Annotated in this window: 79 protein-coding genes, 1 tRNA gene and 1 riboswitch; of the genes, 43 read left to right on the top strand and 37 right to left on the bottom strand. The window is 69.7% G+C overall.

From position 1 onward, the window contains the following. Nucleotides 1–66: 66 nt before the first annotated feature. From ACFWI4_RS22875 to ACFWI4_RS22860, 4 genes are read right to left on the bottom strand one after another with little or no spacing between them, the layout of a single operon-like run. Nucleotides 67–786: an ABC transporter permease gene (locus ACFWI4_RS22875; RefSeq protein WP_385397654.1), complete on the bottom strand. Its 720-nt coding sequence runs from the start codon at nt 784–786 to the stop codon at nt 67–69. Between the two features lie 10 nt (nt 787–796). Further along, a complete protein-coding gene (locus ACFWI4_RS22870; protein WP_387199120.1) occupies nt 797–1,708 on the bottom strand; it encodes an ABC transporter ATP-binding protein in 912 nt (303 codons plus the stop codon). After that, nucleotides 1,705–2,610, bottom strand: coding sequence for an ABC transporter permease (locus tag ACFWI4_RS22865; RefSeq protein ID WP_385397650.1), 906 nt, complete (start codon nt 2,608–2,610; stop codon nt 1,705–1,707). Before ACFWI4_RS22865 ends, ACFWI4_RS22870 begins: the two co-directional genes overlap by 4 nt. After that, nucleotides 2,600–3,562 (bottom strand): ABC transporter ATP-binding protein, encoded by a 963-nt coding sequence (locus ACFWI4_RS22860; RefSeq protein ID WP_385397687.1) that lies wholly within the window; start codon nt 3,560–3,562, stop codon nt 2,600–2,602. The genes ACFWI4_RS22865 and ACFWI4_RS22860 overlap by 11 nt, the downstream gene beginning before the upstream one ends. Before the next feature lie 294 nt (nt 3,563–3,856). Between ACFWI4_RS22860 and ACFWI4_RS22855 the strand changes: the two genes are divergently transcribed. The 5 genes from ACFWI4_RS22855 to ACFWI4_RS22835 all read left to right on the top strand — a co-directional run bounded on the left by ACFWI4_RS22855 (nt 3,857) and on the right by ACFWI4_RS22835 (nt 9,375). After that, nucleotides 3,857–5,626: an SDR family oxidoreductase gene (locus ACFWI4_RS22855; protein WP_387199115.1), complete on the top strand. Its 1,770-nt coding sequence runs from the start codon at nt 3,857–3,859 to the stop codon at nt 5,624–5,626. A gap of 7 nt (nt 5,627–5,633) precedes the next feature. Then, the gene (locus ACFWI4_RS22850; RefSeq protein ID WP_387199111.1) at nt 5,634–6,578 is read left to right on the top strand and encodes a MerR family transcriptional regulator; all 945 of its coding nucleotides are present in this window, start codon (nt 5,634–5,636) and stop codon (nt 6,576–6,578) included. Between the two features lie 176 nt (nt 6,579–6,754). After that, entirely contained in the window at nt 6,755–7,303 is a 549-nt protein-coding gene (locus ACFWI4_RS22845; RefSeq protein ID WP_387199108.1) for an RNA 2'-phosphotransferase, read from the top strand. Nucleotides 7,304–7,488: 185 nt separating this feature from the next. Then, nucleotides 7,489–8,391, top strand: a complete 903-nt coding sequence (locus ACFWI4_RS22840; protein WP_385397642.1) for an LLM class flavin-dependent oxidoreductase — start codon at nt 7,489–7,491, stop codon at nt 8,389–8,391. Nucleotides 8,392–8,487: 96 nt separating this feature from the next. Continuing rightward, nucleotides 8,488–9,375 carry a Cof-type HAD-IIB family hydrolase gene (locus ACFWI4_RS22835; RefSeq protein WP_387199128.1) on the top strand — a complete coding sequence of 296 codons (888 nt, stop codon included), beginning with the start codon at nt 8,488–8,490 and terminating at the stop codon, nt 9,373–9,375. A gap of 150 nt (nt 9,376–9,525) precedes the next feature. On the opposite strand, the gene ACFWI4_RS22830 is transcribed toward ACFWI4_RS22835, so the two are convergent. The 6 genes from ACFWI4_RS22830 to hisC all read right to left on the bottom strand — a co-directional run bounded on the left by ACFWI4_RS22830 (nt 9,526) and on the right by hisC (nt 20,174). After that, nucleotides 9,526–10,575 (bottom strand): peptidoglycan DD-metalloendopeptidase family protein, encoded by a 1,050-nt coding sequence (locus tag ACFWI4_RS22830; protein WP_387199105.1) that lies wholly within the window; start codon nt 10,573–10,575, stop codon nt 9,526–9,528. A gap of 111 nt (nt 10,576–10,686) precedes the next feature. After that, nucleotides 10,687–12,435, bottom strand: coding sequence for a GAF domain-containing protein (locus ACFWI4_RS22825; RefSeq protein WP_387199102.1), 1,749 nt, complete (start codon nt 12,433–12,435; stop codon nt 10,687–10,689). Nucleotides 12,436–12,594: 159 nt separating this feature from the next. Next, nucleotides 12,595–16,128, bottom strand: a complete 3,534-nt coding sequence (cydD, locus tag ACFWI4_RS22820; protein WP_387199099.1) for a thiol reductant ABC exporter subunit CydD — start codon at nt 16,126–16,128, stop codon at nt 12,595–12,597. A gap of 60 nt (nt 16,129–16,188) precedes the next feature. Continuing rightward, a complete protein-coding gene (cydB, locus tag ACFWI4_RS22815) occupies nt 16,189–17,196 on the bottom strand; it encodes a cytochrome d ubiquinol oxidase subunit II (RefSeq protein WP_385397634.1) in 1,008 nt (335 codons plus the stop codon). Between the two features lie 20 nt (nt 17,197–17,216). After that, on the bottom strand, nt 17,217–18,716 hold the full coding sequence (locus ACFWI4_RS22810) for a cytochrome ubiquinol oxidase subunit I (RefSeq protein WP_385397632.1): 1,500 nt from the start codon (nt 18,714–18,716) through the stop codon (nt 17,217–17,219). A 378-nt stretch (nt 18,717–19,094) separates the two neighbouring features. Next, nucleotides 19,095–20,174: a histidinol-phosphate transaminase gene (gene hisC / locus ACFWI4_RS22805; protein ID WP_385397630.1), complete on the bottom strand. Its 1,080-nt coding sequence runs from the start codon at nt 20,172–20,174 to the stop codon at nt 19,095–19,097. A gap of 389 nt (nt 20,175–20,563) precedes the next feature. On the opposite strand from hisC, the gene ACFWI4_RS22800 reads away from it, so the two are divergent. The 3 genes from ACFWI4_RS22800 (at nt 20,564) to ACFWI4_RS22790 (ending at nt 24,065) form a co-directional block, all read left to right on the top strand. After that, nucleotides 20,564–21,676: a LacI family DNA-binding transcriptional regulator gene (locus ACFWI4_RS22800; RefSeq protein ID WP_385397628.1), complete on the top strand. Its 1,113-nt coding sequence runs from the start codon at nt 20,564–20,566 to the stop codon at nt 21,674–21,676. A gap of 187 nt (nt 21,677–21,863) precedes the next feature. Beyond that, nucleotides 21,864–23,021, top strand: a complete 1,158-nt coding sequence (locus tag ACFWI4_RS22795; protein ID WP_387199125.1) for a metallophosphoesterase — start codon at nt 21,864–21,866, stop codon at nt 23,019–23,021. Between the two features lie 180 nt (nt 23,022–23,201). Continuing rightward, on the top strand, nt 23,202–24,065 hold the full coding sequence (locus ACFWI4_RS22790) for a hypothetical protein (RefSeq protein ID WP_387199094.1): 864 nt from the start codon (nt 23,202–23,204) through the stop codon (nt 24,063–24,065). An 82-nt stretch (nt 24,066–24,147) separates the two neighbouring features. Here ACFWI4_RS22790 and ACFWI4_RS22785 read toward each other — a convergent pair whose 3' ends face one another. Both ACFWI4_RS22785 and ACFWI4_RS22780 read right to left on the bottom strand, forming a co-directional pair. Beyond that, on the bottom strand, nt 24,148–25,596 hold the full coding sequence (locus ACFWI4_RS22785) for a VWA domain-containing protein (RefSeq protein WP_387199091.1): 1,449 nt from the start codon (nt 25,594–25,596) through the stop codon (nt 24,148–24,150). Then, the gene (locus ACFWI4_RS22780; protein ID WP_387199088.1) at nt 25,593–26,537 is read right to left on the bottom strand and encodes a LysR family transcriptional regulator; all 945 of its coding nucleotides are present in this window, start codon (nt 26,535–26,537) and stop codon (nt 25,593–25,595) included. The genes ACFWI4_RS22785 and ACFWI4_RS22780 overlap by 4 nt, the downstream gene beginning before the upstream one ends. A gap of 188 nt (nt 26,538–26,725) precedes the next feature. Between ACFWI4_RS22780 and ACFWI4_RS22775 the strand changes: the two genes are divergently transcribed. Continuing rightward, the gene (locus tag ACFWI4_RS22775; protein ID WP_385397620.1) at nt 26,726–27,121 is read left to right on the top strand and encodes a VOC family protein; all 396 of its coding nucleotides are present in this window, start codon (nt 26,726–26,728) and stop codon (nt 27,119–27,121) included. 97 nt (nt 27,122–27,218) lie between these two features. On the opposite strand, the gene thiC is transcribed toward ACFWI4_RS22775, so the two are convergent. Next, nucleotides 27,219–29,039, bottom strand: a complete 1,821-nt coding sequence (gene thiC, locus ACFWI4_RS22770) for a phosphomethylpyrimidine synthase ThiC (RefSeq protein ID WP_387199085.1) — start codon at nt 29,037–29,039, stop codon at nt 27,219–27,221. Further along, a riboswitch (TPP riboswitch) is annotated at nt 29,032–29,188 on the bottom strand. It overlaps the preceding gene by 8 nt. Nucleotides 29,189–29,259: 71 nt before the next feature. On the opposite strand from thiC, the gene ACFWI4_RS22765 reads away from it, so the two are divergent. Further along, complete coding sequence (locus tag ACFWI4_RS22765; protein WP_387199082.1) at nt 29,260–30,801, top strand: YibE/F family protein; 1,542 nt, start codon at nt 29,260–29,262, stop codon at nt 30,799–30,801. Nucleotides 30,802–30,883: 82 nt separating this feature from the next. Here the strand turns inward: ACFWI4_RS22765 and ACFWI4_RS22760 are convergent, their stop codons facing one another. The 4 genes from ACFWI4_RS22760 to ACFWI4_RS22745 all read right to left on the bottom strand — a co-directional run bounded on the left by ACFWI4_RS22760 (nt 30,884) and on the right by ACFWI4_RS22745 (nt 33,409). Further along, nucleotides 30,884–31,321 (bottom strand): SsgA family sporulation/cell division regulator, encoded by a 438-nt coding sequence (locus ACFWI4_RS22760; protein WP_385397614.1) that lies wholly within the window; start codon nt 31,319–31,321, stop codon nt 30,884–30,886. Between the two features lie 101 nt (nt 31,322–31,422). Beyond that, nucleotides 31,423–32,199: an IclR family transcriptional regulator gene (locus tag ACFWI4_RS22755; RefSeq protein WP_387199079.1), complete on the bottom strand. Its 777-nt coding sequence runs from the start codon at nt 32,197–32,199 to the stop codon at nt 31,423–31,425. A gap of 514 nt (nt 32,200–32,713) precedes the next feature. Beyond that, nucleotides 32,714–32,926, bottom strand: a complete 213-nt coding sequence (locus ACFWI4_RS22750) for a DUF5326 family protein (RefSeq protein ID WP_151471011.1) — start codon at nt 32,924–32,926, stop codon at nt 32,714–32,716. A 165-nt stretch (nt 32,927–33,091) separates the two neighbouring features. Continuing rightward, complete coding sequence (locus tag ACFWI4_RS22745; RefSeq protein ID WP_385397612.1) at nt 33,092–33,409, bottom strand: cupin domain-containing protein; 318 nt, start codon at nt 33,407–33,409, stop codon at nt 33,092–33,094. 81 nt (nt 33,410–33,490) lie between these two features. Between ACFWI4_RS22745 and ACFWI4_RS22740 the strand changes: the two genes are divergently transcribed. The 6 genes from ACFWI4_RS22740 to ACFWI4_RS22715 all read left to right on the top strand — a co-directional run bounded on the left by ACFWI4_RS22740 (nt 33,491) and on the right by ACFWI4_RS22715 (nt 38,360). Continuing rightward, nucleotides 33,491–33,868: a phage holin family protein gene (locus tag ACFWI4_RS22740; protein ID WP_385397610.1), complete on the top strand. Its 378-nt coding sequence runs from the start codon at nt 33,491–33,493 to the stop codon at nt 33,866–33,868. 18 nt (nt 33,869–33,886) lie between these two features. Then, nucleotides 33,887–34,378 carry a low molecular weight protein-tyrosine-phosphatase gene (locus ACFWI4_RS22735; protein WP_385397608.1) on the top strand — a complete coding sequence of 164 codons (492 nt, stop codon included), beginning with the start codon at nt 33,887–33,889 and terminating at the stop codon, nt 34,376–34,378. Continuing rightward, a complete protein-coding gene (locus tag ACFWI4_RS22730; RefSeq protein WP_387199075.1) occupies nt 34,375–35,574 on the top strand; it encodes a cystathionine gamma-lyase in 1,200 nt (399 codons plus the stop codon). Before ACFWI4_RS22735 ends, ACFWI4_RS22730 begins: the two co-directional genes overlap by 4 nt. Nucleotides 35,575–35,787: 213 nt before the next feature. Continuing rightward, entirely contained in the window at nt 35,788–36,693 is a 906-nt protein-coding gene (locus ACFWI4_RS22725) for a LysR family transcriptional regulator (protein ID WP_387199073.1), read from the top strand. Between the two features lie 102 nt (nt 36,694–36,795). After that, the gene (locus tag ACFWI4_RS22720) at nt 36,796–37,278 is read left to right on the top strand and encodes an NUDIX domain-containing protein (protein WP_385397602.1); all 483 of its coding nucleotides are present in this window, start codon (nt 36,796–36,798) and stop codon (nt 37,276–37,278) included. 215 nt (nt 37,279–37,493) lie between these two features. Further along, complete coding sequence (locus ACFWI4_RS22715) at nt 37,494–38,360, top strand: GNAT family N-acetyltransferase (RefSeq protein WP_387199070.1); 867 nt, start codon at nt 37,494–37,496, stop codon at nt 38,358–38,360. Between the two features lie 54 nt (nt 38,361–38,414). On the opposite strand, the gene ACFWI4_RS22710 is transcribed toward ACFWI4_RS22715, so the two are convergent. Together ACFWI4_RS22710 and ACFWI4_RS22705 are read right to left on the bottom strand one after the other, a co-directional pair. Continuing rightward, nucleotides 38,415–38,837 (bottom strand): heme-binding protein, encoded by a 423-nt coding sequence (locus ACFWI4_RS22710; protein WP_387199067.1) that lies wholly within the window; start codon nt 38,835–38,837, stop codon nt 38,415–38,417. A gap of 146 nt (nt 38,838–38,983) precedes the next feature. Then, a complete protein-coding gene (locus tag ACFWI4_RS22705; RefSeq protein WP_387199064.1) occupies nt 38,984–40,192 on the bottom strand; it encodes an MFS transporter in 1,209 nt (402 codons plus the stop codon). A 139-nt stretch (nt 40,193–40,331) separates the two neighbouring features. On the opposite strand from ACFWI4_RS22705, the gene ACFWI4_RS22700 reads away from it, so the two are divergent. Together ACFWI4_RS22700 and ACFWI4_RS22695 are read left to right on the top strand one after the other, a co-directional pair. Beyond that, entirely contained in the window at nt 40,332–40,820 is a 489-nt protein-coding gene (locus ACFWI4_RS22700; protein ID WP_387199061.1) for a MarR family winged helix-turn-helix transcriptional regulator, read from the top strand. Between the two features lie 9 nt (nt 40,821–40,829). Then, the gene (locus ACFWI4_RS22695) at nt 40,830–41,282 is read left to right on the top strand and encodes a GNAT family N-acetyltransferase (RefSeq protein ID WP_387199058.1); all 453 of its coding nucleotides are present in this window, start codon (nt 40,830–40,832) and stop codon (nt 41,280–41,282) included. Nucleotides 41,283–41,383: 101 nt separating this feature from the next. Here ACFWI4_RS22695 and ACFWI4_RS22690 read toward each other — a convergent pair whose 3' ends face one another. Both ACFWI4_RS22690 and dnaB read right to left on the bottom strand, forming a co-directional pair. Further along, a complete protein-coding gene (locus ACFWI4_RS22690) occupies nt 41,384–42,769 on the bottom strand; it encodes a serine hydrolase domain-containing protein (RefSeq protein ID WP_387199055.1) in 1,386 nt (461 codons plus the stop codon). 72 nt (nt 42,770–42,841) lie between these two features. Further along, nucleotides 42,842–44,311, bottom strand: coding sequence for a replicative DNA helicase (dnaB, locus tag ACFWI4_RS22685; RefSeq protein WP_385397588.1), 1,470 nt, complete (start codon nt 44,309–44,311; stop codon nt 42,842–42,844). Nucleotides 44,312–44,770: 459 nt separating this feature from the next. Between dnaB and ACFWI4_RS22680 the strand changes: the two genes are divergently transcribed. Then, nucleotides 44,771–46,108 (top strand): MATE family efflux transporter, encoded by a 1,338-nt coding sequence (locus ACFWI4_RS22680; RefSeq protein ID WP_387199052.1) that lies wholly within the window; start codon nt 44,771–44,773, stop codon nt 46,106–46,108. A 233-nt stretch (nt 46,109–46,341) separates the two neighbouring features. Here ACFWI4_RS22680 and rplI read toward each other — a convergent pair whose 3' ends face one another. From rplI to rpsF, 4 genes are all read right to left on the bottom strand, one after another. Further along, complete coding sequence (gene rplI, locus ACFWI4_RS22675; RefSeq protein WP_151471023.1) at nt 46,342–46,788, bottom strand: 50S ribosomal protein L9; 447 nt, start codon at nt 46,786–46,788, stop codon at nt 46,342–46,344. 18 nt (nt 46,789–46,806) lie between these two features. Next, nucleotides 46,807–47,043 carry a 30S ribosomal protein S18 gene (rpsR, locus tag ACFWI4_RS22670; RefSeq protein WP_003949403.1) on the bottom strand — a complete coding sequence of 79 codons (237 nt, stop codon included), beginning with the start codon at nt 47,041–47,043 and terminating at the stop codon, nt 46,807–46,809. A gap of 57 nt (nt 47,044–47,100) precedes the next feature. Then, nucleotides 47,101–47,691 carry a single-stranded DNA-binding protein gene (locus tag ACFWI4_RS22665; protein WP_387199048.1) on the bottom strand — a complete coding sequence of 197 codons (591 nt, stop codon included), beginning with the start codon at nt 47,689–47,691 and terminating at the stop codon, nt 47,101–47,103. Between the two features lie 74 nt (nt 47,692–47,765). Further along, nucleotides 47,766–48,056 carry a 30S ribosomal protein S6 gene (gene rpsF, locus ACFWI4_RS22660; protein WP_037615007.1) on the bottom strand — a complete coding sequence of 97 codons (291 nt, stop codon included), beginning with the start codon at nt 48,054–48,056 and terminating at the stop codon, nt 47,766–47,768. 287 nt (nt 48,057–48,343) lie between these two features. Here rpsF and ACFWI4_RS22655 point away from each other — a divergent pair, with 287 nt between their 5' ends. The 3 genes from ACFWI4_RS22655 (at nt 48,344) to ACFWI4_RS22645 (ending at nt 51,130) form a co-directional block, all read left to right on the top strand. Then, nucleotides 48,344–48,655, top strand: coding sequence for a hypothetical protein (locus ACFWI4_RS22655; RefSeq protein ID WP_037615005.1), 312 nt, complete (start codon nt 48,344–48,346; stop codon nt 48,653–48,655). A 163-nt stretch (nt 48,656–48,818) separates the two neighbouring features. Further along, nucleotides 48,819–49,940 carry a lipid II:glycine glycyltransferase FemX gene (locus ACFWI4_RS22650; protein WP_385397580.1) on the top strand — a complete coding sequence of 374 codons (1,122 nt, stop codon included), beginning with the start codon at nt 48,819–48,821 and terminating at the stop codon, nt 49,938–49,940. A gap of 158 nt (nt 49,941–50,098) precedes the next feature. Then, complete coding sequence (locus tag ACFWI4_RS22645) at nt 50,099–51,130, top strand: alanine racemase (RefSeq protein WP_385397578.1); 1,032 nt, start codon at nt 50,099–50,101, stop codon at nt 51,128–51,130. A gap of 110 nt (nt 51,131–51,240) precedes the next feature. Here ACFWI4_RS22645 and ACFWI4_RS22640 read toward each other — a convergent pair whose 3' ends face one another. Both ACFWI4_RS22640 and ACFWI4_RS22635 read right to left on the bottom strand, forming a co-directional pair. After that, nucleotides 51,241–52,746, bottom strand: a complete 1,506-nt coding sequence (locus ACFWI4_RS22640; protein WP_387199044.1) for a glycosyltransferase family 87 protein — start codon at nt 52,744–52,746, stop codon at nt 51,241–51,243. Nucleotides 52,747–52,854: 108 nt separating this feature from the next. Beyond that, nucleotides 52,855–55,608, bottom strand: a complete 2,754-nt coding sequence (locus tag ACFWI4_RS22635; protein ID WP_387199041.1) for a transglycosylase domain-containing protein — start codon at nt 55,606–55,608, stop codon at nt 52,855–52,857. Nucleotides 55,609–55,983: 375 nt separating this feature from the next. On the opposite strand from ACFWI4_RS22635, the gene ACFWI4_RS22630 reads away from it, so the two are divergent. From ACFWI4_RS22630 to ACFWI4_RS22610, 5 genes are all read left to right on the top strand, one after another. Continuing rightward, entirely contained in the window at nt 55,984–56,667 is a 684-nt protein-coding gene (locus ACFWI4_RS22630) for a PadR family transcriptional regulator (protein WP_387199038.1), read from the top strand. Between the two features lie 43 nt (nt 56,668–56,710). Then, nucleotides 56,711–57,793, top strand: a complete 1,083-nt coding sequence (locus ACFWI4_RS22625) for an inositol-3-phosphate synthase (RefSeq protein ID WP_382783265.1) — start codon at nt 56,711–56,713, stop codon at nt 57,791–57,793. 80 nt (nt 57,794–57,873) lie between these two features. Beyond that, nucleotides 57,874–59,136: an MFS transporter gene (locus ACFWI4_RS22620; RefSeq protein WP_387199035.1), complete on the top strand. Its 1,263-nt coding sequence runs from the start codon at nt 57,874–57,876 to the stop codon at nt 59,134–59,136. Nucleotides 59,137–59,250: 114 nt separating this feature from the next. Next, nucleotides 59,251–59,757 carry a hypothetical protein gene (locus ACFWI4_RS22615; RefSeq protein WP_387199033.1) on the top strand — a complete coding sequence of 169 codons (507 nt, stop codon included), beginning with the start codon at nt 59,251–59,253 and terminating at the stop codon, nt 59,755–59,757. Between the two features lie 151 nt (nt 59,758–59,908). Then, entirely contained in the window at nt 59,909–60,763 is an 855-nt protein-coding gene (locus ACFWI4_RS22610; protein ID WP_387199031.1) for a hypothetical protein, read from the top strand. A gap of 90 nt (nt 60,764–60,853) precedes the next feature. On the opposite strand, the gene ACFWI4_RS22605 is transcribed toward ACFWI4_RS22610, so the two are convergent. Next, nucleotides 60,854–62,320 (bottom strand): CCA tRNA nucleotidyltransferase, encoded by a 1,467-nt coding sequence (locus ACFWI4_RS22605; protein WP_387199028.1) that lies wholly within the window; start codon nt 62,318–62,320, stop codon nt 60,854–60,856. A 221-nt stretch (nt 62,321–62,541) separates the two neighbouring features. On the opposite strand from ACFWI4_RS22605, the gene ACFWI4_RS22600 reads away from it, so the two are divergent. The 7 genes from ACFWI4_RS22600 (at nt 62,542) to trxA (ending at nt 72,339) form a co-directional block, all read left to right on the top strand. Continuing rightward, on the top strand, nt 62,542–64,962 hold the full coding sequence (locus ACFWI4_RS22600; RefSeq protein WP_387199025.1) for a DUF6049 family protein: 2,421 nt from the start codon (nt 62,542–62,544) through the stop codon (nt 64,960–64,962). A 46-nt stretch (nt 64,963–65,008) separates the two neighbouring features. After that, on the top strand, nt 65,009–67,252 hold the full coding sequence (murJ, locus tag ACFWI4_RS22595) for a murein biosynthesis integral membrane protein MurJ (protein WP_387199022.1): 2,244 nt from the start codon (nt 65,009–65,011) through the stop codon (nt 67,250–67,252). Nucleotides 67,253–67,370: 118 nt separating this feature from the next. Then, entirely contained in the window at nt 67,371–69,089 is a 1,719-nt protein-coding gene (locus ACFWI4_RS22590) for a protein kinase family protein (protein WP_387199019.1), read from the top strand. 27 nt (nt 69,090–69,116) lie between these two features. Further along, nucleotides 69,117–69,848: an RNA polymerase sigma factor SigM gene (gene sigM / locus ACFWI4_RS22585; protein ID WP_387199016.1), complete on the top strand. Its 732-nt coding sequence runs from the start codon at nt 69,117–69,119 to the stop codon at nt 69,846–69,848. Next, on the top strand, nt 69,845–70,753 hold the full coding sequence (locus tag ACFWI4_RS22580; protein WP_387199013.1) for a hypothetical protein: 909 nt from the start codon (nt 69,845–69,847) through the stop codon (nt 70,751–70,753). Before sigM ends, ACFWI4_RS22580 begins: the two co-directional genes overlap by 4 nt. A 249-nt stretch (nt 70,754–71,002) precedes the next feature. Further along, nucleotides 71,003–71,962, top strand: a complete 960-nt coding sequence (trxB, locus tag ACFWI4_RS22575; protein ID WP_339130444.1) for a thioredoxin-disulfide reductase — start codon at nt 71,003–71,005, stop codon at nt 71,960–71,962. 44 nt (nt 71,963–72,006) lie between these two features. Beyond that, nucleotides 72,007–72,339, top strand: coding sequence for a thioredoxin (gene trxA, locus ACFWI4_RS22570; protein ID WP_387199009.1), 333 nt, complete (start codon nt 72,007–72,009; stop codon nt 72,337–72,339). Between the two features lie 86 nt (nt 72,340–72,425). On the opposite strand, the gene ACFWI4_RS22565 is transcribed toward trxA, so the two are convergent. From ACFWI4_RS22565 to rpmH, 9 genes are all read right to left on the bottom strand, one after another. Then, on the bottom strand, nt 72,426–73,043 hold the full coding sequence (locus ACFWI4_RS22565) for a GNAT family N-acetyltransferase (protein WP_387199006.1): 618 nt from the start codon (nt 73,041–73,043) through the stop codon (nt 72,426–72,428). A 326-nt stretch (nt 73,044–73,369) separates the two neighbouring features. After that, nucleotides 73,370–74,464 carry a ParB/RepB/Spo0J family partition protein gene (locus ACFWI4_RS22560; protein WP_387199003.1) on the bottom strand — a complete coding sequence of 365 codons (1,095 nt, stop codon included), beginning with the start codon at nt 74,462–74,464 and terminating at the stop codon, nt 73,370–73,372. After that, a complete protein-coding gene (locus ACFWI4_RS22555) occupies nt 74,461–75,534 on the bottom strand; it encodes a ParA family protein (protein ID WP_385397678.1) in 1,074 nt (357 codons plus the stop codon). The genes ACFWI4_RS22560 and ACFWI4_RS22555 overlap by 4 nt, the downstream gene beginning before the upstream one ends. A gap of 364 nt (nt 75,535–75,898) precedes the next feature. Continuing rightward, nucleotides 75,899–76,615, bottom strand: a complete 717-nt coding sequence (rsmG, locus tag ACFWI4_RS22550; RefSeq protein WP_387199000.1) for a 16S rRNA (guanine(527)-N(7))-methyltransferase RsmG — start codon at nt 76,613–76,615, stop codon at nt 75,899–75,901. A gap of 118 nt (nt 76,616–76,733) precedes the next feature. Continuing rightward, entirely contained in the window at nt 76,734–77,243 is a 510-nt protein-coding gene (locus ACFWI4_RS22545) for a R3H domain-containing nucleic acid-binding protein (protein ID WP_266760610.1), read from the bottom strand. 15 nt (nt 77,244–77,258) lie between these two features. Continuing rightward, nucleotides 77,259–78,557: a membrane protein insertase YidC gene (yidC, locus tag ACFWI4_RS22540; protein WP_387198996.1), complete on the bottom strand. Its 1,299-nt coding sequence runs from the start codon at nt 78,555–78,557 to the stop codon at nt 77,259–77,261. 3 nt (nt 78,558–78,560) lie between these two features. Next, nucleotides 78,561–78,914 (bottom strand): membrane protein insertion efficiency factor YidD, encoded by a 354-nt coding sequence (gene yidD / locus ACFWI4_RS22535; protein ID WP_339130450.1) that lies wholly within the window; start codon nt 78,912–78,914, stop codon nt 78,561–78,563. Next, on the bottom strand, nt 78,911–79,282 hold the full coding sequence (rnpA, locus tag ACFWI4_RS22530) for a ribonuclease P protein component (RefSeq protein WP_385397540.1): 372 nt from the start codon (nt 79,280–79,282) through the stop codon (nt 78,911–78,913). The genes yidD and rnpA overlap by 4 nt, the downstream gene beginning before the upstream one ends. Before the next feature lie 21 nt (nt 79,283–79,303). Next, nucleotides 79,304–79,441: a 50S ribosomal protein L34 gene (rpmH, locus tag ACFWI4_RS22525; RefSeq protein ID WP_006381191.1), complete on the bottom strand. Its 138-nt coding sequence runs from the start codon at nt 79,439–79,441 to the stop codon at nt 79,304–79,306. 398 nt (nt 79,442–79,839) lie between these two features. Here rpmH and dnaA point away from each other — a divergent pair, with 398 nt between their 5' ends. From dnaA to ACFWI4_RS22480, 9 genes are all read left to right on the top strand, one after another. Continuing rightward, nucleotides 79,840–81,846 (top strand): chromosomal replication initiator protein DnaA, encoded by a 2,007-nt coding sequence (gene dnaA / locus ACFWI4_RS22520; protein WP_387198992.1) that lies wholly within the window; start codon nt 79,840–79,842, stop codon nt 81,844–81,846. Nucleotides 81,847–82,899: 1,053 nt separating this feature from the next. Next, entirely contained in the window at nt 82,900–84,030 is a 1,131-nt protein-coding gene (gene dnaN / locus ACFWI4_RS22515; protein ID WP_326786746.1) for a DNA polymerase III subunit beta, read from the top strand. A gap of 189 nt (nt 84,031–84,219) precedes the next feature. Next, a complete protein-coding gene (gene gnd / locus ACFWI4_RS22510; RefSeq protein ID WP_385397535.1) occupies nt 84,220–85,095 on the top strand; it encodes a phosphogluconate dehydrogenase (NAD(+)-dependent, decarboxylating) in 876 nt (291 codons plus the stop codon). Nucleotides 85,096–85,236: 141 nt separating this feature from the next. Beyond that, entirely contained in the window at nt 85,237–86,361 is a 1,125-nt protein-coding gene (recF, locus tag ACFWI4_RS22505; protein ID WP_387198989.1) for a DNA replication/repair protein RecF, read from the top strand. Then, nucleotides 86,358–86,924: a DUF721 domain-containing protein gene (locus tag ACFWI4_RS22500; protein ID WP_387198986.1), complete on the top strand. Its 567-nt coding sequence runs from the start codon at nt 86,358–86,360 to the stop codon at nt 86,922–86,924. Before recF ends, ACFWI4_RS22500 begins: the two co-directional genes overlap by 4 nt. A gap of 1,032 nt (nt 86,925–87,956) precedes the next feature. After that, on the top strand, nt 87,957–90,020 hold the full coding sequence (gene gyrB / locus ACFWI4_RS22495; protein ID WP_339130456.1) for a DNA topoisomerase (ATP-hydrolyzing) subunit B: 2,064 nt from the start codon (nt 87,957–87,959) through the stop codon (nt 90,018–90,020). A 42-nt stretch (nt 90,021–90,062) separates the two neighbouring features. Further along, nucleotides 90,063–92,654: a DNA gyrase subunit A gene (gene gyrA, locus ACFWI4_RS22490; RefSeq protein ID WP_385397528.1), complete on the top strand. Its 2,592-nt coding sequence runs from the start codon at nt 90,063–90,065 to the stop codon at nt 92,652–92,654. An 18-nt stretch (nt 92,655–92,672) separates the two neighbouring features. Further along, nucleotides 92,673–93,377 carry a DUF3566 domain-containing protein gene (locus ACFWI4_RS22485; RefSeq protein WP_387198981.1) on the top strand — a complete coding sequence of 235 codons (705 nt, stop codon included), beginning with the start codon at nt 92,673–92,675 and terminating at the stop codon, nt 93,375–93,377. A 101-nt stretch (nt 93,378–93,478) separates the two neighbouring features. Then, nucleotides 93,479–93,555, top strand: a tRNA-Ile gene (locus ACFWI4_RS22480). Nucleotides 93,556–93,718 lie beyond the last annotated feature (163 nt).

Below are 93,718 nucleotides of genomic sequence, written 5' to 3'. Positions count from 1 at the left end.
GTCAATAAAAATGGGGGCCCCCCGCGCGCGGGCCGCCCACCAGACGGCACGCGCGCGGGGGGCCGCTCACTCCTCGCCGGCCAGCGTCAGCGACCGCAGCCGCTGCCCCGCGTACCAGGTGGCGAGGACGGTGACCACGACCAGCAGGACCGTCGCGGTCGGCAGGCTCACGTCCGAGGTGACGAGGTCGCCGCCGGTCACCTTGTGGGCCACGGCGAGCGCCCACTGCTGGACGCTGAGCGTGCGCGCGCCGGACACCAGGGACCCGAACAGGGCCTCCCAGACGAGCGCGTAGACGAGCCCGAACACCACGGCGTGCCGGGTCACGGTCCCGAGGAGAAGGAACATCGCGGCGTACGCGATCGAGGCGACCAGCGCGGCCACGGTGTAGGCGACGGCGATCTGCTGGCCGTTGCCGTTGAGGATCATGCCGGCGATGAAGGTCGGCACGGCCGAGAAGGCCATGGTGACGGCGATCGCGACGATCAGCTTGGTGAAGATGATCGTCGGCCGCTTCAGGGGCTTGGCCAGCAGGTACACCACCGAGCCGTCGTCGATCTCGGGCCCGATCGCGCCCGTGCCGGCGATGACGCCGATGATCGGCACCATGGTGGCGAGCGCGAACCCGCCGAGCAGGTCGGAGGCCACCTGGTCGTCGGCTCCGGAGAAGCTCCGCACGGCCAGGGAGATCACGATGAGCAGGACGGGCAGGACGCCGAGGATGAGGGCCCGGCGGCGGCCGAGCAGGCCCCGGTAGGTGAGCCGGGCGACTGTGGGGTCGTACATCTTGGGCCTCCTACGCCGCGACGAGATACGAGAAGACGGATTCGAGCGACTCGTCGGACGGCGACACCGTCAGCAGCCGGATGCCGTGGTCGCGCGCGACCTTCGGCAGCAGGGCGGTGAACCGCCCGAAGTCGACGGCCTGGATGCGCAGCGCGCCCTCCGCGAGGTCGACCTCGATGCCGGAGGTCGACGGGTCGGCGATGAGCGCGGCGGCCAGCGCCCGGTCGTCGCTGGAGCGGACCAGATAGCGGTGCGGGCGGTCGGTCATCAGCCGGCGGATGCGCCGGAAGTCGCCGCTCGCCGCGTGCCGTCCGGCCACGATCACCTCGATGTGGGCGGCGAGCTGCTCCACCTCTTCGAGGATGTGGGACGAGAAGAGCACGGTGCGGCCCTCTTCGCCCATGCGGCGCAGCAGGTCCATGAGCTGCATGCGCTGGCGCGGGTCCATGCCGTTGAACGGCTCGTCGAGCAGCAGCAGCGACGGGTCGTGGACCAGCGCGGACGCCATCTTCACGCGCTGGCGCATGCCCTTGGAGTACGTGGAGATCTTGCGGTCCTGGGCGTACGCCATCTCGACGGTGGCCAGGGCGCGGTCGGCGGCCTTGGCGCCGAGGCCGTGCAGTTCGGCGTTGGCGAGGACGAATTCGCGTCCGGTGAGGAAGTCGTACATCGCCTCGCGCTCGGGGACGATGCCGATGTGGCGGTAGATGTCCTCATTGCGCCAGGTCGGCTTGCCGTCGAGGGTGACGGTGCCGGTGGAGGGGGCGAGGAAGCCGCCCATCATGTTGATGAGGGTGGACTTCCCGGCGCCGTTCGGGCCGAGGAGTCCGGTGACTCCGGGACCGATCGTCATCGTGATGTCGTTGACCGCCACCACGTTGCCGAACCAGCGTGAGACGTGGTCGATGGTGAGCGTGGTCACAGCCCGGCCTTTCGGTAGCGGCGCATCAGGAGGCCGTAGCAGCCCGCGATGAGACCCAGGACGACGACCAGGTAGACGACGCCCTGCGCGGACGAGGGGCCCACCTGGCCGGGGAAGGCGGAGGAGGCGCCCAGGAAGGCCGTCTGGACTCCGTCGATGAGGGTGATCGGCGAGAAGAGGCCGAGCCAGGGGACGGCTCCGCTGCTGGACCGCTCGAACGCGATGGCCTGGACGGTGGAGACCGCTCCGTAGGAGATGGTCAGGGCGGCGATGACGGCCGCGATGCCGAAGCCGCGCCGCGGGGTGATCGCCGAGATGACCAGGGCGATGCCGGCGAAGAGGAGCGACAGCAGTGCCACCGAGGCCAGTCCCTGTCCGAATCCCTTGGACTGGTCCGCGAAGTCGAGCTTGGCCAGCAGCGCGCCCACGTAGAGGACGATCAGCGGGGCGGCCGTGAGGATGAACAGCGCCGAGGCCAGGGCCGCGTACTTGGCGCGCACGTAGTCGGCCGTCTCGATGGGGCGCGAGAAGTACAGCGGGATCGTCTTGAAGCGCAGGTCCCGGGAGACGGCCTGGGGCCCCTGGGAGGCGACGTACAGGCCGATGACGGCCTGCATGATCACCGCGTAGCGCGTGTAGTCGACGGGCAGGTCCTTCGCCTTCGTGGCGACCGCGACGGCCACCATGATCAGCGCGGGGACGCACATCACCACGAAGAGCAGCATCGGCAGGACCTTGGACTTGACCGAGCGGCCCAGTCCGTAGGCGCCGCGCAGGGACTGCGAGTAGAGGGAGCGGCGTGCGTAGGCACGGCCGAGGCGCGGGCCGTCGTAGTTGCGGTAGCCGATGTTGTGGATACGGGTCTGCTCGCCCTGCTGGGCGAGGGGGTGCTCAACTGCCATGGCCGACCGCCTCCTTCCGCTGCTCGTCGCTCTCGGTGAAGACCTCGGCGATGTGGTGTCTGCGCTGTTCCATCCGGACCAGCCCGAGGCCGAGGTCGGCGACCACGTCGCGGACGAGGTCGTAGGTGTCCTCGCTCTCGGCGGTGAGCAGCAGGATGTGTCCGGCGCCCGGCAGTCCGCCGCCCTCGTGGGTCTCGATCCCGCGCGCGTGGAGCGCCTCGCGCACCGCGCCCGTGCCGTCGGGGTGTTCGTCGCTGTCGGTGACCTCGACGGCGAGGGTGGTGGTGGTCTTGGTGAAGTCCGTGGTGGAGCTGGAGCGCAGCAGCTTGCCGCCGTCGACGACCACGACGTGGTCGCAGGTGCGCTCCAGTTCGCCCAGGAGGTGGGAGGTGACCAGGACCGAGATGCCGAAGTCCGTGTGGATGCGCCGGATCAGTCCGAGCATGTCGTCGCGGCCGACCGGGTCGAGGCCGTTGGTCGGTTCGTCCAGGAAGACCAGCTGGGGGTCGTGGACGAGGGCCTGCGCGAGTTTGACGCGCTGCTTCATGCCGGTCGAGTAGCCGCCGATGGGGCGGTAGCGCTCCTCGTAGAGACCGACGTGGCGCAGGGTGTCCGCGGTGCGTTCGCGGGCCGCGGCCGGCGGCAGGCCGGACATCCGCGCCATGTGGACGACGAACTCGGTGGCCGAGACGTCGGGCGGCAGGCAGTCGTGCTCGGGCATGTACCCGACCCGCTCGCGGATGGCGGCGCCCTCGGTGGCGACGTCGAGGCCGAGCACGTGCGCGCGGCCCTCGGTGGCGGGGGACAGACCCAGCAGGATCTTGATCAGTGTGGACTTGCCGGCTCCATTGGCTCCGACGAGTCCGGTCACACCGGGCCCGACGTCCACGGAGAGCCGGTCAAGCGCGGTCACCCGGGGGTACCGCTTGCTCAGGCTTTCGGTCGCGATCACAGTCACGGTTCGACGGTAGTGGCGCACACCACAGGGGTCGTCAGACCACGGAGGTGGATCCGCGTCAGCCTCCAGGCGTACGGGCCCGTAGGGGTCACCCTCAGGTACGGGATCCGGGAGCCGTGATCCGGACTCCTTGCAGGGACCCCGGCGCCCGGTCGTCCGCGGTCGCCCGGTTGTCCACAGGCGTTCGCAGGCCTATTGACGCAGCCTCTAACAACTGTCACATTCGCCAGTGTCACGTTACGGGCACGTACCGCGACGGTGGGGACAAGTGGGGCGGGCGGAGGACTGATGAGTCTCGTGGGAGCGCGTGAACGCCGGGTCCGGACGGGCGGGATCGAGCTGTGCGTCGCCGAACTGGGCGACGCGGGGCGGCCGACCGTGGTGCTCGTGCACGGTTATCCGGACTCCAAGGAAGTGTGGTCCGAGGTCGCGGCGCGGCTCGCCGGCCGCTTCCACGTCGTGCTGTACGACGTGCGCGGGCACGGCGGGTCGACGGCGCCGCGGCCGCTGCGCGGCGGGTTCACGCTGGAGAAGCTGACCGACGACTTCCTCGCGGTGATCGACGCGGTCAGCCCCGGTAAGCCCGTGCACCTCGTGGGCCACGACTGGGGTTCGGTGCAGTCGTGGGAGTTCGTCACGGTCGCCCGCACCGAGGGCCGGATCGCGTCCTTCACCTCGATGTCGGGGCCCTCCCTGGACCACTTCGGCCACTGGATCAAGCGGCGGACGCGCCGGCCCACCCCGCGCAGGATCGGCCAGCTCCTCGGCCAGGGGGCCAAGTCCTGGTACGTGTACCTGCTGCACACACCGGTGCTGCCCGAGCTGGCCTGGCGCGGGCCCCTCGGCAAACGCTGGCCGGGGATCCTCCAGCGGCTGGAGAAGGTGCCCGCGGGCGACTATCCGACCGCGTCGCTGCCGTCCGACGCGGCGCACGGGGCGTGGCTCTACCGCGACAACGTACGGTCCCGGCTCGGCCACCCCCGCGAGGACGCCCACGCCCACGCGCCCGTGCAGCTCATCACGCCCCTCGGCGACGCGTTCCTCTCCGAGCGGCTCTACGACGAGCTGGAGAGGTGGGCCCCCGGCTCCGTGCGCCGCACCCTCCCGGCCAAGCACTGGATCCCGCGGACCCGTCCCGATCAACTGGCTTCCTGGATAGCGGAGTTCGTGACGGCCAACGAGGGCGGCGGGGACGGTGCGCCCGCGCCCTCGCCGGTCGCCTCCGGGAAGTACGCGGACCGGTTCGCCGGGCAGCTCGTGCTCGTCACCGGCGCCGGCAGCGGCATCGGCCGGGCCACCGCCCTCGCGTTCGCCGCGGCCGGAGCGCGGGTGGTGGCCGTCGACCGGGACGCCGGGGCCGCGGCCCGCACGGCGGAACAGTGCCTGCCGACCGGCTCGCCTGCGGCCTGGGCCGAGACGGCCGACGTCGGCGACGAGCAGGCCATGGAGAAGCTCGCCGCCAGGGTCGCCGCCGAGTACGGCGTGGTGGACGTCCTGGTGAACAACGCCGGGATCGGCCTCTCCGGCTCCTTCCTGGACACCACGTCCGACGACTGGAGGAAGGTCCTCGACGTCAATCTGTGGGGAGTGATCCACGGCTGCCGGCTCTTCGGGAAGCAGATGGCCGAGCGCGGGCAGGGCGGCCACATCGTCAACATCGCCTCTGCGGCGGCGTATCAGCCCTCGAAGGCGCTCCCCGCGTACAGCACCTCCAAGGCGGCCGTGCTGATGCTGAGCGAGTGTCTGCGCGCGGAACTGGCGGGCCGTGACATCGGCGTCTCGGCGATCTGCCCCGGCTTCGTCAACACGAACATCACCTCGACCGCGCGTTTCACCGGGGTCGACGCGGCCGAGGAGAAACGGCGCCAGAAGAGGTCGGCGCGGCTCTACGGACTGCGCAACTACCCGCCGGAGAAGGTCGCGGACGCGATCCTGCGCGCGGTCGTCCGTGACGAGGCGGTGGTCCCGGTCACCCCGGAGGCGCGCGGCGCCCGCCTCCTGCAACGGTTCGCGCCCGGGGCGCTGCGCGCGATCGCCCGCGTGGAGCCACGGCTGTGAGGTTGCGATGAGCGACGAGGCGGGCGGGGCCGCGTACCGCATCGAGGACCTGGCGCACCGCAGCGGCGCCACGGTCCGGACGATCCGCGCCTATCAGGACCGCGGGCTGCTGCCCCGACCCGAGCGGCGCGGGCGCGCCAACGTGTACGCAGACGCCCATCTGGCACGGCTGCGGCAGATCGCCGGCCTCCTGGACCGCGGGTACACGCTGGCCTCGATCAAGGAGCTGCTGGAGGCCTGGGACGCGGGCCGGGGGCTCGGCGGGATACTCGGCCTGGTCGCGGAGGTCGACGGGCCGTGGACCGACGAGCGGGCCGACCGGATCTCCCGGCGGGAGCTGGTGGAGCGGTTCGGCGGCCGCCCCGACGACGCGGCGGTCGCGGAGGCCGTGGAACTCGGCGTGCTGGAGCCCGTCCCCGGGGAGGAGGACGTCTTCCTCGTCCCGAGCCCCCAAGAGCTGTCCGTGGCGGTCGAGTTGTACAACGCGGGCGTCTCCCTGTCCGCGATCGCCCTCCATCTGCGGGAGTTGAGGGGTCAGGTCGAGCACATAGCCTCCCGTTTCCTGGAGTTCACCACGGAGCACGTCTTCGCCCGCTATCTGGGCGAGCATCCGCCGAGCGACGCGGAAACGGCCGAGGCGGCCTCGCTCGTACGCCGGCTGCGGCCGCTCGCCCAGCAGGCGGTGGACGCCGAACTGGCGCGCGCAATGCGGCACTTCGCCAACCGTCACTTGAGCCGTCAGCTCGCGGCGGGCCCGGTCCCGATGGAGCCGGAAAACGCCCGTCCGGTGCAGCTGCCCGCCGGGACGATACGGGCCGTGGAGCGCATGGTTGGGGCACGGCACGCGGCGGAGTTCGTCACGGCGGCCACCGAACGGGAGCTGCACGCACGCACGTTGGACCACTTGACTGTAAACGGACCTCTCCGCACAGGTGTTGACGAAACACCCTGAATAGCAAGCGCGTTGTCCACAGATTCGTCAATTCACCTGTGGATAACACCACTTGGTTGTGGATCAAACCTCCAACCCAAAATCACATGCGTGATCCGTCTCTCTCCAGGCACCCTGAGAGGATGAAGAAGCATGAGCAAGCGGATGATCGGACCGAAAGACGGACCGATGAACCGATGGACGACAAACGCACCGTGAAGGTGTCGAAGTACCTCTCGAAGCATCTGCGGCACCAGCCCGAGCGGATCGGACTCACCCTCGGCGAGGGCGGCTGGGTCGAGATCGGCACGCTGATCTCCGCGGCCGCCGCGCACGGCTTCCGGATCACGCGCGAAGAGCTCGATCATGTGGTGGCCACCAACGACAAGCAGCGCTTCGCCGTCGAGGGGACGAGGATCCGGGCCAGCCAGGGCCACTCCGTCGAGGTCGACCTCGGACTGCCCCCGGCGACCCCGCCCGCGTACCTCTACCACGGGACCGTGGCCCGCAGCCTCGACCTGATCCGTGCCGAGGGCCTGCGGCCCATGAACCGGCACGACGTGCACCTCTCCACGGACCGTGAGACGGCCACCCGCGTCGGCGCCCGCCGCGGCCGCCCGGTCGTCCTCGGCGTGGACGCCGCCGCCATGCACCGCGACGGCCATGTCTTCCGGGTCAGCGCCAACGGAGTCTGGCTGACGCAGACCGTGCCCACGCGCTACCTGCGGTTTCCGGGCCCGCACTGACCGAGCCCGCCCCACCCGCGCCGAACGGGGACACCGGACCGCGCCCTTCGGGACACCGGGCCGGCGCTGATCCGGGGAACTGGGCCCGCACTGATCCGGGTCACCGGTCACGTGCACGTGTCCCCGCGGCCCCCGTGTGCCCGGTCCTGAGGCGTTCGCCGGCCGGATCCGTCTACGCTCGACGCATGAGTCTGCGTCTGAGCACCGTGATCCTGCCGTACGTCCGCTGGAACGAGGGCGGGCGTTCCGCATGGCAGCGCGCGGAGCAGCTCGGCTTCCACACCGCCTTCACCTACGACCACCTCTCCTGGCGGACCTTCCGCGACGGCCCGTGGTTCGGGGCCGTGCCGACCCTGACCGCGGCGGCCGCCGTCACCGACCGGCTGCGTCTCGGCACGCTCGTGACCTCGCCGAACTTCCGGCACCCGGTGACCCTCGCCAAGGATCTGATCTCCCTCGACGACATCTCTGACGGCCGGATCACCCTGGGCATCGGCGCCGGCGGCACCGGTTTCGACGCCACCGCGCTCGGCCAGGACCCGTGGACCCCGCGCGAGCGCGCCGACCGCTTCGGCGAGTTCGTCCCGCTGCTCGACCGGCTCCTCACCGAGGACTCCGTCTCCTACGGCGGCAACTTCTACTCGGCCCACGAGGCACGCAACATCCCCGGCTGCGTCCAGCGCCCCCGGCTGCCGTTCGCCGTGGCCGCCACGGGCCCGCGCGGGCTGAGGCTCGCCGCCCGCCACGGGCAGGCCTGGGTGACGACCGGTGACCCGAAGCTGTTCGAGACGGGCACCCCGGAGCAGTCGGTTCAGGCCATTCGCGGACAGGTCTCCAGGCTCGCCGACGCCTGCGCCGAGATCGGCCGGGACGTGGCGGAGCTCGACAAGATCCTGCTCACCGGCTTCACCCCGGACCGCGGCCACCCGCTGGAGTCCCTCGACGCGTTCGTCGACTTCGCCGGCCGGCACGCCGAACTGGGCTTCACCGACATCGTGATCCACTGGCCGATCCCCGACTCGGAGTTCGCCGCCGACCCGAAGGTCTTCGAGCGGATCGCCATGGAAGCGGTGGCCCAGCTGGGCTGAACCGTGCCCCGGGGGATCCGGCGGGACGGGACGGCACGGGCGGGACGAGGCGGTTACCACTCAAGTGTGCGCACCGCCGCACGGCCGTGCGCATATATGCGGGAGAATGAGCCCGTGACCTCAGCGACTCGCCGGCCCGAGACTCCGGCCTCCACCGTCCCGCCCCGGCTGATCGCCACGGACCTCGACGGCACCTTGTTGCGCGACGACAAATCGGTGTCCGACCGCACGATCGCCGCCCTCGCCGCCGCCGAACAGGCCGGCATCGAGGTCTTCTTCGTCACCGGCCGCCCGGCCCGCTGGATGGACGTCGTCAGCGACCACGTCCACGGGCACGGCCTGGCCATCTGCGGCAACGGCGCCGCCGTGGTCGACCTGCACGGCGGCCCCGGTGCCCACCGCTTCGTCAAGATCCGGGAGCTGACCCCCGGCACCGCCCTGGACGTCATCCGGATCCTGCGCTCCGCCGCGCCGGGCACGGTGTGCGCCGTCGAGCGGACGTTCGGCCTCCATCTCGAACCGGGGTACCCGCTCATGCACATGGAGCCCCCGGAGATCGTCCTGCCCGCCGAGAAGCTCCTCGCCGAGGACGCCCTGGACGCCGACCAGCCCGTCCTGAAGGTCCTCGCGTTCCACCCGGACATGGACCCCGACGAGTTCCTCGCCGTCGCCCGCCCGGCCATCGGCGACCGGGCCAACGTGACCCGGTCGAGCCCCAGCGCCCTGCTGGAGATCAGCGGCCCCGGCATCTCCAAGGCCAGCACGCTCGCGCTGTGCTGTGCCGAGCGCGGTATCGCTCCCGAGGAGGTCGTCGCCTTCGGGGACATGCCGAACGACGTCGAGATGCTCACCTGGGCCGGCCGCTCGTACGCGATGGGCAACGCCCACCCGGACGTGATCGCCGCCGCCTCCGGGCGCACGGTCGCGAACAACGAGGACGGGGTGGCGGTGGTGATCGAGCGGATCCTGGCGGACCGCTCGTAGCACCGCGGACCCTGGCGGACCCTCGTAGCACCGCGGACCCCGGCGGACCGCCGGCGACACCGCGGACCCTTGCGGACCGCCGGCGACACCCGCGGGACCAGGGCCACGGGCCCTCCGGCGACTCCCTCCGGAGGGCCTCGCGCCGCGGCGCTAGACGACGACCCCGTGCTCCGCCAGCCACGGCACCGGGTCGATCGCCGATCCCATCTCCGGCGTCACCCGCACCTCGAAGTGCAGATGCGGGCCGGTGGAGTTGCCGCTCGTGCCCGACTGCCCGATCCACTCCCCGGTCGAGACCCGCCGGCCCTGGTCGACGGCGACGGCCGCGAGATGCGCGTACTGCGTGTAGTAGCCGCCGGGGTGCTCGATCACGACCTCGATCCCGAAGGCCCCGCCGCAGGACACCTTCACCACCCGGCCCGCCCCGACCGCACGGACCGGCGTGCCGATGGGCACCGCGAAGTCCTGCCCGGTGTGCCGGTGCGCCCAGTGCTCGCCCCCGCTGCCGAAGCCCGCGGACAGTTCGTACGTCTCCACCGGGGCGACCCACGCGCTGGTGAACGCCGTCTGCGGCTGGTCCAGACGCACCGCCCCCCGGCAGGAGCCGGCCGCGACGGAGGCGTCCGCCCGGCTCTGCAGCGCCGAGCGCGCCTCGTCGAGCCTGGCCTCGATGGTCCGCTTGATCGCGGCGAGATCCTCGGTCCGCCTCTCCAGCGCCTGCCACGCGGACCGGGCCTTCGCCTCGTCCACGGCGAGCCGGCCCTCGGCACGCCTGCTTCTCGCGACGGCACCGGCGACGGCCAGATCGGCCCGCCGCACCGCCTGCTGACCGCGCATCAGACCGTCGGGGTCCTTCGCGAACAGGATCTGCGCCGTGTACGGCAGCCCGCCGCCCTGCCGGTACTGGGCGCGCACGATCCGCCCCAGGTCCTCGTGCAGGACGGAGATCTCCTGCCGCTCCTGCACGAGCCGGCCCTCGGCCCGCTCCGCCCGGCCGCGCTGCGCCTCGGCGTCCTGCCGTCCCGCCTCGTACTGTCCCGTCGCCACGGAGGCGTCCTCGTACAGCTTCGCCACCTGGGCGCTGATGTCGAGGTCCGCGCCGTCGCCGTCCCCGTCGGCCGCCGCCGGCCGGGCCGCGAGGACGACGAGCACGGACAGCAGGGCGGGAACGAGGAGGGGATGGCGGCGAGATGAGCGCATGTCAGCGATCGTGGCCCGTGCGCCCGGACCCGGCCCGTTCAAGGGGTGCACCCGGGGGACAGGACGTCACGAATGGCCCAGCACGCGAACGGATGGTCCGCGCAAGGGGGTTCAGCGCGGCACCTGCCACACCACCGTCGTGCCGCCGCCGTCGGGGCCGATCCCCGGGCCGTACCAACTCGCGCCGCCCAGCGACTCGGCACGGCGGCTCAGGTTCCTCAGGCCGCTGCGCCGGCCGCCTTCGGGGATGCCCACACCGTCGTCCGCGACGGCGAGGCGCACGCCCGGCCGCCCGTCCGGCAGCGGGAAGCCGGCGTCCACGGAGACCTCGATCCGGGAGGCCCCCGCGTGCCGGAAGGCGTTGGAGAGGGCTTCGCGCAGCGCGGCGATGAGGTTCTTGGCGGTGAGTTCGCCGACCGCCGTGTCGACGGGACCGGCGAAGTGGTGCCCGGGGTGGAACCCGAGGGGCACGGCGGCCATGTTGATCTCGCGCAGGACGCGGGTGCTCAGCCCGGACGGCGACTCGGCGGGACCCTGCCGGAGCGCGAAGATCGCGGTGCGGATCTCCTGGATGGTGACGTCGAGTTCGTCGACGGCCTTGCCGACCCCCCGCGCCACCTCGGGCACGGTCGACCGGCGCTGCGCGCTCTCCAGCATCATCCCGGTGGCGAACAGCCGCTGGATGACGAGGTCGTGCAGGTCACGGGCGATCCGGTCGCGGTCCTCGTAGACTGCGAGCCGTTCCCGGTCGCGTTGGGTCTCGGCCATCATCAGCGCCAGGGCCGCCTGCGAGGCGAACTGCGCCGCGACGGTCCGCTCGGTCCCGGTGAACTGGCGCCCGTCGCGCGAGCGCGGGGTGAGCAGCGCGCCGAGCACCCGGCCGTCGCTCTCCAGGGGGAGCATCATGACGGGCCCGTAGGCGTGGGTGAGATCGGTGCGCATCCGCGGGTCGGCGGACGCGTCCGCCACGAACACCGGCCGTCCGTCGCGGAGTTCGGCGACCAGTTCGCTCTCCGGCGGGACGATCACACCGAGCAGCTCCGACGGGTGCTCCGAGGCCACCGCGACGACCTCCAGGCCGCCCTCGTCGGTGGCCAGCAGCACCAGCCCGGCCGCGGCGCCGGAGAGCCGGCGGGCCTGTTCCGCGACGGCTTGCAACACCTCCTCGGCGTCGCCGCCCGCCAGCAGCGCGGTGGTGACGGCCACCGAGCCGTCGATCCAGCGCTCACGCTGCTTCGCCGCCTCGTACAGCCGGGTGTGGCCGATGGAGATGCCGGCCTCCGTGGCGAGCACCCGGAGCATGTCGAGGTCGTCGTCGTCGAAGGGGCCGCCGCCTCGCTTCTCCGTGAGGTAGAGGTTCCCGAAGATCTCCCCCTGCACCCGGATCGGCACCCCGAGGAAGCTGCGCATCGGCGGATGGCCGGCCGGGACCCCGCAGGAGCGCGGATCCTCGGTCAGGTCGGCCAGGCGCACCGGATCGGGTTCGCGGATGAGCGCGCCCAGCAGCCCCTTGCGGCCGTCGGGCCGCCGCCCGATCCGGCGGGCGGTCTCCTCGTCGACGCCGTACTGGACGAACTCCGCGAGGCCCTCCCCGCTCTCGTCCACGACGCCGATGGCCGCGTAGCGGGCCTGGGTGAGTCCGGCCGCGGTCTCGCAGATCCGGTCCAGCTTGGAGCGCAGCTCCAGCCCCGATCCGACCGACCGCACGGCCTCCAGCAGCCGCGGGATCCGTGCGGCGGACGCGCCGGACGGCCCGGCGGGGGTGCGGTCCGCCCGCGCCGTCGTGCCGGGGTCGTCGCCGCCGTGGTCGTCGCCGGGATCGTCGCCCCCGGGGTCGGGGGAGCCCCTCGCCGCTGCCATGCGTCGAGCCTAATAAGTCCCTTTTACAGGGGAAAGTCGGGCCGTGGGTCGGAGTGGGGTCAGCGGCCGTACGGTGCCGAGCCCGGGGACCGCCGCGCGCGGCCCCCGCGCCCCACACCTCGGAGCACCTCGGAGCACCTCAGGACGCCTCGGCGTGCCTCAGGAGGCCACCGCCCGCACCAGCAGGTCCGCCGCGGTCTCCCGTTCCGCCATCTCCCGCAGGGGCCCCTCGACCGCCGACAGCTCCGCGAACGTCCCGCGCTGGACCACGCGTCCGTGCGCCAGCACGATCACCTCGTCCACCGCGTCGAGCCCGGCCAGCCGGTGGGTGATCAGCAGGGTCGTACGGCCCTCCGTCGCGGCCAGCAGATCCGCCGTGAGCGCGTCGGCCGTCGGCAGGTCGAGATGCTCCGCCGGTTCGTCGAGCACGAGCACGGGGAACCCGGCGAGCAGCGCGCGGGCCAGTGCGAGCCGCTGGCGCTGGCCGCCGGACAGCCGTGCCCCGTGTTCTCCGATCAGGGTGTCGAGTCCGTCGGGCAGCCCGTCCACCCAGTCGAGGAGGCGGGCCCGCCTCAGCGCGTCGCGCAGCGCGGCCTCGGTGGCGTCCTTGCGGGCGAGCAGCAGGTTCTCGCGCACGCTGCTGTCGAAGAGGTGCGCGTCCTGGGCGCAGAGCCCGACCATCCGGCGTACGGCGTCCCCTTCCAGCCCGGACGCGTCCGTCCCGCCCAGGGTGTACGTCCCCGCCCGCGGGTCGAGGAACCGCAGCAGCACCTGTGCGAGGGTCGTCTTGCCTGCTCCGGACATGCCGACCACGGCGATCCTGCGGCCCTCTTCGAGGGTGAGGTCGAGTCCGGCCAGCGCGTCCCGGTCCGCTCCGGCGTGCCGGGCCCGGAGTCCGGACACCCGGAGCGGGAACGGCGAAGCGGGCGCCGGGAGCGGCCTCTCCGGCTCGCGTACGGGATCGGGGGCGTCCAGTACCTCGTACACACGCTCGGCGCTCTTGCGCACCCGCTGCCGGTACTGGACGGCGAGCGGCAGGCCCATGACGGCCTCGAACGCGGCGAGCGGGGTGAGGACGAGGACGGCCATGAGGACGCCGTGCAGCCTCCCCGCGGCGACCGCCTGGGCGCCGACGACGGCCGTGGCCGCGACGGTGAGTCCGCAGACGAGGGCCGTGAGTCCGTCGCCGAGGGCGGTCGCGGTGGCTGCCCGGGACGCGATGCCCGTGAGGACGCCGTCGGCCTGCCGCGCCTTCGCGGTACGGGCGGGCAGCGCGCCCGCGACAGTCAGTTCGGCGGTCCCGGTGAGCAGGTCGGCCACCTGGGTCGCCAACTCGCCGCGCGCGGGAGCCAGCCTTCGCTCGGCCCGCCGCGCCACGGCGCCGGTCACCAGGGGGACTCCGGCACCGGCCGCCAGCAGCCCGGCGGCGAGGACGGCCCCGGCCTCGGGCAGGAGCCAGGCGGTGAACCCGACGGAGGCGGCGGAGACCAGGGCCGCGGCTCCGGCCGGCAGGAGCCAGCGCAGCCAGTAGTCCTGCAAGGTGTCCACGTCCGCGACGAGCCGCGACAGCAGGTCGCCGCGCCGTGTGGTCCGCAGTCCGGCGGGTGCGAGCCGTTCCAGACGCCGGTAGACGGCCACGCGGGTGTCGGCCAGCATCCGCAGCACGGCGTCGTGCGACACGAGCCGCTCCGCGTACCGGAACACCGCCCGTCCGATGCCGAACGTCCGGGTGGCCGTCACCGCGACCATCAGATAGAACACCGGCGGCTGCTGGGAGGCCCGGGAGATGAGCCATCCGGAGGTCGCCATGAGGCCGACGGCGCTCCCGAGCGCGAGGCCGCCGAGGAGCAGGGCCAGCGCCAGCGGGCGCCTCCGGGGAGCCGCCGTCGCCCGGACGCGGGCGAGCACACCGCTCCGGCCAGAGGAGGGCGCGGCGCCCGCTTCGGCGTCCGCGGGGTGCGTGCTCCGCGGCTCCGTCTCCTGGGGAGGCCGGGTGTGCGACGGCTCCGTGAGACCGGGGCCGGCGGCCTCGGGCGCCGGGCGGGGCGCTCCGACGACCGGGGCCTCCAGGCGGACCACGCGGTCCGCGACGTCCAGCAGGGCCGGCCGGTGCACGACCAGCAGGACGGTCCGTCCCACGGCCAGCCGCCGGACCGCCGCGACGACCTCGGCCTCGGTCGCGCCGTCGAGCGAGGCCGTCGGCTCGTCCAGGAGCAGCACGGGCCGGTCCGCGAGGAACGCCCGCGCGAGGGCCAGGCGCTGGCGCTGGCCGGCCGAGAGTCCGGCGCCGTCCTCGCCGATGACCGTGTCGGCTCCGGCGGGCAGCGCGTCGACGAACTCCGCCGCACCGGCGTCGACGAGGGCCCGGCGCAGCGCGGTGTCGTCCGCGTCGGGCCGTGCCAGCCGTACGTTCTCGGCGATGGAACCGGCGTACAGATGGGGGCGTTGCGGCACCCAGGCGATCCGTGAGCGCCACTGCGTGAGGTCGGCGTCGGCCAGGTCGGCTCCCCCGGCCAGGACACGGCCGGAGGTGGGCTCGGCGAAGCCGAGCAGGACGTTCAGGAGCGTCGACTTGCCCGCGCCGCTGGGGCCGACGAGGGCGACCGTCTCACCGGGTTCGACCGTGAAGGAGACGTCCGAGACCGCGTCCGTGGAGCGTCCCGGGTAGCGCACGCTCACGCCCTCGAAGGAGACCGGTCCCGCGGGCATCGGCAGCGAGAGCGAACCCGCCCTCGGTGCCGGGGTCTCCAGCACCTCGAAGATCGCCTCGGCGGCGGCGAGTCCCTCGGCGGCCGCGTGGTACTGGGCGCCCACCTGTCGCAGCGGCAGATAGGCCTCGGGTGCCAGCACCAGGATGACGAGCCCCGTGTACAGGTCCAGCTCGCCCCGGACGAGCCGCATTCCGATGGTCACCGCGACCAGGGCCACCGAGATGGTGGCGAGCAGTTCCAGGGCGAAGGACGACAGGAAGGCGATCCGGAGCGTCCGCATGGTCGCCTGCCGGTACTGGCCGGTGATCTTCCGGATCGACTCGGCCTGTGCCTTGGCGCGGCCGAACACCTTGAGCGTGGGCAGTCCCGCGACGACGTCCAGGAAGTGCCCGGACAGGCGGGACAGCATCTGCCATTGACGGTCCATCTGGCTGCGCGTGGCCCAGCCGATCAGCACCATGAACAGGGGGATCAGCGGCAGCGTGCCGACGATGATCGCCGCCGAGACCCAGTCCTCGGTGACGATCCGCGCCAGTACGGCGGCCGGGACGACGAGCGCGAGCCCCAACTGGGGCAGGTAGCGGGAGAAGTAGTCGTCGAGCGCGTCGACGCCCCGGGTCGCGAGGGCGACCAGGGAACCGGTCCGCCGGCCGCTGAGCCAGCCGGGGCCGAGCGAGGCGGCCCGCTCCAGCAGTCGCCCTCTCAGCTCCGACTTCACCGCGGCGCTCGCGCGGTGCGCGGCGAGTTCGGTGAGCCAGGCGACCGCGGCGCGACCGAGCGCCACGGCCGTCAACAACATCAGGGGAGTGCGCAGTTCGGCGACGGAGAACCCGTGCTGGAAGGCGCCGACCACCACTTCGGCGATGAGCATCGCCTGGGCGATGACCAGGGCCGCTCCGGCGGCGCCCAGCCCCACGATCGCCACGAGGAAGAGGCGGGTGGCTCGGGCGTACCGAAGCAGGCGGTGATCGATTGGTTTCACGTGAAACACACCTTTGGCCCATCAGACACGTTTCACGTGAAACGTGCCGTTACATCGGATTCAGTGCGACACGTCCACGGCGATGTGGTGCGTGCCGATGCGCTTGCGGAACACCCAGTAGGTCCAGCTCTGGTAGAGCAGAACGATCGGTGTGGCGATCACGGCACACCAGGTCATGATCTTCAGGGTGTAGTGGCTCGACGAGGCGTTGGTGACCGTGAGGCTCCAGTCCGGGTTGAGCGAGGACGGCATGACGTCCGGGAAGAGCGAGAGGAAGAGCATCGCGACGGCCGCCACGATGGTGACCCCCGAGAGGATGAAGGCCCATCCCTCCCGCCCGGCGTTGACCATCGCCAGTGCCGCGACGAGGGCGACCACGGCCACGATCAGGGCGGCCAGCGAGGCCCCGTCACCGTTGTCGATCTGGGTCCAGATGAGGAAGACCAGCGCCAGCACCGCCGTCGCCAGACCGACTTGCAGCGCGAGCTTCCGGGACCGCTCCCGGATGTCCCCCACCGTCTTGAGCCCGACGAACACGGCGCCGTGGAAGGTGAACAGCGTGAGCGTCACCAGACCACCGAGGATCGAGTAGGGGTTGAGCAGGTCCCAGAAGTTGCCCACGTACTCGAAGTTCCGGTCGATCTTGACTCCGCGCACGATGTTCCCGAAGGCGACACCCCACAGGAACGCCGGGATCAGCGAGGTCCAGAAGATCGCCGTCTCCCAGTTGCGCTGCCAGTGCTCCTCGGGACGCTTCGCCCGGTACTCGAAGGCGACACCGCGCACGATCAGACAGACCAGGATGAGCAGCAGGGCCAGATAGAAGCCGGAGAAGAGGGTGGCGTACCACTCCGGGAAGGCCGCGAAGGTCGCGCCGCCCGCCGTGAGCAGCCACACCTCGTTGCCGTCCCACACGGGGCCGATCGTGTTGATCAGCACCCGCTTCTCGGTGCGGTCACGGGCCAGCAGCTTGGTGAGGATGCCGACCCCGAAGTCGAAGCCCTCCAGGAAGAAGTAGCCGATCCAGAGGATGGCGATGAGGACGAACCAGACGTCGTGAAGTTCCATGACTCAGCAGCTCCCTGAGCCTAGTAGGAGAAGGCCATCGGCTTGTCGGCGTCGCCGCCGATCCTGGTGGGCGGGTTGAGGTCGGACTCGGTGAGCTCGGGCGGGCCGGCCTTCACGTACTTCGCGAGCAGCTTGACCTCGATGACGGCGAGGATCGCGTAGATCAGCGAGTAGACGGTCAGCGAGGTGATGACCTCGCCCTGCGAGACGGTGGGGGAGACCGCGAAGCGGGTCTGGAGCACGCCGTAGACGACCCACGGCTGACGGCCCATCTCGGTGAAGATCCAGCCCCAGGAGTTGGCGATCAGCGGGAACGCCAGCGTCCAGATGGCGATGCGCCAGCCCCACTTGGTGAGGGTCGGGCCGAGGGCCTTGTTCTTGAACAGGACCAGGTGCGGTGCCTCGTCCTCGGCGACCCTGAGGTGCTGCGGCAGCATGAACTTCTTGCGGGTCAGCCAGAGTCCGACGACACCGATCGCGAAGGACGCCATGCCGAAGCCGATCATCCAGCGGAACGCCCAGAAGGTGACCGGGATGATGGGGCGGTAGTCGCCCGGACCGTACTTCTGCTGCTCGGCCTTGTTCGTGTCGTTGATGCCGGGGACGTACGAATTGAAGTCGTCGTTGGCGAGGAAGGACAGTATCCCCGGGATCGAGAGCTCGACGGTGTTGTGGCCCTTGCTGACGTCTCCGTAGGCGAAGATCGAGAAGGGCGCGGAGTCCTGGCCGTCCCACAGCGCCTCGGCGGCGGCCATCTTCATCGGCTGCTGTTTGAACATGACCTTGCCGAGGGTGTCGCCGCTGATCGCCGTGAGGAGACCGGCGATGACGACGGTGATGAGCCCGAGCCGCAGCGAGGTCTTCATGACGGCGACGTGCCGCTTGCGGGCCAGGTGGATGCCGGCGATGCCCACCATGAACGCGCCGCCGGTCAGGAAGGCGGCGGTCAGGGTGTGGAACGCCTGGGCGAGTGCGGTGTTCTGCGTCAGGACGTGCCAGAAGTCGGTGAGTTCCGCGCGCCCTCGCGCCTTGTTGATCCGGTAGCCGACCGGGTGCTGCATCCACGAGTTGGCCGCGAGGATGAAGTACGCCGACAGGACGGTGCCGATGGAGACCATCCAGATGCAGGCGAGGTGGAGCTTCTTCGGGAGTTTGTCCCAGCCGAAGATCCACAGCCCGATGAAGGTGGACTCGAAGAAGAAGGCGATCAGCGCCTCGAAGGCGAGGGGCGCCCCGAAGATGTCACCGACGAACCGCGAGTAGGCCGACCAGTTCATGCCGAACTGGAACTCCTGCACGATGCCGGTGACGACACCCATCGCGATGTTGATCAGGAAGAGCTTGCCCCAGAACTTGGTGGCCCTGAGGTACTTCTGATTCTCCGTACGAACCCAGGCGGTCTGCAGGCCGGCGACGAGCGCGGCGAGCGAGATCGTCAAGGGGACGAAGAAGAAGTGGTAGACGGTGATAATGCCGAACTGCCATCGCGCCATGGTTTCCGGCGCCAAAGCCAATTCCACGTCGTCAGTCTCCTTACGTCGCCGTGGTCACAGCGGCAGTGTGCCCGCTCAACAACAGACATCACGGGAGCAACAGGACACGCTTGTGAACGCGTTCACATTCACAAGCAAGTATGACGCATGCCCGTTCGAGGCAAGAGGGGTGGGGGGTCCCTAAACGGGGCCGAAGGGACCCGGCCCGCGGGGCCGGGCGGCCCCGGGCGGACACCAGCCTCCCGGACCCGCCCCCTCGCCGCTCACGCGCGACCCCACGCACGCCGAGGGGCCCGTACGCGTCGATCGCGTACGGGCCCCTCGGTCACCGGCTCACGGACGGACGCCACCACCTGGGGGGCGCCGGACAAGCGCGCTCCGGTGGGCAGTTGGTCCGCCGGACGGCTACAGCCCCTTGTGGAAGCTCTCGGTCGCCTTCAGGAAGATGTCGTTCGCCTCGGTCTCCCCGATGGTGACGCGGACGCCCTCACCGGCGAAGGGACGCACGACGACACCGGCCTGCTCGCAGTGCGCGGCGAAGTCGAGGGTGCGCTCCCCCAGCCGCAGCCACACGAAGTTGGCCTGCGTCTCGGGCACCGTCCAGCCCTGACCGCGCAGCGCGTCGACCACCCGGGTGCGCTCCGAGACCAGGGAGCCGACCCGGCCGATCAGTTCGTCCTCGGCGCGCAGGCTCGCCACGGCGGCGTCCTGGGCCAGCTGGCTCACGCCGAACGGCACCGCCGTCTTGCGCAGCGCGGCCGCCACCGGCTCGTGCGCGATCGCGAAACCGACCCGCAGTCCTGCCAGCCCGTACGCCTTGGAGAAGGTGCGCAGCACACAGACATTGGGCCGGTCACGGTAGATCTCCACACCGTCCGGGACCTCGACGTCACGGATGAACTCGCGGTACGCCTCGTCCAGGACGACCAGCACATCGCTCGGCACCCGGTCCAGGAACCGCTCCAGCTCGGCCCGGCGGACCACGGTGCCGGTCGGGTTGTTCGGGTTGCAGAGGAAAATCAGCCGGGTCCGCTCGGTGATGGCGTCGGCCATCGCGTCCAGGTCGTGCACCTCGCCCGGGGTCAGCGGCACCTGCACCGAGGTCGCCCCGCTGATCTGGGTGATGATCGGGTACGCCTCGAAGGACCGCCAGGCGTAGATGACCTCGTCGCCGGGGCCGCTCGTGGCCTGGAGCAGCTGCTGCGCGACACCGACCGAGCCGGTGCCGGTCGCCAGGTGGGAGACGGGGACGCCGAAACGGTCCGCCAGCTCGTTCATCAGCCCGGTGCACGCCATGTCCGGGTAACGGTTGAAGGAACCGGTCGCCGCGGTCAGGCTCTCGACCACACCGGGCAGCGGCGGGTACGGGTTCTCGTTGGAGGAGAGCTTGTACGCCACGGCTCCGCCGGCGGCGGCCGGCTTGCCGGGCTTGTAGGTGGGGATACCCGCCAGCTCGGCACGCAGCTTGGGGTTCGTGTCGCTCACCGCAGTCCTCCTCGTGACCACCAGCGGCTCATGACCACCACCGGCTACCAATGCTTCTCACCTTATGAGGATTCCGCGCCGCTGCGAATGGCCTGTGGACGTCGTCCTCGTACGAAGTCGTACGAAAGGGGGCGCGTCGACGGGTATCACATGCGCCGGTGGCTCGCGCCGTGGCGCGCATCCCTCGTACAGGTGAGTTGAGACCTCTTCGAGACATGGCCCGCTTGGCAGGCCCGCACGCGTCGACAAGTCACGTACTGGGATGAGATCACCCAACTGCCTTCTTTTCCAAGGAAGTTAGCGGCTATCGATCATGCAGAAACGTGCCTGTCAACGCGTGCATATGCGTCCGCACTACCCCACCGTATGAGCCCTACTATCGGCTCGCCATGACAGCAGCAGGGAAGCACCAGGTGAGCCGGGCGGAAACCTCCCGCCGAGGCGGTCGGCCGGGCCGGGCGGGCATCAGAGACGTGGCCGCGGCGGCGGGGGTCTCCATCACGACCGTGTCCGATGCCCTCAACGGCAAGGGGCGGCTCCCGGACGCCACCCGACGCCATGTCCGCGAAGTCGCCGACCGACTGGGCTATCGCCCCTCGGCCGCGGCCCGAACCCTCCGTACCGGCAAGTCGGGCCTGATCGGCCTGACCGTCACCACGTACGGGGATGAACCTTTCACCTTCACGGAGTTCGCCTACTTCGCGGAGATGGCCAGAGCCGCCACCTCGGCCGCGCTCGCCCGGGGATACGCCCTGGTCATCCTCCCGGCGACCTCCCGCCACGACGTGTGGTCGAACGTGGCCCTGGACGGAACCGTGGTCATCGACCCCTCCGACCAGGACCCGGTCGTCAGCGAGCTGGTCCGCCAGGGGCTGCCGGTCGTCTCCGACGGCCGGCCCGTGGGGTCGCTCCCGGTCACCGCCTGGGTGGACAACGACCACGAGGCCGCGGTCCTCGGCATCCTCGACCATCTGGCGGCCGCGGGCGCCCGGCGCATCGGCCTCCTCACCGGCACCACCACGGACACGTACACCCACCTCTCCACCACCGCGTACCTGCGCTGGTGCGAGCGGGTGGGCCAGGATCCGGTCTACGAGGCCTATCCGGCGCACGATCCGTGCGCCGGAGCCGTCGCCGCCGACCGGCTGCTCGCCCGGCCCGACCGTCCCGACGCCGTCTACGGTCTCTTCGACCCGAACGGCACCGATCTGCTGGCCGCCGCCCGCCGCTACGGTCTGCGCGTACCCGAGGACCTGCTGCTGGTCTGCTGCAGCGAGTCGACCGTCTACGCCAGCACCGAGCCGCCCGTCACGACCCTCTCCCTCAAACCGCGCAGAATCGGCACGGCTGTCGTCCAGCTGCTGATCGACGCGATCGAAGGGGTCGAATCGGACCAACCGGTCGAGCAGGTGATACCGACGGAGCTGATCGTGCGGACCTCCTCGCAGCGCCGACCGCCCCGGACGACGGTCAGCCCGCCCCGATCACCCGAGCAGGGCTGACGCCCGACCCGGATCGGGCGGGCCGAGCCCCGCCCAATTCGGGCAAAAACCGCGGTGAACTGGGCTCCTGTTCCGATTCACCACCCCTGGGTCATCACATGGCGCGATCCGCATTCCTATGATGGGCGGACGACACCGCGGGCCGCTGCGACCAGGCAGTCCGAACCGGTGCAGATGCGGCGCGATGGTGGTGGAGGGGTCGATGACTCAGGGGGCCGGTCAGGGACCCGAGGTGGTGCGGACGGCGACGTTGCGCGACTTCCGAGTGCCCGGTTACGTCCACGAGACCGGTCCGTATGCGCAGAACACGCCTCACGGCGAGGGCGCAGGACCCGTCGGCGAGAGCGCGGGGTACGCGTCGGGAGAAGCCTCCCCGTACGCGTCCGCCGAGGCTCCGCCGGAGTTCCCCGGAGAGTTCTCCGAGGGATACACGCCCACGCAGCGCGATCTGCCGGTCATCAACCGGGGTGACACCCAGCAGGTCGTCGTCGACCCGGCCGGCGCGCCCGCCCCCGCGACGGGCGCCGGACCCGGCCCGCTGTACGTCGTCGGGGACGTCCACGGCTACCTCGACCAGCTCCTCGACGCGCTCCGGGCCAAGGGCCTCGTCGACGCCGCCGGCAGCTGGTCGGCCGGCACCGCGCGGCTGTGGTTCCTCGGCGACTTCACCGACCGCGGCCCGGACGGCATCGGCGTCATCGACCTCGTGATGCGGCTCTCCGCCGAGGCGGCCGCGGCCGGGGGCTACTGCAAGGCGCTCATGGGCAACCACGAGCTGCTGCTCCTGGGCGCCAAGCGCTTCGGCGACACGCCCGTGAGCTCCGGCGCCGGCACCGCCACCTTCCAGGCCGCCTGGCTGCTCAACGGCGGCCAGAAGACGGACATGGACCGCCTCCAGGACCACCACCTCCAGTGGATGGCCCGCCTCGACGCCATGGAACTGGTCGACGGGCACCTTCTGGTGCACTCCGACACCACCGCCTACCTCGACTACGGCGACTCCATCGAAGCGGTCAACGACACCGTCCGCGAAACCCTCACGCGCAACGACGCCGAGGACTGCTGGGACCTGTTCCGCAAGTTCACCCGCCGCTTCGCCTTCCGCGACGACGGCGCCGACGCGGTCCGCGAACTGCTCGGCGCCTACGGCGGCACCCGCGTCGTCCACGGCCACAGCCCCATTCCCTATCTCCTGGGCGAGGTGCTCCCGGAGGACGGCGAGTCCGGAGCGGGCCCCGTCATCGAAGGACCGCACGTCTACGCCGACGGACTCGCCATCGCGATGGACGGCGGCGTGACCATGGCCGGAAAGCTGCTGGTCCAACAACTTCCGCTGGAAATCTGAGCGTTCACCGGACAGGCGTCCGGCGGCGGAGCACTCCGGGACAGGGGCCAATTTCTGGAAACCCCCTGTCACGGCGTGCCGTCACCGCTCTACCATCGGCTTATCCGTAGCAGGCTCCCCTCCGTTTCTGCCCAACGGCTCGTCAGCGTGCGAGCCACCAGCCCTACGGAGCATCGGGGGATGCAGATGAACAGCGTTCCGCAGCACCTGCTGAGCGAGGACCGCCAGGAATACGAGCGGATCCTCGATGAGGCGCTGCGCTCCGCCCCACACCGCCCGGAACTCGCCGCTGTCGGCCAGCGGCTCAACCTCGAACAACTGCGCACCATGGCGCTCAACGCCACGGCCCTCATCACGACGGCCGCGGCGGACGAGTACGCGCACTATGTGAAGATCCGCAGCGAACTGCGCCGCCCGGTGCGGTCCGCCCAGGCCCTGAGCGAGGAGACCGGCTCCGCGGAGCCGGACACGACCGCGATGGGTCTCGCCGCCACCGTCGGCGAGGTCACCGAGACCGCCGGCGCCGGCGCGGTCGCCGTCGTCGCGGTGCTCGCCCCGGTCCTCGCCGGGACGGCCGCGGTGATATTCCTGCTCGTCGGCTACGTCCTGAGGATGCTCAACCCCGAACCGGCCATCGCCAAGACCCTTCTGACCACCGGATGGGTCTTCGGCGGGGTCACGGCGGCCGCCATCCTGGTCGCCGCGGCCGGACTGCTGCTCACCGCGCTGCGCAACGGCTCGTCGTCCCTGCGGGCCGGAGCGGGCGACGAGCTGACCCAACAGGTCACCCGGGCCAAGGAAGCCTGGCGGGACGCCCTGCTGGAGCGGGGCATCCTGCCGTTCCTCAGGGAAGCCCTCGCGGACCCGGGCTCGGCGGCACTGGGCCGCCCCGCACCGGCCCCCAGCCGCATACCCCACCTCGGGTACGGCCGGCCGGGGTTCAGCAGCCCCGAGGGCGGGCCCGCGGCGGGCCCGCGTCCGAGCTTCTCCAGCCCGGACTTCACCAGCCCGGACTTCGGAGGACCTGAGCACCAGCCCGAGTGACCCGGCCGGCCGACGGCCGGGTCCGCGGCAGGAGAGGGCCCGCGCGGGCGCGCGGGCCCGCACACCGCTGCCGGGCGCCCCCTCAGACGATGCCCAGCCGCCGCGCCTCCTTCATCCACGAGGGGAACTCGGACAGCAGCCGGTCGTAGAGCTCCGGATCGGGTACGTCGCTGATGTCGTCGACGGCGAAGAAGCCCACGTTGTCGACGCGCCGGCCCGGCAGGGTGTCGAACCGCTCCAGAACGCCGTAGTTGGAGCGCCCCAGTCCCACGAACTGCCAGAAGACCGGCTCCTCCACCGCCTCCAGCAGCTCCTTCTCGATCTCCTTGTTGCGGTAGACACCGCCGTCGGAGAAGAACAGCACCAGCGTCGGATCGGCGGCCGGATGCTCGCGGACGTACGCGCGGACCTCGGCGATCACCTTCTGCTCCTCGTTCTGGATACCGACCGCCCGCATGTCCACCTGTCCCGGCAGCAGGCCCTTCCTCGGCTTCTTCCGCCGGAACAGGGTCAGCTCACCGACCCGGACGTGGAGCTCCAGCCAGTCCGGCAGATCCCCGAGGGCGAGGTCCGGCAGCCGGGCCGGGTTCGACGCGAAGGTCCACGCCTGCATCTCCCCGTCGTCGTCCAGCTGGGCCGCCACGGCGGCCATCCGCTCCACGACATCGGCCACGACCCCCTTGGAGTACAGGAACGACATCGATCCGGAGGCGTCCAGGACCAGGATGACGCGGGCCCTGACGCCCACGGCCCCGTGCTTGCGCAGGCTGACCGCCACCTGCTCCTTGCGCAGGGAGAGCCGCTTGCGCATGTCCACGGGCAACCGCTCCTCCCCCTTCACGAGCCGGGGAGCCGACCCGGCGGCGGGGGCGGGAGCGGGTGCCTGGACCGGGGGTGCCTGGACCGGGGGTGCCGGGGGAACCGGCGGGGGCGGGGGCGTCGGTGACACCGTTCCCGCGGCGGCGCTCCTCGGGTCCGTGCCCGCGGGGGCGCCCGGCTCCTCGTCCACGCTGATCCCGAAGTCGGTGGCCAGGCCCGCGAGCCCGGAGGCGTACCCCTGGCCGACCGCGCGGAACTTCCACCGATCGCCCCGCAGGTACAGCTCACCGCCGATGAAGGCCGTCTCCGTCGTCGCCTCCATGTCGAAGAACGCCAGCTCCTCGCCGGTCCCGGCGTCGAACAGCCTCAGTCTCAGCCCCGACAGCTCGCCGAAGGTGCCCCCGTCGGCGGAGGCGCCCAGGACCACCCGCTGGATCTCCGGCTCCAGGGCGCCCAGATCCACCTCGACGGTGTCCGTCGTCCCGCCGCCCTCGCGCCGCTTGCCCGAGTGACGCACGGCCCCCGAGACGTGCCGGGGCTGGTTGTAGAAGACGAAGTCACCGTCGTCGCGCACCCGGCCGTCCGCGCGGAGCAGCAGGGCCGAGGCGTCGGCGTCCGGCGCTCCGGGGCCCCCGGACCAGCCGAGTACGACCCGCACCTGCCGTGCGGCAACGGGAAGGTTGGCGCCCTTGCTCATCGATGTCGGTGTCATGGGCCCAGTCTCCCCGGAGAAGCCGCCGGAGGATCCGAACGGTAGGCGTGCGGGTGGGGCGGGTCGGCCGCGTCCGTCGCGGCCCGTACGAAGGCACGCAGCCGCTCGCTGGTGTTGCCCTCCCTCCACACGAGTCCCCGTTCGATCGGCTGTGCGTCGTGGAGGGGGACGTAGGCGACGTCGGGCCGTGGGTAGTACTGGCGGGAGTGTTCACCGACCGGGAGGACGCCCCGGCCCATCGCGACCAGCGACAGCATCTCGGAGAAGGACCCGCCGGCCGGACCCTTGGGAACGGGTCTGCCCGAGGGGGTGTGATCCGGTGTGCGGTCGCGCTTGAATCCGGCGGAGGTGACCTCGGGGTACTGCACCACGGGATGGTCCGCGAGCACCTCTAGGGACAGCCGCTCCTCTCCGGCCAGCGGATGACCGGCCGCGACGGCCAGGACTCTTCTCTCACGCAGCAGGGCGGGCCCGCGGGCCATGCCGTCGAACGGGAACGAGGCGAGCAGCACGTCGATCGAGCCGTCCACCAGACTCGCCCGGGAGTTGGACAACTGGACCTCCCGCACGTCGACCCGACAGTCGGGGTGCCGCTCACCGAACAGGGCGACGGCCTTGAGGAGTGCGGGTGCCGTCCACTCGCCGAGGAAGGCGACCCGCAGTTCTCCGGTGACGCCCAGGGCGGCATCGGCCGCCCTGCGCAGCGCCGCTTCCATCCCGGCGGCCAGGGGTGCCAGCTCGTCCGCCAGCTGCCGGCCGACCGGGGTGAGCCGCACGGAGCGGCTGGTGCGTTCGAACAGCAGGCCGCCGACCCTGCGCTCGATCGCCTTGATCACCTGGCTGACCCGTCCGGTCGTGATCCGCAGACGCTCGGCGGTCCTGCCGAAGTGCAGTTCCTCGGCCAGCGTCAGAAACGTCTCGGTCTCCAGTCGTTCCAGCATGAATCCCCCGTCGTTAAATCTGGCTCAACAGTCGTGCAGCGATCATGTCTTGATGGCATCCGTCCCGCGGCGGATCGTAGAAGGCGTCGGCACGGCCCGGGGGACGGATCGGGGCGTGGCCGTGCCGACGTGATCGACCCCGCCCCGTTCAGCGCGTGGCCCCGCCACGCCGTCGACCTGGAGACGACATGACCACCGTGCGCGTGAAGGCCTTCGACCACCTGGTCCTCAACGTCCAGGACGTCGAGCGGTCCCTGGCCTTCTACACCGGACTCCTCGGCCTGGAGCCCGTGCGCGTCGCCGAATGGCGGCGCGGCCAGGCGCCGTTCCCGTCGGTGAGGATCACCGCGGAGACCATCATCGACCTGGTGGCACATGCCCCCGAGGGGTCCAACGTCGACCACATCTGCCTCACCGTGGAGCCGCTGGACTGGGACCAGGTCATCGCGTCCGGGACCTTCACCGTGCTCGAAGGACCCGTGCAGCGCTACGGCGCACGCGGCAGCGCCACCTCGGTCTACGTCCAGGACCCGGACGGGAACACCGTCGAGCTGCGCTGGTACCCGCAGGACGCAACGCCGTGACCGTGCCGGGGCGGGCCGGGCCGCGCCATGGCGGTGCCGTGGGGCGGCGGCCCGGGTGGACCTCCCGGGCCGCGCCCCCGGCCACCTGTGGAGCGACTCAGTCGGCCAGTGGCAGGTACACGCGGTTGCCCGCCTCCGCGAACTCCCGGGACTTCTGCAGCATGCCCTCGGAGATCTCCTCTGCGGAGGCGCCCTCGGCCACTCCGCCGCCGAACCGCTCGTTGATGTCCTGGCTGATCTTCATCGAGCAGAACTTCGGCCCGCACATGGAGCAGAAGTGGGCCGTCTTGGCGGGCTCGGCCGGCAGCGTCCGGTCGTGGAACTCCCGTGCCGTGTCCGGGTCGAGGGCCAGATTGAACTGGTCCTCCCACCGGAACTCGAAGCGGGCGTCGGAGAGGGCGTCGTCCCATTCCTGCGCACCCGGGTGGCCCTTGGCGAGATCGGCCGCATGGGCGGCGATCTTGTAGGTGATGACGCCGGTCTTGACGTCGTCACGATCGGGCAGGCCCAGGTGCTCCTTGGGCGTGACGTAGCAGAGCATGGCCGTGCCCCACCAGGCGATCATCGCGGCACCGATGCCGGACGTGATGTGGTCGTACGCGGGCGCGACGTCCGTCGTCAGCGGGCCGAGGGTATAGAACGGAGCTTCATCACAGATCTCCTGCTGAAGGTCGATGTTCTCCTTGATCTTGTGCATCGGGACATGGCCCGGGCCTTCGATCATCGTCTGGACCTGAAAACGCTTCGCGACCTTGTTGAGTTCCCCGAGCGTCCTCAACTCCGCGAACTGCGCGGCGTCGTTGGCGTCGGCGATGGAACCCGGCCGCAGCCCGTCGCCCAGCGAGTAGGTGACGTCGTACGCGGCGAGGATCTCGCAGAGCTCCTCGAAGTTCTCGTACAGGAACGACTCCTCGTGGTGCGCGAGGCACCAGGCGGCCATGATCGATCCACCGCGCGAGACGATGCCCGTCTTGCGGTTCGCGGTGAGCGGTACGTACGCCAGGCGCACGCCCGCGTGGACCGTCATGTAGTCCACGCCCTGCTCGGCCTGCTCGATGACGGTGTCCTTGTAGATCTCCCAGGTCAGTTCCTCGGCGCGGCCGTCGACCTTCTCCAGTGCCTGATAGAGCGGCACGGTCCCGATGGGGACGGGGGAGTTGCGCAGCACCCACTCGCGTGTGGTGTGGATGTTGCGGCCGGTGGACAGGTCCATGACCGTGTCCGCGCCCCAGCGGGTCGCCCAGGTCATCTTCTCGACCTCCTCCTCGATGGAGGAAGTGACCGCGGAATTGCCGATGTTGGCGTTGACCTTCACCAGGAACCGCTTGCCGATGATCATCGGCTCGATCTCCGGGTGGTTGACGTTCACCGGCAGCACCGCCCGGCCTGCGGCGATCTCCTCCCGTACGACCTCGGGGGCGACGTTCTCGCGGACCGCCACGAACTCCATCTCGGGGGTGATCTCACCGCGTCGCGCGTAGGCGAGCTGGGTGACCGGCTGCCCGGGACGCCCACGGCGGGGCTGACGGGGCCGGCCGGGGAAGACCGCGTCGAGATTGCGCAGTCCTCCGCGTGGGGCCGTGTGCTTGATCCCGTCGTCCTCGGGACGGACGGGACGGCCCGCGTACTCCTCGGTGTCTCCGCGGCCGATGATCCAGTTCTCGCGCAACGGGGCCAGCCCCCTGCGCACATCGGTGTCGACGGCCGGATCGGTGTACGGCCCCGAGGTGTCGTACAGCGTCACGGACTGCCCGTTGGTGAGGTGCACCTGGCGAACCGGCACCCGCAGATCGGGGCGCGTGCCCCCGACGTACGCCTTGTGCCAGCCGATGGACCGTCCGTCCTGGCCGTTCGCAGACGCCGGGGAGACCCCGTCCGTCCGGCCGAAGGCAGGCGTGCGTACATCCTTGTCGGTCATGAGACCTACTCCCTACGCCGGCATTACCCGGTAACAGGTTCAGCGGTCGACGCAGCGGCTTCCGATCGCCGATGTTTCATGTGAAACATCGCGAAGACGGAGGTCAGCGCCCTCTCAGCCCGGTGCTCCGAGCTCCCGCGTGTGCAAAGGTGCCTCCACGCTAGCGTCATGTCTGGCGCGGTGAACAGAGGGCCCTTGACGTTCTTGCGATGATCGGGCGGTGACCACGACCCGGCAGCATCCGTTCCCTCCGCCCGAGCCACCGCGGCGTCCCGGCTCCGACGGCGGCCGCGGGCAGGGCCCCGGCAGCGGGCACGGGCCGGGGCACGAACACGGTCCGGAGCACGGCCGAGGACACGGACACGGGCCGGAGAACGATCACCACGGTTCCGAGGACGGCCACGACCACGGTCCGGGTCCGCGGCGCGGGCGCGACGAGCCCGCGAACGCCGGGCACGGGCACGGGCATTCCCACAGTCACGGCCCCGCCGCACCGGTCTCCCGGCATCTGCGCAAGGTCATCGCCGCGGTGCTGATCCCCTTCGCGGCCGCGGTCGTCGTGGGGCTCGTGGTGCTGTGGCCCGGCGGCGCTCCGGCCCACGAGCGCACCGGTGTCGGCTTCGACCGGCAGACCCAGCAGGCGACCGTCACGAAGATCGACCAGGTGGACTGCAAGTCCGTGAACGCCTCTTCGGCGGGCTCGCTGGGCGACACCTCAGGCACCGGGGGCTCGGCCGCCCGGCGCGGGACGGCGGGGGACTGCAAGAAGGCCACAGTCCGGGTCGACACCGGGAAGGACAAGGGCCGCACGTTCACCGAGATCGTCCAGCCGGACCAGTCACGGCAGTTGCACCAGAGCGAGAAGGTCGTCGTCGCCTACGAGCCCTCCGCCCCCAAGGACCTCCAGTACTCGGTCACGGACGCGAACCGGAAGCTGCCCCTGACACTGCTCGCCGTGATCTTCGCCCTGGTCGTCGTGGTGATCGGGCGGATGCGCGGAGTCATGGCGCTGGTCGCCCTGGCCATCAGCTTCATGATCCTGAACTTCTTCATCCTGCCCGCGATCCTTCAGGGCTCGAACCCGCTGCTCGTGGCCGTCGTGGGATCCAGCGCGATCATGCTGATCGCGCTCTACATGTGTCACGGCCTGTCGGCCCGGACCTCCGTGGCGGTGGTCGGCACCCTGCTGTCCCTGATGCTGATCGGTCTCCTGGGCTCGTTCTTCATCGACTGGGCCCTGCTGACCGGCAACACCGACGACAGCACCGGCCTGATCCACGGTCTGTTCCCGTCCATCGACATGAGCGGTCTGCTGCTGGCCGGTGTCATCATCGGTTCGCTCGGCGTCCTGGACGACGTGACGGTGACGCAGACGTCCGCGGTCTGGGAGCTGCACGAGGCGAACCCCACGATGGGCTGGCGCGGGCTGTACCGCGCGGGCATCCGCATCGGCCGCGACCACATCGCCTCGGTCGTCAACACCCTCGTCCTGGCCTACGCGGGCGCCGCGCTGCCACTGCTGCTGCTCTTCTCGATCGCGCAGAGCAGCGTGGACACGGTCGCCAACAGCGAACTGGTCGCGGAGGAGATCGTGCGCACGCTGGTCGGATCGATCGGGCTGGTGGCGGCCGTGCCGGTGACGACCGCGCTGGCCGCCCTGGTGGTCGCCGCGGACCGCGACGGCGGTGCGACGGTCCCCGCCCAGGCCGCGGCCGCCAGGACCCCGGCACGCAGCGGGAAGGGACGACGCCGCAAGCACTGACCGCCGCCGGGAAGCGCTGAAACCATCCTGCTCCGGCGCACCGCGTGAGGAAGCGTTACTCCGCTCCGGGCCGGCCGCGGCGTCAGCCCGCGCTCTGCTCCTCGGTGAGGATGCGGTCGAGGACCGTGTCGAGCGAGGTGTCGAAGCCTTCGAGGGAGCGCTCCTGTCCGAGCGGCACGAGCCTGTCCGTGCGGTCGAGGAACGCGACGAGCGGCGCGGTCCCGGACCGGAACAGCGCGTGATCGGCGCCGACCTGAAGCCGGATCAGTACCTCGCCGAGCGCCTCCGGGTCGGCCGGAGCGATGTGCACATCACCGTCGCCACACGGCCTGCCCACTCCGTCGATCAGCAGCTCCCGGCCGAACACCCAGGTCACGGGCGCGTCTCCGGGCAAGTGGAAGGTCAACCGCACGGCGTACGGATCACAGGTCTCGTATCGCAGTTCGACGGGAATGCGGAAGGACAGCTCCTCGGACACGAGGAAGCTCATCATGACCTCTGCCTGCACCGACTCGCGCATCGCCTACCCCGTCGTTTGCCGTCCACCGGCCAGGATTCGTCCCACCCGACACTGCTGGAAATATTGCTCAACGTGCATGCCGGATTACAAGGAGTGAGTTTTCAGATACTGATAGAGAAGGCGAGTGTTCCTAGCAGCCGCCCGACCTCGCCGTGCAGCTTCCGGGCCGCCGACATCAGGCGGTCGCCCTGGTGGGACGGGAGGGAGAAGGCCACGGCCGCCGCCGAACCGCCCGCGGTCACCGGGATCGCGGCGCAGACCGTGCCCAGCGCGTACTCCTGCCGCTCGACCACCGGTTCCATCCGGCCCGTCCGTTCCAGGCGCCGCAGCAGCCGCTCCTCGTCACGCACCGTGTACGGCGTGAGCGCCCGCACCGGGTGGCGGTCGAGGTGGTCACGGCGTGAGCTGTCGTCGAGCTGGGCGAGCAGACACTGGCCGACCGCGTGGGCGTGCCCGGTCTCACGGAAGTCGGCCCACTCCGGGACCGCCGGGTTCGCCGTGCTGTCGACGACGCACATGACCTCGATCTCGCCCTCGCGGTAGACCGCGTAGTACATGGGCGCGCCGATCATGTCGCGCCACTGAGCGAGGGTGTCCCGTACGGTGCTGCGACGTTTCTGCCGGGCCCCGCTGCTGCTCAGTCTCTCGGCCGCCTCCCCGAGGAAGAACAGCCCGCTGTCGCGGCGCAGATAGCCCTCGTGGACCAGGGTGCGCAGCAGGTGGTAGGCGGTCGGCAGGGCCAGTCCCGCCTCGCGGGCGAGCTGTTTGGCGGGGGCTCCCTGCTCGCGCGAGGCGACGGCCTCCAGCAGGCGCATGGCGCGCTGGACCGAGCCGATCAGCGTGGTGGTGTGCGAGTCCAGGGGAGCGGCTGCGGGCACCGGGGCGGGGGTACGGGCGAGCCGTGGCGTCCCTTGGGGCACCGGGGGCGAACTCGGGGCCGGTGACGGCCTGGTGCGGCCGGAGAGCCCTTCCACGGGCGCGGTGCGCCGGGCGGGTCCCTCCGCCGTGGCGGACCGGGGCGGCGCCGGCTCCCTGGGCGGAGCGGACGGGCCGCGGGAGGGCGGCGGCTCCCCCGGCGAGGTGCGCGGCTGGACCGGTGGGACGCGTGCCGCCGCGGGCGTGCCCGGGCGCCGGAAGGGAGGAGCGACGGAGGGTGGGGGTGCGGTGTCGACCGTGGCCAAGGGACACTCCGAAGAGCGAGGAGGACCGCCCGTGCGGGGAATCACGGGAGGGGGCTGTGCGCTGCCCGCGGGGTCGGCCCCGCGTCGGGTTCCGGACTCTAACGGCCCGTCACCGCTCATACGCGGCCTCAGCGGAAAACTTCCCCCGGCCGAGGGAACCTTGGGTTCCCTTTCCCCTTTCGCCGTTACCTGCCGCTCACCCTCTCGCGCCTCACCAGTCGCTGCGCGAGGAGGAGCCCGACATGAACTTCCGCACGATGAAGATCAGTCCGCCGACCAGCGCGACGAAGACGAGCAGCTTGAAGAGCAGGCCGATGACGAACCCGACGACGGTCGCTATCAGACCGCCGAACACCACCAGGGCGATGACCGGCACCGCGACCCACTTCACCCACCACGGCATACCGCTGAAGATCTCCTGCATCGCCCTGTCCTTACCTCTCCTGGCCCGTGGTCCCGACGCCGGGACTCTGATTCCGGGTTCTCTGGTGTCTCGCATCCGATGCTAGGCGGACGAGGGGGCCGCGCGGAGGCCTCGCACCCCTTGTCCTCCCCTGACCGTCCCCCTAGGGAACCCTGAGACGCGTGGTCAGCTCTCGGGCGGAGAGAAGACCACCAGGACCCGCAGGTCCTCCGTGATGTGGTGGAACTTGTGGGCCACGCCCGCCGGTACGTAGACGACGCTGCCCCGGGCCACCTGGGTGGTCTCCAGACCGACCGTGATCGACGCCCGCCCGCTGACCACGAAGTACACCTCGTCCTGGGTGTGCGGCTTCTGCGGGTCGGGGGAACCCGCGTCGAGCGCGTACAGCCCGACCGACATGTTCCGTTCACGCAGAAACTGCAGGTACGCACCGTCGTTGGCGGCACGTTCCGCCTCAAGTTCGTCCAGCCGGAATGCCTTCATCGCCCTCGTCCGCTCTTGTGCACCTCAGGCTGTTTCCACAGCCTCTTCTGGCCAGTCGATCTCTCTGCCACGATCAGACACATGAAGAATTTCGTAGTCAAGACGCTCGCCAACGCGGGGGCCCTGGCCGTCGCCGTCTGGCTGCTCGACAAGATCACCCTGACGGGCGACAGCACGGGCAAGAAGATAGGCACGCTCCTCCTTGTCGCGCTGGTCTTCGGCCTGGTCAACTTCCTGGTCAAGCCGGTCGTGAAGGTACTGACCTTCCCGCTGTTCATTCTCACCCTCGGCCTGATCACCCTGGTGGTGAACGCCTTGATGCTGCTGCTCACCTCGTGGGTGGCCGACAAGCTCGACCTGAGCTTCCACGTGGACGGCTTCTGGACCGCCGTCCTGGGCGGCCTGATCATCTCCATCGTCTCCTGGGCGCTCAACGTCGTCCTGCCCGACGGCGACTGAAACGGCTGGAAGGGTCCCATGACCTACCGCGTCTGCTTCGTCTGCACCGGCAACATCTGCCGCTCGCCGATGGCCGAGTCCGTCTTCCGTGCCGAGGTGGCGCGGGCCGGACTCGGCGAACTCGTCGAGGTCGACAGCGCGGGCACGGACGGCTGGCACGAGGGCGACGGGGCCGACGAGCGCACCGTCGCCGTGCTGGAGGCCGCCGGCTACGAGAGCGACCACGCGGCCCGTCGGTTCCAGGCCTCGTGGTTCTCCCGTCTCGATCTCGTCATCGCCCTCGACACGGGGCACCTCAGGGCCCTGCGCCGCCTCGCGGACAGCGCCGAGGACGCCGGGAAGGTCCGGTTGCTGCGCTCGTACGACCCCGCCGCGGGCGACGACCTGGACGTCCCCGATCCGTACTACGGACACCTGGACGGCTTCGAGGAGTGTCTTGAGATGGTGGAGGCGGCGAGCCCCGGGCTGCTCGCCGCGGTACGCGAGCAAGTGGAGGGACGAGCGGCATGACGTCAGAGGATTTCGGGACGGCGAACGAGGGGACCGGCCCCGCGGACGAGCGCGCGGCCACGTGGGCGGCGGCGGTGCCGGGCGACGGCACCCGTGCGGTCCGGGCCGGGCTGCCCGAGCCCGTCAAGTACGAGCCGACCCTTCCCGGCCCGGTCTTCGCCGCGCACTTCCACCTGCCGGGTGAGCCCACCGGCCCCTACACCTACGGCCGCGACGAGAACCCGACGTGGACGCTCCTGGAGCGCGCCATCGGCGAGCTGGAGGCGCCGGGGCAGGAGTCCGTCGAGACGCTGTCCTTCCCTTCCGGCATGGCCGCCATCTCCGCGGTGCTCTTCTCCCAGCTCCGGGCCGGCGACGTCGTCGTGCTGCCCGACGACGGCTACCAGGTCCTGCCTCTGGTGCGCGAGCAGCTGACCGCGTTCGGCGTCGAGGTGCGCACCGCGCCCACCGCCGGCGAAGCCCAGCTGGAGGTGCTGGACGGCGCGAAGCTGCTGTGGATCGAGACCCCGTCCAACCCGGGTCTCGATGTCTGCGACCTGCGGCGCCTCGGGGCCGCCGCCCATGCGCAGGGCACGCTGGTCGCCGTGGACAACACGCTGGCCACCCCCCTCGGCCAGCGCCCGCTGGAGCTGGGCGCCGACTTCTCCGTGGCCAGCGGCACCAAGATGCTCACCGGCCACGGCGACATCCTCCTCGGCTACGTCACCGGCAGGGACGCGGCGCTGATGGCTCCGGTACGACGCTGGCGCAAGGTCGTCGGCGCCATCCCCGGCCCCATGGAGGCATGGCTCGCCCACCGCTCGCTCGCCACGCTCCAGCTGAGGGCCGACCGCCAGTGCGCCACCGCGAGGACGATCGCCGAGGTGCTGCGGGACCGGCCCGAGGTGACGGGGCTGCGCTACCCGGGACTTCCCGACGACCCCTCGTACAAGATCGCCTCGCAGCAGATGCGCCGCTTCGGCTGCGTCGTCTCCTTCACGCTGCCCTCGCGCGAACAGGCGGAGCGCTTCCTCGACTCGCTGCGCCTGGTGGACGACGCCACCAGCTTCGGCGGGGTGCGGTCCACGGCCGAGCGGCGCGGCCGGTGGGGCGGCGACGCCGTCCCGGCGGGCTTCATCCGCTTCTCCGCCGGCGCGGAGGATCCCGAGGACCTGGTGGCCGACATCCTGCGGGCCCTCGACGCCTCCGCCGCATAGCGTCCGCCACCGCGGGACCAGCACCCGGCTACGCACAACGAACGGTCCGAGCCTCCCCCCTCGTGGCTCGGACCGTCCCGGTTCTTTGCGCGAAGAACCGCGCGAACAAGGCTAGTTGACTCTGTGTCAGTGTCCAATCACGGTAGCGACAGCGACCTATCGACTTATTTATAGTTGAGGTTCGCGCGGGGGTGCTGAAAGGGGAGAGGCACCATGGACCTGGCCTTGCTGCGCACGTTCGTGACCGTGCACCGGGCCGGATCCTTCACTCGTGCCGCCGCCCTGCTCGGCCTGTCCCAGCCGGCCGTCACCTCACAGATCCGCACGCTGGAACGCCAGTTGGGGCGGCCCCTGTTCCTGCGCCAGGCGCGCGGCGTGACGCCCACGACCATGGGCGACGAACTGGCCCACAAGGCGGCGCCGCATCTCGACGCCCTCGTGGAGATCACCGAGACCGGACTCGACGAGGGCTCGTCCCTGCGCACCCTGCATCTCGCGGGACCGCCCGAGTTCACCACCGAACGTGCCCTGCCCGCTCTCATGGGGCTGACCGGCGACGACGGGCAGGGCTTCGCACTGCGCGCCTCCTTCGGCAACGCGGAGGAGACGATGGAGGGGCTCGCCGCCGGACATCACGATCTGGCCATGACGACGGCCCAGCCACGGGGCCCGCTGCTCACCGCGACTCCGCTCTGCGACGAGGAGCACGTCCTGGTCGCCGCTCCCCGCTGGGCCGCCGAGATCAGCCCGGGCAAGCTCCGCCGCAAGGGCGCCCACACCCTGGACAACCTCCCCGTCGTCGAGGTCCACGAGTCACTGCCGCTCGTCGCCCGCTACTGGGCCTCCGTCTTCGACCGCCGTCCCGCCGCCTCCGGCACGGTGATCGTCCCGGATCTCCGGGCGGTCCTCGCCTGCACCGCCGCGGGTGCGGGCCTCGCCGTCCTGCCCCGGTATCTCTGTTCCGACGCCATCGACCGCGGAGACCTCGTGGCGCTCCTCGATCCCACGGTGCCCCCGCTGCGTACGTACTTTCTGGTCGTACGGACCGGGACACTGGCGATGCCGCACATCGCCCGAGCCCACGAATGGCTGCTGCGGGCGGCTTCCGACTGGAGCTGAGACCGGCCCGGACACGGGAGCCGGGACATTCTTCGGGGGCATTCGCGCGGAATCGCGGTCACTCGATGTTTCACGTGGAACCAGCCGGGCCACATTTCTCCCATGACCGTCCGACCCGTGGTCAAGCGCACCGCACGTGCCGTCCTGCTCGACGGCGACGACCTGATCCTGATCAAGCGCACCAAGCCCGGTGTCGATCCCTACTGGCTCACACCGGGTGGCGGGGTCGAGCCGGAGGACACGACCGTCGTCGAGGCACTGCACCGCGAGGTGCACGAGGAGCTCGGCGCCAAGATCGTGGATGTGGTGCCCTGCTTCGTCGACACCGTCGAGCACATCGGTGACGACGGCGGCGCGACCGGGGTGAAGGTCCAGCACTTCTTCGTCTGCCGGCTGGAGTCCATGGACCCGTCCCTGCGCCACGGTCCCGAAATGGACGAGCCCATCGGCGAATACGAGATCGTCCGGGTCCCGTTCACCCGGGTCGGTATCGCCTCCGTGCATCTCGTGCCGCTGTCACTGCGGCACTATCTGGACGGAAACATCGAGGGTGTACGAGCCATGCACGCACCCGACTTGGGCTGATCCGGAGTCATCCCCGTGCGAGCCCGCCCCGGCGATCAGCCGGCGCGGGGCGCCTGTGGGCTCTCCCAGGCTGCGGTTTCACGTGAAACCGCAGCTCACTCGGCGGTGCAACCGCGGCTCGCTCGGCGGTGCCGGAACGAAACACCATCAAAAGCCGGTACGAGTGCCGGGAAAGCGGTGGACGGCAGGGGTTCGTCTCGGACAGCCTGATCGGTGTGCCGACTTCTTCCGCCGCCGCTCTGCCCGTCCGCCGTCTGACGCCTCGCGATCTCGCCGCCTGCGCCGACTTGTCCGAGGACCGGGGCTGGCCCCGTGAGGAACACAAGTGGGGCCTGCTGCTCGCCGCGGGAACCGGATACGGGATCGACGACCCCGCCGGCGGTCTCGTCGCCGCGTGCGTGGTGACCGAGTACGGATCGCCCGAGTGTCCCGAACTGGCGGCGATCGGGATGGTCCTCGTCGCCGAGCGGCACGCGCGCCAGGGTGTCGGCCGCCGTCTGATGCGGCACCTCCTCGAGGAGATGGGCAGCACACCGCTGACCCTGCACGCCACCGTGTACGGACTCCCGCTCTACGAGGAGCTGGGATTCAAGGTCACTGGCCGCGCGGAGATGGTCCGCGGAGTGTTCACCCCGGACGGCTCCGAGCCCGAGGTCTTCACCCGCCCGGCGACCGCGGGCGACCTGCCTCCCCTCCTCCGGCTGGACGCGGAGGTGTTCGGCGCCGATCGCACCCACATGATCACGAGGCTGCCCGCCTTCGCCGACCAGCTGCGCGTGGCCGAGGAGAACGGGCGGATCATCGGCTACGCGGCGGCCTGGCCCAACATGGCCACCCAGGTCGTGGGTCCCCTGGTCGCCCGGGACACCGAAACGGCGAAGGCGCTCGTCTCCTCCCTCGCCGCGCACACCGACCGTCCCCTGCGCACCGACGTCGACGTCCGGCACGAAGACCTGCTGAGCTGGCTGAAGGAACGCGGGCTGGAGCGGGTCGGCGGCAACGCGGTCATGACGCACAAGATCCCGGAACTCCCCGGCGACTGGACCCGCCGCTTCGCCCCACTGACGGTGGCCGCGGGCTAGGACCCGCCCGGTGGATCCGCACCGGCGCCGGACGGGTCCCGTGGCCCGCGGGCGTCAGACGAGCGACGCGACGGCGGCGAGGGCGAAGCCGTGGTCCTGGTCGGGCATACCGCCGCCGACCCCGATCGCGCCGATCAGCCGGCCGTCGCGGTGGACCGGAACACCGCCCGCGATGAACAGCAGAGGGCGGTCGAGCGCGGTGGGCAGCGTGTGGAAGAGACCGCCGGGCTGCACCGCGTCGACGAGATCCGCGGTGGCCGAGTCGAGCTGGAGCGCGGTGTAGGCCTTGCGCGTGCTGGTCTCTCCCGAGATCAGCACGGCCCGGTCGTCGCGGCGGAAGGCGAGCAGATGGCCGCCCGCGTCGAGGACGGTGACGCTGGTCCGGACACCGGCGGCTTCGGCGGCGCGCCGGGCCGTCGTGACGAGGAGCTCGGCGTCCTCGATGGTCAGGGGGGCGACGGCGGTGGTGGTGCTCATCAGGGACTTCTCCTTGTGGGGGTGTTCTGTGTCGGGTCGGGAACGTGCCGGCTCGGGCCCGCCGCGCGAACGGCCTTGCTCCCGCGGCGGGCCGGTCCGGTCAGAGGTGGACGGCGGTCCGGTTCAGGTGTGGACGCCGGTCCGGGTCAGTGGTGGACGGCGGTCCGGGGTTCGACGGGAACGCCTCCGGCGACCACGAGGCCGGTCCGGGTCGTACGGCGCTCCAGGGCGGCCGAGAGGACGGCCAGGACGAGCGCTCCGGCGGCGAGCGCCGCGCCCACCCAGTTGGGGGCGGTGTAGCCGAGGCCCGCCGCGATGACGACGCCACCGAGCCAGGCGGACAGGGCGTTGCCCAGGTTGAAGGCGCCGATGTTCACGGCCGAGGCCAGCGTGGGGGCGCCGTGCGCCTGGTCGAGAACGCGCTTCTGGAGGGGAGGCACGGTCGCGAAGCCCAGGGCGCCGATGAGGGCGATCGTGACGGCGGCCAGGACCTTGTTGTGCGCGGTGACGGTGAACAGGGCGAGGACGACGGCGAGGCCGCCCAGGGACACGTACAGCATCGGCATCAGCGCGCGGTCGGCGAACCGGCCGCCGATCAGGTTCCCGGCGACCATGCCGAGTCCGAAGAGGACCAGCAGCCAGGTGACGGACCCGTCGGCGAAGCCGGCGACGTGCGTCATCATCGGCGCGATGTACGTGACGGCCGCGAAGACACCGCCGAAGCCGAGCACGGTCATCGCCATCGCGAGCAGGACCTGGACGTTCTTGAAGGCGGCCACCTCGTGGCGCAGACGCACACCCTCGGGCTTCGGCATCTCGGGTACCAGCTTGGCGATGCCCAGCAGTCCGACGACACCGAGCGCGGCAACTCCGGTGAAGGTGACGCGCCAGCCCGCGGACTGGCCGATCAGCGTGCCCAGGGGGACGCCGACGACATTGGCGACCGTGAGCCCGCTGAACATCATCGCGATGGCGCCGGCCTTCTTCTCGGGTGCCACCAGTTCGGCGGCCGCCACGGACCCGATGCCGAAGAAGGCACCGTGGGCGAGGGAGGCGACGACCCGGCCCGCGAACATCAGCCAGAAGGCCGGAGCCACGGCGGAGATCAGATTGCCGAGGACGAAGAGCCCCATCAGCACCATCAGCATCCGCTTGCGGGACACCTTCGTGCCGAGCGCGGTCATGATCGGCGCGCCGATCACCACCCCGAGGGCGTAGCCGGTCACCAGGAGCCCGGCCGTGGGAATGGAGACCCCGAAGTCTCCGGCGACCTCGGGCAGGACGCCCATGATCACGAACTCGGTCGTTCCGATTCCGAAGGCCCCGATCGCGAGGGCCAAGAGCGCGAGAGGCATGGAGAAGACACCTTCCAGAAGATTGCACGAGCGCTTTGCCGTCGTTCACAATAGTTGCAGACGCGGGCTATATGCAACCGCGGGCTATTGCGCCGGTGCCCTATCCTGGTCTCAGCCGCTCCGGGACGGAGGAAACGCCATGACAGCCACGGACCCCGCGCTCACCGCCCTCGCCCAGGGATGGTGCGCACTCTCCCTGCTGCACGGGAGGATCGAGGCCCACATCGAGCGGGCCCTGCAGGCCGCGCACGGGCTCAGCGTGCGGGAGTACTCCCTGCTCGACGTGCTCAGCCGGCAGCACGACGGCGAGGGCGGCCATCTCCAGATGAAGCAGGTCGCGGACGCGGTCGTCCTCAGCCAGAGCGCCACCACCCGGCTGGTCACCCGTCTCGAGGACCGCGGACTGCTGGCCCGCTACCTCTGCCCGACCGACCGGCGCGGCATCTACACGAACGTCAGCGAGGCGGGGCTGAGGCTTCTCGCCGAGGCGAGGCCGACCAACGACACGGCCCTGCGCGAGGCGCTCGACGAAGCCGCCGCGAACCCCGATCTGGCACCGCTGGTCCAGGCCGTGAAATCAGCGAGCGCTCCCGCGCACCCGGTGCCCTCCGTGGGTGTGCCCTCGTAGGCTGCCTTCATGGCTGATCTTGAGATACGAGCCGCGGCCGCCGACGACGTGCCCGCCATCGTCGCGATGCTGGCCGACGACCCGCTGGGGGCCCGGCGCGAGTCGCCCGACGACCTGACCCCGTACCTGGACGCCCTGGACCGGTTGAGCCGCGACCCGAACCAGCACCTGGTCGTCGCCGTCCGCGACGGCCGGGTGGTGGGAACCCTGCAACTCACCGTGATTCCCGGGCTGTCCCGCAGAGGGGCCACACGCTCGGTCATCGAGGCCGTGCGCATCCACGCCGACGAGCGCGGCAGCGGCCTCGGAACGGAGCTCATCGAGTGGGCGGTCGCGGAATCCCGCCGCCAGGACTGCCGGCTCGTCCAGCTGACCTCCGACTCCTCACGCACCGACGCCCATCGCTTCTACGAGCGGCTCGGCTTCGAGGCCTCACACATCGGCTTCAAGCTCCCGCTCTGAGCCGTCCAGAGCCGTACGCCGGCGCCCGCCGCGCCGCGTCGTCCACACATGGCGAGGGGCCCTGTTTCACGTGAAACAGGGCCCCTCGCGTCAGACAGGCTCTAGCGGACTCCTCGCCAGCCGTCCGGGTCCACTCCACCGGGTACCGGAGCGCCCTCGTCGTACGGCTGCCGCGTGAACACGAACGAGCCGAGGTCCAGGTGGCTCAGGGAGCCGTCAGGCCGTCGTACGGGCCGCAGAAGCTCGCCGGCGTAGTAGCCGTCGAGCCCCGTCCATGTCCCGTCGCCGTTCGCCCGGAAGCGCGCGCCCCGGCCCACGCCCTGGAGCGGTCCCAGCACCAGCCCTCCGCCGGCCGGCAGCCGGAGGCCGAACGCCTGCGTCCCCCAGTACCACTGACCCGCCAACTCCAGTGCTTCCTGGTCCACTTCGGCCATCGGGTGCCAGGGCTCGGGAATCCGCGGCTCGGCCTCCGCGACGATCCGCACCAGATCCGCGGCCACGGTGAACACGGCCGGTCCCGACGTGCAGTTGGACAGCACGACCGCCGCCACATCGTCCTCCACATCGATCACCAGTCCGGCCAGGAAGCCCGGCAGGGAACCGGAGTGCCCGACGAGGGCGCGGCCGTCACGGTGCACGATCTGAAGGCCGAGCCCGTACGAGGATCCGGCCGCCGGCTCCGCGGTCTCGGGCGGTGCGGCGGGCGCACGCATCTCCCTGACGGACTCCGCGCTCAGCACCCGGTCGTCACCCCGGGCTAGGAAGGCGGCGAAGCGGGCCAAGTCCCCCGTGGTGGACCACAGTTGCCCGGCGGGAGTCATCCGTCCAAGATCCTCCGCGGGTTCCGGCATCATCGCGTCCGCCCACGGGTGGACGGCCCAGCCCCCCGCGTGCGGTGCCTGCGGGCGAGCGCTCGTGCGGTGCAGGCCCAGCGGTTCGAGGATCTCGCGGCGCAGCACTTCTTCCCAGGGTGCTCCGCGCAGCTCCTCGACCAGCGCTCCGAGCAACGTGTAGCCGGGGTTCGAGTAGTGGTGCCGACGTCCGACCGGATGCCGGAAGGGCTGCTCGCCGAGCACGTCGGCCAGTTCGGGACGCAGTGAACCGGGCGTGCGCTCCCACCAGGGCGCGGGCGACTCGGCGGCCAGTCCCGCGGTGTGGGCGAGGAGTTGGAGGATGGTGACCTCCCCCGCACCCGTGCCGGGCACATGCTTCTCCAGCGGATCACCGAGGTCCAGGACACCCTCGTCGCGCAACCGCAGCACCAGGACGGCGGTGAAGGTCTTGGTGATGGAGCCGATCCGGTACTGCACGTTCTCGTCCGGTCCATGACCGGCCACCGAGGTACGTGCCCCGTTCCACACCGCCTTGCCGCCCCGGACCACCGTCGCGACGAGGGACGGCGTCCGTCCCTCGCTCTGTGCCACGGCGATGCGGTGCAGCAGGGCCCGGCGCGTTCCGGGGAGCAGATCATCGCGGGATGTCGTCATGGCACCAGTCCACCCGCCCCGGCGCCGCACGTCGAGCCGATTGAACCGGGCCCGGCCCTACGGGCCCCCCGATCAGGTCTGTGCCATGTCCACGAAGCGGGAGTAATGGCCCTGGAAGGCCACCGTGATCGTCGCCGTCGGGCCGTTACGGTGCTTGCCGACGATGATGTCGGCCTCGCCGGCGCGGGGGGACTCCTTCTCGTACGCGTCCTCGCGGTGGAGCAGGATGACCATGTCCGCGTCCTGCTCGATCGAGCCGGACTCACGCAGGTCGGAGACCATGGGCTTCTTGTCCGTCCGCTGCTCGGGACCACGGTTCAGCTGCGACAGAGCGATCACCGGCAGTTCGAGTTCCTTGGCCAGCAGCTTCAGGTTTCGCGACATGTCGGAGACCTCCTGCTGGCGGCTCTCGGAGCGCTTGCCGCCGGACTGCATCAGCTGGAGGTAGTCGATGACCACGAGCTTGAGGTCGGCCCGCTGCTTGAGGCGGCGGCACTTGGCGCGGATCTCCATCATCGACAGGTTCGGGGAGTCGTCGATGTAGAGGGGGGCCGCGGACACGTCCGGCATACGGCGGGCGAGCCGGGTCCAGTCCTCGTCCGTCATGGTGCCGGACCGCATGTGGTGCAGCGCCACCCTGGCCTCGGCGGACAGCAGTCGCATCGCGATCTCGTTGCGGCCCATTTCGAGCGAGAAGATCACGCTGGGCATGTTGTGCTTGATGGAACAGGCGCGGGCGAAGTCCAGGGCCAGCGTCGACTTACCCATGGCAGGACGGGCCGCGATGATGATCATCTGGCCGGGGTGCAGACCGTTGGTGAGCGAGTCGAGGTCGGTGAAGCCGGTCGGTACGCCGGTCATCTCCCCCGAACGCGATCCGATCGCCTCGATCTCGTCGAGCGCGCCCTCCATGATGTCGCCGAGCGGCAGATAGTCCTCGGTGGTGCGCTGCTCGGTGACCGCGTAGATCTCGGCCTGGGCGCTGTTGACGATCTCGTCGACGTCGCCGTCGGCCGCGTATCCCATCTGGGTGATCCGGGTACCGGCCTCGACCAGGCGGCGCAGGACCGCGCGCTCGTGCACGATCTCCGCGTAGTACTCGGCGTTCGCCGCGGTCGGGACCGTCTGGACCAGGGTGTGCAGATAGGGCGCGCCGCCGACCTTGGTGATCTCGCCGCGCTTGGTGAGCTCGGCCGCGACCGTGATCGGGTCGGCCGGCTCTCCCTTCGCGTACAGGTCGAGGATCGCGCCGTAGATGGTCTCGTGCGCGGGCCGGTAGAAGTCGTGGCCCTTGAGCACCTCGACGACATCCGCGATGGCGTCCTTCGACAGGAGCATGCCACCGAGGACGGACTGCTCGGCGTCGAGGTCCTGCGGCGGCACCCGCTCGAACGACGAACCGCCGCTCTCCCAGGAACCGTTGTCCCGGTCGTGCTGCTCGTCGCGGCCTCGGCCTCCGTTCCCGCGCCGTCGGGACGGGGGCAGACGATCACTGGGGCCGCTGTCCGCCCAGGGGTCGTCCAAGGGCTCGGAAAGAGTCACCGAGCCACCTCCTCCCGTCCGCCGGAGCGGACCTAGCAGTGCCTTCATTTCTACGGCACGGCACTGACAAGTGAGCGGCCCGACTCCGCATCTCAGGCGTCGGTTTTACGTGCTTTCCGAGGCCGGAAAGGAGAACGGGCGCCGCACCACGTTAGGCCCGCGGGCACCGTCAGCCAATCTGGTTATCCACAGGCCATGTGGACGACGGCCCCGATGCTGTGGAGAACTCCGCGAAACCTGTGCACGACCCGGTGGACAGCCCTGTGAACAAGCACTCAGGTCTTGCGCGGAACACGCTCTGACCTGGCAGTTTCCCGTCCACCGGCTGTGCAGAAGAAAAACTTGCCCAGGGGAATCAAGATCGCCTCGAACAGTGCGCCACACCACACCCCGCCCGCGCGAAAGTAAGGGTCCTTCGCCTTTTGCATCTCTTACCTGTGGAAGATTAGATTGATGCTCATGACACAGGCTCCCGTGGCACCCCGGGCCACCCGCCACCGGCACGACCGCGAGATCGTCGCACTGGCCGTTCCGGCGTTCGGCGCGCTCGTCGCCGAGCCCCTCTTCGTGCTGGCCGACAGCGCCATCGTCGGCCATCTCGGTACCGCGCAGCTCGCCGGCCTCGGTGTCGCCTCGGCCCTTCTCATGACCGCCGTGGGAGTCTTCGTCTTCCTCGCCTACGCCACGACGGCGGCGGTGGCCCGCAGGGTCGGCGCCGGAGATCTGCGGGCAGCGATCCGCCAGGGCATGGACGGAATCTGGCTCGCCCTGCTCATCGGCGTGACCGTGATCGCCCTCGCGCTGCCCACCGCCCCCTCCCTGATGGAGGTGTTCGGCGCCTCCGGCTCCGCCGCACCGTACGCGACGACCTATCTGCGGATCTCGGTGCTCGGCATCCCCGCCATGCTCGTCGTACTGGCCGCCACGGGAATCCTCCGCGGGCTCCAGGACACGAGGACTCCCCTCTACGTCGCCGTCGGGGGCTTCGTCACCAACGCGGTCCTCAACGTGGCCCTCGTCTACGGAGCGGGCCTCGGTATCGCCGGCTCCGCCTGGGGCACGGTCATCGCCCAGTGCGGCATGGCCGCCGTCTATCTCCGCGTCGTCCTGCGCGGAGCGCGGAAGCACGGCGCCTCGCTACGCCCCGACGCGGCAGGCATCCGGGCCAACGCCCAGGCCGGCACCCCCCTGCTCGTCAGGACCCTGTCGCTCCGCGCGATCCTGCTGATCGCCACCGCTGTCGCCGCGCGGCTCGGGGACGCCGACATGGCGGCCCACCAGATCATCCTGTCGCTGTGGAGCCTGCTCGCCTTCGCGCTCGACGCCATCGCCATCGCCGGCCAAGCCATCATCGGGCGCCACCTCGGGGCGGGCGACGCCCGTGGCGCCCGGGAGGCCTGCCGCCGCATGGTGCAGTGGGGACTCGTCACCGGGCTCGTCCTCGGTCTGCTGGTCATCGTGTCCCGCCCGTTGTTCCTTCCGCTCTTCAGCGGTGACCCGGGAGTACGGAACGCGGCGCTGCCGGCCCTGGTGATGGTGGCCCTCTCCCAGCCGATCTGCGGGATCGTCTTCGTGCTGGACGGCGTGCTGATGGGCGCGGGGGACGGACCGTATCTGGCGTGGGCCATGCTGCTCACCCTGGCGGTCTTCGCCCCCGCCGCCCTGCTCGTTCCCGTCCTCGGCGGCGGTCTGACCGCTCTCTGGGGAGCGATGACGCTGATGATGACGATGCGGATGCTGACCCTGTGGCTGCGCTCCCGCTCGGGTCGCTGGATCGTCACGGGCGCGACCCGCTGACGTACACCGTTCGTCAGGGGCAAGCCCCGGACGTACATCGCCATCACCGCGAACCGCCGACGCGCACCGTTCGTTTCACGGGAAACACGGACGACGACCGTTTCACGTGAAACGGCGGCCTCCCGGCTCCCCCCGATCCCCCGCGGCCGTCCAGGCGCCCGCGTCCACGGACAGCAGAAGGGCCGCACCCCGAGGGGTGCGGCCCTTCCTCTCAGCTATGCCGAGTGCTGCACTCAGGCAGCGACAACCTCGATGCTGACCTTGGCGGCAACCTCGGGGTGCAGACGCACGGACGTCTCGTGGGAGCCCAGGGTCTTGATGGGCGAGCCCAGCTCGATGCGGCGCTTGTCGACCTCGGGGCCACCGGAAGCCTTGATCGCCGAAGCGACGTCGGCCGGGGTGACGGAACCGAAGAGACGACCGGCGTCGCCGGAGCGAACGGCCAGGCGGACCTTGACGCCTTCGAGGCGGGCCTTGATCTCGTTGGCCTGCTCGATGGTCGCGATCTCGTGGATCTTGCGAGCACGACGGATCTGCTCGACGTCCTTCTCGCCACCCTTGGTCCAGCGGATCGCGAAGTTCCGCGGGATCAGGTAGTTGCGAGCGTAGCCGTCCTTGACGTCGACGACGTCGCCCGCGGCACCGAGGCCGGAGACCTCGTGGGTAAGGATGATCTTCATGTTTCGGTCACCCTTCCTTTATCGCGCGGTGGACGTGTAGGGCAGCAGCGCCATCTCACGGCTGTTCTTCACAGCCGTGGCGACGTCACGCTGGTGCTGCGTGCAGTTGCCGGTCACGCGGCGGGCACGGATCTTGCCGCGGTCGGAAATGAACTTCCGCAGCATGTTCGTGTCCTTGTAGTCCACGTACGTGACCTTGTCCTTGCAGAACGCGCAGACCTTCTTCTTCGGCTTGCGCACAGGCGGCTTCGCCATGGTGTATCTCCTGTGTGATCAAGAAGTGGGAGTACGGCCCACCCTCGGCCCTGAGGCCTAGAAGGGGGGCTCGTCCGAGTAGCCGCCGCCGGAGCCGCCGGAGCTTCCGCCCCAGCCACCGCCACCGCCGCCGCCCTGGTTGCCACCGGCGGGAGCGCCGGTCGCCCAGGGGTCGTCGGCCGGAGCGCCGCCGCCCTGCGGAGCGCCGCCGGAGCTTCCGCCCCAGCCGCCGCCCTGCTGGCCGCCGCCACCGCCGCCGCCGTAACCGCCCTGACCGCCTCGGCCCGTGGTCTTGGTGACCTTGGCCGTGGCGTTCTTCAGGCTGGCGCCGACTTCCTCTACGTCCAGTTCGTAGACCGTGCGCTTGACGCCCTGGTTGTCCTCGTAGGACCGCTGCTTCAGGCGGCCCTGCACGATGACGCGCATGCCGCGCTGGAGCGACTCGGCGACGTTCTCCGCCGCCTGACGCCAGACCGAGCAGGTCAGGAACAGGCTCTCGCCGTCCTTCCACTCATTGGTCTGACGGTCGAAGGTGCGGGGGGTGGACGCGACACGGAACTTCGCGACCGCCGCACCGGAAGGGGTGAAGCGCAGCTCGGGGTCGTCGACAAGATTGCCGACGACCGTGATGACGGTCTCGCCTGCCATGGGGGAACCTCTCGGCGGGTTTGCTGCTGGCTGCTGGTACTACTCGATGCCCGAGATCAGCTGAGCTGGAGAGCTCAGTGGGTCTCGGGACGGAGGACCTTGGTCCGGAGGACCGACTCGTTCAGGTTCATCTGGCGGTCGAGCTCCTTGACGACCGCAGGCTCGGCCTGCAGGTCGATGACCGAGTAGATGCCCTCGGGCTTCTTCTTGATCTCGTACGAGAGACGACGACGGCCCCAGGTGTCGACCTTCTCCACCTTTCCGGCGCCCTCACGGACGACGGAGAGGAAGTTCTCGATCAGGGGGGCGACAGCGCGCTCCTCCAGATCGGGGTCGAGGATGACCATCACTTCGTAGTGACGCATGTGGAACCCACCTCCTTTGGACTCAGCGGCCACGGTCGTTCCGTGGCAGGAGGGTTGTGATGCGTACGCAACGGTATCGGCCGCCACTGACAATCGGTCCGCCTATCGGAGAACCGAGCGGCGATCCCTGTCGTGACCTGGCCTTGAGCCTGGGCAGACACCGGTGCAGAGGGTACAGACTACCTGCACACCCGCTTCCGGTTGAAATCCGACCGGGTTGGCCGTCAATCTGTACACATCGGGTGTGTATGGCGCTACGATGCGCCGCCTTCCGCAGGAGGTGCCCTATGGCACAGACAATGCGTCCCAGTACCACCGGCTCACTCTTCGCCACGGACGGCAAGCCTCATCCCCTCCAGGACACCCTGCTCGCGGTGACCCTGGTGTGCGGAGTCCTGGCCTTCGTCACGTCGATGTTCCACAGCCTCCATCTGCTCAGCTCGTGGGCCGGTCTGGTCGGGATCCTCGCCGGTGCCTACGGCCAGTTCATCTCCGAGACGACCCGGGAACGCTTCGGACTGATCGTCGGGCTCGGTCTCTCCGGCGTCGGTTTCTACCTCGGCCTGGCCCACGGCGGCCTCTTCGGCGGTGTGATCTGAGTCGAACGTCCGTTTTCCCCTGACCTCGGGGCGCGTCTCGGCGCGCCCCGAGGTCCCAGGTCGCATACGGCCATTCGGGGCGCTCGCAGGGCGCAGTAGGCTTCGGCGCGAGAGCCGGAGCCCTTGTACCCATGGGGACACACCAGCCGAGGAGCGCCCCTAAATGAGCCTGACCCTGAGGACCATCAGCCGAGAGCAGCATCTGGCATACATCCAGAGCCTGCCCGCGGCCAGCCACATGCAGGTCCCCGCATGGGCGGACGTGAAGGCGGAGTGGCGCTCGGAGAGCCTCGGATGGTTCGACGAGAAGACCGGCCACATGGTCGGCGCGGGTCTGGTGCTGTACCGCCAGCTGCCGAAGATCAAGCGCTACCTCGCCTATCTGCCCGAGGGCCCGGTCATCAACTGGTTCGCGCCGAACCTCGACGACTGGCTCCAGCCGATGCTCGCGCACCTCAAGCACCAGGGCGCCTTCTCCGTGAAGATGGGCCCGCCCGTGATCATCCGGCGCTGGGAGGCCACGTCCATCAAGGGCGGCATCCAGAACCCGGACGTCAAGCGCCTGCGAGACATCGAGGCCGACTTCATCGAGCCGCGCGCCTTCGAGGTCGCCGACAAGCTGCGCCGCATGGGCTGGCAGCAGGGCGAGGACGGCGGTGCCGGCTTCGGCGACGTCCAGCCCCGCTACGTGTTCCAGGTGCCGCTGGCCAATCGTTCGCTCGAAGAGGTCCACAGGAACTTCAACCAGCTGTGGCGCCGCAACATCAAGAAGGCCGAGAAGGCCGGCGTCGAGGTCGTCCAGGGCGGTTACCAGGACCTGGAGGAGTGGCAGCGGCTCTACGAGATCACCGCGATCCGCGACCACTTCCGGCCGCGCCCGCTCTCGTACTTCCAGCGCATGTGGACGGCCCTCAACACCGAGGACCCCAACCGCATGCGGCTGTACTTCGCGCGGCACAACGGAGTGAACCTTTCGGCGGCGACGATGCTCGTCGTCGGCGGACACGTCTGGTACTCCTACGGCGCCTCGGACAACATCGGGCGCGAGGTGCGGCCCTCGAACGCGATGCAGTGGCGCATGCTGCGCGACGCGTACGCCCTGGGGGCCACGGTCTACGACCTGCGCGGCATCTCGGACTCGCTGGACGAGACCGACCACCTCTTCGGTCTGATCCAGTTCAAGGTGGGCACGGGCGGAGAGGCCGCCGAGTACCTCGGCGAGTGGGACTTCCCGCTCAACAAGCTGCTCCACAAGGCTCTCGACATGTACATGTCTCGCCGCTGAGCCGTCAGGACCCGCTTCCCGGGCCACCGGTCCGCCCCGATTCGCATCCCGGGCCGCCCAACCGGCCCGGGACAGCCCCATCGGCCCGGCGGATGGGCGACAATTCCTTTTCATACCTCTGATACACCGCAGCCACGAGAAAGGTTCCGGGACCGGCCATGGCGCTCACGCTCTACGTCGACACCGCGCGCTGGCGGGCACACCACAAGCAGGTGTCCGAGCAGTTTCCGGGGCTCGTCCCCGTCTGCAAGGGCAACGGCTACGGCTTCGGCCACGAACGGCTCGCGGACGAGGCCACCCGCCTGGGTTCGGACATCCTCGCCGTCGGCACCACGTACGAGGCCGCCCGGATCAAGGACTGGTTCGGCGGCGATCTGCTGGTCCTGACGCCGTTCAGGCGCGGCGAGGAGCCCGTTCCGCTGCCCGACCGCGTCATCCGCTCGGTGTCGTCCATCGACGGCGTGTACGGCCTCGTGGGCGCCCGTGTCGTCATCGAGGTCATGTCCTCGATGAAGCGGCACGGCGTGAGCGAGGACGACCTGCCGCATCTGCACTCCGCCATCGAGAACGTCCGGCTGGAGGGCTTCGCGATCCACCTGCCGCTGGACCGCACCGACGGCTCGGACGCCGTGGAGGAGGTCATCGGCTGGATGGACCGCCTGCGCGCCGCCCGGCTGCCCCTGCACACGATGTTCGTCAGCCACCTCAAGGCCGAGGAACTCCGGCGGCTCCAGCAGCAGTTCCCGCAGACCCACTTCCGCGCCCGCATCGGGACGCGGCTGTGGCTGGGGGACCACGAGGCCACGGAGTACCGCGGGGCCGTCCTGGACGTCACGCGCGTCTCCAAGGGCGACCGCTTCGGCTACCGGCAGCAGAAGGCGGCCTCGGACGGCTGGCTCGTGGTCGTGGCGGGCGGAACGTCGCACGGGGTGGGCCTGGAGGCCCCCAAGGCCCTGCACGGCGTCATGCCGCGCGCCAAGGGCGTCGCGCGCGCCGGCCTCGCGACGGTCAACCGGAACCTTTCTCCGTTCGTGTGGGCGGGCAAGCAGCGCTGGTTCGCCGAGCCCCCGCACATGCAGGTCTCGATCCTCTTCGTGCCCCACGACGCCACGGAGCCGAAGGTCGGCGACGAGCTGGTGGCCCATCTGCGGCACACCACCACGCAGTTCGACCGGGTCGTCGAGCGCTGACCCCGGCTCCGGCCCGTTCCGGAGCAACGAGAAGGCCGTACACGGACTCCGTGTACGGCCTTTCTCATGACGCCCGCGCGCTTCGTACGACGCCCTAGCGCCCTGTTCGCTCAGAGCGAACGGTCTCCGGGTGCCGGCTCCTCACGCCCGCCGTCCAGGGGGACGGCGTCGAAGTGGGCCGCGTGCCGCGGACGGTGGGCGGCCGCGCCGAGGACGAAGACGTCCTCCGCGCCGTCGAAGACGCCTCCCGAGGGATCGTCGTCGCCACTTCGGCGCACCACGTCGTGCTCCGGCCGGAAGATGTCCCGCAGGACCATCGCGCACAGGTACAGCGTCCCCAGCACGTGGACGGCGATGGCGACCTGGTAGCCGTCGGTCGGCAGGCCCTTGTGGGCGTCACCGCTGGTCGTGTAGGCGAGGTACAGCCAGATGCCCAGGAAGTACGCGACCTCGCAGGCCTGCCAGACCAGGAAGTCCCGCCAGCGCGGCCGGGCCAGCACCGCGAGCGGCACCAGCCAGAGCACGTACTGCGGCGAGTAGACCTTGTTCGTGAGGATGAAGGCCGCGATGATCAGGAACGCCAGCTGGGCGAACCGGGGGCGCCGCGGGGCGGCGAGCGTGACGGCGCTCAGACCCGCGCAGATGACCAGCATCAGGGCCAGCGCCCAGGTGTTGGCCGTGTCCGGCGTGATCGCGATCTTCAGCCACTGCGAGACGAACAGGAAGACCGAACCGAAGTCGACGCCGCGGTCGTGGCTGAAGCTGTAGAACTTCGCCCAGCCCTCGGGCGCGAGGTACATGACGGGCAGGTTCACGGCCAGCCAGGCACCGACGGCGCCGAGCAGCGCCGTACCGAACTCACGCCACCTGCCGGTGCGCCAGCACAGCAGGAAGAGCGGCCCGAGGAGCAGGAACGGGTAGAACTTGGCGGCCGTGGCGAGGCCGAGCAGCACCCCGAAGGCCAGGGCGCGTCCGCGGGACCACATGAGCATCGCGGCGGCCAGCAGGGCCACGGCGAGCAGGTCCCAGTTGATCGTGGCCGTGAGCGCGAACGCGGGCGCCAGGGCGACCAGGAGGCCGTCCCAGGGGCGACGGCGGTGGGTGCGGGCGGTGCAGACGACGATGACCGCCGCGCACACCATCAGCATCCCGGCGTTGACCATCCAGTAGACCTGCTCCTGGTGCTGGATGCTCCCGCCGCCCGGGGTGAGCCAGGCCGCGACCTCCATGAACACGCCGGTCAGCACCGGGTATTCGAGGTAGTCCATGTCGCCGGGGATCTTGTCGAAGTACGGCACCAGGCCGTCGGCGAAGCCCCGCCCCTGATAGAGGTGCGGGATGTCCGAGTAGCACGCGTGCGTGTACTGCGAACTCGCTCCGAAGAACCAGCCGCCGTCGTAGCACGGGATCTTCTGGACCATCCCGAGGGCGAACATGCCGATCATCACCAGCGCGACGACCCGTACGGGCGTCCACCAGGACGTCCCGAGCAGGGCCCGCCTCCCGATGGGTCCGCCGAACAGCTCACTGGCGCCGGCGGCGATCTCGTCATCCCTGGTCGGCCGCACCAGCTCCGGCTCGTGAACGCTCACTCGCGTCGTCTCTGCACTGGGCATGCCGCACATCCTGCCGTACGAGTCTGAGAACGGGACCGGGGACGACCCCGGAAACGGCTTCGCGCGTGCTCCCCGCAGGGCGCACGCGCGAAGGGTGGACGGCGACCGTCAGCCGGAACTTCCGAAGATGGTTCCGTTGCCGTTGCCGTTGCCTCTGCTGTTCCCGGTGGTGGCCGTCGCCGAGGGCGAGCTGCTCACACCTCCGTCGGTGCCACCGGTGTCGACACCACCCGTGTCGACACCACCCGTGTCGACACCGCCCGTGGTGGTACCGCCGTTGTTGTTGCAGTTCCAGTCGAACTTCCTGCACGTCGAACTCGGCGTGGGCGAGGGGGACGTCAGCGTCGCACTGGGGGTCGGGCTCGGGCTCTCGGTGGCGCTCTCGGAGGCCGAGGGCGACGGCGAGGGGCTCGGAGCGTCGTTGAGGACCGTACCGATGTCCTCGGGCACCGGGAAGGTCTCGGCCTTCTGGCCCTGGAGCGCGACCATCATGTAGTCCCGCCAGATCTGGGACGGGAACGAGGCACCGTGGATGGTCTTCTCGCCACCCGTTCCGTACATCTGGAGGAACTCGCGGTTCTTGTTGTTCTCGTTGTCGTCCAGGCGGTACATGCCGATCGCCGTGGACAGCTGCGGGGTGTACCCGACGAACCAGGCCGACTTGTTGCCGTCGGTGGTACCGGTCTTGCCGGCCACCTCACGGCCCGGCAGCTGGGCGTTGGTGCCGGTGCCCTTCTCGACCACGGTCCGCAGGACGTCGGTCACGTTGTCGGCGACCTGCGGGGTGAAGGCCTCCACGGTCTTCGCGATGCGGTCGTGCTGGAAGACCGTGCCGTCCTTGCTGGTCACCTTGTCCACCGAGTAGGGGTCCCGCTGCTTGCCGCTGGCCGCGAAGGTGGCGTACGCCCCGGCCATACGGATCGCGCTCGGGGAGGAGGTGCCCAGGGAGAACGAGGGGAACCTGGAGCTGGCGAGGCTGGACTCCTTGATGCCCGCGCGCAGGACCGAGTCCTTCACCTTGTCCAGGCCGACGTCCATGCCCAGCTGGACATAGGCGGAGTTGACCGACAGGCGCATGGCCTCACGCAGGTCGATCTGGTAGGTCGGCGGGTTGACGGACTCCCCGCCGTCGTTCGTCTGGAGCCACTCCTTGCCCTTGTCGTCCGTCCAGTCGGTCCCGTTGTAGTCCTTGATCTTGAGCTTGTTCTTGCCGCTGTACAGGCTCTTGGGCGACGCGATGGTGCGCTCGTCCTGCGCCTGCTCCGGGCCTCCCTTGGGATCCCTGACACCCCAGGTCATGGCCGCCGCCAGGACGAAGGGCTTGAAGGTCGAACCCACCTGGGCACCGGTCTGGTCGGCGTTGTCGGTGAAGTGCTTGGTCGCGTCCGCACCGCCGTAGATGGCCTCGATGGCGCCGGTGGACGGGTCGACGGACGCACCGCCGAACTGGACGTACTTGTCGTTGTTCGGCCGCAGCTTGGGCTTGATGTTGGCCTTCTGCACCTTCTTCACCGCGGCCTCGAGCGCGGCGACCTTGCGCTTGTCGAAGGTTGTGTGGATCTGGTAGCCGCCGGTCCGGAGCTTCTCCTCGGTGATCCCGGTCTTGTCGCTGTTCTTGACCAGGTACGTGTTGGCCAGGTCGACCAGGTAACCCACCTGCCCGCCGAGCGCCGCGTTGGAGCGCGGGGACTGGGTCTGGGGGAACTTGGTGTACTTGGCCCGGACCGCCGCGCTCAGACGGCCGTCCTTGACCTCTTCGTCGAGGATCCACCCCCAGCGGGCCTCGGCACGCGCGCGGTTCTTCTCCGCGGTGGCGTTGACCGGGTCGATCCCGGGGGCGCCGGCGGGGTCGTAGTACGTGGCGCCCTTGAGGACGGAGGCGAGGAGCGCGCACTGGCTGGGATCCAGCTTGGTGGCGTCCTTGTTGAAGTAGGCGTGCGCGGCGGCCTGGATACCGTAGGCGTTACGCCCGTAGTACGCGGAGTTCAGGTAGCCGGCCATGATGTCTTCCTTGGGCACCTTGGCCCCGACCTTGATCGAGACGAAGAGCTCCTTGAGCTTGCGGGAGATCGTCTGCGACTGGTCCTCGAGCATCGCGTTCTTCACGTACTGCTGGGTGATGGTGGAGCCACCCTGCGTCTGGCCGCCCTTGGCCATGTTCACGAAGGCGCGGGCGATACCCATCGGGTCGACGCCGCTGTCGGTCTCGAACGTCTTGTTCTCGGCCGACATCACCGCCCACCGCATCTCCTTGGGGATCTGCGCGTAGCTGATGATCTGGCGGTTGGCCTCACCACCCGTGGCGACCATCTCGCTGCCGTCGGCGTAGTAGTAGACGTTGTTCTGGGCCTTGGCGGTCTTGCCGATGTCCGGAATGCCCACCAGGGCGTACCCGACACCCGCGGCCACGACCAGGCTGCCGGTGAAGCCGATGAACAGGCCGGTCACGAGCTTCCAGGACGGCACCCAGCGCGCGGCGCCGTAGCGGCCCGCGCGCGGGTAGTCGATGATGCGCTTTCTGGCGGGCTCGGGAGCGCGGCCTCGGCCACGCCCGGGTCCGCCCGGTCCCGGGGGACCGCCGCGGCGGCCGCCCCCTCCTCCTCCGGGACCACCGGCACCGGCGCCGTCGGCGGCTCTGCGCCGGCCGCCGCCGTTTCCGCGCTGCGTGGCGCGCCGTGCCTCGGCACGGCTGCCGAACGGGGTCTCTTCACCCCCCGGGCCATACGGATCGGAAGGAGACCCGGTGGCGTCTCGCGGTGCATCGCGGTGGCCTGCGGACGGGCCTGGCTGCGGCTGGCCGCGCCGGGCCGCGGCACGTCCGCCGCCCTGCGGCTGCGGCGGTTTGCGACGGTGCTCGCTCATCGAACGATTACTCCTCGGGCAGGCGCACCTTTGCGCGCCTGGAAACGGCGGCTGGTTTCCGGTCCCCCCGAAGTACGGATGCGGTCGATTGCGCATTCACCCGTACTGCACCAAAGACGTTGACGTACTCAGTCGTCACTCGGTTCCCGGTGGTTGTCCATCCCGCACAGAGTACGCACCGTCAAAACACACCTAGGGCCGAAGTTCACCCCAAATCAGGCAACTTGCTTCGTATGAATCGGTGATGTGACGCCGTTCACTCTGTTCCCCCTTGTCGCATGCGCAGCGCCGTTCTATCGTGCTGATGTATCGAGTCGATACATCAGCACGGCATAAAGACCGTGCCGACGGGACAGCGACAGGGAGGAGGCGACGATGAGCCGGCGTGCCGGGATCCTCGAGTTCGCCGTACTCGGCCTGCTCCGCGAGTCCCCGATGCACGGCTATGAGCTACGCAAACGACTCAATACGTCACTGGGTGTGTTCCGTGCCTTCAGCTACGGAACGCTCTACCCGTGCCTCAAGACGCTGGTCGCCAACGGCTGGTTGATCGAGGAATCAGGATCCACACCCGAAGACGCCCTGACGGCAACGCTGGCCGGACGTCGAGCCAAGATCGTCTACCGATTGACGGCGGAAGGTAAGGATCACTTCGAGGAGCTTCTCGCGCAGACGGGTCCCGACGCGTACGAGGACGAGCACTTCGCCGCTCGCTTCGCGTTCTTCGGACAGACGTCACGCGATGTACGCATGCGCGTACTGGAAGGTCGCCGCAGCCGTCTGGAGGAGCGCCTCGAGAAGATGCGCGCCTCGCTGGCGCGCACCCGGGAGCGCCTCGACGACTACACGCTTGAGCTCCAGCGCCACGGAATGGAGTCCGTGGAGCGCGAAGTGCGCTGGCTGAACGAGCTCATCGAGAGCGAGCGGGCCGGACGGGACGTCCAACGTCCCGGCTTCGAAGGCTCCGCTCAGCAGGACAACACATCTGGAGAGACGGGCGGCCTGCCCCGGCACCGGGACAGCCCCCGGCCGGATCCGTCCGACGACACCGCCACGTGAGACCCGTTCGGGGTCTCACCGATAGACACAGGGAGCAACCGGAATGGGTTCGGTTCGCGTAGCCATCGTCGGCGTGGGCAACTGCGCCGCCTCGCTCGTTCAGGGCGTCGAGTACTACAAGGACGCCGACCCGGCGACCAAGGTGCCCGGACTGATGCACGTCCAGTTCGGCGACTACCACGTCGGTGACGTCGAGTTCGTCGCCGCGTTCGACGTCGATGCGAAGAAGGTCGGCCTCGACCTCTCCGACGCCATCGGTGCCAGCGAGAACAACACCATCAAGATCTGCGACGTCCCGAACAAGGGCGTCACGGTCCAGCGCGGTCACACCCTGGACGGTCTCGGTAAGTACTACCGCATGACCATCGAGGAGTCCGCCGAGGCGCCGGTCGACGTCGTCCAGATCCTCAAGGACAAGCAGGTCGACGTCCTCGTCTGCTACCTGCCCGTCGGTTCCGAGGACGCGGCGAAGTTCTACGCCCAGTGCGCCATCGACGCCAAGGTCGCCTTCGTCAACGCCCTCCCGGTCTTCATCGCCGGCACCAAGGAGTGGGCGGACAAGTTCACCGAGGCCGGCGTCCCGATCGTCGGCGACGACATCAAGTCGCAGGTCGGCGCGACCATCACGCACCGCGTGATGGCGAAGCTGTTCGAGGACCGCGGTGTCCGTCTCGAGCGCACCATGCAGCTCAACGTCGGCGGCAACATGGACTTCAAGAACATGCTCGAGCGTGACCGCCTCGAGTCCAAGAAGATCTCGAAGACGCAGGCCGTCACCTCGCAGATCCCCGACCGTGAGCTGGGCGAGAAGAACGTCCACATCGGTCCCTCGGACTACGTGGCCTGGCTCGACGACCGCAAGTGGGCGTACGTCCGCCTCGAGGGCCGCGCCTTCGGCGACGTCCCGCTGAACCTCGAGTACAAGCTCGAGGTGTGGGACTCCCCGAACTCGGCCGGTGTCATCATCGACGCCGTGCGCGCCGCGAAGATCGCCAAGGACCGCGGTATCGGCGGCCCGATCCTCTCCGCGTCGAGCTACTTCATGAAGTCCCCGCCGGTCCAGTACTTCGACGACGAGGCCTTCGCCAACGTCGAGAAGTTCATCAAGGGCGAGGTCGAGCGCTAAGCACGATTCCGTGCTCGCTGCTGAGGAGGGTCCCCGGGCTTACTGCCCGGGGACCCTCCTCGTATGTGAGGGTGTGACCCATGGCCGTCGTGCGTGACCTGCGCGTCCTCCTGCGCTTCCAGGGATTCAGACGCCTGCTCGGCGTGCGTCTGCTGTCCCAGGGAGCCGACGGCGTCTATCAGGTCGCGCTGGCCACCTACGTGGTCTTCTCTCCGGAGAAACAGACCTCGGCGGCCGCCATCGCCTCGGCGATGGCGGTGCTGCTCCTCCCGTACTCCCTGATCGGTCCCTTCGCGGGCGTCCTCCTCGACCGCTGGCGGCGCCGGCAGGTCTTCCTGTACGGGAATCTGCTGCGCTCGGCGCTGGCGTGCGGGACGGCCGTGCTGATCCTGAGCCGGACGCCCGACTGGCTCTTCTACACCTCCGCGCTCTGTGTCACCGCCGTCAACCGCTTCGTCCTGGCCGGACTGTCGGCCGCGCTGCCCCGTGTCGTGGACAGCGACCGGCTGGTGCTGGCCAACTCCCTCTCCCCGACGGCCGGAACGCTCGCGGCCACCGTGGGGGCGGCGCTCGCGTTCGTCGTACGGCTGGTCGTCGCGGACTCCGACGCGGCGGTGGTCCTCGTGGGAGCCGCCCTCTATCTGTGCGCGGCCCTCGCCTCGCTGCGGATCGCCCCGGAGATTCTCGGGCCCGACCAGGACCGGGTGCGCCCGTACGTGGGCACCGCGCTCGCCGGTACCGCGCGCGGACTGGCGGGAGGCGTGCGGCATCTGGCGGAGCCCCCTCGGCGGGAGGCGGCCTGGGCCCTCATGACGATGACCCTGATGCGCTTCTGCTACGGCGCCCTGACGGTCATGGTGCTGATGCTGTGCCGCTACGCGTGGGCGGCCGGCTCGAACGGGGGGCTCGCTCTCCTGGGGCTGGCCGTGGGCGTCTCCGGAGCCGGCTTCTTCGTCGCGGCCCTGGTGACCCCCTGGGCGGTCGGACGGCTGGGCCCGGGCCGGTGGATCGCGGTGTGCGCCGGTGCCGCCGCGGTCCTGGTACCCGCGCTCTGCCTTCCGTTCGCTCCCGCCCCCACGCTGGGCGCCGCGTTCATGCTGGGGGTGACCACACAGGGCGCGAAGATCGCCACGGACACCATCGTGCAGTCCGCCGTGGACGACGGGTTCCGCGGCCGGGTCTTCTCCCTCTACGACGTCCTGTTCAACGTCGCCTTCGTCGGAGCGGCCGCGGTGGCCGCGCTGATGCTGCCTTCTGACGGACGGTCCGTTTCCCTCGTCCTCACGGTGGCGGCGGTGTACGCCTGGATTGCGGTCGCTATGGCCCGCTTTGAGCTCCAGTAAGTGTCACATCAGTGCCACAGAGCCACTTCTGGCTACTGCGTTGTCACAGGGGCCCGCTAACTTACGTGCGTCTTACTTTCGCTTCACGCACCTATGTTCCAGGGGGACCCCCAAGTGACAACTCCGCCGCCTCAGAGCCAGAACCCGTTCGCCCAGGGCCAGCAGCCGCCCTACGGTCAGCCGCCCCAGGGCCAGGCGCCGTTCGGCCAGCAGCCCTACCCGCCCCACCCGGCCCAGCCCGGATTCCCCCAGCAGTCGACCGCCGGCTTCGCCCCGGTCCCGCCGCAGCGGCCGAAGCGCGGCTTCAGGCAGTACCTGCGCATAGTTCTGGGCCTTGCGGGCCTCGCGGTCGTCGTGGGCGGCTGGCTGATTCACAACGACAGTGAAGACGCCAAGAAGCTGGCCGTGGGCGACTGTCTCTACAACAAGGGGTCGGACGACAACCCGGATGTCATCCAGGTGGACTGCTCCGACTCCAAGGCCACGCACAAGGTCCTCAAGAAGGCCGACGGCGCCTCCCTTCCCTCACTGACATGCCAGAACGTCGCGGGCACGACGGCGACCCTGACGTGGAAGGAAACCGGCGAGTCCTTCACCCTCTGCCTGGGCTCGAGCAAGTAGCCGACGGAAACGCGATCGGAGGGGGCGGTGTTTCACGTGAAACACCGCCCCCTCGCCATATCGACTCCGGTGACATCGACCGCCACCTGTCGCTCTGAACAACCTCAAATGCCTTGCCCCCGAGGCGATCTGGTTGGAAGCATCTCGTCGCGTGCCCGGCACTGACCAGCTCGGCACCACGACTGAGAGATCTTCGCTTCAGAAATCGGGGAACATGATGAAGACGCGCACCGCGCATGGCCTGGCGGCGGCACTCAGTGCCGTTGCTCTCCTCACCGCCACGGCATCGCAGGTTTCAGCCGCCGAAGTCACTCAGACCGCAACAAGGCATAGCGATCCCGCTGCCACTCCGGCCACGTACGCCAACTACCTGCGCCACTCCGGCGAAGACGGCGCCGCTGACGCACTCAAGAAGTTCCAGCGCCTGACGCCGACCGAGCAGGCCAAGTTCATCGGCTACCTGCACGACCCGGCCCTGTACAAGTCATTCCTCGACAAGGCCGCGGAACAGGGCAAGAGCCTGTCCGTCCGGTCCCGGAACACCAACAGCACGACTTCGCTCCGCAAGGGGGACGTCGTCATGGGACACGAGAGCACCATCAGCGGGACCGCCGCGGCCGCGGCCCGGCCCCTGCCCAGTGGAAACCACACGGTGACCTACACGACCTATGTAAAGTTCCTGGGCATCAAGGTGATCAAGCTCAGCCTCTGGGAGAACTTCCACAGCAATGGGCGGGACATCACCAAGGTGAACTATGCCGATGCAGGCAAGACGAACATCACTGGTGTCATCAGCATTTCCAAAAGCACACCAAAGAAGGTGCTGAGCGGCTGGAGGTGGTGCCCGCTTGGCGGCCACTGCAGCAGCGGACACGATGCCGACGCTTCGGTCATATGGGAAGGCGGCGTGCTGATCAGGGGAAGCAACTGGCAGTTCGACAAGAAGCAGTGGATGAGGGCCGATATCTACGGCAAGCTCGTCAACAGTTCACTCCAGAACGTGTAGGCCCCAGGACAGCACAATGACTCGCTGACCGTTTGGCTTCCGCGGCTGGGCCGTCATGTTTCACGTGAAACATGACGGCCCAGCCCCGTCTCAGCCCTGTTCGGACCACCACTCCTTGAGTGCCGCCACCGCGGCGTCATGCTCCATCGGCCCGTTCTCCAGGCGCAGCTCCAGCAGGAACTTGTAGGCCTGGCCGATCGCGGGGCCGGGGCCGATGCCCAGGATCTCCATGATCTCGTTGCCGTCGAGGTCGGGGCGGATCGCGTCGAGCTCCTCCTGCTCCTTGAGCTGGGAGATGCGCTCCTCCAGCCCGTCATAGGCACGGGAGAGTGCGGTCGCCCTGCGCTTGTTGCGCGTGGTGCAGTCGGAACGAGTCAGCTTGTGGAGACGGTCGAGCAGCGGGCCCGCGTCGCGCACATAGCGGCGGACGGCGGAGTCCGTCCACTCACCGGTGCCGTACCCGTGGAAGCGCAGATGCAGTTCGACCAGACGTGAGACGTCCTTGACGAGGTCGTTGGAGTATTTGAGCGCCGTCATCCTCTTCTTGGTCATCTTCGCGCCCACCATCTCGTGGTGGTGGAAGGAGACCCGCCCGTCCTCCTCGAAGCGGCGCGTCCGCGGCTTGCCGATGTCGTGGAGCAGCGCGGCGAGCCGGAGGGTCAGGTCGGGCCCGTCCTCCTCCAGCGCCATCGCCTGCTCCAGCACGATCAGCGTGTGCTCGTAGACGTCCTTGTGCCGGTGGTGCTCGTCACGCTCCAGGCGCAGCGCGGGGAGCTCGGGGAGCACGTGCTCGGCGAGCCCGGTGTCCACGAGCAGCTTCAGACCCTTGCGGGGGTGGGCGGAACGGATCAGCTTGTTCAGCTCGTCCCGTACCCGCTCGGCGGAGACGATCTCGATACGTCCGGCCATGTCCGTCATGGCGGCAACGACCTCGGGGGCCACCTCGAAGTCGAGCTGCGCGGCGAACCGTGCCGCCCGCATCATCCGCAGCGGGTCGTCGGAGAAGGAGGCCTCCGGGGTGCCCGGGGTGCGCAGGACGCGTGCGGCCAGGTCGTCCAGACCGCCGTACGGGTCGATGAACTCCTTCTCCGGCAGCGCGACGGCCATCGCGTTCACCGTGAAGTCGCGGCGCACGAGGTCCTCGTCGATGGAGTCGCCGTAGGAGACCTCCGGCTTGCGCGAGGTCCGGTCGTACGCCTCGGAGCGGTACGTCGTGATCTCGATCTGGAACGACTGGACCGCGTCGCCCACGCGGGCGTCCTTCTGGGCGCCGACCGTGCCGAAGGCGATCCCGACCTCCCACAGGGCGTCCGCCCAGGGCCGGACGATCTTGAGGACGTCCTCGGGCCGGGCGTCCGTCGTGAAGTCCAGGTCGTTGCCGAGCCGGCCGAGGAGCGCGTCCCGGACCGAGCCGCCGACCAGGGCGAGCGAGAACCCGGCCTCCTGGAATCGGCGGGCGAGCTCGTCGGCGACGGGAGACACCCGCAGCAGTTCGCTCACCGCGCGGGTCTGCACCTGACTCAGGGCACTGGAATGGTCTTCGTTGGCGTTCGGCACAACAGAAAAGGGTACGTGGCCGCGGCCAGGGGGAGCGCATGGATAAATCCCACACCCGTGCCCCACATCTTTTCCCGCAGAATAGGCGTACATACAGGACAGTCGGCTCTGATCCGTGATCTTGCGGACCACTCCGCGGCACTTACTCTCAGCGCACCTCGTTACCATGCGTGGACGCACATTCCGACGACCACTGACGACGACGAGGGACGGGCGAGCGCGTGGCCGAGGCGGCAGACTTCCAAGGGACGAGTCCCTCACCTGCCCGCCGGTGGCTCCGGCGCAGCGGTGCACTGCTGGCCGGGGCGCCGCTGCTGGCGGGGCTGCTCCAGCTGCCCCTGAGTACGCCCTCCCAGGCCGCCGAGAAGGCCTCTGCGGCCACCGCCGTGGGCGCGTCCGGCCCGGTGGACGTCAGCCTCGACTCGCTGAGCCCCAGCGCCCCCACGAACGGCGACACGGTCACGGTCTCGGGGTCGGTCACCAACACGAGCAAGCAGACGGTCACGGACGCCCACGTGGGCCTCCGCGTGGGGCCGTCCCTGACCACCCGGACCGCCATCGACACCGCGGCCCGGCGCACCAGCTTCCAGCCCGGCCTCGACCCGCTGGAGGTCGGCGGCAAGTACGTCGCGCAGGTCGCCAAGCTCGCCGCCGGCAGCTCTCAGCACTTCAGCATCTCGGTGCCCGTCAAGGATCTCGATCTCGGCGCCGACGGCGTCTACCAGCTCGGCGTGTCGCTGACGGGCCGGACCACCGCCCAGCCCTGGGACCAGGTCCTCGGGATCAAGCGGACCTTCCTGCCGTGGCAGCCCGACGGGGCGGACACCAAGACGAAGACGACGTACCTCTGGCCGCTGATCTCCACCGTGCACCTCACGGCGCAGACCGGTTCCGACGCCCAGCAGACGCCCGTCTTCAAGAACGACGACCTGGCCAAGGAGATCTCGCCGGGCGGACGCCTGGACCAGCTCCTGTCGCTGGGCAGCGACCTCGACGTCACCTGGGTCCTCGACCCGGATCTGCTGGCCTCCGTGGACGCGATGCGGGGCGGCTACCGGATCCAGCAGGAGGACGGCACGACCGTGGCCGGCAGGAACCAGGCCGTCGCCAACGCCTGGCTCGACAAGCTGGAGAAGACGGTCCAGGGCCAGAGCGTCGTCGCCCTCCCGTTCGCCGACCCCGATCTCGCCTCGCTCGCCCACCACGGCAAGGACGTCACCGGTTCCCTGAGCCACCTCAAGGACGCCACCGACGTGGCGGCCGGCACGGTGGAGACGATCGTCCACGTGAAGCCGAGCACGGACTTCGCCTGGCCCGCGGACGGCGCGGTGGACCCTTCGATCATCAAGGTGGCCACGTCGGCCGGCGCGGACAAGGTGATCGCCCGCAGCGACAGCCTGCGCGAGACCGGCGGGCTGTCCTACACCCCGAGCGCCGCCCGCCCGATCGGCGGCGGCACCACGGCGGTGGTCGCGGACGAGCGACTGTCGACCGCGTTCCAGGGCGACATGATGAAGGCGGGCGACTCGACGCTCGCCGTCCAGGACTTCCTCGCGCAGAGCCTGATGATCAATCTTCAGGAGTCCAAGAACGAGCGCAGCATCGTCGTCGCCCCTCAGCGCATGCCCACGGCCAGCCAGGCACAGTCCATGGCCGAGGGGCTGCGCGCGCTCCAGCAGGGGAACTGGTCGCAGTCCCAGGGGCTGACCGAGGCCGCCAAGGCCAAGCCGGACCCCGGCGCCACCACCAAGGTGCCGCCCGCGTCCGCGTACCCCTCGTCGCTGCGCCACCGTGAGCTGCCGCGCTCCGCGTTCGAGCGGATCCAGGCGACCCAGGCCAAGCTCGACAAGTTCCGGATGATCCTGAGTGACGAGTCCCGGGTGGTCACGCCCTTCGGACGGGCCATAGACCGGGGGATGTCCTCCTCCTGGCGCGGCCGTGCCACGGAGGCGGCGGACTTCCGGCAGGGCGTGGAGACGTACCTCGACGGGCTCACGGGCCTGGTCCATCTCATCCAGAAGTCGGACGCGAAGCTCTCCGGGCGCAGCGCCACGATCCCCGTGACCGTCCAGAACAACCTGGTGCAGGGCGTCGGCCATCTGGTGCTGCGCCTCACCTCGCAGCAGCCCACCCGACTCAAGATCCACAACGGCCCGTACGACGAGCAGCCGATCCAGGTCGCGGGCGAGCACAGCCAGTCGGTCAAGTTCACGACGTCCACCCAGGCCAACGGCCCGGTGCAGGTCGTCGCCCAGCTCTACACGGAGGACGGGCAGCCGTACGGCGACCCGGTTCCCTTCGAGGTGAAGGTCACCGAGATCACCTCCACCGTGATGCTCGTCATCGGCGGCGGCGTCCTGCTCCTCGTGCTCGCCGGTTTCCGGATGTACACGCAGCGCAAGCGCGCCGCGGCCCGGCAGGCCGAGGAGGACGCGGAGAACGGCCCCGAGACAGGGGGTGGGAGTGAGGACGCGGAAGGCACCGTGGACACTGACTCCACCGAGGACTCCGCGGCCGGGCCCGAACGGGCTTCCGGGTCGGAGTCAGGGGCAGACGACCCGGAGCAGCCGAGTGACCCGACACCGGACACCGCACCGGAAAGCGCCGACCCGTCGGACGCGGGTGAGAGAGTGGACCGTTGAGCGATGTCGTGGCCGGTGGGCCCGGGGACGATGAGGTGGGGTAACCATGAACGCGCCGTACGACGGTGACCGCGGCCAGGGCGCGGGAACCTCGGGCTACCCCGAGGACCACCCGGGCCGTGACGCGGGCCGCTCCGGCCACCCCGAGGGCACGCCGGAGAACGCTCACATGCCGCAGGGCTCGCCCGCGGACATGTACCTCCAGGACGCCTACGACCAGGATCCGTACCGGGCTCAGGACCTCTCGGCCCAGGACCCGGTGGCCGAGGCGTTCTACGACCGTGCCGCGCACCCCCCGCCGGCGCCCGGAGCGTACGCCCCCCAGCAGCCCCTGTACGCGCAGCCGCCGGCCTCGCAGTACGCTCCCGACCCCCGGCTGTGGGCCCAGACACCTCCTCCCGAGCCGTCGGGGCCGACGCGTCACCTGCCGTACGGCGACGACGCCCGGACCACCCAGTACGTGGGTGTGGACGATCTCGTGACGCAGGCCGGGGAGGAGCAGCATGAGCCGGACGCCTTCGCTCACCTCTTCCGCGACCAGCAGCAGGGCGGCGTCCGTCAGGCCTACGCCTCCTCCGCGGCCGCCGGGGTACCGGCACCCGCCCCCGAACCGGCTCCGGCCGCCGTCCAGCCGCCCGCGGCCGCTCCGGCGAAGTCCGGCGGCCGTGCCTCCGGTTTGCTGAAGTCGAGCGCCGTGATGGCGGCGGGCACCCTGGTGTCCCGTCTGACCGGCTTCGTACGGACCATGATCATCACCGCCGCTCTGGGAGCGGCGACCCTCGGTGACGCGTGGACCGTCGCGTACACCCTGCCGACGATGATCTACATCCTCACCGTCGGCGGCGGCCTCAACTCGGTCTTCGTGCCCCAGCTGGTGCGGTCCATGAAGGAGGACGACGACGGGGGCGAGGCGTACGCCAACCGCCTGCTGACGGTCGTCATGGTCGCCCTCGGCGTGATCGTCACGGCCGCGGTCTTCATCGCGCCGCTGCTGATCCAGCTGATGTCGAACTCCATCGCGAGCGACCCGGCGTCCGACAACGTGGCCGTCACCTTCGCCCGGTACTGCCTGCCCACGATCTTCTTCATGGGCGTGCACGTGGTGATGGGACAGATCCTCAACGCCCGCGGGAAGTTCGGCGCGATGATGTGGACCCCGGTCCTGAACAACATCGTCATGATCTTCACGTTCGGCATGTTCCTGTGGGTCTACGGAACGTCCCGCCACAGCGGCATGACGGTGAACAACATCCCGCCGGACGGCCTCCGTCTGCTGGGCATCGGCACCCTGCTCGGCCTGGTCGTCCAGGCCACGGCGATGGTGCCGTACCTGCGGGAAGCCGGCTTCCGGTTCCGTCCGCGCTTCGACTGGCGGGGCCACGGCCTCGGCAAGGCCGTCAAGCTCGCCAAGTGGACCGTGCTCTTCGTCCTCGCCAACCAGGCAGGCGTCCTCGTCGTCACCCAGCTCGCCACCGCGGCGGGCAAGGCCTCCGGCAAGGACGGGGCGGGCATCCTGGCCTACGCCAACGCCCAGCTGATCTGGGGAATGCCGCAGGCGATCATCACGGTCTCCGTCATGGCGGCCATGCTTCCGCGGATCTCGCGCGCGGCCCACGACGGTGACCCGGGAGCCGTCCGTGACGACATCTCGCAGGGTCTGCGGACCTCGGCGGTCGCGATCGTCCCGGTGGCCTTCATGTTCCTCGCCCTGGGCATCCCCATGTGCACCCTGCTCTTCGGCTCCAGCGGCATCTCGGCCGCGCAGTCCCAGGGCTACGTCCTCATGGCCTTCGCGCTCGGTCTGATCCCGTTCTCGGTGCAGTACGTGGTCCTGCGTGGCTTCTACGCCTACGAGGACACCCGCACCCCCTTCTACAACACGGTCATCGTGGCCGCCGTGAACGCGGCAGCCTCCGCCGTCTGTTACGTGATCCTGCCCGCGCAGTGGGCGGTCGTCGGCATGGCCGGCGCGTACGGGCTGGCGTACGCCGTGGGCGTCGGAGTGGCCTGGCAGCGGCTGCGCAAGCGGCTGGGCGGCGATCTGGACGGCGCCCGCGTGCTGCGCACCTACGCGCGCCTGTGCCTGGCCTCCGTCCCTGGCGCCGTGGTGGGCGGCGCCGTAGGCTTCGCGATCACCCGGGTGCTCGGGCACGGCGCGATCGGTTCGATCGCGGCGCTCGTCGTCGGTTCGATCGCCCTGCTCGGTGTCTTCTACGTCGCCGCACGCAAGATGCGCATCGAAGAACTCAACTCAATGGTCGGGATGGTCCGCGGGCGTCTGGGGCGCTGAGGCGGGGGTACGCGCACAACCATCGTCCGTCGCCGTGTGTCGTGCATAGCGCCGGACTGTGGGCACAATTGGTTTCTGCGTCGGACAGCGCGCAATGGATGGGGAGGCAGGGACGACGGTGGCGGAACGGAGCACGGCTGCCGTCGACGTGGCAGACAACAGCGGTGACAAGCCGCTGACCGCCAAGGCGGACCAAACCACGTCCGACGGGGTGGCCCTCGACCGGGAGCGGGACACGGACAGCGAAGAGGCACAGGGGAGCGGCGGGACCGAAGGTCCCGGAAAGGCCTCACCGCCCGAACTGCACAGCGGCCACAAACTCGCAAGGCGCTATCGCCTGGAAGAGTGCGTCACCCGACTGGACGGTTTCAGCAGTTGGCGCGCGATGGACGAAAAACTCCGGCGTGCCGTCGGGGTGCACCTCCTGCCCGCCGACCATCCACGTGCCCGCTCGGTACTGGCGGCGGCCCGTTCGTCCGCCCTGCTGGGCGACCCGCGGTTCGTCCAGGTGCTGGACGCGGTCGAGGAGAACGACCTCGTCTACGTGGTGCACGAGTGGCTGCCGGACGCCACCGAACTCACCGCCCTCCTCGCCTCGGGTCCCCTCGAGGTGCACGAGGCCTACCAGATGGTCAGTCAGGTCTCGGGGGCCATGGCCGCCGCGCACCGCGAGGGCCTCGCCCATCTCAAGCTGACCCCGGGCGCCGTGCTGCGCACGTCCACCGGCCAGTGGCGCATCCGCGGGCTCGCCGTGAACGCTGCACTGCGCGGCATCAGTTCGGACACCCCGCAGCGCACCGACACGGAGGCGATCGGCGCACTGCTGTACGCCTCCCTCACCCAGCGCTGGCCGTACGAGAACGACGCGTACGGCCTCTCGGGGCTGCCCAAGGGCGTCGGCCTCATCGCACCCGACCAGGTGCGCGCGGGCGTCCACCGGGGCCTGTCGGAACTCGCCATGCGCGCGCTCGCCAACGACGGTGCCACCGCCTCCCGCCACGAGTCCCCGTGCACCACGCCGGAGGAGCTGGTGAAGGCGATCGGCGAGATGCCCCGCATCCGCCCGCCGGAGCCCGCGTTCACCGCGCCGCCGGAGTACCAGCGCACGACGTACCAGCAGGGCACGTACGGCCGTCAGGCGCCGCGTCCTGGCGTCACCCAGCCCTTGCCGACCCCGCCGCCCCCGCTCCAGAGCCGTACCGGCACGGCCCTCAAGTGGGCCGTCTCGGCGCTGCTCATCGCCGCGCTGGGCCTGGGCAGTTGGCAGCTCGCGGACGCCCTGATGGACCACGGCAAGCCCGACGACACCAAGAAGACCCAGACGACGGACGGCAACGAGAAGGGCGGCGCCAAGACGACGCCGCTCAAGCCGATCGCGATCAAGGGTGCGACGGAGTACGTGGCGAAGGGCGACGCCCAGGCACCCGAGGACGTGGGCAACACCTTCGACAACGACAGCTCCACGTACTGGCGGAGCCGGAGCTTCGTCGACGGCCCGGAGATGAAGCCGGCCTTCAAGCCCGGCGTCGGCATCGTCTACGACTTCGGTTCGAAGCAGACCGTCTCGGCGGCTTCGATAGGACTCCGCTACGTCGGTGACCACACCACGATCACCCTCTACGCGACGGACTCCACGAGCTCCTCGACGCCGGTGGACTCGATGACGAAGATCGGGACCATCACCACGACGGGCAACTCGGCGAAGATCACGATCACCAAGAAGACGCCGGCCCAGTACGTGCTGCTCTGGATCACCGCGATGCCCTACGCGTCCGGCGACCAGTACAGCGGCGCCGGCTACAAGCAGGGCATCACGGATGTGAAGTTCACCGGCTGACGCCGCCGACGGAGGGGAGGGGGTCCGATGGCCGATGAAGCCGCGAGCGGTGAGACAAGCGATCAGGACCTCCTGGCCCGCCATGTGGAGGGCGATCCCGAGGCCTTCGGCGAGCTTGTACGGCGTCATCGCGACCGCCTGTGGGCGGTGGCCCTGCGGACGCTGGGAGACCGCGAGGAGGCCGCTGACGCCGTTCAGGACGCCCTCGTCTCCGCCTACCGGGCCGCCCACACCTTCCGGGGCCAGTCGGCCGTCACGACCTGGCTGCACCGCATCACGGTGAACGCCTGCCTGGACCGGGCCCGCAAGGCGGCCTCCAGGAAGACGTCCCCCGTCGACGACACCAAGCGCCTGGAGCAGCTCCTCGAACCCCACGAGTCCGCCGCCGCGCCGGCCGAGCGCAAGGATCTCCACCGTGAGCTCATCGGCGCGCTCGGCACGCTCCCCGCGGACCAGCGCGCCGCCCTCGTCCTGGTGGACATGCAGGGCTATCCCGTGGCGGAGGCCGCCCGCATCCTCGATGTGCCGACCGGCACGGTGAAGAGCCGCTGCGCCCGCGGCAGAGCCAGGCTGCTTCCCCTCCTCGCCCATCTCCGTCCGGAGAAGCCGGGCGAGGAGAAGGCGAAGAAGTCGGGCGATGGACGGAACCGGACGCAGGGGACATCCGTCCCACCCGCAGCGGGACCTCGGTCGTCGGGTCCCCGCGACCCAGGGCCAAGCGATTCAGCTGCTGTGAAAGGCGGAGGTGGGCGGGCGTGACATCCACGACGGACAAGGCCGGGCACCCGGACGTCGCGGAGATCTCCGACCTCACCGAAGGTCTGCTCTCGCCTTCCCGCACCGAGGACGTTCGACAGCACCTCGACGAGTGCACCCTCTGTTCCGAGGTGTACGACTCCCTGGAGGAGATCCGCGGGCTACTCGGCACCCTTCCGGGCCCCGCCCGCATGCCTGACGGTGTCGCTGAACGCATCGACGCCGCCCTTGCCGCGGAAGCCCTGCTGAGCGCCTCGGCTCCCGAGGAGACGGCCGACACCGCCGCCGACCGTGTTCATGTTTCACGTGAAACGTCGACGACCGACGGCCCTGCCGGACATCCGCGCGGTGCCACCGGACCCGGTCGCTCCCATCGTGCACGCCGTGGACGCCGCCGGACGATCCTCCTCACCACGGCCTTCGCGGCCTTGGCGCTGGGCCTGGGAGCGATCCTCGTGCAGTCCCTGGGCGGTGACAGCTCCGGCGGGACGGCTCAGACGGCCAGCCAGGACGCGTCGGGGCTGCCGGGCACCTTCTCCGAGAAGTCGCTGCGCGGTGAGGTCGCCGGCCTTCTCGCGAAGAACAAGGAATCCGGTGAGAGCTCGCCGGGTGCCAAGCCCTGGGGTGTCCAGTCGCAGGACGCGGGAACCGACCCGGGCGATGTGAAGACCCTGATCACCCCGACGCCCGCCGTTCCTCAGTGCGTCGAGCAGGGAACCGGAGACCCCGGGGTACTCCTCGCCGCCAAGAGGGGCACGTTCCAGGGGAAGAGCGTCTACCTCCTCGTGGTGTCGGACGCCTCCGACAGGACGAAGGTCACCGCTTACCTCGTCGACGCCGCCTGTGAGAAGCAGTCCTCGCCGTCACCCGGCAAGCTGCTGCTGACGCGGTCGTACGCGCGTTCCTGAGGCCCCCTGACACGGGGTTCCGATCCACCCGACGCGACCGTCACCGGGCGCCGTGCCCGCCCGCCCTGACGCCTTGTGGCACCAAGGTCCGCCGCTCCGGCATCACTTGGTGTCCGCTTCCGGGACACGGTCACCGTGTGCCCTGACACAGCGGGAATTGAAGCCCCTTAGGATCCGTTGGGTGGGGTGAGAGTACTGAGAGATGCTCCCACCGGTACGCAGCAGTCTCCAGAGACGAGGAATCAAGCCGTGAGCGACGTCCGTAACGTGATCATCATCGGGTCTGGGCCCGCCGGCTACACGGCGGCGCTCTACACCGCGCGCGCGTCGCTGAAGCCGCTGGTCTTCGAAGGCGCCGTCACCGCGGGCGGTGCGCTGATGAACACCACCGAGGTCGAGAACTTCCCCGGCTTCCAGGACGGCATCATGGGCCCGGAGCTCATGGACAACATGCGCGCCCAGGCCGAGCGCTTCGGCGCCGAGCTGGTCCCGGACGATGTCGTCGCCGTCGATCTGACGGGCGAGATCAAGACCGTCACGGACACCGCCGGCACGGTCCACCGCGCCAAGGCCGTGATCGTCACGACCGGCTCGCAGCACCGCAAGCTCGGGCTCCCCAACGAGGACACGCTCTCCGGCCGGGGCGTCTCCTGGTGCGCGACGTGTGACGGCTTCTTCTTCAAGGACCACGACATCGCCGTGATCGGCGGTGGCGACACCGCGATGGAGGAGGCCACCTTCCTCTCGCGCTTCGCCAAGTCCGTCACCATCGTGCACCGCCGGGACAGCCTCCGTGCCTCCAAGGCGATGCAGGAGCGGGCCTTCGCGGACCCGAAGATCAAGTTCGTCTGGGACAGCGAGGTCGCCGAGATCAAGGGCGACCCGAAGCTGGCCGGTCTGACGCTGCGCAACCTCAAGACCGGTGAGACCTCGGAGCTGCCGGTGACCGGTCTGTTCATCGCGATCGGTCACGACCCGCGCACCGAGCTCTTCAAGGGCCAGCTCGACCTGGACGGCGAGGGCTACCTGAAGGTCGCCGCCCCGTCGACCCGCACCAACGTGACGGGCGTCTTCGGTGCCGGTGACGTCGTCGACCACACGTACCGCCAGGCGATCACCGCAGCCGGTACGGGCTGCTCCGCCGCCCTCGACGCCGAGCGCTACCTCGCCGCCCTTGCGGACAGCGAGACCGCGGCCGCCACCGTCTGATCACCCCGTCGTCCCGACCGCAACAACAGATTAAGGAGCCCACAGTGGCCGGCACCCTCAAGAACGTGACCGACGACTCCTTCGACCAGGACGTCCTCAAGAACGACAAGCCCGTCCTGGTGGACTTCTGGGCCGCCTGGTGCGGTCCGTGCCGCCAGATCGCCCCGTCGCTGGAGGCCATCGCCGCGGAGCACGGCGACAAGATCGAGATCGTCAAGCTCAACATCGACGAGAACCCGGCGACGGCCGCCAAGTACGGAGTCATGTCGATCCCGACCCTGAACGTCTACCAGGGTGGCGAGGTCGCCAAGACCATCGTCGGCGCCAAGCCGAAGGCCGCGATCGTGCGCGACCTCGAGGAATTCATCTCCGAGTAGTCACAGACGGCCGCACACGCGGCGCGTGTTTCACGTGAAACACCGATGGGCCGGCCCGAGTGGGCCGGCCCATCGTCGTCTGCCCCTCACAAAGGACGAAGCGCGGGTTCCTTCTGTACCGCTCCGAGGAGCCGGTCCAGCGCCAGTTCCATGTCTTCCTTCCAGGAGAGCGTGGTCCGCAGCTCCAGCCTCAGTCGGGGGTAGCGGGCGTGAGGACGCACGGTCTTGAAGCCCACGGCGACGAGATGGTCGGCGGGAAGCACACAGGCGGGTTCCTTCCACCGCGCGTCCCCGAAGGCCTCGATCGCCCTGAACCCCCGGCGGAGCAGGTCCTTGGCCACTGTCTGGACCATCACCCGTCCCAATCCCTGCCCCTGGTACCCCGGCATGATGAACGAGGTCATGAGCTGAACCGCGTCAGGAGCGACGGGGCTCGTGGGAAAGGCCGTGGAGCGGGGGACATAGGCGGGCGGCGCGTAGAGCACGTAGCCCACTGGCACGTCGTCCACGTAGGCGACCCGGCCGCAGGATCCCCAGTCCAGGAGGACCGAGGAGATCCACGCCTCCTTCTCCAGGGCGCTGGTGCCCGCCTTCAGCGCGGCTTCACCGCGGACAGGATCCAGTTCCCAGAAGACGCACGCACGACAGCGGTTGGGAAGGTCCGGAAGGTTGTCCAGCGTGAGCGGTACGAGCCGGCGCCCCATGAAGGATCTTCCTCGCTTCGTTCGCCCGCGGCGTCACGGGCGGCTGTCAGATGGCTCCGCTCTCTGAGCAGGCTGCCGACGAATCCGCCGACCGCTCCCAGGCCCAGACCTACGGTCACCAGTCCGGTACGGCTCACGGTCTGCATGACCCCCGCCTCCCCGATGAAGGTGCTGCCAGGTGGATCGCCATACCCATCGCATCGTATCCACGATGCGATTCCATCGATACCGCCGAAAAGCAAAGAGCGGGCCGTTTTCCGGCACACACCGGACACGGCCCGCTCCCCCTGGCGGACCGATCGGCATCGGTCCACCAGAACACCTGCTCAGCCTTCGGCGTCCTCGGGGTCGTCGTCCAGAAGGCTCTTCTGAAGGACCGGTCCCTCGCCTGGGGCGAGAGAACCGAGGATGCGCTGAAGGTCGTCCATCGAGGCGAACTCGACGGTGATCTTGCCCTTCTTCTGCCCCAGGTCGACCTTCACCCGGGTCTCGAAGCGGTCCGAGAGACGCGTCGCCAGATCGCTCAGCGCCGGGGAGACCCGGCTGCCGGCCCGCGGGCCCTTGGAGCGCTGAGCCGACTGCGGACGCGATCCCATGAGGGTCACGATCTCCTCGACGGCCCGCACCGAGAGCCCCTCCGCGACGATGCGGTGAGCCAGGCGGTCCTGCTCCTCCGAGTCGTCGACGGCGAGAAGCGCCCGCGCATGGCCCGCGGAGAGGACGCCGGCCGCCACACGGCGCTGAACCGACGGGGAGAGCTTCAGCAGACGCAGGGTGTTGGAGACCTGCGGACGCGACCGTCCGATCCGGTCCGCCAGCTGGTCGTGCGTGCAGTTGAAGTCCTTGAGCAGCTGGTCGTAGGCCGCCGCCTCTTCCAGCGGGTTCAGCTGAGCCCGGTGGAGGTTCTCCAGGAGCGCGTCCAGGAGGAGCTTCTCGTCCTCCGTGGCGCGCACGATCGCGGGAATGGCCTCCAGCCCCGCCTCACGGCAGGCCCGGAACCGGCGCTCTCCCATGATGAGCTCGTAGTGCCCGGAGCCCACCTGACGGACGACGACGGGCTGGAGGAGGCCGACCTCCTTGATGGAGGTCACCAGCTCGGCCAGAGCGTCCTCGTCGAAGATCTCACGCGGCTGGCGCGGGTTCGGCGTGATGGCGTCGAGAGGAAGCTCCGCGAAGTGCGCGCCGACAGGAGCCTGAAGCGTCTCCAGCGAACCGCTCGACGCCCCCTCCTCCGTCTCCTGCGGAACAGAGGCCAGCGTGGTCACCTTGGCCACCGCCACCCCGCGCTCCGCCGTGAGAACGGGGCCGGCGGTCGGCGCGGAGGGGGCTCCGCTCGCCGAACCACCCGGACGCTCACCTGTCGGAGCCGCGGGGATCAGTGCGCCAAGGCCCCGCCCCAGACCCCGTCGTCGGTCGCTCACTGGATCCCCTCCACCATGTTCTGATCGTTCTGTCCGCCCACATGGGCATGTTGCGCGTCGTACGCCACTCCGACTCCTCGCAGGGCGATTTCGCGCGCGGCCTCAAGGTACGAGAGAGCACCGCTCGAACCCGGATCGTAAGTCAGAACCGTCTGTCCGTAGCTCGGGGCCTCCGAAATGCGCACCGATCGCGGAATGCTGGTCCGCAGCACCTCCTTGCCGAAGTGCGTGCGCACCTCCTCCGCGACCTGGGACGCGAGCCGGGTCCGCCCGTCGTACATGGTGAGCAGAATCGTCGAGACGTGGAGTTCGGGATTGAGGTGCCCTCGCACCAGGTCGACGTTGCGCAGGAGCTGTCCCAGGCCTTCGAGTGCGTAGTACTCGCACTGGATCGGGATGAGCACCTCCGCACCGGCGACCAGCGCGTTGACCGTCAGCAGGCCCAGCGACGGCGGGCAGTCGATGAGGACGTAGTCCAGGGGCTGCTCGTACGCCAGGATCGCCCGGTCCAGTCGGCTCTCACGAGCCACCAGCGAGACCAGTTCGATCTCCGCACCGGCGAGATCGATGGTGGCCGGGGCACAGAAGAGCCCCTCGACATCGGGAACCGGCTGAACGACTTCGGAGAGCGGCTTGCTGTCGATCAGTACGTCGTAGATCGATGGGACCTCGGCGTGATGATCGATGCCCAGAGCCGTGGAGGCATTGCCCTGAGGGTCGAGGTCGATCACCAGGACCCGGCCGCCGTGCAGGGCCAGCGAGGCGGCAAGGTTGACCGTGGTCGTGGTCTTACCCACCCCACCCTTCTGGTTGGCGACCACGATGACTCGGGTCTGTTCGGGCCGTGGCAGGCCCTCCCCGGCGCGACCTAGCGCCTCTACAGCCAGTTGGGCAGCACGACCGATAGGAGTGTCGTCCATCGGGGGCGGTGTTTCACGTGAAACATCCTCCCCCATCGACTCGGTACGGGGACCGGGGACCGGATCGGTCATCGGTCCCGCGATGTTGGCGTCGGACCGCAAGGATTCACTCTCCTCGACTTCAGGCTCGCAATGAACAGAGCCTCCCATGCCTTTGGGGTCGCGAACCAGCGAGGCCCGTTGTTCTGTGGAGAAATCCACCTCTGTGGACAACTCCGGGGCCCCTCCGAGTGACCCGAGAGGCCGTCGATCGCGAGGTTCGGCCGCAGCTAGTCCGCGACTGATGATGCCGTGCAACAGGGAGCGACGTTTCACGTGAAACACGATGCCGAGCTACGCAGATCAGCGCGGCGCGACACTCCGATATGTGCAGGTTTGCCAGCTTTTGCGCAATAGGTCGCATCATCGGGAATCGATCCGCCAGGCGTGAGAAACAACTCCTGGATGCGGGCAAAAGAAACTCCCGGTCCCCTCTCCATCGGGACCGGGAGTAGCGACGCTCACATCGACGGGGTCAGCGACGGCGGCGCGTCCGGCCCGTCCGGGCGGCCTTGGCCCGCTTCGCCGCGAAGCGCACGCCTCCGGGGCTCTCGCCGACCTCCACCCGCACCACGGTGGACAGCGGGTCCACGATGCCCTCACCGACCTGGAGGACCGAGGTCTCGACGGCACCGAGCTTGCTGAGCGCCGTGGCGGAAGCCTTCAGCTCCTCCTCGGCCGTGTCGCCCTTGAGGGCCAGCATCTCGCCGTACGGGCGCAGCAGCGGGATGCCCCAGGTGGCCAGCCGGTCGAGGGGCGCGACGGCCCTGGCGGTCACCACGTGCACCGGCTGGAGCTTGCCCATGACCTCCTCGGCGCGGCCGCGCACGACGGTCACATGGTCGAGGCCGAGCATCTCGACGACCTCCGTGAGGAAGTTGGTCCGGCGCAGCAGCGGCTCAAGGAGTGTGATCTTGAGGTCCTCGCGGACGAGCGCCAGGGGGATGCCGGGCAGTCCCGCACCGGAACCGACGTCGCACACGGTCACGCCCTCGGGCACGACCTCGGAGAGCACCGCACAGTTCAGCAGGTGCCGCTCCCAGAGCCGGGGCACCTCGCGCGGGCCGATCAGCCCGCGCTGCACTCCTGCCTCGGCCAGCAGTTCCGCGTACCGGACCGCGTCCGCGAAGCGATCACCGAATACCTCGCGCGCCTGCTCGGGCGCGGGGGGAAGCTCCGCTGCCTCCGTCACGGGGGACCGTCCTTCCGTACCGCTTGAGCGCACTGAGCGCTGATCACCAGGACTATCAGGCTGACAAAATTCGGCCCCGTCTGCGCAACAGACGGGGCCGAAGGAACGCATGTACCGATCAGGCGGGAAGCACGACGACGAAGCGCTGCGGCTCCTCGCCCTCGGACTCGCTGCGCAGACCGGCGGCCTTGACGGCGTCGTGGACGACCTTGCGCTCGAAGGGCGTCATCGGGTCCATCTTGACCGGCTCACCGGAGCTCTTGACCTCGGCGGCGGCCTTGGCGCCCAGCTCGGAGAGCTCTTCGCGCTTCTTGGCCCGGAATCCCGCGATGTCCAGCATCAGCCGGCTGCGGTCCCCGGTCTCCCGGTGCACGGCCAGACGGGTGAGCTCCTGGAGTGCCTCCAGCACCTCGCCGTCGCGGCCGACCAGCTTCTGAAGGTCGCGGCCTCCCGAGTCGCTGATGATCGAGACAGCGGCGCGGTCGGCCTCGACGTCCATGTCGATGTCGCCGTCGAGGTCGGCGATGTCGAGCAGACCTTCGAGGTAGTCCGCCGCGATCTCGCCTTCCTGCTCCAGGCGGGTCAGGGTGTCGCCCTCAGCGGCGGCGGAGGTGGTGCCTTCCGTCACGGGATGGACTCCTTCTTACTTCTTGGACGGGGACTTGGGCCGCTGCGGGCCCTTGCGCTGTCCGGACTGGGCCTTGCTGCGGGTACCGGTGCCGGGCTTGTTGCCGGTGCCGGCGGCCGGCTTCGCGGCGGAGGGCTCGGCGTCCTGCTGCTCGTCGGACTTGCTCAGCGAGGTCTTGGGCTCGGACTCGTCCGACGGCGCACCGCCGGAGGCCCCGCCCGACTGCCGCTGCGCCTTGGACTGGCGCTTGGGCTGCTGACGCTTGGGAGCGGCGGGCGCGGTGGTCGTCGTGGTGCCGTCCTCGGACTCGACGACGACCGCGTTCTCGCCGGTCACCACCAGGCCGTCGGGCTGGGCCACGAGGCCCGCCTTGGTCAGGCTGTTGATGAACTTGCGCTCGAACTCGTTGCGGTCGCGGCCCTTGGCGACGATGGCCTTGACGATGGCCTTCTCGCCGCGTCCACGCGTCTTGCCGTGCGTCGTGACGTGCTTCTGAAGACGCTCGAGGTAAGCGGCCTGAGCCTTCGAACCCGGAGTCGGGTTGTTGCGGATGACGTACATCTGCTGGCCCATGGTCCACACGTTGGTGGTCAGCCAGTAGACGAGGACACCGACCGGGAAGTTGATGCCGAAGACGGCGAACATGACCGGGAAGACGTACATCAGCATCTTCTGCTGCTGCATGAAGGGCGTCTTCACCGTGGTGTCGACGTTCTTCGTCATCAGCTGACGCTGGGTGTAGAACTGCGAGGCCGACATCATCACGATCATGATCGCGGTGACGACGCGGACGTCGGTGAGCGTGGCGCCGAGCTTGGCGACCGTCTCGGCGCTGTCGGTGAACTTCGCCGCGAGCGGGGCACCGAAGATGTGCGCCTTACGGGCGCTGGCGAGCAGCTGATCGTCGATGACGCCGATCGTCGTGCCCGTCGCGATGCCGTTGAGCACGTGGTACAGCGCGAAGAAGAAGGGCGACTGGGCCAGGATGGGAAGGCACGAGGAGAGCGGGTTGGTACCCGTCTCCTTGTACAGCTTCATCATCTCTTCGGACTGGCGCTGCTTGTCGTTCTTGTAGCGCTCCTGGATCTTCTTCATCTCGGGCTGCAGCGTCTGCATCGCCCGAGTGGCCTTGATCTGCTTCACGAAGAGCGGGATCAGGCAGATACGGATCAGGACCACCAAGGACACGATGGACAAGCCCCAGGCCCAGCCGGTGTCGGGACCGAAGATCTTCCCGTACACGGCGTGGAACTGGACGATGACCCAGGAAACAGGTGTCGTGATGAAGCTGAAAAGACTGGCAATCGTGTCCACTAATCAAGCTCCTTGAGCATGGGACGGGGTCTCGGCGGCCGGGCCCGGGGCAGTGGTGTCCCCGGTGGCCGGTTCGGCGGCGGAGGTCCCGCCCTTGCGTGCACGCCAGGCGTTACGCAGCAATTCGTGCCACCGCGGACGCTTGCGCTCCGGAACATGGTCCACACCGCCCAGCGACCACGGATTGCACCGGAGGATGCGCCAGGCGGTGAGTGCCGTTCCCTTGATCGCACCGTGCCGGTCGATGGCTGTGTAGCCGTAGCGGGAGCACGACGGGTAGTACTTGCAGACCGGCCCGAGCAACGGGCTGATCGTCCACTGGTACAGCTTGATGAGTGCAAGCAGTGGGTACTTCATCGCGCGCCCCCTCCCAGGAGCCGCTGGAGAGCGGCATCCAGGTCTCGGGCCAGCTGTTCATGGTCGGCGTCACCCGCACCGGGCAGCGCTCGTACGACTACCAGGCTACCGGGGGGCAAGAGGGCGACTCGGTCGCGCATCAGATGGCGAAGTCTGCGCTTCACCTTGTTGCGTACGACGGCTCCGCCCACGGCCTTGCTCACGACGAAACCCGCACGCGTCGAGGGAGCGCTCTCCCCAGGCGCGTGCGGGTCCGGTGCACCGCTACGTAGATGGACGACGAGAAACGGGCGTCCGGCCCGGCGTCCTCGGCGTACCGCGGTCGCGAAGTCTTCGCGCCGCCTCAGCCGATGCTCGGTAGGCAGCACGAGATCATGACCTGTGAGTAATCAGGCGGACAGGCTGGCGCGACCCTTGCCACGGCGGTTCGCGAGAATCGCGCGGCCGGCACGGGTGCGCATCCGCAGGCGGAAGCCGTGGGTCTTGGCGCGACGACGGTTGTTCGGCTGGAAGGTGCGCTTGCTCACTCGGGGGCTCCAGAAAGAATCGGTGGTGGCGGGGTGCCGTCCTGGCTGTCACCGTGCGCCCACGAGGAAACTCGCATTACGCCCGAGTGCACCGCTTCCCGATCACTCCTCGTGATCTGTGCCCATCGGAGGCAGGCGGCAGCAGCCATCGACAACTCGACCTGGTTACGGTACGCGCGGCTACGCCATCCGGTCAAACCAACCTCCGGCGGGGGACACTATCCACAGGCTGGGGACAACAACTTGAACCGCACCCGTCGCCCTGACTACCGTGGCTGAACTCCGATTCGTTCCCTTCCCGCCGCCCCAGCGGCTTTGTTCCCCCCGCCCCAAGCGACTGACTTCCCAACCTGTTCCCAGAACCACACGTTCGTGGGACCCGTGAGAGAGCGTGCCCCGTGGCTGACGTACCTGCCGATCTTGCCGCAGTGTGGCCACGCGTACTGGAACAACTCCTGGGCGAGGGCCGCGGGCAGGGTGTCGAGGTGAAGGACGAGCACTGGATCAAGCGCTGCCAGCCCCTGGCGCTGGTCGCGGACACCGCTCTGCTCGCCGTCCCGAACGAGTTCGCCAAGAACGTACTCGAAGGCCGTCTCGCCCCGATCGTCAGCGAGACGCTGAGCCGCGAGTGCGGCCGGCCCATCCGGATCGCGATCACCGTCGACGACTCCGCCGGCGAGCCGTCCATGCCCGCCCCGCCCCGCTACGAGGAGCCCGAGCTCCCCGCCGGACCGGGCCAGGGCCGTGACCCGTACGAGAACCAGGGCCGCGACGACCGGGGCGGCTACGACGGCGGCGCCTACGAGGGCGCCCAGTCGCGCGAGGACCGCGGCGGGTACGAGAACCCGTCCCGGGACGACCGCGGCGGCTACGAGGGCGGCCAGGGCCGCGACGACCGCGGACCGTACGAGCCGCTGGGCCGTGACGACCGTGCTCCGTACGACTCGCGCCGCGACGGGTACGAGGGCTACGGCCGCCACCGCGCCGACGACCACCGCGGCGGCCGCGCCGAACCGCTGCCCGGCGCCCCGGGCGACCAGCTGCCGACGGCCCGTCCCGCGTACCCGGACTACCAGCGCCCGGAGCCGGGCGCCTGGCCGCGCCACTCCCAGGACGACTACGGCTGGCAGCAGCAGCGCCTCGGCTTCCCCGAGCGGGACCCGTACGCCTCGCCTCAGCAGGACTACCGGCCCCAGTCGGTGGAGCGCTCGCCGTACGAGCAGCAGCGCCAGGACTACGAGCGCCCCGACCGCCGCGACCCGAACGACACCTCCGACGGCCCCCAGGGTCGCAGGGGCGGCCCCTCCCTGCCGTCCGCGGGCGGCGGCTCCAAGCCGTCGCAGTCGGCGCCGGCACCGGGTCCGGGCGAGCCCACCGCGCGGCTGAACCCGAAGTACCTCTTCGACACGTTCGTGATCGGCGCCTCGAACCGCTTCGCGCACGCCGCCGCCGTGGCCGTCGCCGAGGCGCCGGCGAAGGCGTACAACCCGCTCTTCATCTACGGGGAGTCGGGACTCGGCAAGACGCACCTGCTGCACGCGATCGGGCACTACGCCCGCAGCCTCTACCCGGGGACCCGGGTGCGGTACGTGAGCTCGGAGGAGTTCACCAACGAGTTCATCAACTCCATCCGCGACGGCAAGGGCGACAGCTTCCGCAAGCGGTACCGGGAGATGGACATCCTGCTCGTCGACGACATCCAGTTCCTCGCGGACAAGGAGTCGACGCAGGAGGAGTTCTTCCACACCTTCAACACCCTGCACAACGCGAACAAGCAGATCGTGCTGTCCAGCGACCGGCCGCCCAAGCAGCTGGTCACGCTGGAGGACCGGCTGCGCAACCGCTTCGAGTGGGGTCTGATCACCGACGTCCAGCCGCCCGAGCTGGAGACCCGGATCGCGATCCTGCGCAAGAAGGCGGTGCAGGAGCAGCTCAACGCCCCGCCGGAGGTGCTGGAGTTCATCGCGTCCCGGATCTCGCGGAACATCCGCGAGCTGGAGGGCGCGCTGATCCGGGTGACGGCGTTCGCGTCGCTCAACCGGCAGCCGGTGGACCTCGGTCTGACGGAGATCGTCCTCAAGGACCTGATCCCCGGCGGCGAGGACTCGGCCCCCGAGATCACCGCGACCGCGATCATGGCGGCGACCGCCGACTACTTCGGGCTCACGGTGGACGATCTGTGCGGGTCCTCGCGCAGCCGGGTCCTGGTGACGGCACGCCAGATCGCCATGTACCTGTGCCGTGAGCTCACCGATCTGTCGCTGCCGAAGATCGGCGCGCAGTTCGGCGGCCGCGACCACACGACCGTGATGCACGCCGACCGCAAGATCCGCGCGCTGATGGCCGAGCGCCGTTCCATCTACAACCAGGTCACCGAGCTCACGAACCGCATCAAGAACGGCTGACGGGGGCCGGCCTGCGGCCGTACGCCGTCCGAGGGCGCTCCGGGACATCGTCCCGGGGCGCCCTTCGCCGTTGCCGGGGCGCTGTTCACGGTTCCCGGGCCGCCCCTCGCGATTCCCGGGCCGCCTCTCGCGGGACGCCCCGGCAGGGCTCGGCGAACGCTGCTTCGGGGGCTTCGCGACGCTGTCAGAGGGCCTTCGGGGCGGGGTTCGAGGCCTCCGGAGCCCTGATCCGGGGGTTCCCGCCCCGTTTCCGGCGCTACCGGACCGACATCTGCTGTTCGAATCGGAGCGAGGTTACGGCCACTCTCCACAGATGTGGTGACTTTTTTCCTTCCACATCCTGGGGACTGGGAAGTTGTCCAGATCCTGTCCACAGGCAGCACTGTTGAAAGACCATCAGACCAGGTCAACCGCCTGTGGATTCGTGGACGAAGACTCTCCACAGCCTGTGGACGATGAAAAGATCCACAGGGTGTGCGCAGAGTTGTCCACCGTCGGCCCACAGATCCGAGCCGGTTGTCCCCAGCGATCTCCCGCTTCTCCACATCTCTGTCCACTGTTCGGCAACGCGCCGAGCCATCTCACCGCGTCGAGTGAAAGGCGTCACACCGAGGTGCCGGATTGGCCTGTGGGGAACCGGGGTAAAGCTGGGGACGGCGCTGGGGAGAACTCGCCCCTCGCTGTGGACCGAGTGTGCAGAACTTTTCGCCGTCCACAGATACCCCGGGTTGTCCACCGCCTCCACCCACAGGGTCGGTGGACAAAAAATCGCCTCTGAGCTGCGAAAACGGGGTTATCCACGGTTTCCACAGGCCCTACTACTAAGACCAACTAGAGAGAGCCTGGGAATCGTTTCGAAGTGGGGGCTGTGCACAACTTGCCCTCGGACGCTCGACCGCCGCCCGGCACGACTTGACCCCGAGGGGCAACGACTGTCAGCGCGGTGCGTCAGACTGGTCCCCGGTGTCCTTCCCCCCAGCGGTCGGAACGACACCGGTCAGACGACGAAGGCCAGCAGGGCGAGAGCGCCGGCAACAGACGGAGGCGGCAACGGTGAAGATCCGGGTGGAACGCGACGTACTCGCGGAGGCAGTGGCCTGGGCGGCACGCAGCCTCCCGGCCCGTCCGCCGGCTCCTGTCCTCGCCGGCCTCCTGCTGAAGGCCGAGGAGGGCGCTCTGAGCCTCTCCAGCTTCGACTACGAGGTCTCGGCCCGGGTCTCCGTGGACGCGGAGATCGACGAGGAGGGCACGGTCCTCGTGTCCGGCCGCCTCCTCGCCGACATCTGCCGCGCCCTCCCCAACCGGCCGGTGGAGATTTCCACAGACGGTGTACGGGCGACCGTGGTCTGCGGCTCCTCGCGCTTCACCCTCCACACCCTGCCCGTGGAGGAGTACCCGGCACTTCCCCAGATGCCGTCGGCGACCGGCACGGTCCCCGGTGAGGTCTTCGCCTCCGCCGCCGCCCAGGTGGCCATCGCCGCCGGGCGCGACGACACGCTTCCCGTGCTCACCGGTGTGCGCATCGAGATCGAGGGCGACAAGGTCACCCTGGCCTCCACCGACCGCTACCGCTTCGCGGTCCGCGAGTTCCTGTGGAAGCCGGAGAACCCCGAGGCGTCCGCGGTCGCCCTGGTGCCCGCCAAGACGCTCCTGGACACCGCCAAGGCCCTCACGGGCGGCGACAGCGTGATCCTGGCGCTGTCCGGCTCCGGCGCGGGCGAGGGCCTGATCGGCTTCGAGGGCGCCGGCCGCCGCACGACCACCCGTCTGCTCGAAGGCGACCTGCCGAAGTACCGCTCGCTGTTCCCGACGGAGTTCAACTCCATCGCCGTGATCGAGACCGCCCCCTTCGTGGAGGCCGTCAAGCGTGTGGCCCTGGTCGCCGAGCGCAACACCCCCGTGCGGCTGAGCTTCGAGCAGGGCGTGCTGATCCTGGAGGCCGGGTCCAGCGACGACGCACAGGCTGTGGAAAGGGTCGACGCCCAGCTGGAGGGCGACGACGTCTCGATCGCCTTCAACCCGACGTTCCTGCTCGACGGCCTCAGCGCCATCGACTCGCCGGTGGCCCAGCTCTCCTTCACGACGTCCACGAAGCCGGCGCTGCTCAGCGGCAAGCCCGCCGTCGACGCCGAGGCGGACGAGGCCTACAAGTACCTGATCATGCCGGTGCGCCTCTCCGGCTGACCCCGGAGCCCGCCGGTCCACGGGACCGGCGGGCGCACCGCGGGCTGGGCATACGTCTGAGCGGTTGTGTCCACAGATGTGCGTGAGTTCCCCCGGTGCCCGAAAGGCGTGGGTGGTACCCCCCGGTTTAGGCTCGGACCAGGTACGAGAGTGCCCTCACGCCACGTCGCAACCCCTAAGGAACAACTGATGGAGCTCGGTCTCGTCGGCCTCGGCAAGATGGGCGGCAACATGCGCGAGCGGATCCGCCGCGCAGGCCACACCGTCATCGGATACGACCGCAATCCGGACCTCGCCGATGTCCACAGCCTGGAAGAACTTGTGGGCAAGCTCAAGGGCCCGCGCGTGGTGTGGGTGATGGTCCCCGCGGGCGCGGCGACCCAGTCCACCATCGACGAGCTGGCCGCCCTGCTGGAGCCCGGCGACGTCGTCGTGGACGGCGGGAACTCGCGCTGGACGGACGACGAGAAGCACGCCGTCGAGCTGGGCATCAAGGGCATCGGCTTCGTCGACTGCGGTGTCTCCGGCGGCGTCTGGGGCCTGGAGAACGGCTACGCGCTCATGTACGGCGGCCACGCCGAGCACGTCGCCGCGGTGCAGCCGATCTTCGACGCGCTCAAGCCCGAGGGCGACTTCGGAGCGGTGCACGCCGGCAAGGTCGGCGCGGGCCACTTCGCGAAGATGGTTCACAACGGCATCGAGTACGCGATGATGCAGGCCTACGCCGAGGGCTGGGAACTGCTGGAGAAGGTCGACTCCGTCACGGACGTGCGCGAGGTCTTCCGTTCCTGGCAGGAGGGCACGGTCATCCGTTCCTGGCTGCTCGACCTCGCCGTCAACGCGCTGGACGAGGACGAGCACCTGGAGAAGCTCAAGGGCTTCGCGCAGGACTCCGGCGAGGGCCGGTGGACCGTCGAGGCCGCCATCGACCACTCGGTGCCGCTGCCCGCCATCACCGCGTCGCTCTTCGCCCGCTTCGCCTCGCGGCAGGACGACTCGCCGCAGATGAAGATGATCGCGGCGCTGCGCAACCAGTTCGGCGGCCACGCCGTCGAGAAGGCCTGATCGACGCCCCGGGTTCTCCGCACCCGGGGTGACCCGGTTGTCCACAGCCGGGGGAAGAAGCTGAGGACCGGGGTCCGCGAGGACCCCGGTGAGAACCCGCAACACCGGAAACACCACGCTGGGGGAGGTCGGCGAACGACCATGCACGTCACGCATCTGTCGCTGGCCGACTACCGCTCGTACGCCCGGGTCGAGGTCCCGCTCGAACCGGGCGTCACCGCGTTCGTGGGGCCCAACGGACAGGGCAAGACGAACCTGGTCGAGGCCGTCGGCTATCTCGCGACCCTCGGCAGCCACCGCGTCTCCTCGGACGCGCCGCTGGTCCGCATGGGCGCCGACCGCGCGATCATCCGGGCCAACGTCCGCCAGGGCGAGCGCCAGCAGCTCATCGAGCTGGAGCTGAACCCCGGCCGGGCCAATCGCGCCCGCATCAACAGGTCCTCGCAGGTCAGACCCCGTGATGTGCTCGGCATCGTACGAACGGTCCTGTTCGCGCCCGAGGACCTCGCCCTGATCAAGGGCGACCCCGGGGAGCGCCGCCGGTTCCTCGACGAACTGATCACCGCCCGCTCCCCGCGCATGGCGGGCGTCCGCTCCGACTACGACCGCGTCCTCAAACAGCGCAACACCCTGCTGAAGTCGGCCGCGCTGGCCCGCAGGCACGGCGGCCGCACCATGGACCTGTCCACCCTCGACGTGTGGGACCAGCACCTCGCGCGCGTGGGGGCCGAGCTGATGGCCCAGCGGCTCGACCTGGTCGCCGCGATCCAGCCGCTGGCCGACAAGGCCTACGAGCAGCTGGCGCCCGGGGGCGGGCCGCTCGCCCTGGAGTACAAGGCGTCCTCGCCCGGCGTCGTGGGCCACGCACGCGAGGAGCTGTACGGACAGCTCATGGCCGCCATGGAGGAGGCCCGCAAGCCGGAGATCGAACGCGGGGTGACCCTCGTGGGGCCGCACCGGGACGAACTGCTCCTCAAGCTCGGCCAGCTCCCCGCCAAGGGCTACGCCTCGCACGGGGAGTCCTGGTCGTACGCGCTCGCGCTGCGCCTCGCCTCGTACGACCTGCTCAAGGCCGAGGGCAACGAGCCGGTGCTCGTCCTCGACGACGTCTTCGCGGAGCTGGACAGCCGCCGACGTGAACGCCTCGCGGAGCTGGTCGCCCCCGGCGAGCAGGTGCTCGTGACGGCGGCCGTGGACGACGACGTACCGGACGTCCTGACCGGGACGCGGTACGCCGTGTCCGAAGGCACGGTGGAGCGGCTGTGACGGAGAACACATCGGGAGCCGGCGCCGAGGGCGCCGCGCCGCGCAAGAAGACCCCGGAGCCGTCCGGTGTCGACCTCGCGCGGGTGGCGCTGCGTGCCGCGAAGGAACAGGCCCGCGCGCGCGGGGACGCCGCCCAGCAGAAGAAGCAGGCGCGGCGCGGCGGCGGACTGCGCTCCGGTTCGGGCGCCGACGGCCGCGACCCCATGGCGCTCGGTTCCGCCATCAACAGGCTGCTCACCGAACGCGGCTGGGAGACCCCGGCCGCGGTGGGCGGGGTGATGGGCCGCTGGCCGCAGATCGTCGGCGACGACCTGGCCAAGCACTGCGTCCCGCTGCGCTACGACGACGACCCGGCGGAGCGGGTGCTGACCGTGCAGTGCGACTCGACCGCCTGGGCGACCCAGCTGCGCCTGCTGGCACCGCAGCTGGTCGCGCGGCTGAACCAGGACCTCGGCCACGGCACGGTGCGCCTGATCAAGGTCCAGGGGCCGACGGGCCCGCCGCGCCGCTACGGGCCGCTGCGCGCACCGGGCAGCACGGGCCCCGGCGACACCTACGGCTGACCGGGCCGCCGGTCACCGAGCAGGTCGGCGGACGTCGCCCAGCCCGCGGTGACCCGCCCTCACGGCCCTGCCCGACGGCAACCCCGCGGCCCTGCCCGACGGCAACTCCGCGGCCCTGGGCGCGGGCACCTGCGGGAACGGCCTGAGGCTCCTCCCGCGCGGGAGGCAGGCGGGCCCGCGCCCAGTGAGCTCTCTGCCCGTGCCGAGGAGCAGCCTCCCGTACCCCGAGGGCACGCGCGCGGTGCCTCCGGACAACCTCGCGACGCTCGCCGGCACCCCCGGCCCCCACAAGCGCCGCGGAGCCGATCGCGCCGCTCCTCTTCGTGCCCGCGGCCCGGCCGGACCTTCCCTGCCCGATGACCGGAGCCCCGCCGACGGCTCCGCGGGACCGGCACCGCCCGAAATCGAGGGACTGATTCCGGCCGTCGTCGCAGACGTGACCGAAGCGTGTCAGGTCCGGGTCCGCGGTGCGTTCCGGTGCCGGCCCGCGCGCACGGCGGCCGATCGCCGCCCCACCGGACCCCTCACCGATCCCACCCGCGCGTGACCCCCTGTTCCCCCGCACCCTCGAACGCGGTCCACCGCGGGCCGGTCCGCCCCGTGCCACCCCCTGCCCCGCGCTTCGGGAAAACCTTGATATCCGCTGGTCAGAGCCATGCGGGAGGGTGCCTGGAGCCGGTCTTCGAAGCCCGCCGGAACCGCGCCCGGCGGACTTCGGCCGACCGGTTCGGGTGACCGCGAGCGACGGCGGACGGCCGCGCGGCGGGACGGCGGCCGAGGGTTGACACCCGGAAGCGCTGAGTGCCGCTGTAAGCCTCTTTGGGCCCGGGTCCGCATATGGGGAGTCGGGCGAGACCGGTTCAGGGCGGCACATGCGGACTCAGGTACCGGCAAACCCCCATCACTGTCAGCGCTACCGGTAGACTGGAAGCTAATCCCGCCCCACTAGTGGGACGCACCGAGCAACGCTGACTAAGGCTTACCAACGCAACACGCCGCAGCCGCTCCGGCCACCCGCCGGGAGTTCGGCTTGTGCTGTGCCAGAAAGGGCGCTTCGTGGCCGATTCCGGCAACCCCAACGAGAACATCCCGTCCACCGACGCCGGCGCGAACGGCGAGGTCACATCCTCGTACGACGCCAGTGCCATCACCGTCCTCGAGGGTCTGGACGCGGTCCGCAAGCGACCTGGCATGTACATCGGCTCGACCGGTGAGCGTGGACTCCACCACCTCGTGTACGAGGTGGTGGACAACTCGGTCGACGAGGCGCTGGCAGGCCACGCGGACACGATCGAGATCACGATCCTGCCGGACGGCGGCGTGCGCGTCGTCGACAACGGCCGCGGCATCCCGGTGGGCATCGTCGCCTCCGAGGGCAAGCCCGCCCTCGAGGTCGTGCTGACCGTGCTGCACGCGGGCGGCAAGTTCGGCGGCGGCGGCTACGCGGTCTCCGGCGGTCTGCACGGCGTCGGCGTCTCCGTCGTCAACGCCCTGTCGAGCAAGGTCTCGGTCGAGGTCAGGACCGACGGCCACCGCTGGACGCAGGACTACAAGATGGGCGTCCCGACGGCCCCGCTGGCCCAGCACGAGGCGATCGCGGACACCGGCACCTCGGTCACCTTCTGGGCCGACGCCGACATCTTCGAGACCACGGAGTACTCCTTCGAGACGCTCTCGCGGCGCTTCCAGGAGATGGCGTTCCTCAACAAGGGCCTGACGATCAAGCTCACGGACGAGCGCGACTCCGCGAAGGCCACCGCCGGCGCGGACGAGGCGGGCGCCGACGAGAAGGACGAGGTCAAGACCGTCACGTACCACTACGAAGGCGGCATCGTCGACTTCGTGAAGTACCTGAACTCCCGCAAGGGGGAGGCGGTCCACCCCACCGTCATCGACCTGGAGGCGGAGGACAAGGACAAGAGCCTGTCCCTCGAGGTCGCGATGCAGTGGAACAGCGGCTACAGCGAGGGCGTGTACTCCTTCGCCAACATCATCCACACCCACGAGGGCGGTACGCACGAGGAGGGCTTCCGTGCGGCGCTGACCTCGCTCATCAACAAGTACGCGCGCGACAAGAAGCTGCTCCGCGAGAAGGACGACAACCTCACGGGCGACGACATCCGCGAGGGTCTGACCGCGATCATCTCGGTCAAGCTGAGCGAGCCGCAGTTCGAGGGCCAGACCAAGACCAAGCTGGGCAACACGGAGGCCAAGACCTTCGTCCAGAAGGCGGTCTACGAGCACCTGAACGACTGGCTGGACCGCAACCCGAACGAGGCCGCGGACATCATCCGCAAGTCGATCCAGGCGGCCACCGCGCGCGTCGCGGCCCGCAAGGCGCGTGACCTCACCCGCCGCAAGGGCCTGCTGGAGTCGGCGTCCCTGCCGGGCAAGCTCTCCGACTGCCAGTCGAACGACCCCACCAAGTGCGAGATCTTCATCGTCGAGGGTGACTCCGCCGGTGGCTCGGCCAAGTCCGGCCGCAACCCGCAGTACCAGGCGATCCTCCCGATCCGCGGAAAGATCCTCAACGTCGAGAAGGCGCGGATCGACAAGATCCTGCAGAACCAGGAGATCCAGGCACTGATCTCCGCCTTCGGCACCGGAGTCCACGAGGACTTCGACATCGAGAAGCTCCGCTATCACAAGATCATTCTGATGGCGGACGCCGACGTCGACGGCCAGCACATCAACACCCTGCTGCTGACCTTCCTGTTCCGCTTCATGCGGCCCCTGGTCGAGGCCGGGCACGTGTTCCTCTCCCGCCCGCCGCTCTACAAGATCAAGTGGGGCCGGGACGACTTCGAGTACGCGTACTCGGACCGCGAGCGCGACGCGCTCATCGAGCTCGGCCGCCAGGCCGGCAAGCGCGTCCGCGAGGACTCGATCCAGCGCTTCAAGGGTCTCGGTGAGATGAACGCCGAGGAACTGCGCATCACGACCATGGACCAGGAGCACCGCGTGCTCGGCCAGGTCACCCTCGACGACGCCGCCCAGGCCGACGACCTGTTCTCGGTCCTCATGGGCGAGGACGTCGAGGCGCGCCGCGCGTTCATCCAGCGCAATGCCAAGGACGTCCGCTTCCTCGACATCTGAGTCGGTCTCAGCTGACCGCGTCAGAAAGGATCTTCACCAGCAATGACCGACGAGAACACTCCGAGCACTCCTGAAGAGGGCGATTCCGTCCTGCGGATCGAGCCCGTCGGGCTCGAGACCGAGATGCAGCGCTCGTACCTCGACTACGCGATGTCCGTCATCGTCTCGCGTGCGCTGCCCGACGTGCGGGACGGCCTCAAGCCCGTCCACCGCCGGGTCCTGTACGCCATGTACGACGGCGGCTACCGGCCCGAGAAGGGCTTCTACAAGTGCGCCCGCGTCGTCGGCGACGTCATGGGCAACTACCACCCGCACGGCGACTCCTCGATCTACGACGCGCTGGTCCGCCTCGCGCAGCCGTGGTCGATGCGCATGCCGCTGGTGGACTCCAACGGCAACTTCGGATCTCCCGGCAACGACCCGGCGGCCGCGATGCGGTACACCGAGTGCAAGATGATGCCGCTGTCCATGGAGATGGTCCGCGACATCGACGAGGAGACCGTCGACTTCACGGACAACTACGACGGCCGCTCCCAGGAGCCGACCGTCCTGCCGGCCCGCTTCCCGAACCTGCTGATCAACGGTTCCGCCGGTATCGCGGTCGGCATGGCGACCAACATCCCGCCGCACAACCTGCGCGAGGTCGCGGCCGGTGCCCAGTGGTACCTGGAGAACCCGGAGGCCTCGCACGAGGAGCTCCTGGACGCCCTCATCGAGCGCATCAAGGGCCCGGACTTCCCGAGCGGCGCGCTCGTCGTGGGCCGCAAGGGCATCGAGGAGGCGTACCGCACGGGCCGCGGCTCCATCACGATGCGCGCGGTCGTCGAGGTCGAGGAGATCCAGAACCGCCAGTGCCTGGTGGTCACCGAACTCCCCTACCAGGTCAACCCCGACAACCTCGCCCAGAAGATCGCCGACCTGGTCAAGGACGGCAAGGTCGGCGGCATCGCGGACGTCCGGGACGAGACCAGCTCCCGTACCGGCCAGCGGCTCGTGATCGTCCTCAAGCGGGACGCCGTCGCCAAGGTCGTCCTGAACAACCTGTACAAGCACACCGACCTCCAGACGAACTTCGGCGCGAACATGCTGGCGCTCGTCGACGGCGTGCCGCGCACGCTGTCCCTGGACGCGTTCATCCGCCACTGGGTGACGCACCAGATCGAGGTCATCGTCCGCCGTACGAAGTTCCGGCTGCGCAAGGCCGAGGAGCGCGCGCACATCCTGCGCGGCCTCCTGAAGGCCCTGGACGCCATCGACGAGGTCATCGCGCTCATCCGGCGCAGTGACACCGTGGAGATCGCGCGCGAGGGCCTCATGGGCCTCCTGGAGATCGACGAGATCCAGGCCAACGCGATCCTCGAGATGCAGCTGCGCCGGCTGGCCGCCCTGGAGCGTCAGAAGATCATCCAGGAGCACGACGAGCTCCAGGCCAAGATCCGCGAGTACAACGAGATCCTCGCCTCGCCGGTGCGCCAGCGCGCCATCATCAGCGAGGAGCTCGCCGCGATCGTCGAGAAGTTCGGCGACGACCGCCGCTCCAAGCTGGTGCCCTTCGACGGTGACATGTCCATCGAGGACCTGATCGCCGAAGAGGACATCGTCGTCACCATCACGCGCGGCGGCTACATCAAGCGCACCAAGACCGAGGACTACCGCTCGCAGAAGCGCGGCGGCAAGGGCGTCCGCGGCACGAAGCTGAAGCAGGACGACATCGTCGACCACTTCTTCGTGTCGACGACGCACCACTGGCTGCTGTTCTTCACGAACAAGGGCCGGGTCTACCGCGCGAAGGCCTACGAGCTCCCCGACGCCGGCCGTGACGCGCGTGGACAGCACGTCGCCAACCTGCTGGCCTTCCAGCCGGACGAGGCGATCGCCGAGATCCTCGCGATCCGCGACTACGAGGCGGCGCCCTACCTGGTGCTCGCCACCAAGGGCGGACTGGTCAAGAAGACACCGCTCAAGGATTACGATTCGCCCCGCTCCGGCGGTGTCATCGCGATCAACCTGCGCGAGACCGAGGACGGATCCGACGACGAACTGATCGGAGCCGAACTCGTCTCGGCCGAGGACGATCTGCTGCTGATCAGCAAGAAGGCCCAGTCGATCAGGTTCACCGCGACGGACGACGCGTTGCGGCCGATGGGCCGTGCGACCTCGGGCGTCAAGGGCATGAGCTTCCGCGAGAGCGACGAGCTCCTCTCGATGAATGTTGTTCGACCCGGTACGTTCGTGTTCACTGCCACGGACGGCGGGTACGCGAAGCGGACCGCCGTCGACGAGTACCGCGTCCAGGGTCGCGGCGGCCTCGGCATCAAGGCCGCCAAGATCGTCGAGGACCGCGGTTCTCTCGTCGGCGCGCTGGTGGTCGAGGAGACCGACGAGATCCTCGCCATCACGCTGTCCGGCGGTGTGATTCGTACGCGAGTCAACGAGGTCAGGGAGACGGGCCGTGACACCATGGGCGTCCAACTGATCAACCTGGGCAAGCGCGATGCCGTCGTCGGTATCGCTCGTAACGCCGAGGCCGGCCGTGAGGCGGAGGAGGTCGACGGCGACGATGCCGTGGACGAGACCGCCGAGGGCGTCGAGGCCGTCGGTACGGAAGAGGGCGAGCCGTCCTCGGCCGAGTAGCGCGAGGAGTGAGTCGTCGTGAGTGGAGCCACGGGCGCCGGATCGACCGGTACGGAAACGGACGGCGGCCGTGGCACCGCCATCGACGGGAACGACTCCCATGACTCTCATGGATCCCAGGGGGGAACTGTGACGGACACCCGAGGCCAGCAGGCCCAGCAGCACGCGGGCGGGCAGGCGGCCCCGGTCGCTCCGGGCAGCCCGCCGGCCGCACCGGCGGCGGCATCGCCGCTGCCGGGCGAGCGGCCGGGGCAGCAGCCCGCACAGCCGTATCACCCGCCGCAGGCGTACCCGGCGCAGCCGCCGGCGGGCGCCGTCCGTCGGCCCCGCACGGGCGCGCGCACGACGCCGCGGGTGCGCAAGGCGCGGCTGCGGGTGGCGAAGGCCGACCCGTGGTCGGTGATGAAGGTCAGCTTCCTGCTCTCCATCGCGCTCGGCATCTGCACGATCGTGGCGGCCGCTGTGCTGTGGATGGTCATGGACGCGATGGGCGTCTTCTCGACGGTCGGCGGCACGATCTCCGAGGCGACCGGGTCGAACGAGTCCAACGGCTTCGACCTCCAGTCGTTCCTCTCGCTCCCGCACGTCCTGATCTTCACGTCCGTCATCGCGGTCATCGACGTGGTCCTCGCGACCGCGCTGGCGACCCTCGGCGCGTTCATCTACAACCTCTCCGCCGGCTTCGTCGGCGGTGTGGAGCTGACCCTCGCAGAGGACGAGTGAGGGCGCGTCCAAACGCCCTCCGGGTATCGATTTTGGGACTGGCCGCGTCGTGCGCTAATCTTCAGAGGTCAGCGCGCGGGACACACACCGCAAAGCGCGGCGGGGCTATAGCTCAGTTGGTTAGAGCGCATCCCTGATAAGGATGAGGCCACAGGTTCAAATCCTGTTAGCCCCACCAGTTCGAAGGCCCCCGACCGTCACGGTCGGGGGCCTTCGGCGTTCCCGGCATCCGTCCCCGGCCCACGAGCGGTCGTCCGGACGTCATGCCGAAGGCCCCGGGGGGGGGTGGAGGCCGCCGCCGGGTTTTACGCGGGGGGATTGTACGCATAGGGCGCCAGGTT

Source organism: Streptomyces sp. NPDC127038 (genome assembly GCF_042725875.1).
Lineage (GTDB): Bacteria > Actinomycetota > Actinomycetes > Streptomycetales > Streptomycetaceae > Streptomyces.
The sequence above is the reverse complement of the archived record's forward strand: the minus strand, read 5'-3'. Positions and strand labels throughout refer to the sequence as shown.

Bases quoted from the DNA above. Each gene is read 5' to 3' on its own strand.
- ACFWI4_RS22875 (WP_385397654.1), bottom strand. From the start codon at position 786: ATGTACGACCCCACAGTCGCCCGGCTCACCTACCGGGGCCTGCTCGGC.
- ACFWI4_RS22865 (WP_385397650.1), bottom strand. From the start codon at position 2,610: ATGGCAGTTGAGCACCCCCTCGCCCAGCAGGGCGAGCAGACCCGTATC.
- ACFWI4_RS22855 (WP_387199115.1), top strand. From the start codon at position 3,857: ATGAGTCTCGTGGGAGCGCGTGAACGCCGGGTCCGGACGGGCGGGATC.
- ACFWI4_RS22850 (WP_387199111.1), top strand. From the start codon at position 5,634: ATGAGCGACGAGGCGGGCGGGGCCGCGTACCGCATCGAGGACCTGGCG.
- ACFWI4_RS22845 (WP_387199108.1), top strand. From the start codon at position 6,755: ATGGACGACAAACGCACCGTGAAGGTGTCGAAGTACCTCTCGAAGCAT.
- ACFWI4_RS22840 (WP_385397642.1), top strand. From the start codon at position 7,489: ATGAGTCTGCGTCTGAGCACCGTGATCCTGCCGTACGTCCGCTGGAAC.
- ACFWI4_RS22835 (WP_387199128.1), top strand. From the start codon at position 8,488: ATGCGGGAGAATGAGCCCGTGACCTCAGCGACTCGCCGGCCCGAGACT.
- ACFWI4_RS22830 (WP_387199105.1), bottom strand. From the start codon at position 10,575: ATGCGCTCATCTCGCCGCCATCCCCTCCTCGTTCCCGCCCTGCTGTCC.
- ACFWI4_RS22825 (WP_387199102.1), bottom strand. From the start codon at position 12,435: ATGGCAGCGGCGAGGGGCTCCCCCGACCCCGGGGGCGACGATCCCGGC.
- cydB (WP_385397634.1), bottom strand. From the start codon at position 17,196: ATGGAACTTCACGACGTCTGGTTCGTCCTCATCGCCATCCTCTGGATC.
- ACFWI4_RS22800 (WP_385397628.1), top strand. From the start codon at position 20,564: ATGACAGCAGCAGGGAAGCACCAGGTGAGCCGGGCGGAAACCTCCCGC.
- ACFWI4_RS22790 (WP_387199094.1), top strand. From the start codon at position 23,202: ATGCAGATGAACAGCGTTCCGCAGCACCTGCTGAGCGAGGACCGCCAG.
- ACFWI4_RS22785 (WP_387199091.1), bottom strand. From the start codon at position 25,596: ATGACACCGACATCGATGAGCAAGGGCGCCAACCTTCCCGTTGCCGCA.
- ACFWI4_RS22780 (WP_387199088.1), bottom strand. From the start codon at position 26,537: ATGCTGGAACGACTGGAGACCGAGACGTTTCTGACGCTGGCCGAGGAA.
- ACFWI4_RS22775 (WP_385397620.1), top strand. From the start codon at position 26,726: ATGACCACCGTGCGCGTGAAGGCCTTCGACCACCTGGTCCTCAACGTC.
- thiC (WP_387199085.1), bottom strand. From the start codon at position 29,039: ATGACCGACAAGGATGTACGCACGCCTGCCTTCGGCCGGACGGACGGG.
- ACFWI4_RS22760 (WP_385397614.1), bottom strand. From the start codon at position 31,321: ATGCGCGAGTCGGTGCAGGCAGAGGTCATGATGAGCTTCCTCGTGTCC.
- ACFWI4_RS22750 (WP_151471011.1), bottom strand. From the start codon at position 32,926: ATGCAGGAGATCTTCAGCGGTATGCCGTGGTGGGTGAAGTGGGTCGCG.
- ACFWI4_RS22745 (WP_385397612.1), bottom strand. From the start codon at position 33,409: ATGAAGGCATTCCGGCTGGACGAACTTGAGGCGGAACGTGCCGCCAAC.
- ACFWI4_RS22740 (WP_385397610.1), top strand. From the start codon at position 33,491: ATGAAGAATTTCGTAGTCAAGACGCTCGCCAACGCGGGGGCCCTGGCC.
- ACFWI4_RS22735 (WP_385397608.1), top strand. From the start codon at position 33,887: ATGACCTACCGCGTCTGCTTCGTCTGCACCGGCAACATCTGCCGCTCG.
- ACFWI4_RS22730 (WP_387199075.1), top strand. From the start codon at position 34,375: ATGACGTCAGAGGATTTCGGGACGGCGAACGAGGGGACCGGCCCCGCG.
- ACFWI4_RS22725 (WP_387199073.1), top strand. From the start codon at position 35,788: ATGGACCTGGCCTTGCTGCGCACGTTCGTGACCGTGCACCGGGCCGGA.
- ACFWI4_RS22720 (WP_385397602.1), top strand. From the start codon at position 36,796: ATGACCGTCCGACCCGTGGTCAAGCGCACCGCACGTGCCGTCCTGCTC.
- ACFWI4_RS22710 (WP_387199067.1), bottom strand. From the start codon at position 38,837: ATGAGCACCACCACCGCCGTCGCCCCCCTGACCATCGAGGACGCCGAG.
- ACFWI4_RS22705 (WP_387199064.1), bottom strand. From the start codon at position 40,192: ATGCCTCTCGCGCTCTTGGCCCTCGCGATCGGGGCCTTCGGAATCGGA.
- ACFWI4_RS22700 (WP_387199061.1), top strand. From the start codon at position 40,332: ATGACAGCCACGGACCCCGCGCTCACCGCCCTCGCCCAGGGATGGTGC.
- ACFWI4_RS22695 (WP_387199058.1), top strand. From the start codon at position 40,830: ATGGCTGATCTTGAGATACGAGCCGCGGCCGCCGACGACGTGCCCGCC.
- ACFWI4_RS22690 (WP_387199055.1), bottom strand. From the start codon at position 42,769: ATGACGACATCCCGCGATGATCTGCTCCCCGGAACGCGCCGGGCCCTG.
- ACFWI4_RS22680 (WP_387199052.1), top strand. From the start codon at position 44,771: ATGACACAGGCTCCCGTGGCACCCCGGGCCACCCGCCACCGGCACGAC.
- rplI (WP_151471023.1), bottom strand. From the start codon at position 46,788: ATGAAGATCATCCTTACCCACGAGGTCTCCGGCCTCGGTGCCGCGGGC.
- rpsR (WP_003949403.1), bottom strand. From the start codon at position 47,043: ATGGCGAAGCCGCCTGTGCGCAAGCCGAAGAAGAAGGTCTGCGCGTTC.
- ACFWI4_RS22665 (WP_387199048.1), bottom strand. From the start codon at position 47,691: ATGGCAGGCGAGACCGTCATCACGGTCGTCGGCAATCTTGTCGACGAC.
- rpsF (WP_037615007.1), bottom strand. From the start codon at position 48,056: ATGCGTCACTACGAAGTGATGGTCATCCTCGACCCCGATCTGGAGGAG.
- ACFWI4_RS22655 (WP_037615005.1), top strand. From the start codon at position 48,344: ATGGCACAGACAATGCGTCCCAGTACCACCGGCTCACTCTTCGCCACG.
- ACFWI4_RS22650 (WP_385397580.1), top strand. From the start codon at position 48,819: ATGAGCCTGACCCTGAGGACCATCAGCCGAGAGCAGCATCTGGCATAC.
- ACFWI4_RS22645 (WP_385397578.1), top strand. From the start codon at position 50,099: ATGGCGCTCACGCTCTACGTCGACACCGCGCGCTGGCGGGCACACCAC.
- ACFWI4_RS22640 (WP_387199044.1), bottom strand. From the start codon at position 52,746: ATGCCCAGTGCAGAGACGACGCGAGTGAGCGTTCACGAGCCGGAGCTG.
- ACFWI4_RS22635 (WP_387199041.1), bottom strand. From the start codon at position 55,608: ATGAGCGAGCACCGTCGCAAACCGCCGCAGCCGCAGGGCGGCGGACGT.
- ACFWI4_RS22630 (WP_387199038.1), top strand. From the start codon at position 55,984: ATGAGCCGGCGTGCCGGGATCCTCGAGTTCGCCGTACTCGGCCTGCTC.
- ACFWI4_RS22625 (WP_382783265.1), top strand. From the start codon at position 56,711: ATGGGTTCGGTTCGCGTAGCCATCGTCGGCGTGGGCAACTGCGCCGCC.
- ACFWI4_RS22620 (WP_387199035.1), top strand. From the start codon at position 57,874: ATGGCCGTCGTGCGTGACCTGCGCGTCCTCCTGCGCTTCCAGGGATTC.
- murJ (WP_387199022.1), top strand. From the start codon at position 65,009: ATGAACGCGCCGTACGACGGTGACCGCGGCCAGGGCGCGGGAACCTCG.
- sigM (WP_387199016.1), top strand. From the start codon at position 69,117: ATGGCCGATGAAGCCGCGAGCGGTGAGACAAGCGATCAGGACCTCCTG.
- ACFWI4_RS22565 (WP_387199006.1), bottom strand. From the start codon at position 73,043: ATGGGGCGCCGGCTCGTACCGCTCACGCTGGACAACCTTCCGGACCTT.
- ACFWI4_RS22555 (WP_385397678.1), bottom strand. From the start codon at position 75,534: ATGGGAGGCTCTGTTCATTGCGAGCCTGAAGTCGAGGAGAGTGAATCC.
- yidD (WP_339130450.1), bottom strand. From the start codon at position 78,914: ATGAAGTACCCACTGCTTGCACTCATCAAGCTGTACCAGTGGACGATC.
- gnd (WP_385397535.1), top strand. From the start codon at position 84,220: ATGGAGCTCGGTCTCGTCGGCCTCGGCAAGATGGGCGGCAACATGCGC.
- recF (WP_387198989.1), top strand. From the start codon at position 85,237: ATGCACGTCACGCATCTGTCGCTGGCCGACTACCGCTCGTACGCCCGG.
- gyrA (WP_385397528.1), top strand. From the start codon at position 90,063: ATGACCGACGAGAACACTCCGAGCACTCCTGAAGAGGGCGATTCCGTC.